Genomic DNA, 115,343 nt, shown 5'->3' with positions numbered 1-115,343 from the left:
TTAACTCTTAATTCTTAGTTTGATTTATTAATATTGGTTAAATTTATCCTATTCCTAGACGTTAATATCCAGATTTATCATTTCACATCGCTATTTGAAAAATCTTATTTTCCTTCTTTATCAGGAAAGATAAATCCAATACCAATGCAAGCCAGCACTCCCGCTCCAATTACCAAGCTACTTGAAATTGGTAAAAGGTCCAAAATTGCATTCGCAATGATAAAGGCAATAATCAAACACATCAAACTAGCCTTGTAGTCCTTTTTCAAAAGATTCTCTAGTGTGAAAAAGAGGAACAAGCCTACCGGAATGAGTGACCAGAGGTTGACATCCAAACTTGGCCATCCAACAGAACCAAAATACACTACTGTCGCTGCTGCTACTAAAAATACAATTCCCAATAATTTTTTCATTTTTATCTCCAATTTCTTTTTTAGGAACTTGAGTTATCTGATATCGATCCTTCATGTCCCTTACAAAAATCATTATAGCAGAGTCAGTTTCAAGAACAAGTGCTTTTGCCTATCTGGTCTCTATCTCGGTCTAAATGGTTCAATAATTAAAAAAAAGAAACCCAGTAGAATGAGTTTCTTCACTTTGCCGATTGCAGGGTTTGAACCTGTGACCTAGGCTTTACGAGTGCCTTGCTCTGCCAACTGATACTCAATGAAAATCAAAAAGCAAACTAGGAAACTAGCCGCAGGCTGTACTTGAGTACGGCAAGGCGACGTTGACGTGGTTTGAATTTGATTTTCGAAGAGTATGAGCTAAATCGGCTATTACACTTAAAGTATAGCACTCTAAGAATAGGTGTCAAGAATTTTTCATCTCTATTAGAAAAAGCCTGTCCTGAGACAAGGCTTTGGTATTCTATTATTTACGAACCTGCACTTTCGTAGGCATCCAAGCCCCTATCCCAAAGTTTAAGGGAAATGACAAAGAAAACCAGAGAAATCAACATCAAACCTCCGATGTTAAAGATTACATCCTTGTCCTGCAAGAAATAGCTGGCAGGATAGTAGGCCGTAAAGGCAAATGGCACGATAAAGCTAATCAACCATCGAAGGACTGAATTGTAAATGGAAATGGGATACTTGGCAAAATCATTAAACATATAAAAAATGTAAATCATTGCTCCTGACTGCTTGGTCCAAAAAGCGATGCTGGCTGTCGCTATCTTCAAGGAAGTATAAATCAAGGTCGCAAAAGGAATGCAGACTAGGAAAAGTAGGAATTTTGGAAGAGTCCAAGCAATGCTAGATACCGTTGTCGCTAGTAGGATCCCACCAACCAAGAGTTCTCCCAAGGCATCAATCTGAAAAGTCTCAACTAGAATATGAAAGAGAGGATTGATAGGACGTGTCAAATACTTGTCAAACTCCCCTTTTCGCACCAAGCGTTGTCCCAGTGCCCAGAGATTGTCAAAAAAGAGATGGTCCAGTCCCTTGGGAACCAAGGAAAATCCATAGATAAAAGCAATTTCTTGAAAAGTCCAACCTTCTAGGGATGGGATGTGTTGAAAGATGACATTGAGAAACAAGAGGTTCAAGCCTTGGGTCAGAAAAACTCCCAGAACACCAACTACAAAATCCACCTTGTATTCCATGATTTGCTTGATGTATTGTCTGATAAAAATCAGATGCATGCGTTGATATTTTTTCATACTAACCTCCCTGAATGGTAATGAATGACTGGACTCGTTTCCAAATCAACTGAGACAAGCCCACCATCACTAAGAGCCAGAAAAACTGCAAAGCGAGCGCCTGAAGAATCTGATTGGCATCGTATTTCCCAACGATAATCATGACCGGAGTGTAAATCAAGGATGAAAAAGGCAGAAAGGACAAAATATCTGATACCACCTTGGGAAAGAAAGCCAAGGGAATCAAACTTCCAGACATAAAGGCCACTATTGAAGTCTTAAGTAGGTTGGAACCCCAAAGATTTTTAAACACAAAGGCAGAAAATCCAAAGCAGATATTAAAGAAAAAGTTAATCAGATAGGCCAGCGTTAAGCTAAAAAGATAAAGGACAGTTAATCCCAGCACTTCTACAATCCCTTGCCCAGATACGATTTTCATCAAAACAATGACACTTAAAAATGGAAGGCCAACAGAGATAAAAATCAACCACTTGGAGCCAAGCTCTGTAAAAAGGTAAGATGCCGCAAAATGCACTGGTCTCAACAAGCGCATGATAATGGAGCCATCCTTGACCTCCTCCCCAATCATAAAGGAGCTATCAGATCTGGTCAAAAGATTGGTCACAAAACTCATAATGATGTAGAGGGTGATATCTGCCATACTAAAGCCCTGAATCAAGGACTCTTGCGAAGAATCAAAGACAGCCTTCCAGAGATAAAAGGCCACAAAAGCACCCATGACATCGCCGATCCGATAAAGAATAAAGTTGACTCGATAGGTAATCAACTCCTGAACGCCTGCATTGATAAAGGGTTTATAACGTCTCCACAATTTGACCATCTTAGAGCTCCTTTCGATAGAAGCGGCGGATAATATCTTCAATATCCGTATCCATCATCTTCAAATCTCGGACCTCAAAATCAGACAGGGTTTGCTTGATAATGTCAGCTGACTGGTAGCGGGAACTATCGAATTCAATGTTGAGACTATTCCCTTGTCTATCAATTGTCATATCCGAAAAGCCTTCATAGTGAGAAAGGAGATGACTTTGACCTGGTAGCAGTTCAAAAGAAAGAGTCTTCATCTTTCCAAAGGTTTCCTTGAGTTGGCTCACCGTTCCATCAAAAATCTCCTGCCCTTTGTCTATCATAAAAATCCGATCACAGAGTTGCTCAATGTCGCTCAGGTCGTGAGTGGTCAAGAGAATGGTGGTTTCTTCCTCCTGATTGATCTGAGTAATAGCCCGACGAATGTTGTCCTTGACCGAAACGTCCAAGCCAATGGTCGGCTCATCTAAAAAGAGAACTTTAGGATTGTGAAGCAAGGAAGCTGCAATATCCGCCCGCATCCGTTGTCCCAGCGAAAGAGTTCTCACGGGATCCTTGATAAAGTCCTTCAAATCCAAGACTTCATTCAAAAAGTCCATACGCTTATGAAAGAGCGAGTCTGGCACATCGTAAATCTCTTTTAAAACCGTGTAGGTCTCTTGCAGGGCCAAATCCCACCATAGCTGGGTGCGTTGTCCAAAAACAACCCCAATATCCTTGACATAATCTTGACGATTGTCCTGGGGAATCTTGCCGTTAATCCGACAAAAACCAGATGTCGGTTTTAAAATCCCTGTCAGCATTTTAATGGTTGTCGACTTCCCAGCACCATTAGCCCCGATAAATCCTAAAATTTGTCCTTTTGGGACCTCAAAGGTCAAATCCTTGACCGCTTCAAAGGTCTGCTTTTCAGGATGAATAAAGGAGCGCAAAGCCCCCTTCAAGCCCGGTTCCTTAACAGTCTTCACAAAATTTTTCTGAAGATGTTCCACTTCTATCATTGCCATATCTATCTCCCTATGTAAGGAATAGCACTTGTTTTTTGACTACAAATATTCTAAATCCTTACTTTCTACACCTTCTCAATATTATTACAGAAGTCTTTACACCAATCTATTATAGTCCAATAAAAACTAGAATGCAAGCGTTTGCTTAAAGTTTATGAAATTTGAGATTTCTCTCTTAAAGTGATATTTTTAGTCCAAAATTCTGATTTAATAGTCTCCTTAAAACACCAAAAAACCCACCCAATGGGTAGGTTTCATCTGTATTATTCAGCTAGATTAAGCTTTACCTTCTGAACCGAATACGTCGATACGTTCTTCAACTGATGCTTGGATAGCTTTTACACCGTCAGCCAAGAATTTACGTGGGTCGAAGAGTTTTTTCTTGTCGTATTCTGCTTCGTTTGCTTCGTAGTCACGAGCAAATTTACGAGTTGCGTTAGCGAATGCGATTTGGCATTCAGTGTTAACGTTAACTTTCGCAACACCAAGTTTGATAGCTGCTTGGATTTGCTCATCAGGAATACCTGATCCACCGTGCAATACGATTGGGAATCCTGGAACAGCTTCAGTCAATTTTTGCAAGTGATCAAGGTGAAGACCTTTCCAGTTTGCTGGGTAAGGACCGTGGATGTTACCGATACCAGCTGCCAAGAAGTCGATACCAGTTTCAACCATTGCTTTAGCGTCTTCGATTGGAGCCAATTCACCATCACCGATGATTCCGTCTTCTTCACCACCGATAGTACCAACTTCAGCTTCCACTGATACACCATTTGCATGAGCAAATTCTACAACTTTACGAGCTTTATCAAGGTTTTCTTCAACTGGAAGGTGTGAACCGTCAAACATAACTGAAGTATAACCAACTCGGATACACTCAAGTGCATCTTCGTAGTGACCGTGGTCAAGGTGGATAGCTACTGGTACAGTGATACCCATTGATTCAACAAGGTTAGCGATCAAGTTGCGAGCAACTTTGTAACCACCCATGTATTTAGCAGCACCCATTGAAGTTTGGATCAAAACTGGAGCTTTTTTAGCTTCTGCTGCGCGCAAGATAGCTTGAGTCCACTCAAGGTTGTTTGTGTTAAATCCACCAACTGCATAACCGTTGTCACGAGCTGCTTGGACAAATTTTTGTGCTGAAACGATTGCCATTTTATCAGGCCTCCTGTATAGTTTTATGGGTCATCCCATTTACATTGTTCATTTTATCACTTTTTGACAAAAAAATCTAGTTTTTCCCGCAGTTTCGATTGAATTTCTTCTAGCTTCATCTATGTAAACCCTTTCTCTCCCTAGTCTTAGGCGATTCTTGGAAAAGCTATGAAGAAGGTCAAACGATTCTCCTTCATCTCAAAACGATAAGGTAATTTTTCATGTTCCAATAGACTCTTGACCACAAAGAGCCCCATCCCAGAACCCTTGGCCTTGCGACTAGCATTATCAGAAAAAGACTGAGCCAGTTTTTCTTGTTCTTCAGGACTACAGCTATTCTCGATAAAAAGTTCCCCTTCTCTCTCTCCGATGCGGACCAAGCCGCCTGGAATGGAGTGCTTGATAGCATTGCTGATGAGATTAGACAGGATTAATTTCATCACAGATGGATTTAGATAAGCCTGCTGGTGGTTCAAACTATTGTCAATCTGAAGTTCTCTCTCCTTTGCTAGCAAAGAATAATCTTGAACTAGACTTTGCGTCATCTGGAGGAGATCTATTATTTCCCTATCATCTCGCAATTCCTGCACAGAAGAGAGAGAAAGTATCTGGAGAACGTGGTGATTGAGCTCATCCACAATTCCTAAGGCTACTCCCAGATAGCGGTCTCTATCCTTATAACGACCGATATTTTCTTTCATGTTTTCAATCAGGATTTTCAAACTAGCTAAGGGTGTTTTCAGTTCATGGGAAGCCCCTCGTAGGAATTCGACCTTCATCTTTTCCAGCTGGAGAATAGCTTCATTCTTGTCATGCAAGTCCGCAATGACAGTCAAAAGATGCTGGTAGAGGCTATTGATTTGTTCCTTGAGATCACCAATCTCATCCCTAGAATCCACGTGCAATCGCACTTGGGCATCCAGTTCCATCATTCTACGAGTTACTCGCTTGATTTCCAAAATCGGGGCAACAATGGTCCGAGCATAGATATAGGCTACCAAAAGGGAAATCAGAAAGGATGCCAGCAAGGTATAGGGAAGAAACTGGAGACTGATTTGCTCTGCTTCCTTTTGCAAATCCATGGACGCTAAAAACTGGAGAGTCATGGTACCACCGTCCTGCGTTTTCACCTCGCGCTCCTCGATAAAAAGAGAGGTTGTCTGGCGATCTGTATCCAGAGGAAGGCTGTCCTTTACTTCTAACTTGTCCTCGGTCATCTCGCCCTTGACGGTCCCCTTGATATCACTAGTCTGAGAATACAAGTCTAAGACTTGCTCGATATTCTGCCTATCCTTACCTTCTAGGGACTGGGCAATGGCTGTCGCTTTCTGACCAATGGTTTCCTGACGATGACTCAGATAAGTCGAAGGAAAAAGAAAATAAATAGCCAAATGAAGGCAGATAACCAGAACACTAAATATCGAGAAGGTATAGATAAATATCTTTGTAAATAAACCTGTTCGTTTCATTTTCGCTCCAATTTATAACCAACATTGCGCACAGTGAGGATGCAATCCAAGTCTAGCTTTTTCCGCAGTTCCTTGATATAAACATCAATGACACGGTCAAAGGGAACCTCATCTGTCGCTTTCCATACGGCATCAATAATCTGAGATCGTGTCAAGGCCCTTCCTTCATTTTTAACCAAATAATCAAGAATTTCCAACTCTTTAGCATTAACAGCCACTTCCTCTCCTGCTAGGCTTGCACTGTAGCTTTCAAAGTCCACCTTGGTATCCTTATAAGAGAAGATTCGTCCCGTATCATAATAGCGCTTGAAAATCGCGTCCACCCTTACTTTTAAGAGGGATAGAGAAAAAGGTTTTTCCAGATAGCCATCTGCCAGAGAGGCAAAGGCACTCATCTTGTATTCCTCATCCTGAAAGGCTGTTAACATCAAGACAGGGACTTGGCTGGTTTTGCGAATCTCAGCTAGCACTTCCAGACCATTGAGCTTAGGCATCTGGATATCCAGTAAAACCAAGGCTACTTCATAGCTGGAAAATTTTTCTAAAGCTTCTTGCCCATCTGCAGCCTCAATGGTTTCATAACCACAATCCGTCAAATAATCACTGATCCCCTCACGGATCATCTCTTCATCTTCTACAATTAAAATTTTCATAGAAAAAACGTTTCACATTCCTTTAAATTTCTTGTAAATCATCTCAAGTTCATCCTGAAAGAAAGAGGCCTTATCAAGATAAAATAGATAAAAATGCTACCTATATTATACCCCATTTAGAGGAGATTAGGTAGCAAGTTTGTTATTCGCTATCCAGCAGAAGCTCTTTTGGTTGTTTTCTAAGGAGATTGCTTGAAGCAAACGCCATAACGAGAACCACTAGAACCAAGGCAAGGACAAAGACGATGATAAAGTCTGATGTCTGAATGGAAATATCTAGGCTCGACAAGGTCTTACTAAAGCCATCTACTTCTGCACCACCACCAAGGTTAGAGGCTTGAGCAGCCTTGCTAGCTTGCTTGGCAACACCTGAAGTGACATTGGTAAGAACAGTATTTCCGATTGCACGCGCTGTGTAAGTAGCTAAGAAGTATGCAGAAACAAGAGCAGGGATGGCAATCAAGATGGATTCAGTGATGAATTGACCCAAGATACTTGCCTGCTTGAGACCGATAGAGAGGAGAATACCCACTTCCTTGCGACGGGCATTGATCCAAAGGCTGAGTAAGAGGGCAAGGAGAAGAACTGAGAAGCTCAAGCTACCCCAGAAGAGGAGATTGGCCATCTTGTACATACCAGAAATGGATTGCTCAAGAGCTGGGTAGTTAGAGGAGCTCTTAACTAAAGTATAGCTCTTCCAGTTGATACCACTGATGCCATTCAACTCTTTCATAACATCATCCAAGTTCTTGTCCGCTGTTACAAAGAAGGTTGCGTCCCCATAAATAGCTGTGTCTTCTGTGTATCCATAAAGTTTTGCAGCAGTGTGAATGTCTGTGATAGCTGTATTTTCATAGAGTTCTTGTGAGTAGGTTACTGCCGATTTATTGTGACCATCAAAGAGTCCCTTGATTGTCACTTCGACTGTTTCCTTGGCTCCTTTTTCATTGTCTGCATCGTAGATATTAGAGTCTAGTTTGACCTTGTCTCCTACTTTCCAGCCGTGTTTGGCTGCCAAGTCCTTGTGCAGGAGGATCTTGTCCTTGTCGTCGTTTGTTAGGTGTTCACCTTCGACCAGCTTATAAGAACCAGAGACAAACTTGTCTTCTTTAGAGGAGTCATTGACACCTGTAATCATCAAGCTACTTCCAAAATGTTTAGCACGGTCAGGTGTCAGATTTTTCTTAGTTTCTGGCGTTTCGATGAGTTCATAGCCAGTCAAATCTCCGATAGCGTTGATGCGTTTCACATAAGACTCAATGGCCTTGTTTTCGGTGATTTTTTTGATATCTTCACCCTTGATATTCCCAGCACCACGTGGCGTTCCTTGATTGACGCGACGATTGATTTGCATGGAGAAGCTGTTGGTGATATTTTTAAAGGTCTCCTGAGAAGCCTTGGCAGTAGCTCCCTTGATTGACAAGCCAACCAAACTCAAGCTCGCCATGAGGAGAATAATCAGGAAGATGACAATCGATTTGAAAAACTTCCTTGTAACATAGGCAAATGCGTTGTGTAACATAGATTCCCTTTCTAGAATTTGTTCTATTTTATAGTTCTAACAGAAAAAGCTCATATTATTTCGTCGTATTGCGAGTTTCAGTCAGTTTCTTATCTTTCAACTCAAGTGTAATATCTGATGCTTGCGCCACTTCTTTGCTGTGAGTTACGACGATGACACATTTACCTGTTTTCTGGGCAAGTGATTTGAGCAGTTCGACAATATCTCCAGCAGTTTTAGGGTCCAGATTTCCCGTTGGCTCATCTGCTAGAATAACTGGAGCTTCTGAGACCAAACTACGAGCAATGGCAACACGTTGTTGTTGACCACCTGATAACTGGAGAACATTCCGCTTGATCTGACTTTCATCCAAACCAAGCTCAAGCAGTGTATCCTTGCTGGCCTTTTTGTTGACCAAGCGGATATTTTCCAGTGGAGAAAGATAATCTATCAAGTTATAATTTTGAAAGACCAGGGAAATATGGTGCATGCGATGGTAAGAATAGCCCTTCTTACGAATATCCTCTCCTTGAAAAAGGATAGAACCTTCAACAGGACTATCTAGACCAGCAAGTAGGGACAAGAGTGTGGATTTTCCTGCTCCTGACTCACCAATAATACTGTAAAATTTCCCGGGTTCAAAATTATAATTGATCTGATATAGGACTGCTTCAGCAGTGTTCTTATAACGGTAGGTAACATCTTGTAATTGTAATAAAGTCATGATTTCTCCTTCTTAACTAATAGATGATAAAATTTCTTTCGGCGATTTTCTAAATAAGAATAGGAAACAAAGGGCTACAGATAAGCAACTAATCAACAACAGAAAGACATAGGACTCTGCAAAAGATAATAAACTACTTGATAGACCACTTGTTTTGGCTAGTGTATTTTGTAAGCTTGCCTGATCTCCACTTGCTAGTAGAGTTTGGAGTAGGTAGGATGTGATTGCGTTTCCTGTAGCAAATGCTGGAAGCAAAGCTCCGAGAGATACCAAAAATACCTCTAAACAGAACTGCAGGAAAATCGAACTCTTGCCTTTTCCAAGTGCCAGAAGAATCCCCACTTCGTAGACCCGTTCTCTCAACCAGAGAGACAAAACAAGAATTAAGGCTCCTGCTCCTGCTATCATAATCCCATAAAGGAAAATGGTCAGAAAGGTTTGGAAAGTTGCAACCGAGTCTTTGATTTGTTCAAAAGCCTTGTTTTCCTTTTCAACTTGATACCCTTGATTTTCCAAGGCCAAGTTTTCTACCTGCTTCATGAGTCCGTCCATTTCCTTAGGATTTTCTACATAAAAGCGCGCTGCACTGACTAGAGATTCACCATTTCCCAAAAGGCTTTGGCTACTTTCATAGTCTGTAAAGACTTGGTTTTCACTGAAGTCAGAAGACAAGCCTGTAAATTTCTCTTGTTTTTTACCAGAAAAGATGCCGACAATCTCAAACTCCACTGTTTGCCCTTTGCCAGCTTCTGACTGACCAGCATCTAAGGCAATCTTGTCATGAAGGGAAAGACTATTCTTCTTAGCCAACTCTTCGTGGATGATGATTTTCTTTGAATCCCCTTTTTGAAGATGTCGCCCTTCTTTTAAGTTGAAAGCCGAGCTGGTAAAGGTGACATCCTTAGATGAATCTTCAAGAGCTGTTAAGCTAACCAAATTCTTATCCGCAGCGGACAAATCATCACGTTCCACGCTCTGCTCGCCACTCACTGCTTCCTTGTCTTTTAGTTTTGCGACCGTCTCGAGTTCAGGAGAAACATTTTCCAGTCCCTTAATCTTGCTTACAGATGCTAGGTCTGACAACTTGAATGTCTGACCATTTTCTATCTTCTTAATAGAAAAAGAGGTATTGAGTGATTTGTAAAGATTGGTTTCAACTGTTTTGTTGGACTTCATCAGAGTCAAACAGGCTGAAATTCCAGCCAATAGGACCAATAAAATCAGAAATAAAATAAAACTTCTCAGTCGTTTTCTGCTGACATAAGCCCAAGCTCTTTGGATCGGATTCATTTGTCACCTCCATATTTGTAAGACTATTATAAAATCCAAATATGAAATGTTTATGAAATACAAAAAAGAGCAAAATTTTTTTGCTCTACTTGAATTATATGAAAACAAAAGAGCTAGCCTAAGCTAACTCTTATCCTATGCGGAGAGAGGGACTTGAACCCTCACGACCTAAAGCGGTCACAGGATCCTTAGTCCTGCGCGTCTGCCAATTCCGCCATCCCCGCGTCGATTACTTTACTAGTATATCAACTTTTAGGATGCTTGTCAACACTTTTTTTCAATTTTTTTCATTTCATCAACCAAATTACTCTGAAAATTCATTTAGATTTTCATCTACTAACTTAGCTCCGAGTGTATTTTTGAAATGACCTAGGGCAAATTGATGATTTTCAGGCCAGATAGATGCAACAGCCGGTTTAACAATCTCGATGTCATATCCTAGATTATAGGCATCTATAGCTGTATGCAGGACACAGATATCCGTCAAAACTCCGGTTAAAATAACTGTAGAAATTCGACGCTCTCTCAAACGGATATCTAGGTCAGTACCCGAAAAAGCTGAGTAATGACGTTTATCCATCCAAAAGACACGACTGTCTGAACCATGCTCTTGATAAAAGACCCCAAATCTCCGTATAAATTCCGTCCACTAGTCCCAATCAAATTGTGAGGAGGAAACAGCTTGCTTTCTGGATGGAAACAATCGTTTTCTTCGTGAGCATCAATGGTAAAGAAGATGTAATCTCCTCGTTCAAAAGCTAGTCGAGTTACCTTGCTGATGGCATCCGAAATCGCCTGAGCTGGAGCGCCTGCTGTCAATTTTCCACTATCAGCAACAAAATCTTCTGTATAATCAATCGAAATCAAAGCCTTAGTCATTAGTAATCTCTTTTCTTCACTTCTTCAAAAATATCTGAAATCAAAACCTTAAGGTAGGTTCCCTTCATTCCAAGTGAGCGACTTTCAATAATCCCTGCAGACTCAAGTTTACGAAGGGCATTGACAATCACAGAACGAGTGATTCCGATACGGTCTGCAATCACAGACGCAGTCAACTGCCCTTCATTTCCATTTAATTCCCCTAAAATTGCTGAAACAGCACGGAGTTCGGAGTAAGAAAGGGTATTAACCGCCATGGTAACAGCAGTACGGCGACGGATATTTTTCTCATCTTCTTCACGCTGGAAATTAAGGAGTTGAATTCCAACAACGGTACTCGCAATCTCAACAAGAATCAAGTCCTCGTCTTCGAATTTTTTATCATTGCGCCAAATAATCAAAGAACCAAGTCGAATCCCTGATACATGAATCGGTGCAATAGTCGTCAAACCATCTGGAAAGTCGGCACGACTTTCCACAGGAAAAATGCTTAAATCATGATCAACTGTCAGATTGGCTTCTGTATCGTAAATCATGTTCGCACCTTGAATGTAGTCATCTGGGAAAATCTTAGTTTGGAAGAACTGCTCTACACGATCTGTATTGGTTTTGTAACGCATAAAATAACCAAGGAGACGTCCCTTGCTATTGACGATACAGGCGTTACAGTCAATAATATCTGCCAATTGACGGGTAATCGCATTGTAGGGAAGTTCTTCCTGCAACTGCTCCTCTGAGCGCTTCAGGATAGAAGTAATTTTTCTAGTTTTTTCTAATAAATGTGCCATTTTTCACCTCGAATTTAATCGCTATCATTATAACATAAACAGCTTGAATTTTCAATTATTATCTGAAAATTGCTTATTTAATTGCAATTTGAAAAAACAAGAATATTTTTAATTAAATTGCTTCTTTTCTATTGACAAGCCCCTTATTTTTGTGTATTATAATATTACAAGAAGATAATATATCTATTTTATTTATCTTTCTTTTTCCATTCGGTCTCCTTATATAAAAAAGCGATTCGTTTTGAACCGCTTTTTCTTATTTATCGCCCTTGTTACGAATAACAAAGCCTGTTTGCTTTTCACTTGAAGTATTGCGTGGTTTTTTATTATCCTTACGATAACGTTTTTCCTTATCATAACGATCATTTCCACGACTGCCGTTTTTGAAATCATCACGGCGACCATTGCCACGGCGTTCGCGATCACGACGGTCATCTCCACGACGACCTCCCTTACCTTTACCACCGAAGCCATTACCTGATGGTTTAAATGGCAGTGGTTTTTCACGCGCAATCTCCACTTCAGGAAGGCTATCTGGATCTTGGACAGTCAGACTCAAGATATACATGGCCAATTCTTCTGGAGTAAATTCAGCAGCCAACTTGCGAGCATCCTTACCAAATTTCTCAAAGTTGCCACGGATTGTCTCATCTGCAAAATCACGTTCGATTTTCTTGAGTGCAACCTGTTTCTTAGCTTGGAAGGCTTCTTCTGCACTTGCAGGTTTAAGACCTTTCATGCGCTTCTTAGTCAAGTTTTCAATAATTTGAAGGTAACCCATTTCGTTTGGAGCAACAAAGGTAATCGATTGACCTGATTTACCAGCACGACCTGTACGACCGATACGGTGAACATAACTTTCAGGATCTTGTGGAATATCGTAATTATAGACATGAGTTACACCTGAAATATCCAAACCACGCGCTGCCACGTCTGTTGCAACCAAAACATCTAGATTGCCGTTTTTGAAGTCACGAAGGACACGAAGACGTTTGTTTTGGTCTAGGTCTCCATGAATTCCTTCTGCACGGAAGCCACGGATTTTCAAACCACGAGTCAATTCATCTACACGACGTTTGGTACGACCAAATACGATAGCAAGTTCTGGTTGTTCCACATCCATAAGACGAGTCATGGTATCAAATTTTTCTTGTTCTTTAACACGAATATAGTATTGGTCAACCAATTCTGTTGTCAATTCCTTAGCAGCAATCTTCACATGCTCAGGTTCTTTCATAAACTGAACACCAATACGTTTGATGGCATCTGGCATAGTTGCTGAGAAAAGTAAGGTTTGACGGTTTTCAGGGACACGAGAAATGATAGCTTCGATATCTTCAAGGAAGCCCATGTTGAGCATTTCATCCGCTTCGTCAAGGATAAGAGTTTCAATATCTTGTAATTTCAAGGCCTTGCGTTTAATCAAGTCCAAGAGGCGACCTGGAGTTCCCACCACGATATGGGCACCAGATTTAAGAGCCTTAATCTGTTTTTCAATGCTTGATCCGCCATATACTGAGCGTACTTTGACTCCCTTACTACGACCAAATCGGAAGAGTTCTTCTTGACTTTGGACAGCTAATTCACGAGTTGGAGCGATAACCAAAGCTTGGATGGTCGCTTCTTCTGTACGGATTTTTTCAAGGGTTGGCAAGCCAAAGGCTGCAGTTTTTCCTGTACCAGTCTGAGCTTGACCGATAACGTCCTTGCCTTCAAGGGCCAAGGGAATAGTTTGTTCTTGGATAGGACTGGCTTCTACAAAACCAGCTTTTTCAATCTCTGCTAGCAAATCAGCAGACAAGTTTAATTCATTAAATTTCACGTTATTCTTCTTTCTAAAGGTGGTGCGAAGCCACCCTATAGGACTTAGTTTATACTTTTCTTTTTATGACGTATTTTCATATACTGGATATAAAATCGTGTTGCTTCTTTTCCACAAAAGAAAAGTACTGTTTTCTTTGCAACCTATCTAGTATAACACAAGAGAGAAGCAAAAGATAGCCCAATCCATCGATAAAGTCATGTAAACGATTTTTCTGAGAAAATAAAGTTAAACTTTCCACTATTTCATAAACTTTTTTAAAGCGTAGCAGAATTGTGCAAAAGTTTTTTTCTTGTGCTAGAATGAAATTCGAATAGGAGGAACTCTAAATGTTAACTTATGATTTAATCGTTATCGGATTTGGTAAAGCTGGTAAAACACTAGCTGGTAAATTGGCTTCAGCTGGCAAAAAAGTTGCCCTCATTGAACGTAGCAAAGCTATGTACGGTGGAACTTGTATCAACATCGGTTGTATCCCAACTAAAACTTTGCTGGTTGCTGCTGAGAAAGACTTGTCTTTTGAAGAAGTGATTGCTACCAAAAACACTATCACTAGTCGCCTCAACGGTAAAAACTATGCGACTGTTGCTGGTACAGGCGTCGATATCTTTGATGCGGAAGCTCACTTCCTTTCAAATAAAGTCATCGAAATCCAAGCTGGTGATGAAAAGAAAGAACTGACTGCTGAAACAATCGTCATCAACACTGGTGCTGTTTCAAACGTCTTGCCAATCCCTGGACTTGCTACAAGCAAAAACGTCTTTGACTCAACAGGTATCCAAAACTTGGACAAATTACCTGAAAACCTTGGAGTCCTTGGTGGTGGAAATATCGGTCTTGAATTTGCCGGCCTATACAACAAACTTGGAAGCAAGGTTACAGTCCTAGATGCCTTGGATACTTTCCTTCCTCGTGCAGAACCTTCCATCGCAGCTCTTGCTAAACAATACATGGAAGAAGACGGTATTGAATTGCTTCAAAATATCCGTACTACTGAAATCAAAAACGACGGTGACCAAGTGCTCGTTGTGACTGAAAACGAAACTTACCGTTTCGATGCCCTTCTCTACGCAACAGGACGTAAACCAAACGTAGAACCACTTCAACTTGAAAATACAGATATTGAACTAACTGAACGTGGTGCTATTAAAGTAGACAAACATTGTCAAACAAACGTTCCTGGTGTCTTTGCAGTTGGAGATGTCAACGGTGGCCTTCAATTTACTTACATTTCACTTGATGACTTCCGTGTTGTTTACAGCTACCTTGCTGGAGATGGCAGCTACACACTTGAAGACCGTCTCAATGTACCAAATACTATGTTCATCACACCTGCACTTTCACAAGTTGGTTTGACTGAAAGCCAAGCAGCTGATTTGAAACTTCCATACGCAGTGAAAGAAATCCCTGTTGCAGCAATGCCTCGTGGTCACGTAAACGGAGACCTTCGCGGAGCTTTCAAAGCTGTTGTTAATACTGAAACAAAAGAAATTCTTGGAGCAAGCATCTTCTCAGAAGGTTCTCAAGAAATCATCAACATCATTACTGTTGCTATGGACAACAAGATTCCTTACACTTACTTCACAAAACAAATTTTCACTCACCCAACCTTGGCTGAGAACTTGAATGACTTGTTTGCGATTTAAGTTGAGATTTAATCGTATCGAACATCCCTCTTTGGGCTGTTTTTACTTCTGCGGAACCTCAAATCTGTCTTTTCCTTCTTTTATGATATAATAGAAACATGAAATTAAAAACTACTTTGGGCCTTCTTGCTGGGCGTTCTTCCCACTTCGTTTTAAGCCGTCTTGGCCGTGGAAGTACGCTCCCAGGAAAACTTGCCCTTCAATTTGATAAAGATATTTTACAAAACCTAGCTAAGAACTACGAGATTGTCGTGGTCACTGGAACCAACGGAAAAACCTTGACAACTGCCCTCACTGTCGGCATTTTAAAAGAAGTTTATGGTCAAGTTCTGACCAACCCAAGCGGTGCCAACATGATTACAGGAATTGCGACAACCTTCTTAACAGCCAAATCTTCTAAAACTGGGAAAAATATTGCCGTCCTAGAGATTGACGAAGCAAGTCTATCTCGTATCTGTGACTATATCCAGCCAAGCTTATTTGTTATCACTAATATCTTCCGTGACCAGATGGACCGCTATGGTGAGATTTACACTACTTACAAGATGATTTTGGATGCTATTCGTAAGGTACCTACGGCTACTGTTCTCCTAAATGGTGACAGTCCTCTTTTCTACAAGCCAGCTATTCCAAATCCTGTACAGTATTTTGGTTTTGACTTGGAGAAAGGTCCAGCCCAGCTGGCTCACTATAATACCGAAGGGATTCTCTGTCCTGACTGCCAAGGCATCCTCAAATATGAGCATAATACCTATGCAAACTTGGGTGCCTATATCTGTGAAGACTGTGGATGTAAACGTCCTGATCTCGACTATCGCTTGACAGAACTAGTTGAGTTGACCAACAATCGCTCTCGCTTTGTCATTGACGGACAAGAATACGGTATTCAAATCGGTGGTCTCTACAATATCTACAACGCCCTAGCTGCGGTTGCCATCGCCCGTTTCCTCGGCGCAGATTCCCAACTAATCAAGCAGGGATTTGATAAGAGTCGTGCTGTCTTTGGACGCCAGGAAACCTTCCATATCGGAGATAAGGAATGTACCCTTGTCTTGATTAAAAATCCAGTCGGTGCAACTCAAGCTATCGAAATGATTAAATTAGCTCCTTATCCATTTAGCCTATCTGTCCTCCTTAATGCTAACTATGCAGATGGAATTGATACCAGCTGGATCTGGGATGCGGACTTTGAACAGATCACCGAGATGGACATCCCCGAAATCAATGCTGGCGGTGTTCGCCATTCTGAAATCGCACGTCGTCTACGAGTAACTGGCTATCCAGCTGATAAAATTACTGAAACAAGTAGTCTGGAACAAGTTCTTAAAACCATTGAGAACCAAGACTGTAAGCATGCCTATATCCTAGCAACTTATACTGCTATGCTGGAATTCCGCGAACTGCTGGCTAGTCGTCAGATTGTTAGAAAGGAGATGAACTAATGGTTTATACTTCACTTTCCTCAAAAGATGGCATTTACCCTTATCAGCTCAACATTGCCCACCTCTATGGAAATCTCATGAATACTTATGGGGATAATGGCAACATCCTCATGCTCAAGTATGTGGCTGAAAAACTGGGGGCTCATGTGACGGTTGACATCGTTTCACTTCATGATGATTTCGATGAAAATCACTACGACATTGCCTTTTTCGGAGGTGGTCAAGACTTTGAACAGAGTATCATTGCAGACGACCTACCTGCTAAAAAAGAGAGCATTGACAACTACATCCAAAACGACGGTGTGGTTCTGGCTATCTGCGGTGGTTTCCAACTATTGGGTCAATATTATGTTGAAGCTTCAGGGAGACGCATCGAAGGACTAGGGGTCATGGGCCACTACACGCTCAACCAGACCAATAACCGTTTTATCGGGGACATCAAGATTCATAATGAAGATTTCAATGAAACCTACTATGGATTTGAGAATCATCAGGGCCGTACCTTCCTCTCAGATGATCAAAAACCACTGGGACAGGTTGTCTATGGAAATGGAAATAACGAAGAAAAAGTCGGCGAAGGTGTTCATTATAAGAATGTCTTTGGTTCCTACTTCCACGGGCCTATCCTCTCTCGTAATGCCAATCTAGCTTATCGCCTAGTCACTACTGCCCTCAAGAAGAAATATGGTCAGGACATTCAACTCCCTGCTTATGAGGACATTCTCAGCCAAGAAATCGCTGAAGAATACAGTGATGTCAAAAGCAAGGCTGACTTTTCTTAAACAAAGGAAAATGATATCAAAGAACTCCGTTATCTTGTCGGAGTTCTTTTTGTCTGTTCTTTTACCCTTCTCCCTTGCATTTTCTCTCATTTTTTGCCAAAATAGAGGGGTAGAAAGAAGGTAGCATATGTCTAAATTACAACAAATCGTAACATATCTTGAATCAGAAAAACTAGACGTCGCTGTCGTATCTGACCCCGTCACAATCAATTACCTCACTGGCTTTTACAGTGATCCCCATGAACGCCAAATGTTCCTTTTTGTCCTAGCGGATCAGGAACCCCTCCTTTTTGTCCCAGCCCTTGAAGTGGAGCGTGCGAGCAGCACTGTTTCCTTCCCAGTTGTGGGCTATGTGGACTCTGAAAATCCATGGCAAAAAATGAAACATGCTCTTCCACAACTTGACTTCAAACGTGTCGCTGTTGAGTTTGACAATCTCATCTTGACCAAATATCATGGCTTGAAAACAGTTTTTGAAACTGCTGAGTTTAACAACCTCACACCTCGTATCCAACGCATGCGCCTCATCAAATCTGCTGACGAAGTGCAAAAAATGATGGTTGCAGGTCTCTATGCGGACAAGGCTGTTAAGGTTGGCTTTGATAATATTTCTCTTGATAAGACAGAGACAGATATCATCGCCCAAATTGACTTTGCTATGAAGCGTGAAGGTTATGAAATGAGCTTTGATACCATGGTCTTGACTGGTGATAATGCTGCAAATCCACACGGTATTCCAGCAGCTAACAAGGTTGAAAATGATGCTCTTCTCCTCTTTGACCTTGGTGTTCTAGTCAACGGCTATGCGTCAGATATGACTCGTACAGTCGCAGTCGGCAAACCTGACCAATTCAAGAAAGATATCTATAACTTGACTCTTGAAGCCCAACAAGCTGCTCTTGACTTTATTAAACCTGGTGTGACTGCTCATGAAGTGGACCGCGCTGCCCGTGAGGTCATCGAAAAAGCTGGTTACGGAGAGTACTTCAACCACCGTCTCGGTCACGGTATCGGTATGGATGTTCATGAATTCCCATCTATCATGGAAGGAAACGACATGGTCATCGAAGAAGGAATGTGCTTCTCTGTTGAACCAGGTATCTATATCCCTGGTAAAGTCGGTGTTCGTATTGAAGACTGCGGTGTTGTTACCAAGGATGGCTTTGACCTCTTTACAAACACCAGCAAAGACTTGCTGTATTTTGATTAATTTTCTTTGAAAATCTTCCCACAATAAAACGCATAGTATCAATCTTTCAACACCTGATACTATGCGTTTTTCTTATTTGAAATACTTTTGACTCAGCCTCTTTACTTAATCTTCTTGATACTTTGACTAAGCACAAATCCTACAATCATCCCTACCATATTTTGCATGAAATTTGGTAAAATTTCTGGTAGAGCTGCAGCCCAGCCATTCATCAAAGTAGAACCCAAGGCGTAACCCCCTACCATGGCAATCGTTGCTAAGATAAGGCCTAACCACTGAGTTTTTCCTTTAAATCCTGCGAAAAATCCCTGCAAGCCATGGTTGACCAAGCTAAAGAACATCCACTGAGGATAGCCTGATAAGAGGTCAATCAAGAAACCTGCTAGTCCTCCTACTACAGCCCCTTCACGACTACCAAAGTAAAAGGCCGTAAAGAAAACACCCGCATCTAAGAGAGTTAGAATTCCTGTCGGTGTTGGAATTTTTAAGAAATAGCCTAGAACCACAGAGAGAGCGGTTAATAGGGATACAAGGGCGATTTTAGTTGTTTTGGTTTGCTTCATATTGTCTTACTCCATACTGATCTGCTTGTGCAATGGCACGGTAAACGAAAGCCTTAGAGCTTTCTACTGCTGGTAAAAGTTCATCACCTTTGACTAGATGACTGGCAATGCTGGAAGCAAAGGTACAACCTGCACCAGCATTTTGCCCTTGGATGACAGGATTTTCTAGGACTGTAAAGTTTTGTCCATCATAAAAGACATCTACAGCCTTGTCCTGACTAAGGCGATTGCCTCCTTTGATAATGACTGCTGGCGCTCCTAAGGCATGTAGTTTCTGTGCTGCTGTCTTCATGTCTTCCAAGCTTTTAATTTCTTGACCAGCTAATAATTCTGCTTCTGGGAGGTTAGGTGTAATCACACTGACATGAGGGAAAAAGCGAATCAACTCTTGGCATAGTTCACTTACAGCCACGTCGTGCGTTTCCTTGCAGACCAAGACAGGATCCAATACTACAGGCACTCCTGGGCGTTGTTTGATAAAGTCCAATGCCTTCTCAGCCACACTGACAGTTGGTAGAAGACCAATCTTAATTCCCCCAAACTCGACATCACGCAAGCTATCTAATTCATGTTGAAAAATGGTATCGTCAGTTGGAAAGACTTCAAATCCTTTTTCTGTCAAGGCTGTCAAGCAAGTCACTGCTACAAAGCCATGCAAGCCGTTCAATGTATAGGTAGCTAAATCTGCTGACAAACCACCTCCACTAAAAATATCATTCCCAGAAAGTGCTAAAATACGATTATTCTTCATAACGAATCTCCTTTAAATACAAACCATTAGGTGCTGCAGTGGGACCAGCAAGTTGCCTGTCCTTTTTCTCCAAAATCAAGTCAATCTGCTCTACTGGCATACGGTTGTTTCCGATTTTGAGCAGCGTCCCCACCATATTGCGAATCTGCTTATACAAGAAACCATTTCCTGAAAAGGTAAAGGTCAAAAATTGTCCTGTCTCATCAACCCTGAGACTAGCTTCTGTGATGGTGCGAACCTTATCCTCCACACTGGTTCCAGAGGCTGTAAAGCCTGTGAAATCGTGGGTGCCCTCTAGCTTTTTGACAGCCTCCTGCATCCGTTCCACATCAAGCGGATAGGGAAAGTGAGTAGCATAGTGACGGCGCATGGGATTTTTAGGACGACCCCTATCCACAATAAACTCATAGGTCTTGCTGTGCTTGGCATAACGGCAATGAAAATCATCTGCCACAAGCTCAATCGAAATCACATCAATATCTTCAGGTGACTGAGTGTCTAGAGCAAAACGGAGCTTCTCCTCATCCATTTGATAAGGCAAGTCAAAATGAATGACCTGTCCCAAAGCATGAACTCCACTATCAGTCCTACCAGCACCGTGAACAGTGATTGCTTTCCCTTTATTGAGTCTTGTCAAGGTTTTTTCAATTTCCTCCTGAACGCTCCGCGCATGGGTCTGGCGTTGAAAACCAGCAAAGGCGTAACCATCATAGGAAATAGTTGCTTTGTATCTTGTCATAACTTCTATTTTATCAAGAAATTAGTCTGTAGACAAGGTCCTAAAGTAAATACTGTATGGGTACAAAAATTCTAAAAAGAAAAACTTAGGAACCAATCCTAAGCTCTCTTTTGAAGTAGGTGCATGACAAAGATAGAAGTTACAATCAACCAAACTCCCAAAATTGTAAAGACCAGCATCCCATTGTGAGTTAATAAGCCAATTGCACTTAGAACGAATGGTGTCGTAAAGGCTCCGAAACTACAGCCTAATACAGCAAATGAAGTTGCTTGATTGAGGAGTTTAGCTGGAATTCTTTCAGAGACAAGTTGAAAAACTGTCGTCAAGGCTACACTGTAGGCAAAACCAGCCAGAATGCTTCCTGCCACTACCACCCACAAGGATGGAGATAAGGCAATCACAATTTGCCCCAAACCAAAGGTAATACCGGACCAGAGAAGCAATTTCTCTTTAAAGATAGAAATCAAGAAAGAGAAACTCACACCAGCCACAATCCCGATCAACTGCATGACACTAAGAACAAAACTAGATAACTGGGCATCTCCAAGTCCTCTTTCCACCATCAAACTTGGAATACGAATAGTAATAGCCGTATTGGTACAAACTACAACCGCCGCTTCGATAGCTAGGATAAAAATCAAACCTTTCATTTCCCGAGTTAAGCGACTTGCTTCTTTCTCTTTTTTCTTGACTTCTTTCTTTTCTTTTCCATAAGGGACAAAGAGCAGATAAAGGGTCAGCACCAAAAATCCAGCACTATAGGCTAGGAAGGTAGCTGTCCAACCAAAGGCCAACAACTGGCCGACTGCCAAGGTAATGAGAGAAGCCCCAACGACCTCTGCAGAACCGCGTAACCCTAGCATCTGTATTCTCGTTTTTCCTTGGTAACGTTCACTGATAATAGAAATGGCCTTAGCATTAATCATCCCAACACCCAAACCAAAAAGAATCCGTGTTCCAAAAACAAAGGGGTAGGCTTGATACCAGAAGGGAGCCGTCCCGCTGAGTGATAAAATCAGCAAGCCCAGACTAATCTGTAAGCGCTCAGGAAATATTTTTTCTAAGAAACCATTTAGTAGTAACATAATCATGATCCCGAAAGAAGGCAAGCTCGCCAAGAGTTCAATTTGTTCCTTAGGATAGCCTTGATAATAGTCAAACATGGCTGGCAGGGCACTCGAGATGGAAAAGGATGTAATCAAAACGAGGGAGAGAGCCAAAATACTGGCCCGTTCTAAAAATTGTTTCATGAAATCTCTTTCTATATTTTCTCTTAATCTTCTACTTTTTTGATAGTCATCAAACAAGCAAGAAAAGAAGAAGCCTCTTTAGTGTACAGACTCCTTCTTAAACTCGAAAATGAATCCCTTGTGTCTTAGGATGATTTTCTCTTGATTTGCTTAATAAAGTAGAAGATAAATCCTGCCACCATATAAGCAACAAAGATAATCAGACACCACTTGAACACGACATCCCAACCCTTGTTCACATTCAAAAAGAAGTACGGGAAGGGACTGACCTTAGAATTAGGAACATCAAGTTTCAATACCAAGCCATTAAAAAGAGCAAAAATCATATACAGCAAGGGTAAAATCGTCCACACAATTGGGTCCCAAATCTTGTATTGACCCTGTTTGTCAAAAAAGAGGGTATCTGCTAAAAACCAGAGGGGAACGATATAGTGGCAAAGGAAATTTTCTAGAGTATAGAAATTAGTCGCAATAGGCGCTAAAAGGAAATGGTAAATCACACAGGTAATCATGATACTCATGGTGACCCCACCTTTTAAGCGCAAGAGACTTGGTCTTTGCCAGTTTTCACCTAAACGGCTCATAACCTTTAGGAGATAGAGCGTAAAAATCGCGACTAAAAGGTTGGACAGAACCGTATAATAGAGTAACATCCCAAATCCACCATGCTTGGCGATTTCAAGATAAACTCCCGTAAAAGCCGCTAGAAACAAGAAGATACGGCTATAAAATACAAGTTTATAGTGTTTTGACATGCTTAAATTTTCTTCACAAACTCTGATTTGAGTTTCATGGCACCGAAGCCATCGATTTTACAGTCGATATTGTGGTCGCCTTCTACGATGCGGATATTCTTCACGCGCGTCCCTTGTTTCAAATCTTTTGGCGCACCTTTTACTTTTAAGTCCTTGATGAGAGTTACTGTATCACCGTCAGCCAATTTATTCCCGTTGGCATCGATAGCAACAAGACCCTCTTCTACATCTGCAACTTCAGCAGGATTCCACTCATAAGCACACTCTGGGCAAACCAGTAGGGCACCGTCTTCGTAGACATACTCTGAGTTACATTTTGGGCAATTTGGTAGGTTGTTCATGGTTTCTCCTTATCATCATTCACTATTCTTTGAAAATCAAAATTTCTCGAACAGCAACTATTATACCTTAAAATCAGCATTTTGACAAATATAGAAAAAAACCGATATCAATCTATCGGCTTTTCTACATCTACATTCTTTTTTTAGCTTCTGCTTTGATTTTTTCAACTACTTCTTGAATGTTCAAGCCAGTTGTATCAAGGTAGACAGCATCCTCTGCTTGTTTGAGAGGCGAAGTCTCACGATGACTATCCTTGTAGTCACGCGCAGCAATTTCCTCTTTTAGAGTTTCAAGGTCTGTTTCAATTCCCTTGGCAATATTTTCCTTGTAACGGCGCTCTGCTCTTTCATCTACCGAAGCTACTAGGAAAATTTTCAATTCTGCTTGTGGCAATACAACAGTCCCAATATCGCGACCGTCCATGACAATCCCACCTTGCTGGGCAATCTCTTGTTGGAGAGAAACTAGTTTCTCTCGTACTTCAGGAATTGCTGCAATAGCTGAAACATGATTGGTCACTTCATTTTCACGGATAGGATGGGTAATATCCACATCTCCTACAAAGACAAGTTGTTCTCCAGTTTCTGAGCGTCCAAAACTGATTGGATGCTGGTCCAATAAGGCTAAAAGTTCTTCAACTTGTTCAACTCCTAATTGGTTCCTGAGAGCCATGTAGGTCGCTGCACGATACATAGCACCTGTATCTAGGTAGGTGAATCCAAAATCCTTGGCAATAATCTTTGCGACCGTACTCTTGCCACTTGAAGCAGGACCGTCAATAGCAATTTGAATCGTCTTCATTTATGACTCCTATCTAGTCTTAATCACATCTCCAGGATTAGCAAACCAAGATCCTGTAGCCATATGGCCAGGATTCAAAGCCTCTAACTGAGCAATCGAGATTCCTGCACGAGCGGCAATAGCTGCTTCTCCTTCTCCAGCCATAACTTTTGTAGTTCCTTCTGGATCAGTTGGATGTTCTGAGCTACTAGATGACTCTTCTACCTTCTCCTCTGAACTAGAAGATGCCTGCTCTGAACTACTACTAGAAGTAGAAGAAACTTGCTCTACTTTTGTATCTGAATCGTGAAAATCTTTCAAGGCTGCTGTGCGATTACTCCCACCCGATGAAAGATAGATAAGAACAATAATCATCACGACTACAATCACAAAGAAAATACTTGCTAAAATAGTCAAGATACGATTAGCCAGCACTCCTCCACCTTGTTCTCTCTTACGACGTTCTGATCTTGTTTCTTCCTGATTCTCATAAATATCTTCTTGCCACGGTTCTTTTGCCATACCTTACTCCTTGGTTTTTTTTACTTTTCTTATTACAATATAAATATGAAAATCACACTTATACCTGAACGCTGCATTGCCTGTGGTCTTTGCCAAACTTATTCTGAATTATTTGATTACCACGATAATGGAATCGTGCGTTTTTACGATGACCCTGACCAACTAGAAAAAGAAATCTCTCCTAGCCAGGACGTCGTAGAAGCTGTTAGAAACTGTCCGACACGTGCCTTGATTAAAGATTAACTCTAATATCGACAAGAACGTTCCACTCCTTCTAGTTTAGCATATTTCCATGCAAAATTATAGTCTTTTCTCTTTATTTTTTTCTGTAAAATCAGGAAGGTCACTTTTTTCTTTGACGAGATAAAGTGGTCTTTTTTTAGTCTCTAGATAAATCTTACTAATATACTTGCCGAGAATCCCAATGGTCAAGAGTTGAATCCCTCCGAGAAAGAGAATAACAGCCATCAGAGAGGTCCAACCTGATGTCGGATTGCCCAAAATGAGAGTCCGAACCACAACAAAAAAGGTCATAAGCAGAGAAATAAAACAAGATAGGAGACCAGCCACAAAGGCGATAATCAAGGGAAAATCTGAAAAGTTAACAATCCCTTCAATGGAGTAGAAAAAGAGTTGCCTAAAACTCCAACTGGTCTTGCCAGCCTGCCTTTCGACATTTGGATAGTCCAGATAGTGGGTTTTAAAACCGACCCAGGCAAAGAGCCCCTTCGAAAAGCGATTGGACTCAGTCAAGCTTAAAATAGCATCGACTACAGATCTTCTCATCATGCGAAAATCACGAACACCTGACGGCAGGGCTACTGGACTAATTTTTTTCATGAAACCATAAAAGAGATCAGCACAGAAACTGCGAAAGAAAGGTTCTCCCTCCCGACTAGTTCTCCGTGTTCCAACACAGTCCAAGTCTGCATTTTGGTCTAGTAAATTTTTCATCTCAAGCAACATACTCGGAGGATCCTGGAGGTCTGCATCCATCACGACCACCAGATCTCCTGTCGCATATTGTAAGCCTGCATACAGAGCTGCTTCTTTGCCAAAATTTCGAGAGAAAGAAATATAATGAACTGCCGAATTTTGCTCCCGATAGGTCTTTAAGAGTTCCAAGGTCCCATCACTTGATCCATCGTCGACAAAGACATACTCGATTTCTGTTTCCAAATCTGGAAGTAAAGCTTCCAAAGCCTGATAAAAAAGAGGAAGTACTTCCTCTTCGTTTAAACAGGGGACAATGATTGACATCACCATCTTAGTCTTCAAATCCATTTGGATGCTTGCTTTGCCAACGCCATGCGTCTTCACACATTTGGGTGATGCCTAATTCTGCTTCCCAGCCCAGTTCTGCTTTGGCTTTTGCAGGATCTGAATAGCAGGCTGCGATATCCCCTGGGCGACGGTCTACGATACGGTAAGGAATTGGACGTCCCACCGCTTTTTCCATGTTTTGGATAATTTCAAGAACTGAGTAGCCTTTACCTGTTCCAAGGTTATAAACGTTTAGGCCTGAACCTTTTTGGATTTTTTTCAGAGCTGCGACGTGACCTTTAGCCAAATCGACAACGTGGATATAGTCACGAACACCAGTTCCGTCTTCCGTATCGTAATCGTCTCCAAACACTTGCACTTGCTCTAATTTTCCAACGGCTACTTGAGTCACATATGGCAAGAGATTGTTTGGAATACCGTTTGGATTTTCTCCCAAATCTCCGCTCTCATGAGCTCCGATTGGGTTGAAATAACGAAGTAAGACCACATTCCATTCTGAGTCCGCCTTATAGATATCGGTCAAAATTTCCTCTAGCATAAGCTTAGTACGGCCGTATGGATTGGTCACTGAAAGTGGGAAATCTTCCAAGATTGGCACTGTATGAGGATCTCCGTAAACTGTCGCAGAAGAACTGAAAATAATGTTTTTACAGTTGTTTTCTTCCATGACCTTCAAAAGACTAACAGTTCCAGCGATATTGTTGTCATAGTAGGCAAGAGGAATACGGGTAGATTCACCAACAGCCTTCAAACCAGCAAAGTGAATGACCCCTGTTGGTTCTTCTTGCTTGAAAATATCACGAAGAGTATCTGTATCACGGATATCTGCCTCATAAAACGGAATTTCAACTCCTGTGATTCTTTCAACAACTTCTAAACTTTTTCTATTACTATTCACAAGGTTATCCACCACAACAACCTGATGACCTGCTTGGATTAACTCAATAACAGTGTGGGTTCCGATAAAACCTGCTCCACCCGTTACCAAAATCTTTTCTTGCATCTTTTTTCCTCGATTCTCGGATTATTTTTTCTTATTTTACCATTTTTGATAGGGAATGTCATTTGCCATCCTAGAGGGTAGGATAAAATTTCAGTAAAATGCTTATACTCTTTGAAAATCTCTTCAAACCATGTCAACGTCGCCTTGCCATATATATGTTACTGACTTCGTCAGTTCTATCCACAACCTCAAAACAGTGTTTTGAGCTGACTTCGTCAGTTCTATCCACAACCTCAAAGCAGTGCTTTGAGCAGCCTGCAGCTAGTTTCCTAGTTTGTTCTTTGATTTTCATTGAGTATTATTCGCTTTTTACTCGTTTGACATAGTTTTCAATTGGGTAGTTTAGAGGGTCCAAGGTCAACTCCTTGCCTTGAATCAGTTGAGCTAGATGGTAGCCAATGATAGGACCCGTTGTGAGGCCTGATGAACCTAGTCCACTGGCTGAATAGACACCTGACAATTCTGGAACCTCTCCAAAGAAAGGAGAGAAATCACTGGTATAGGCACGGATTCCCACACGTTCACCAGATGATTTCGCTTCTGCCAAGGTTGGGTAGTGAGGCAAGGCTGCCTCCTCCATTTTCTGGAGTAAAGTTTCATCTACCGTCAAATCAAATCCCATGTCATTTTCATGAGTAGCACCTAAGGACAATTTCCCACCTGCAAAAGGAATCAAATCCCACTCCCCTTCTGGCATAACAACAGGGTAAGCTTCCATGTCTTGGGCCAGCTGATAATCTCGGAGTTGCCCCTTTTGGGGACGAACATCTACTTCATAACCTAAAGGCTCTAACAGATGTCCCAACCAAGCTCCCGTCGCCAAAATAACCTGATCAAACACCTCTTCGTCAATCTGGTAACCCGATGTTAAAGGTGTCAGACTCACTTTTTCTTTGACCAGCTTGACCTGACTGGCTTCTAGCAAACGAGTCACCAAGAGTTGACCATCTACTCTCGCTCCACCAGAAGCATAGAGCAGACGGTCAAATCCCTGCAAACCAGGGAATAATTCGTTAGCTGATGCTTGGTCCAGAATGGCTAACCGGCCTATCAAAGGAGATTCTTCTCTACGCTGGAGGGCTAGTTGATAGAGTTCTTCCAACTTAGTTTTATCCTTTTTCAGGAGAAAGACTCCCGAACGCTGGTAAAAGTCAATTTCTTTCCCTGACTTCACTAAATCAGCCAACAAATCCACATAAAAGTCAGCCCCCAAGCGCGCCATTTTGTACCAGGCTTTATTGCGACGTTTGGAAAACCAAGGACTGATAATTCCCGCTGCGGCCTTGGTAGCCTGACCTTGTCCATGGTCAAAGACGGTTACTTCTAGGTCACTTTCTTTAGAGAGGTAGTAGGCAGCTGTTGCTCCCACAATTCCTGCTCCAATAATGGCAACTTTTTTCATTGTTTTCACTTTCTAACTAGATATGGTGGAAAGGATTGGTCGATGCTTGACTAGGTACAATATCAATTGTCCAGCCATTTTCAGCCTTCCATTGAGTAAGGAGTGCAGAAATTTTTTCCACAAAAAGCACTTCAATATAGTGACCTGGGTCCAATGCCAACAAGCCATCAGACAACATATCCTGGGCAGTGTGGTAGTAAATATCACCAGTGATATAGACATCCGCTCCTTTAGCTAAAGCATCCTTATAGAAAGACTGCCCGCTACCACCACAGATGGCCACTCTTGAAATAGGATTCTGCAAATCTCTCTCTTGATAATGCACCAATCGAAGGCTATCTAGACCAAAGACTTGCTTGACATGTTGGGCCAATTCCTCAAATGTCTGAGGTTGAATATTTCCAATACGTCCAATCCCACGTTCAGAGCCTGTTTCCTGCAGATAAGTCGTTTCCTCGATACCTAACATCTGACAGAACCAGTCATTGAGACCATTTTCAACGATGTCAATATTGGTATGACTTACATAAACTGCAATGTCATGCTTGATGAGATCAATGTAAATCTGATTTTGTGGACGGCTAGCTACCAAATCCTTGATGGGACGGAAAATCGGCGCATGCTTGACAATAATCAAGTCTACACCCTTTTCAATGGCTTCAACCACCGTTTCTTCACGAATATCGAGAGCCACCATGACCCTTTGGATATCCTTGTCTAAAGTACCAATTTGCAGACCACGACTGTCTCCCTCCATGGAAAATTCCTGAGGGCAAAAGGCTTCATACGCATTAATCACTTCACTTGCTAACATGGAGAACCTCCTTGATGGCTTGAATTTTATCTACTAGAACTTGACGTTCTTCCAGATTTTTTTCTGGGATTTGTCCGAGGGCAAACTCTAGCTTAACAGCTTCTTTTTGCCATTTTTGGACAAAGACTGGACTGACCTCTTTGGACAAGAAGGGACCAAAGCGAACATCACTAGCTGATAGCTTCATTTGTCCTGCTTCCACCACCAAAATCTCGTAAAACTTGCCAGCCTCTTCTAAGATACTTTCAGCTACAATCTGAAATTCGTTCTCTTGTAGCCAGATACGCAAGTCGTCTTCACGATTATTGGGTTGGAGGATTAAACGCTCTACATTAGCTAACTTGTCCAAGCCTTCTTCTAAAATCCTGGCAATCAAACGACCACCCATACCAGCAATGGTAATGACCGATACCTTATCTACCTCTTCAAAGGCTGCCAAGCCATTTGCTAAACGGACTTGGATTTTCTCCTTTAACCCGTGACTTTCAACATTTTTAACCGCGGACTGGTAGGGACCTTCTACAACCTCACCTGCAATGGCACTTTTGATTTGTCCTCTTTCGACCAACTCGATAGGCAGATAAGCATGGTCACTCCCCACATCTAGTAAAATGGCTCCCTGTGGCACAAAGGAAGCCACTAATTCTAATCTCTTTGAAATCATCTTCTCTCACTTTCCAAACTCTATTACCTCTTATTATACCACATTTCAGCTGGCAATCTTGTACCTAAAAAGACCGCAATCCACAGATTGCAGCCTTTCTTTATTTTCTAGCTTGGTAGCGACTGGTCAAAATGAAAATCACGGTAAAGACCAACATCATGACACCATAAACAGGTAATGTTTGTCCTGTTAAGGTTGAAATTTCAAGTAGTTTTTGAATTCTTGGGAAGAGAGCTGTAGCTAGGAAGCCTCCTACTGACCAAACAATCAAGAGGACACGCCATAGGGTAAATGGCATGCAGGCTCTAAATACGGATAAGAAACCAATTGACCCCAAGAGATAATAGAGTAGAGTTGAGATTTCTAACTCAGACCAACCTTGGCTACTTCCAAATATTTTCACAAAAAGAACGCTGAACACAACCATGAGAGCACTTGGTAGAGCACGAAGCATGGATCTTCTGAGGAAGTTTGGCTCAACAGGTTTGATATTTCGCTCAAAAGTCAGAACGAATGGTGGGAAACCTTCCACGAACTGGTCAATCATGGTAATCTGGATCGGAATGAAAGGGAAGATCAAGATCCACTCAGATCGTCCCAGAAGAGCACTGGCGATACAGATAACTGCGAGCAAGAAAGAATAGATGGTCTTTATCAAGAAAATCGGGGCGATATGGGCAATGTTATTGACCACGCGACGACCTTCAAAGAGAATCTCAGGAACATCATTAAAGTCTGAGTTCAAGAGAACCAGATTGGCAATCTGACGCGTCGCCGGATCCCCTTCCGCCATCACGATAGAACAATCCGCCTCACGAAGGGCGAGAATATCATTGACTCCGTCTCCTGTCATAGCTGTTGTATGCCCCGCTTTTTTCAGTGTTTGGATAATGAGTTTCTTTTGATGAGGGGAAACACGTCCGAAAATAGCTGTCTCCTCAGCCATAGTAATCAATTCCTCATCCGTGATTTTCGAGCAATCTACATAGCTATGATAGTCCGCAAAACCAGCCTTCTGGGCAATACTGGACACCGTAACTGGATTGTCACCAGAGATGATCTTGAGACCCACTTCCTGAGAACGGAGATAGTCCAACGTCTCTGCTGCTCCCTCTCGAATCGGATCCAAGATTTCCAGCAGGGCCAGAGCCTGAATATCAGATGGTTTCTGTGGCTTGTGATGGTCTAATTTCTCCTGACTGAGTGCCAAGACCAAGACACGTGATCCTCTCTCTAGAGCCTCTCTGGCTTCTGGGACCTCAGAAGCCAGCAACATCTCAGGCGCCCCTAAAAAAACTGTCCCCAAACCTTCTAACTCTATGGCTCCCCACTTGCGGTCGCTAGAGAAGGGAAGATTGGAAAGCATAGGATAGGCTACCTGACCTTGGAAACGCTGGCGAATAGCTTGAGCTGTTGGATTCTTATCCTCACTATGGGCCATATAGCTTGTCAGGATGCTAGCAATAGCCTCGTCACCATAAGTTTCCGTCAACGGAAGAACAGCCTCTACCTGCATCTTTCCTTGGGTGATGGTGCCCGTCTTGTCCAAACAGAGCATATCCACACGCGCCAAGGTTTCAACAGAGTACATCTCCTGCACCAAAACCTTTTTCAAACCTAGCTTGATAACTGCAGTCAAGAGCGAAGTAATGGTCAAAAGGGCAATTCCCTTAGGTAACATCCCCAAAAGGGCTGTAGACGAGTTTACAACGGACGACTTAAGAGGCAAGCCTTTTAACATCAAGGCTTCTAGCAAGAGAGCCAGACCAAAAGGAATGATAATCTTTCCAGTAAAACCTGCTAACTTGTCCAGCGATTTCATGATACGAGAGTTGATTGGTTTAACGGTCTTGGCTTCCAGCATGAGTTTGGCAGCATAGTTATCAGCCCCAACATGGTGAACTTGAGCCAAAACTGCCCCACTAGCCAAGAAACTTCCTGACAAGAGCAAGGCATCCACTTCCTTTTGCACCAAATCACTTTCTCCCGTTAGCATGGCTTCATTAACCTCCGTAAAGCCTTCCAAAACCAAGGCATCACTAGGAATCTGCTCTCCTGCAGACAAACGAATGACATCTCCTAACACCAATTCTTCAGGATTCAGAGCTACTTCTTGGCCATCACGAATGGTTTTAACCTTTTCCTTGGTCATGAGATTGAGCTTGTCCACCATGTGTTTAGCCCGCAGCTCGGTCACAATTCCAGAAAAAGCGTTAAAGCAGATAACGGCAAAGAAGACCAGATTGCTCCAAGCTTGCACAAAGGCAAGGGCCAAAGCAATGGCAAAGTTCAAAGCGTTAAAAAGGGTAAAGACATTTCGTTTAACGATTTGCCAAGTGCTGGTACTGGCCGAAGCAGTAAAATCATTGACCAAGCCCTTAGCCTGTCTTTCCTCGACTTCTATTTGGGTTAATCCCATAATCTTATTTTTATCCATAAATTCTATCATATCATTTTTTCTAAAAGAATTCTAATCTCACCCCAAATATGCACCTAGTCAAGGGAAAAGTTTGCCAGCCCTCCTTTGATAAGGTATAATAATAACAAGAAAATAATCGAAGGAGATCGCATGTTTTATACTTATTTACGTGGATTGGTTGTCTTGCTCCTATGGTCCATCAATGGCAATGCCCATTATCATAATACTGATAAAATTCCTAATCAAGATGAAAATTATATTTTGGTTGCACCTCACCGCACCTGGTGGGATCCAGTTTATATGGCCTTTGCGACCAAACCAAAACAATTTATCTTTATGGCCAAAAAAGAGCTCTTTACCAACCGTATCTTTGGCTGGTGGATTCGTATGTGTGGTGCCTTTCCTATCGACCGTGAAAATCCTAGCGCCTCAGCCATCAAATATCCTATCAATGTTCTTAAAAAAAGTGACCGCTCTCTCATCATGTTTCCAAGTGGAAGCCGACACTCAAACGATGTCAAGGGTGGCGTAGCTCTGATTGCCAAAATGGCCAAGGTCCGTATTATGCCGGTTACCTACACAGGTCCCATGACTTTGAAGGGCTTGATTAGTCGTGAACGTGTCGATATGAACTTTGGAAATCCAATTGATATCTCAGATATCAAAAAAATGAATGACGAAGGCATTGAAACAGTCGCCAATCGTATCCAAACAGAATTTCAACGTCTGGACCAAGAAACGAAACAATGGCACAATAATAAAAAACCAAACCCACTCTGGTGGCTTATCCGCATCCCTGCCCTCATCCTTGCCATTATCCTCGCTATCCTAACCATCATCTTTAGCTTTATCGCAAGCTTTATCTGGAATCCAGATAAGAAAAGAGAAAAACTTGCTTAAATAAATACAACAATCCCTTGGCAAAAGCCAAGGGATAAATTTTTTATTCGATTTTCCATTTTTGGGCCAACCAGCTAGAAAAAGCTAGAAATCGTTCAGCTACTTGTTCATGGTGTCCATAAGGGTCAAAGACAAACTGGCCGTTCGGATAGCGTTTCTGAAGACTGGTATGGATCTGCTCAGCATAGACTGGTGCTTGAGCCAAGCGATTAGTGTGGTGTTCTCCTTCTGTTTGACCATTCTGTAAATACAGCAAACAGTCCAAATTTTTCACATTTTCTTCCTTGCAGTAGGTCACAAAATCAGGATACCAAAAGGAACCGCAGATCGAAAAGACACAGGAAACCTTGTCAAAGCTGAAAAGACTGTAGACTGCTGCCAAACCACCTAGTGAGTAGCCTCCATAAGCAAGGCGTGCTTCATCCAGTCGATAAAGCGACTGCAACTTGTCTAAAAGACCTCCAAATAAATGATCATGATAGGCGTTGGCCTGACCTCCAAAATCTGGAGCTCCATCTCTCAGAGCTGCTACCTTCCAGGGAGTGTAGTCATCTAGGCGATTTTTAGAGGTCAAGCCCACTAAAATCACAGATTCGGAAAGGGAAGATAGGAAATCCAAGTTTCCATCATTCAATAAAATAGTCGGATAGGTTTGATTGGGGTTGTAGTTAGAGGGAAGGCTGATTTTGACTTGAATTCCTTCCCAATCAAACTCATTATTTATTGATAAAGTCATTGATTTTCTCAAGGGAATCAATCACAGCTGGGCCATAATCCATCAACTCATCGTAAGAGATAGTCATGATTTTTTGATTCTTAATAGCAGGAACACCTTCCAAAACAGCATTTGCCTTCATCAACTCTACTGCGTTAGCATCCAATTTTTTATTACGGTCACTGGTTACATAGATAATTAACTCAGGATCCATTGACACGAGATTTTCCAAGGTCAAGCCTGATGTCCCCGTAGCAACGTTTGTATAACCAAGTTGGTTCAGCAAACTCTCTTGCAAAGCAGACTTGTAGGCACCGAAGGTTTCATCATTATAAGCAACCATAATCAAAGCCTTTTTCTTTTCACCTTGGCTTGCTGGATTTGCTTTCTTAACAGCGTCAATTTTAGCTTGTAATTGGGCTGCGTATTCATTGGCCTTGTCCTGAACATTAAAAATCATTCCAAGATTTTTGACATCTTCTACGATATTCCCCAAATCTTGCTGAATCGTTGAGAGGGAAGCTTTTTGCGTATAAACTGGGATTTTATTTTCATTCCAAGTGCTAACTGTCCCCAAGGATTTTTCAGAAAACATCATGTTTCGACCCATCAAAGCGTCTGGTTCATAAGAAAGGACTGTCTCTTGTGAGACTGTTTTTTTATCCCCAATTTGAGGAATCGTCGCAATCGCGTCCTTGTATTTGTCCGTCACAGCATTGTCTGGATTGAGCATGCCAACAATTTTATCCTTCAACCCTAACTCCAATAAGATTTCAGTGGTTGAAAGATTATTGGTGATAACTTTTTCAGGTGCCTTGTCAAAAACTTGTTCGACTTCATTTCCTTTAGCATCATAGGTTTTGACCGTTAACGGATAAGTCGTCTCTGCGCTGGCCTTCTGACTTGTTTCTGTGCTAGATTGTGTGGTAGCTTTTTCTTTAGTAGTATTGCCACATGCTGCCATGGTTAGGGTAGCTACTGTTACGAGTAAAATGCTGAGTGTTTTTTTCATCTTGTTTTCCTTTTCATTCTTATAAATAGTGAATCATGGCTTGCTGATCCTCGGTCCAAGTAACCTGACTTTGAACTCCGTATACAGTTTGCAATGACTCAGGGGTGATGGTCTCCTTTGGAGTCCCTTGGTAAAGGATTTCTCCCTCTTTCATCAGATAGAGATAATCCGAATAGCGACAAGCAAGTTGAATATCATGCAGGACAGCTAGAACATTAACCTTGAGATTTTTCACAATGGCCAACAAGTCTAGCTGATACTTGATATCCAGATGATTGGTTGGTTCGTCTAGGAGTAAGAGAGTCGGTTCCTGCGCCAAGGCGCGAGCTAACAAAACTCGCTGTTTCTCTCCCCCTGACAGAGACGAATAGAGACGAGTTTTCTTCTCAAGCATATCCACCTTAACGAGAGCATCTTGAACGAGTGTAAAATCTCTTTCCCTTTCCTTCTCTAAAAAAGAGAGGTGGGGAGTTCTTCCCAGCAAGACGATTTCCTCAACTGTACAATCAAACTGCAGCTGGTTAAACTGGGTCACAACTGCCATTTGCTTGGCTGTTTCTTTGAGTGACCAATGATCCAGCGGCTTTCCATCTAGGCTTATCAAGCCTTTGTCCGCCTTTTCCTGACGATAGAGGAGTTTAAGTAGGCTGGTTTTTCCACTTCCATTTGGCCCTAATATCGTGTGAAATTGATTCCCTTCAACTTTAAGAGAAACTCCCTTGAGGATTTTTTTCTCTCCCAGTCCAAAGTGAATATCCTGACAAATCAAATCCATATCAGCCCCTCACCTCCCTTCGCCTACCTCCGACAATGTAGATAAAGAAGGGAGCACCTACTAAGGCTGTGAAAATACCAATAGGAAGCTCTGCATTTGGAATAATGACACGAGAGAGTACATCTGCCCAGACGACAAAAAGGGCACCTAGCAAGGTTGCAACAGGAAAAAGCCTCTTGTAATTCGTTCCTACTAACCCTCGAGCTAAATGTGGAGTAATCAGACCGACAAATCCAATAATCCCACAGGTTGCCACTAAGACTGCTGTCAGCACAGCCACCATGGTCACATAAAGATACCAATAAAAGCGTAAGGGAATCCCCAAAGTTAAAGCAGCCTCATCTCCCATCATCATCGCATTGAAAACACGATACTGAGTAGAGAAAAATAGAAAGGCTATTCCTACTACTATAGTTGGCAGGACCAAGTCTGCCCAGGAAGTCCCAGCGAGCGATCCCATGGTCCAAAACTTAATGGTCATCACACTATCCGCATTAGCGCCAATTGAGATAATAAAGTTTGAAAAAGCCAGAAAGAGAGCATTGACCACGGTTCCTGATAAAATCAGACTAGAAGTCGTCATCCTTCCCTGCATAGAGGCAATGATGAGGACAGCAATTGTTGCCAAAATAGCTCCAAGAAAAGCTCCAAGGCTAATCATCACTTTTAAACCAAGAATGATGCTCAAGGTTGCCCCTAGAGTTGCACCCGCAGATATTCCTAAGACATAAGGCTCTGCGATAGGATTGTTCACTGTGGACTGCATCACGCTACCACACATAGAAAGGCCTGCTCCTACTATCAGACCTAACAATACTCGAGGGAATCTCATGTTCCATACAATGGCAAGAGTGGACTTGGAAACCTCTCCTACCTCAAGAGGAAATCCCAACCTGCTCAAAATAATCCGATAGGTATCTCCTAGATTAATCGCAACAGATCCCATTGAAACTGCTAGAAAGAGAGAAATCCCTAAAATACCTAGCAAAATAACTAAAAGTAACACAAATTGCTGGTCTTGTCGGCTTCCAGAAAATTTTGGAAAGCATGCAAACCTCCTTTGATAGAATCTTAAAAATTTAGAAAATTCTCATGAAAAGTATACCATATTTTCAACTGTGTAACAAGCTATGGAAAAAATACAATTAAAATCAGAAAAATTATGGTTGGTTTTTCCATACAGTTCTAGGAACCGTAACCAAAGATAATACTTGAGCATACCAAGGTAAGGTGACAATGTAAAAAGCCCTCTGAAAATCAGAGAGCTGATTTGAGCTCGGGCTAAAATCCTAGTGAAACAAAAAAATCTACACGATCAGAAAAGTCTCTATCGTGCCATTTTCATACATGATATATAGTCCAAGTAGAATGAATACTAAGGGCACAATGATTCGCTCGTATTTTTCAATTGTCTCGAATATTAACGGAATAGAGGATAACACCCGACTAAGCTCGCATAAGATAATTATGCCGATTACAAACACAAGCAACGCCACGAGGGTCTGTGACCAATCTAACGAAGCAAAATAAGGTATATAGATACCTAAATTATCTCCGCCAGACGCAATTGTCAGCAATGTAACTGTCCAAAACAGTTGATTTGCCTTGCTTTGTTCTAATCTTTCAATAATTTCTTCCTCTTCTTCCTCTTCTTCCTCACCTTCTCCAACAATTGCAAAGCGAATCCCTAAATAGATAGGAATTAAACCAAGCAATCCAACCATCCATTCTTCAGGCACGAAATTAACAACATAAGCAGCAACTAAACTCGCCCCTACAAGTAAGCCTGTGCCTAGATATTGCCCCGCATAAATATGCCATTTTTGTTTATTCTGTGATAGCTGTGCAAATAAAATAATTAAAATAATTAAATAATCGATACTGGTGGAAATATAAACACCAATAGCAGATATGATTGTCTGTCCCATAAAAAACCTCCTGTATTGGTCAGTAATAAATCAGCAGATTTTAGGAGAGCACAGACACATTAATTTAGCTATCGCTAGTGGGTAATGTCGAACATAGGAAAGCATTTTACTCCTCCTCAAAACGTAGTTACAAAGTAATTTCTAACTGGAATTCAGTAACTACTTCCATGTAGAGTATAACATACTATACTTTACTTCGTAAAGTGTGGGCTCTCCGAAGGGGCTTGCAGACAGCTACTCGGCTTTTCAAGCCGAGTAGCTACGCACCTTTATGGTGTAATTAGCTGATACCATTTGAGGTTTTTGTAGTCTCCAAAATTGTGACCGATAAAACCTCAATAAAAAAGCCCTCTGAAGTCCGAGAGCTGATTTGAGCCCGGGCTAAAATCCTAGTGAAAAAGATGAAACTCCTTGTGTTCATCGAACACGGTGTCGTTTCCCTATTTTCATACGGATTTCTTACGCCCTTAGCATCATGATTCTTGCTGGATAAAACGTTTATAGATTAGGCGGTAAGCCGAAGATTGTACAAAATTTTTAGTAAAAGATAAATTGTAAGAATAAGTGCAACATTTACTTGAACTCATCCTCTAGGGCTTCACAAGCATTTCTGTAAGCTAAACACTTTCGTGGTCGGTGATTGATGTCATATAAGGCCTTTTTCAAAGCCTCATCAGAAATAGCGGCTAAATCTGTTTTCTTTGGGAAATATTCTCTTAGTAAGCCATTTGAGTTTTCATTGCTTCCTCTCTGCCAGGAATAATAGGCATACTCAAAGAAAAAGGGAATTCCTAAGTTCTCTACCAGAGGATAGCAGGCAAACTCTAAAATTGGAATTTCATGTTTGTGTATCATCTGTTGCCTCCTAAGTTTTAAGAATTATTATATCAAAAAATAACCACTGTAATATGATTTCATAGGAACTACTTCCCAAGAATCACAAAGAAAAACCAATTAAACAATGTACATAACTGAAAAGAAAGGACATAAATCTGCTTTAGTCAGAAACATGTCCTTTTTGTGTTTTATTTTAAGAAATATCATTTCAGTCGGCGTTTATTTCCACAAACCACCTAAAATCTGTTTTTCCAACAAATTCAAGTCTTCTTCTCTTATGTCACTATTGTCGCTAACGATATAGAGTTGGGCAAAGTAGGCCAATAAGGGACCTATAAAAATACGAACCATTTGAGGAACCGTGATTTCAGGATTCACTCGTGAATCTGCTATCAATTCCTTATGGAGTACTAATAATTTATCCTGAAGAGTATTCCAAATATAAAGTTGTTCTTTTCTCAGTTTCTTATTTGAAAAAATTTCCTGAAGAATAATTTTCATCAAAGCGCGATTCGTTTTGAGATAGGCCATACGATTTTGGACCAGATAATGCACCTTTTCTTCAGTCGTTTCTAAGGCTAAAAGTTCTTCAAAAAAACGACCGAAAAGTCCTGGAACAACAGGGTGCAAAATAGCCGTTAATAAATCTTCTTTGGTCTTGAAATACTTGAAGAGCGTTGCTTGGCTAAGTCCCGCATGTTTGGCAATTTGTAAGGTGGAGGTCCCATTGTAACTCTTAGTAGAAATCAAATCGACCGCCGCCTGCATGATTTTTTTCTTTCCCTTGGGATAGTCTGCCCCCTTTAGATAAGCTTCAAACGACTCAAAAACACTCTCACTCATTTTCATCCTCGTACATTTACATTTTATACTTTACGGTAACGACGCAAGCCGACAATATTGAGAACTGTCAAAGCGACAAGGAAGACTAGTAGAACACCAATATTTGGTAAAATATCTCCAAGTCCACGTCCGTAAAGAATAATCTGACTCATCGCATCACCTGAGTAGGTCAAAGGCAAGAATTTCCCTAGCGTTTTTACCCAGTCTCCCATTGAATCAAGTGGAATGATTCCTGAAAAAAAGAGTTGCGGCATAATCACAAGAGGAATAAATTGCATCATCTGGAATTCTGATTTTGCCAAGGTAGACAAGAGAATTCCGAAGGCTAGTGCCACCAGAGCCAGTACCACATTAACTATTATAACATTTAACAGACTTCCGACAACTTCAATTTTCAACAACCAGATGGCTGCTAGAACGACTACTCCTGTCTGCAGTATGGCAATAAAGCCGTAAGACAACATATAGCCGTAAACAATTTCCGAACGTTTAACTGGGGTTGCCAACAAACGATCTAGGGTTCCGCTAGTACGTTCTTTCAAGAGTGCCATCCCTGAAATCAAAAAGACAAAGAAGAAAACGACGAACCCAAGCAAAACAGGAATCATTTTAGCAAAGAAGCCGGTGTCCTCGTTACCATATTCATAAGATTCCTTAATTTCAGGAGATTTTACCTTTAGTTCTAATTGCGGAAGGGATTGCTTCACACGGGCTAATAATTGATTAGTGTCTTCACTGGCAATACTGGTGCGTAATACTTGTCGGATCACCGAAGTTTTAGAGGCATCTGTATTAGCATAGGCTACATTATATTCCCCATCCTTATAAGAGATAACTGCATCTACTTTTTCATCGTTTAAAGCCTCTTTAGCTTGATCCAAGTCTTTGTATGTTTTGACACTGACATGCTCTAAGTCATCCATCCTACTTACCAAACTACTTGGCACATCTTGTATCGCTAGCTTAACAGTCACCGTTGTACTAGCCGAAAACATGAGGTTCATCAGCCACATAATAAAGACTGGTGCCACAAACATTAGGGCCAGTGTCCGTTTGTCACGTAGCAATTCTTTGATGACTTTTTTTGCAATGGCAATTGTTCTCATTTCATTCTCCTTCTGCTTTCAAAAAGACTTCTTCAATACTTGAAACACCATAAGATTCTTTTAGCTTGGATGGTGTATCAAAGGCTATGATTTTTCCACCTAATAGTAGACCGACCTTATCTGTCAGCTCTGCCTCATCCATGACGTGAGTTGTGACCAAAATCCCTACACCCTTGTCTCTATGCGCCATCAACTCTCGCCAGATTTTCTTTCGAAGAGAAGGGTCGATTCCAACCGTCGGTTCGTCCAAAATCAAGAGTTGAGGGTTTCCTAAAAGCGCAATAGCCAGCGACAAGCGTCGTTTCATCCCTCCGGAATAACCAGACACGGCCTTATTTAAATGATCTGTCAAGTCTACCACTTGAGCCACATGGGTAATTTCAGCTGTCAAATCTTTTTTAGGAATCCCTTTTAGCTGGCCGAAAAATTCCAAGTTTTCTTGTCCTGACAAAGCCTCATAAAGAGCATCTGACTGGGCCATATAGCCAATATCTCCCAGAATATGACGATTGGGCATGGTCTGGTCTAAGACTAAAGCGATACCGCTATCTGCCTTTTCCATCCCTAACATGGTTTTAATCATGGTTGATTTACCAGCACCAGAAGGACCGATTAGACCAATGATTTCCCCAGACTGTAATTCAAAACCAACGTGGTTTAACACAAGTTGTTGACCAAAAGATTTTTGTAAATCTTGTAAATGTAGCAATGTTTTCATTTACTTCCTCCTAGGTGAGCGAGCACTTACTTTTTTAAAGATAAATCTATTATAGTGAGTGAATACTCACTTGTCAAGTGATGATTTGAATTTTTTTAAAACAAAAAATCTCCCCGTAGGGAGAATATCTGGTTTATTTTACCTTACAGTGCTAGGAACCGTAACCTAAGATTATACTTGAGCATACCAAGGTAAGGTGACAACGTAAAAAGCCCTCTGAAAATCAGAGAGCTCCAGTCTTGCTGGATAAACCGTTTATAGACTAGGCGACGAGGCGAAGATTGTACAAAATTTTTAGTGAAACAAAAAAATCTCCCCGTAGGGAGAATATCTGGTTTATTTTACCTTACAGTGCTAGGAACCGTAACCAAAGATAATACTTGAGCATATCAAGGTAAGGTGACAACGTAAAAAGCCCTCTGAAAATCAGAGAGCTACAGTCTTGCTGGATAAACCGTTTATAGACTAGGCGACGAGGCGAAGATTGTACAAAATTTTTAGTGAAACAAAAAAATCTCCCCGAAGGGAGATCATTCTGGTTTATTTTACCTTACAGTGCTAGGAACCGTAACCGAAGATAATACTTGAGTATATCGAGGTAAGGTGACAACGCAATGTAAGTGGAAAATAAAGCAGATTAACGACGAAGTCCTAGAGAGTTGATCAACTCACGGTAACGGTTAACGTCGTTTTTACGCAAGTATGCAAGCAAGTTACGACGGCGACCGATTTTTTTCATCAATCCACGGTAAGTAGCGTGGTCTTTTTTGTGTTGTTTGATGTGTTCGTTAAGGTGGTTGATTTCCCAAGTAAGGACAGCAACTTGAACCTCTACTGAACCTGTATCACCTTCGTGACGTGCATATTGTGCGATGATTTCATTTTTTTTCTCTTTTGAGATTGCCATGATGTTTCTCCTTTTTATTTGGCTTCATCCGAGTGACAGGTTGGCATGCCTGTAACCAAGAAGAAGTTATTTGTCTTTACGACAATCCCTATTCTACCAATAACTAACTTCTTTGTCAACAGATTTACTTTCTTGTTTTAAAGATGCTATAATAATCATAGCAAGAAATCTAAGTTATCTGTTTTTTAAAACGAGGTGATTATCATGCGTAGATTCTATTTCCATCTCCCCTACTATCTGGTCATATTTTTCTTTTATTGGCCACTTTATGAGTTGTTCTTGCTAGTTGTTTCTGACCCCCTCACACTCAAGGGACTCTATATAAACAATCTTCTCTTCTTTACACCTCTGGTAATCTTGATTATATCGCTACTCTATAGCTACCGTTTCCGTTTCTCACTTTGGTGGTTAATTGGTAACGGACTGCTCTTTTGCTTTACTATCATAACTTTTGGTGAGTTTATACTAATTTACTTGCTAATCTATGAAACCTTGGCTCTGGTGGGCATGGCTTCCGGTATTGGCATCAAGCATATTCTACAAAAATGAAAAACAAAAAACTTTCACAAAATCCTTGAAAAATCTCACAATCATGCTATAATAATCCATAGAGACAAGTCACTTAGTCCCTTTCTACTAGAGAGTGCGTGGTTGCTGGAAACGCATAGGAAGTCTAAACTGATACTACTCTTGAGTTTTTATGAAAACATAAAACGGTGGCCACGTTAGAGCCAATCAGAGGTGTCCCTCTTTTTTGAGGAACATAAATGAAGGTGGAACCACGTTACGACGTCCTTTTTAGGATGTCGCTTTTTGTTTTTCTAGCTTTCACAATCCTCTGTCCCTGTTTTCAGAATAGGGTTAACACATTCGTCAATAATATAAGTAAGGAGAACATCATGATTAACATTACTTTCCCAGACGGCGCTGTTCGTGAATTCGAATCTGGCGTTACAACTTTTGAAATTGCCCAATCTATCAGCAATTCCCTAGCTAAAAAGGCCTTGGCTGGTAAATTCAACGGCAAACTCATCGACACTACTCGCGCTATCACTGAAGATGGAAGCATCGAAATTGTGACACCTGACCACGAAGATGCCCTTCCAATCTTGCGTCACTCAGCTGCTCACTTGTTCGCCCAAGCAGCTCGTCGTCTTTTCCCAGACATTCACTTGGGAGTTGGTCCAGCCATCGAAGATGGTTTCTACTATGATACTGACAACACTGCTGGTCAAATCTCTAACGAAGACCTTCCTCGTATCGAAGAAGAAATGCAAAAAATCGTCAAAGAAAACTTCCCATCAATTCGTGAAGAAGTGACTAAAGACGAGGCACGTGAAATCTTCAAGAACGACCCTTACAAATTAGAATTGATTGAAGAACACTCAGAAGACGAAGGTGGTTTGACCATCTACCGTCAGGGTGAATACGTGGACCTTTGCCGTGGTCCTCACGTCCCATCAACAGGCCGTATCCAAATCTTCCACCTTCTTAACGTAGCTGGTGCTTACTGGCGTGGAAATAGCGACAACGCTATGATGCAACGTATCTATGGTACAGCTTGGTTTGACAAGAAAGACTTGAAAAGCTACCTTCAAATGCGTGAAGAAGCCAAAGAACGTGACCACCGTAAACTTGGTAAAGAGCTTGATTTATTCATGATTTCTCAAGAGGTTGGTCAAGGGCTTCCATTCTGGTTGCCAAATGGTGCGACTATTCGTCGTGAGTTGGAACGCTACATCGTAGACAAAGAGCTAGCTTCTGGCTACCAACACGTCTACACTCCACCACTTGCTTCTGTTGAGCTTTACAAGACTTCTGGTCACTGGGATCATTATCAAGAAGACATGTTCCCAACTATGGACATGGGTGACGGGGAAGAATTTGTCCTTCGTCCAATGAACTGCCCGCACCACATCCAAGTTTTCAAACACCATGTTCACTCTTACCGTGAGTTGCCAATCCGTATCGCTGAAATCGGTATGATGCACCGTTATGAAAAATCTGGTGCCCTCACTGGTCTTCAACGTGTACGTGAAATGTCACTCAACGACGGTCACCTCTTCGTTACTCCAGAACAAATCCAAGAAGAATTCCAACGTGCCCTTCAGTTGATTATCGATGTTTATGAAGATTTCAACTTGACTGAATACCGCTTCCGCCTCTCTCTTCGTGACCCTCAAGATACTCATAAGTACTTTGATAACGATGAGATGTGGGAAAATGCCCAAACTATGCTTCGTGCAGCTCTTGATGAAATGGGTGTGGATTACTTTGAAGCCGAAGGTGAAGCAGCCTTCTACGGACCAAAATTGGATATTCAAGTTAAAACCGCTCTTGGAAAAGAAGAAACTCTTTCTACTATCCAGCTTGACTTCTTGCTTCCAGAACGCTTCGACCTTAAATACATCGGAGCTGATGGCGAAGAGCACCGTCCAGTTATGATTCACCGTGGTGTTATTTCAACTATGGAACGCTTCACTGCTATCTTGATTGAGAACTACAAGGGTGCCTTCCCAACATGGCTTGCACCACACCAAGTAACCCTCATCCCAGTATCTAACGAAAAACACGTAGACTACGCATGGGAAGTAGCTAAGAAACTCCGTGACCGTGGTGTCCGTGCAGACGTAGATGAGCGCAATGAAAAAATGCAGTTCAAGATCCGTGCTTCACAAACAAGCAAGATTCCTTACCAATTGATTGTTGGGGACAAGGAAATGGAAGACGGAACTGTTAACGTTCGTCGCTATGGCCAAAAAGAAACACAAACTGTCTCAGTTGATGACTTTGTTCAAGCTATCCTTGCTGATATCGCCAACAAATCACGCGTTGAGAAATAAGAGATAAAACCTGGGATAAAATCCTAGCTACCTAAAAAGCAACAACTATTTCAGCTGTTGCTTTTTATATTTTATTTAACCTGAGCTAGTAGTGATTGATCAAACCACCACACAAGATTTGCTTTCATGAGTTAGATATGGTCAATATCCTCAATCCTTGTCTGCTTCATTTTCTTTTACGAGATCTTTTTGTGAATCCTTTTCAGAGAGTTTTTGATCGATATACTTGTTAATGGTTTCATAAAATTCCTTGGTCGAATCACTGTCTAATTTTGTCGAATTATGAACTTGATTGACTTTCAATTGAACAGATTGAATACCGTAAGAGGCTTGTTTTTGGTGGAGCGTTTCTAATTCTTCTTCTGAAAGCGGATCTCCAACAACCGTCAAGACCAACTCATTGTTTCTTGATTTGTAGACTTGATTAATGACCGTGTGATTGGCGAACTCTTTTCCTACAAACTGTTTGATTCCTTCTTTTCGCGCTTGATCTATCGTTAGAGTGACTGCTGAATAGCTGGCCGGAAGAATCAATAATACAATCAAGGATATCAACCCAATTCTCATTTTAATGTTTAGCTCTTTAAATGAACTTAAGGGAGATTTTCTCATCATAATTCTTGTTCCAACAATGTTGATTAGCATGATAAAGACACAGTTGATCAAGAAAAGATAGAGAGCCCCAAATAAAAATCGTACATTTCCATTAGCTAAACCGTAACCTGCAGTGCAGATAGGTGGCATCAGAGCTGTTGCGATGGCTACTCCTGGTACGATATTGTTTGCTTCTTTTTTCCTTGAACCAATGAAACCTGCTATCCCACCAGCAATAGCAATGAGCACATCCCAAATTGTTGGAGAGGTTCGTGCAATCAATTCGCTACTTTCATAAGATAAGGGAGAAATCCAGAAATACAGAGCCGAGACAAGCAAGCTAACCAATACTTGGGTAAATAAAACCTCTAGAGATTGCTTGATTAAACGCGTATCAAAAATAGCTAAACCAAATCCGAGTCCAACAATCGGTGTCATAAGAGGGGAAATCAGCATGGCTCCAATAATGACAGCTGTTGAATTCATATTTAGGCCAATAGAGGCAATAAAAATCGCACACATCAAAATCACTGTATCTCTTAATCGAACATGAAGATCATCATATAATTTCTCACGGTATTCACGTGTTGAATAGTTTCCGGTCATTGGTTACTCCTTTTATTTCATATAATCTTGTTTCTGCATAGATGATGGTAGAGAGACTTCTGTCCAATCTTACATATTTTTCTTCTCACCTATTATTCTTTTGAAAATAATCCTCTAAGTATCCGTCAGTCCATCCTTAACATTATATCAAAAATTTTACAGTCTTTCTCTGAGGAAATCTCTCAATTTAACAGATAGATGAAGCAAGAAATTTTTGTTTCCTTATCCGAAGAAGGAAAAACGATATCTCCTGAACCTTGATACTATGCGTTTTATTCTTTATAATTTAGCTATTTCAAAATTACAAGTTCTCCATTCTTAATTTCCCAAACTTGGTCAAACTTACTTAATAATTCGTTTTGGCGATGTAAAGTAACAATGACGGCACTTGGTAGTTCCAGAACTCTTTCCAATTCCATTTTAAACTGATTAGTATCCAAGGCAGAGAAAGGTTCGTCTAGGATAAGCAATGGATTTTTACGATTTTTCTCACGATTTAAATACATTCGTTGTTGCTGACCACCTGACAGGGATTGTGGTGGAATTTTTTCAAAATCTTCTTCTCTGAATTTTTCATTGAAACTATTGAATAGCGTTACATTATTTTCATAACTTGAAATAAATGTATGTTCTTGTTGCAGAATCATACCGAATCTTCCCCAAAGATGGTCCAAAACAAGCCCATCTAGCACAATTTGTCCTTCAAAATCTTCATCTGTTCCATTTAAAATGTTGAGAAGACTACTTTTTCCAGACCCATTCTTACCAATAAGCGCAATTTTATCCCCTTTTTGAATCGTAGCGGAAGTAATTATCAATTTTGATTCTCCCATTTGTTTGGAAATGTTTTTCAAAGTAATCGTATCAAAAGAATGTTGAGGTGCTTGAACTGAAACGGGTCTCCCAACAATGTTTTGAAAACTCTTGATTACAGGCTTTACGGACTCTAACATTTGTAAATCATAAAGGATTTCCTGTATTGGTTCAGAAAAAGCATTAATATATCCGAAACTCGCCACCACCTCAGGAATACCGAGTTGCTGGTGAGATAGAGAGTAGGCTAAATAAATAAACAGAACAAGACTAATGAATTCAAAAGAAACACCTGTCAATAAGATGCCAGTAATTTTTGTCAAACCATACTTAAAATACTTATCCTGCAAATTCTTTAGAGAACTCTTTTGTTGATTCAAAAAATGCGACATAGTTAGTTTATTTACCAAATGATGTCCCATGAGCAAATCCTCCAAAGTTCGATAGTAATCTCCTTGTTTTTTCAAGTAAACCTGTCTGCGATTAGCGGTCAACTTCCCAACGATTTTAGGAATTTGAATACTAATTCCAGTGGAAAAGATTAAAATCAATGATACAATAGGATTAATTGTTCTGCTAATAATGAAAGCGTAAATGATGATACGTAAAATTTGTTTGATAAAACTCATCAATGGAGGAAGGTAATCCTTTTCCAACGAATCTAGGTCATTAGATTGATAGGAAATATACTCTGCTACTGTTTTCTGCTTGAAATCGTGGTGACTGAGTCCCAGAAGTGAACGAAACCACTCATTTTTCAAAGTAGTCGAAAAGATAATCCCCTGCTTCCAATCAAGTATCATTTGGATATAGTTACAACTCAAATAGCCAGCCACTGACATAGAGTAACCATATAGAGCTACTTGATAATCCCCTTTGATTAATGCCTGCGTGAAATACGGTAACAAAGCTGTGCAGATATTCGATACTACACCAAAAAGAAAATTAAAGAAGAGATACCATCTAATAGTTTTAAGATATGGTAGCATATACGATACTCCTTACTAATGCGTTTTTTTACATATCGCAGAACAATCTCTACTATTCCCTATTTCAGATAGTGCGATACTCGGACATTGAGTGCAATAATTGTAAATCACACAAGTACTGCAGTTTTTACTATCATTCAAAATAAAAAGAAAGCTGCAGTTCTTTTAATCCTGTATCAACGATTCATTCTGAAATCGAATAGGAGACATTTCCCAAGTCTACAATTCACTTCATCTCAAATTAATTTCTGTAATTCACCCTTAGTTTATAGATTTTATACTCAACAAAAGTATAAAGCATACAAAACTTCACTTTGAACCAGTATTTATACTATATTCCGTATTAAAAATTCTATTATTGGTTTTGAAAAAAACAGTCTTCAAATATCCTGAAATATAGCAAAAAGAGATTGGGTAAAAACTCATTGTCTCTTCTCACTCAAGGACTAAGTTCACTTGAGCAAACTGAATCCGCACTGTCGTTCCTTTTCCGACCTCAGACTCGATGCGAATCTGGTGCCCCAGTTCTTCAGAAATTTTCTTAGATAGGTAGAGGCCAAGTCCAGATGACTGCTGGGTTAGGCGTCCATTATATCCTGAAAAGCCACGTTCAAAGACTCGGAGGACATCACTGTTTTTTATCCCGATTCCCGTATCCTTGATACAAAGCTCTTGCCCCTCCATATAAATCTCCAGACCACCTTCCTTGGTGTACTTGAGACAGTTTGAGATGATTTGCTCAATAACCACTAGCAGCCACTTTTTATCCGTCACGATTTCTTTATCAAGGTCATGTAGATTGACATTTAAGCCTTTTTGAATAAAGAAAAGAGCATATTTACGAATTATTTCCTTGACCAAATCCTCAATTTGCACCTGCTTTAAGACCAAATCATCATGAAAACTTTCTAAACGCAGGTACTGTAAGACTAGATTAGTATAGGAGTCGATTTTGAAAATTTCCTGTTCTAATTGCTGCTTCAGTTGGCGGTCGGCTACTTCTGCAACTAAGAGTTGACTAGCTGCAATGGGGGTCTTAATCTGATGAACCCACAAGGTATAGTAATCCAGCAAATCCGTCAATTTTCTTTCTGAATCTGACCTCTGCTGATAAAGTTCCATCTCACGCGCTTCTAATTTTTCTGCTAAAACTATTTCCAAAGGAGATTTGGCTTCCCTCTCCCCATAGAGAATTTCCTGACGATAGACCTGCATTTCCACCAATATGTCCCAAGTGAAAAATAAGATGGTTACAAAGCAACACAAGAGGAAAAAGTAGAGAAAGTAAATTCCCAAACTGGCAAATAAAAACTGAAAGAGTAAGAGCAGAAACGTCAAAGAAATCAGATAGACAAACAGACGACTACGGGAACGCAGATAGGCTAGAAAAAATTGTTTCCAATCAAGCATGCTTTAATCCGTACCCTATCCCTTTCTTGGTTTCGATAAATCCTACCAAGCCCTGCTCTTCCAACTTTTTACGCAATCGAGCCACATTAACAGATAGGGTATTGTCATCAATGAAAAAGTCACTGTTCCAAAGTTCCCGCATGAGATCGTCACGCGCTACAATATTGCCCGCATGCTCAAACAAAACTCGTAAAATCTGGAATTCGTTCTTGGTCAAATTCAAGACTTGCCCTTGATAATGTAAATCCATTGATTTGGTATTGAGGATAACACCAGCATATTCCAGTAAACTCTCGTCACGCCCAAACTCATATGAACGTCGCAACAAGCCCTGAACTTTGGCTAAAAGAACCTGCTGGTCAAAAGGCTTGGTCACAAAGTCATCCGCCCCCATATTGATTGCCATGACAATATCCATAGCCTGGTCTCTCGAAGACAGAAACATGATGGGGACCTTGGAAATCTTGCGAATTTCCTGACACCAGTGATAGCCATTAAACAAGGGCAGTCCAATATCCATGAGGACCAGATGAGGCTCCGACTGGACAAAAAGACTCAAAACTTCCATAAAGTCTTCTACCAGCACCACTTCAAATCCCCATTCAGAGAGCATTTTCCCGACCTGTTGACGAATAACCTGATCATCTTCTACTAATAAAATCTTGTGCATGCGCTCCTCCTTTTCTATTATTATAACAGATTTTTCAATGCTAGAAGATCTGAAACTGAATTTGAAGCAGCTTGTTTTTAGGCAACAAAATGAGGCAATCCTACTAGCTAATTTAAGGGAAATTTGATAAGATAAATAAAAAGAAAGGAGCTCTTATGGCCAATATTTTTGACTATCTGAAAGATGTCGCACACGATTCCTTTTACGACCTACCTTTGAATGAATTAGATGTTTTAGCCTTAACAGAAACCACCTACCTCTCCTTTGATAATCTGGTCTCCACAACTCCTCAGCGACTTTTAGACCTGGCACCTCAGGTTCCAAGAGAGCCTAACATGTTGACCAGCAAAAATCGCCTCCAGCTATTGGATGAATTAGCTCGACACAAACGCTTCAAAAATTGCAAACTCTCCCATTTTATCAATGACATCAATCCTGAATTGCAAAAACAATTTGCAGCTATGACCTACCACCTCAATCTCGATACCTATCTGATTGTCTTTCGTGGGACTGATGACAGTATCATTGGCTGGAAGGAAGATTTCCACCTGACTTATATGAAGGAAATTCCTGCTCAAAAGCATGCCCTCCGCTATTTAAAGAACTTTTTTGCCCACCATCCTAAGCAAAAGGTCATTCTGGCTGGACATTCCAAGGGAGGAAATTTAGCCATCTATGCTGCTAGTCAAATTGAGAAAAACTTGCAAAATCAAATCACAGCAGTTTATACCTTTGATGCGCCTGGTCTCCACACAGAATTGACACAAACCGAGGGCTATCAAAGGATAATGGATAAAACCAAGGTCTTCATTCCACAAGGTTCCATCATCGGTATGATGCTAGAAATCCCTAACCAGCAAATCATCGTGCACAGTACTGCTTTGGGTGGTATCGCCCAGCACGATACCTTTAGTTGGCAGATTGAGGACAAGCACTTCGTCCAACTGGATAAAACCAACAGTGATAGCCAACAAGTTGACATAACCTTCAAAGAATGGGTGGCCACAGTCCCTGACGAGGAACTCCAGCTCTACTTCGATCTCTTCTTTGGCACCATTCTTGATTCTGGTATTACTTCTATCAATGACTTGTCTTCCTTAAAGGCTATCGAACACATTCATCATCTCTTCGTCCAAGCTCAATCCCTAACTCCAGAAGAAAGGGAAACTATGGGACGTCTCACTCAATTATTGATTGATACCCGTTACCAAGCATGGAAAAATAGATAGTACTCTTGAAAATCAAATGTATACAAAACAAAAGACCTAGAATACATACTTTCATGTGCATTCTAAGTCTTTTTAAATAGAATCTGACTACCAAATAATTCCTTTGTAGGCTATCAAAATGAGTGCTAATAGCAGGACATAAAAGGCAAGGAAAAGCCATTTCATTTTGACACAGAGAGCTACGTACTCCCGAATAAAAGCAGATGGTATGTAGTAGCCTGCCGTCCTACATCCGAGGCCATCTCCCTTCATTTTTAACTTACGAGCATAGGTACTTGTTCTAAAGACATGATAATCATTTGTTACAAAGAGGAATTGAGGTTTGGCTACCAGCTTCTCACCAAGTTCCTTAGAAAAGAGAAGGTTCTCGTAGGTAGTCCTTGATTGGTCCTCCAGGATAATCCCATCTTGGGGAACATCGGTCTCTTCAAGCAGATAGTTTGTAATAGCCTGCGCTTCAGAAATCTTCTCATCTCCTCCTTGACCACCACTAGCAATGATTTTGATATGAGGATTCTTAGAATTGTGGTAAGCTTCTACTGCCTTATCAATTCTCCTCTTTAGCAAAGGTGTTACCTTTTCTCCGTCTAACAAACCTGCACCATGAATGATGATAAAATCATAATGCTTCTTCTTAGGAATAAAGAGATACAAGATAGAGTACAACATAAAACCCACAAAAGCAAAACCAAAAATAAAGTAAGAATAAGCAATAAATGCAAATAAAATGTTTAGAAAGTGATTGGTGTAAAATAATTCATTTCTATCACCCAATCGAAATGACATCAAGGCAAAAAATAACAAAATGACTATTCCAAGGAGCATTGAGAGATAATTAGCCTTTGAACGTCCCTCTCGCTTCAGCAAGATAAGGCCATTATAGATTAAAAAGATGCCACTTAGAAAAAGCAGTATCGGAAGTAAAATAAAGGGAAATATAAAAAAAGCGAAATGAATCTTCTCATACCCATTTTGATAAAAAAGGTAGCCTAGATAAAAATAACTGGAAATGAGGGATAATAAGAATAATACTGGATTCCACAAACTTCTATTATCTTTCCAAAATGACACTATAAAGGCTAATACAATTCCTATAACAAGATACATTTCTTCCTCCTTTAATGATTCTATTTTATCACAATTTTACATAGAGAAAAAGAGGGCATCTACCCCTCTCACTCCTTCATTTGACTCTCTGCATCGGCTACGACCTGTTCTAGACTGGTCTGACCAAGCTCAGCCTCCATAGCCAGCTGGATTCTCTCCAATTTTTGATCCAAAACATCATGAATATGAGCTCCAACTGGGCAATTTGGATTTGGATTGTCATGAAAACTGAAGAGTTGGCCTGTCTTACCAAGACATTCGACCGCTTGATAAACATCTAAAAGACTAATGTCTTTGAGATCCTTAACAATCTCTGTTCCGCCCGTTCCGCGCGCGACTGAAATCAGCTCTGCCTTCTTCAACTGGGACAAGGTCTTTCTGATAATGACTGGATTGACCCCGACACTAGCAGCCAGAAAATCACTGGTCACCTTGCTTTCCTTCCCCTCGAGGGCAATAATTATCAGCATATGAGTCGCAATGGTAAATCTACTTGGAATTTGCATCCTCTTCTCCTTTTTACGAGGCTACCCTGCCTCTACTCTTCTTTTTCTATTATTATACCCTTTTTAGTTGTAATGTCAATCGTTACCACTTTTCAACCAAGCATCTAATTCCCTATCATAGCCCTCTTTCTGGGCTAATTCTCTCAGAAATTCCTGATGATGAGTATGGTGGATACCATTGACCAGACTTTCATAGTAAACCTCAAAATAGGGAAGTTTGAGGTCTTTAGCTAGCTGCAATTCAGCTGCCACATCGTAGTCCACCCGTCGGAAGTCCATATCTACCAAGCCCTTGTCATCAAACTCCAAAATCATATACTGGGCCCGTAAGTCCTTCCGCAACTGGGCATCTAGAAAGAAAGGTTGCCCAATCGAACCTGGATTGACAATCAATTGCCCACCAGTCCCGTAACGAAGCAACTGCTGGTGGATATGACCATAGACAGCAATATCACAAGGCGGATTGGTCACCAAGCGGTCAAAATCCTCTTGTTCTCCAGTGTGAATCAACTCTCTCCCCCAGTTCTTATCAGGAAGATGATGGCTAATTCCCACCGTCAAATCCCCAAACTGACGATGAATCTGGAGAGGTTGATTGTGGAGCAGTTCAATTTCTTCTAGGGAAATTTCCTCTAAAACATACTGACACTGGCGCAAGAGATAGCGTTGACTGGGACGAGTACTATCCAATTCCTTGCGGACACCATGCCACAAACTGTCTTCCCAGTTTCCCAAAACTCTAGCCGTAATCGGTAGTTGAGCCAACAAGTCCAAAATCCTTCTACGCCCTGTCCCTGGCATGAGAATGTCTCCCAAAAGCCAGTATTCATCCACTCCTAGCTGCCGCGCATCTGCTAAAACTGCCTCTAAAGCAGTGGTATTACCATGAATATCTGAAAGAAGAGCTATTTTCGTCATATCCATCTCCTCGTTTTTTCTCTTGCAATAAGTATAACATAAAAAGTCACAGCTAGAGAAATCTAGCTTTTTTTGATATACTAGATATAGATATTAGACAAGAGGAAGCGAATGACCCCGAATAAAGAAGACTATCTAAAATGTATTTATGAAATTGGCATAGATTTGCATAAAATCACCAACAAGGAAATTGCGGCTCGCATGCAAGTCTCTCCCCCTGCCGTAACTGAAATGATTAAACGGATGAAGAGCGAAAACCTCATCCTTAAGGACAAGGAATGTGGCTATCTACTGACTGACCTCGGCCTCAAATTGGTCTCTGAGCTCTATCGTAAGCATCGCTTGATTGAAGTTTTTCTAGTCCATCATTTAGACTATACAAGTGACCAGATTCACGAGGAAGCTGAGGTCTTGGAACATACTGTCTCTGACCTGTTCGTGGAAAGACTGGATAAATTGCTAGGATTTCCCAAGACCTGTCCTCATGGAGGAACTATTCCTGTCAAGGGAGAACTCTTAGTTGAAATCAATAACCTGCCACTAGCTGATATCAAGGAAGCTGGCGCCTACCGCCTGACTCGGGTGCACGATAGTTTTGACATTCTCCATTATCTGGATAAGCACTCACTTCGCATCGGTGATCCGCTCCAAGTCAAGCAGTTTGATGGCTTCAGTAACACCTTTACTATCCTTAGTAAAGACGAGGATTTACAAGTGAATATGGACATTGCAAAACAACTCTATGTCGAGAAAATCAACTAATTTCTCAAGTCCCCCAACCAACCCTGAAAGTTTTATTTTCAGGGTTTTATTTCTATCATTTGATTTTGCTTTCATTTAATTGTAGAATATTTGTAAAAAAAAAGAAAGATAGTTTAAACTATGAAAAAATCACTAAAAATTTTTGCTACATCTAAATGGTTTGACCTCTTCGGGGTTGCTTTAGTCGTTGGGATTGCGATTGCATCTGGTTACCTCAACTCCCGCCTCGATAAATTCGTAGACTGGGGACCATGGACAGCTCTTGTACCCTTTGGATTGATTTCCGTAACCAACGTTGGGATTTCCATGTTGTCCACTCGTTTCACGGGGAAATTAAGCAAATGGGGAAATTACTTTGGTATTGTTAATACCATTTTGTCCGGTGCTATTGATTATATCCTTGGAAATAAGGCGGCCATCATCACCTATCCCGTCACCTTCCTCATTTATACCTTTGCTATTAAGAAATGGGAAGCTTCGCAAGAAGGCAGACCCAACCAAATGAGCCAAAAACAGCTAAAATTGGCGGCCATCATCATTTCCATCATCGCCTTCCTCTTTGCCTTTGTGACCAACTATATCGGCTATGGAGGAAAGATGAATCTCCTTGCCTACGTAACAACTATTGCCTTTGCACTGTCCCTCATTGCCAATGCTTTTAACGCATTGAAACTAACAACTCAGTGGGGCTTTTGGTTGATTTACAATTTCGTTCAGCTGACAAAAGCTGGTATTCAAGGAAATTTTGCCAATATCGGAAAATACATCTTTTATATCCTCAATGCAATCGGAGCTTTATTTGTCTGGAATGATGAAGAAGTAAGATAATAGAAGAAAACTTAAATAAAAAAACAAGTCGACTTAAGAGAATCTCCCTTCTGCTATTTTTATCATTTTACTTGTAACTCCCATTCTTTTGGAGTAGAATGAAGTTAGATAAAAGAGGGAGGTCATCTTATGAAAAATCTCTTTAGAATCCATTTTACAGCAATTGCAGTTATCGATTTGCTACTATTCGCATTTTTTAACAAAAGACCCGAGACATCTTTGGAGTGGCTCTTGCTATCTGGTTTTATTTTCCTCCTTACTCAAGGACTCCTGTTATTTCGCTTGGTTGTCCGACTCAAACATCAATTCGCTGAGATTTATCCTCAAATCAATAAAAAGATTCGCTTCTACTATTTAGGGGTGCTCATCAGCGACTTTCTATTTTTTGTCCTTTTAGCCTTCGTTAGTTCTCATCGTTTTTCATCTCTTATGCCAATCATCACTGCTTGCCATTCTACTTTTTATTATATGACAGCTGACCACCTAAGAGAAAACTATCCAGATTTTTACGACAAACACATCTCTTTATGGGAGTGTCTATAAGGAAAAGGAGGTTTTAGCATGAAAAAAATCATCTTCATCAAAACCATTCAACTCCTTGTCATTGATGGAATCATGCTGGCATTCTTGACATTTAAAGAGGGACTTACTTGGGATTGGATTTTGATTTATAGCGGTTGGCTCATTTTCTTTCATCCTGTGCTATTGACCTATCTTTCCAACCAACTTTGTGACCACTTTAGTCACCTTTATTCCCAGATTAGACCGAGATTCTGGCGTTTTGCCTTACAAATCCTCCTATGGGATAGCCTGATCATTCTCTCCTTGCTGATTGTAAGGGGTATCCCACTTTTCCTTCAGGGAACTCTCCTCATCCTAGGACATCTCGTCCCTTCCTATCGCATCTGCCAAAGCCTGAAACAAGATTTCCCCAAGGCCTATCAAGAACCGATTTCATTTTGGAATATTTTATGATAGATAAGAAAAACCAAGCCAGCTGGGCTTGGTCTTTCTTATCTATTTTTAGTATCAAGGATAATGGTGACTGGTCCGTCATTGACCAGCTCAACCTGCATATCCGCTCCAAAGATCCCTGTCTGAACGGGTACTTCTTGCGCTAATTTTTGATTGAAAGCATCATAGAAGTCTGATGCCATATCAGGCTTGGCTGCGCCTGTAAAGGCTGGACGATTTCCTTTCTTAGTATCCGCAAAGAGGGTAAACTGAGAAATAGAGAGGATTTCTCCTTCAATATCTTTGACAGACAGGTTCATCTTGCCTTCTGCGTCTGAAAAAATCCGCATATTGACCAGTTTTCTCACAGCATAGTCCAAATCTTCCTCTTGGTCCTCTGGTCCAACACCAACCAGCAATAAGAGTCCCTGATTGATTTTCCCCTGAACCTGACCTTCGATACTCACTTGGGCTTTTTTAACCCGTTGGATAATGATTTTCATAATAGCCTTTCTAGTAAGAGCTAGGGCAATTAACCGTTAGTCCGTTTGACAGAGTAAACTTCTGGCACACTCTTAATCTTATCCACGACCGAAGTCAGCGTCGAGAGGTTGGCAATGCCAAAGGATACATGGATATTAGCAAACTTCATATCCTTGGTTGGTTGAGCGTTAACAGTTGAGATATTCTTGGTTGTGTTTGAAAGAACTTGCAGTACATCGTTCAACAGTCCTGTACGGTTGAGACCATAGATATCGATATGAGCCATATACTCCTTATTTGAGTTTGAATACTGGTCTTCCCACTCCACATCAAGGAGACGTTGCTCGTAGTTTTCTTGGGCACGCAGGTTCATACAGTCCACACGGTGAATAGCCACACCACGACCCTTGGTAATGTAGCCGACAATATCATCGCCAGGAACAGGATTACAACACTTGGCAATCCGCACTAGGAGACCTGAGGCACCTTCAATGACCACTCCACCCTCATGCTTAACCTTGAGGGTTTCTTTGTTCTCAACCTTGATCTCGCCACCTTTGACAAGCTCTTCTGCTTCCGCCTTGGCCTTGGCACGTTCTTCTTCACGGCGTTCCTTTTCAGTCAGACGGTTAAAGACAGTAATAGCACCGATTTCTCCAAAACCAATGGCTGCAAAGAGGGATTCTTCTGTCTTGTAGCTGGTCTTTTGCAGAACTTGGTCCATATGACGCTTGTCCATGAATTTATTGGCCATATAGCCATTTTCTTGGAACTGAGCCATCAGCATTTCACGACCCTTGTTGACAGACAATTCCTTATCTTGATTTTTAAAGAACTGACGGATCTTGTTGCGGGCCTTGCTGGTCTTGACCATATTGAGCCAGTCACGGCTAGGTCCAAAGGAGTTCGGGTTGGTGACAATTTCAACCTGATCCCCTGTCTTGAGCTTAGTTGTCAGAGGAACCATACGGCCATTGACCTTGGCACCCGTCGCTTTTTCACCGACTTTTGTATGGATTTCGTAGGCAAAGTCAATCGGTCCTGAATCTTTTGGAAGGGAACGGACAGCTCCATCTGGGGTAAAGACATAAATCTCCTCAGCCAGATAGTTTTCCTTAACTGAATCGACAAATTCCTTGGCATCATCAGCCTGGTCTTGGAGCTCCATCATCTCCTTGATCCAGTTCATCCCAATAGCTGATTCCTTGCTGTTAACCTGCCCCTTGATGCCCTTCTTATAAGCCCAGTGAGCCGCAACCCCGTACTCAGCCACCTCGTGCATTTCCTTGGTCCGAATCTGGAATTCAATCGGCCCTTTTGGCCCATAGACAGTCGTATGGATAGACTGATAACCATTGGCCTTGCGGTTAGCGATATAGTCTTTGAAACGACCTGGCATTGGTTTCCAAAGTTCATGCACATAACCAAGCATGGCATAAACATCACTTTGGGTATCTAAAATACAACGAATAGCAATCAGGTCATAGATTTCCTCAAAACGTTTTCTCTTATCCTGCATTTTGCGGAAAATCGAGTAAATATGCTTGGGACGACCATAAATCTTCCCTTTTAAGTGACGATCTGTCGTATATTCCTCTAATTTTGTGACTACCTCATCCACCAAGGCTTCACGCTCTCTGCGCTTTTCCTTCATCATATGGGTAATCTTGTAAAACTCCGTTGGGTTGAGATAACGGAAAGACAGGTCTTCCAATTCCCATTTAACGCTAGAAATCCCCAAACGGTGAGCAAGTGGTGCATAGATTTCCATGGTTTCTTTGGAAATGCGCTCCTGCTTGTCTTTTCGAAGGTGTTTCAGGGTCCGCATATTGTGCAAGCGGTCAGACAGTTTGACCAAGATAACACGGATGTCCTCAGACATGGCCATGAGCATCTTGCGATGATTTTCAGCCAACTGCTCTTCGTGAGACTTGTACTTGACCTTACCGAGCTTGGTAACTCCATCGACAATCACGCGCACATCAGGACCAAACTCTCTTTCCAAATCGTCCAAGGTCGCATCAGTATCTTCCACCACATCATGCAAGAAACCACAAGCTACTGTTACAGCATCCAACTTGAGTTTGGCTAAAATACCTGCCACTTGGATAGGGTGAATGATATAAGGCTCGCCTGATTTGCGATACTGGCCACTGTGGCATTCAACGGCGTAAACCAAGGCCTTATGGACAAAAGCCACATCTTCTTCCCGATAAATATTTCTGTGTTAAAGCGACAACTTCATCGCCTGTTAAATTCACTTCTTTTGGCATCTCTACTCTCCAATTCTTCCTACCATTTTATCACTTTTTTAAGAATATGAAAACTAGAAAAAGAGGATTCTGAAGCTATTCAATTTGTTGGGATGGATGATAGAATAAGATTCAAACTTAAAAAATAAAATTATCTGATTTTCATCTAACTTTTTTGAAATATAGTCTACGCTAAAAGTTAGTGAAATAAAAATCTTTTCTTCTGTTTAAATAAGAAAAGGTTTGATATTTTGGTAATTTTCTAACATTTTTAGTGTATAATGGTAATATAAACAGTTTTTTTACGATGATTACTGAATTTTCATTTTTCTAGAAAGGCAAACAACATGAAATCACACAAAAGACTGACACTTTTAGCCTTGGCTTTTCTTGGACTAACAAACCAAGTCGTTTTGGCTGATGATACTAGTCATTCCGCTACTAACCCTATGACTAGTTCAACTAGTAGCTCAACAAATACTTCCACTAGTCATTCTACTAACAGTTCTACAAATACTTCTGCTAGTAGTTCTCAAGCTAGTACAGAAACTTCGTCGAGCACAGCTAGTTCAAGTGAGCAAGAAAGCAAACCTTCTCTTTCCACAGAAACCAAACCCAATCAACCTATACAAACTGGCTGGGTAAAAGAGGGGAACAAGTGGACTTTTTATAGTCAAACTGGGGTCAAATTTACAGATACCCTCTATGAAGGTTATTTCTTTGATAGTCATGGCTACTTGCTTGAAAACAGCTGGTACCAAATGGGAAACAATTGGTACTATATCAATGGTTCAGGTAAATATTTATCCAACCAATGGAGCCAAATCAATGGCAAGTGGTATGCTTTTGATGGCTATGGTAGAATGTTGGCCAATGTCTGGAAAGGCGATTACTACCTCAAATCCAGTGGTGCTATGGCAGATAGGGAATGGGTCTACGACCAAAGCTACTCTAGTTGGTTTTACCTAAAATCTGGCGGACGCTATGCCCAAAAACAATGGATTGGTTCCTACTACCTTAAATCTGGTGGCTACATGGCCCATAAGGAATGGATCTACGACCAAGACTATCAAGCTTGGTACTATCTTAAGGACGATGGTGTGTATGTCACAGGAACCTATGCAGTTGATGGTAAAAACCAGCTCTTCCAAGGGAATGGAAAATGGGTTCGTGAATTAGCACAAGGTTTTCAAAAAGGACATTACTCTAAAACTATCTTTCTTGATCCAGGTCACGGTGGTAAGGATCGCGGGGCTTATTACTATGGCATAGCTGAAAAAGAATTGAACCTACAAGTTTATCGTAAGCTACGTAAACGACTAGAAGGACTCGGCTATACCGTTCTCACCTCTCGAGATAGTGATATAGACGTTAATTTTATTACCGAGCGTTCTCGTATGGTCAACAAGACCAATGCTGACTTTTTCATCAGCCTTCATTTCAATGCAAAAGGGAATAATACAACCGTTAATCTTGGCATCCAGACCTATTCTTACAAGGATGAACCTGGTTTCCCTAGCAAGATTAACAAGGATTGGCACAACAATCCTGAACGGATGAGTGAAAGTAATCGTCTCGCAGCTGATATCCATTCTTCACTGCTAGCTGAAACTGGAGCTAGGGATGCTGGGCTCTTGCAAGCAACCTTTGCTGTTCTCCGTGAAACAGCTAAACCAGCTGTTTTGCTGGAGATGGGATATATGGATAATCCAGAAGAAAACCAAAAAATCCGCAGCAGTGACTACCAAGATAAACTAGTTGAAGGGATTATCAAGGGAATCCAAAAATATTATGCTGGTAATTAAAACAGTTTAAGCCTCGAACTAACTCGAGGCTTATTTTTTATCCAAACCATCTTCTTCTTTCTAGAACTATTTCGCTTTTCAGCTTATTCTTCCTAACTGTGCTATACTTATCTTAGTACATTCTTTGAGATTGGAGCTAATATGAAAATCCATAAAACCGTGAATCCTGTTGCCTATGAAAACACCTATTACCTAGAAGGCGAAAAGCACCTCATCGTTGTCGATCCTGGTAGCGATTGGGACGCTATTCGTCAGACAATAGAGAACATCAACAAACCGATCTGCGCTATTCTCCTTACCCACGCCCATTATGACCATATCATGAGTCTGGACTTAGTTCGCGAAACTTTTGGCAATCCTCCTGTCTATATCGCAGAGAGCGAAGCTAGCTGGCTCTATACTCCTATCGATAACCTCTCTGGTCTCCCTCGTCATGATGATATGACAGATGTGATCGCAGAACCTGCTGAACACACCTTTGTCTTTCATAAGGAATATCAACTGGAGGAATTTCGTTTCACTGTCTTGCCAACACCAGGGCACTCTATCGGCGGTGTTTCTATCGTCTTTCCTGGTGCTCACCTAGTTTTGACAGGAGATGCCCTATTCCGTGAAACTATTGGACGAACCGACCTTCCAACTGGTAGTACGGAGCAACTCCTCCATAGTATCCAGACCCAACTCTTCACCCTACCAAACTATGATGTCTATCCAGGGCATGGTCCAGCTACGACCATCGCCCATGAAAAGACCTTTAATCCTTTTTTCTAGTAAAATGATGACAATGTCTATCGCATTTTAAGTACACTATCCAGCAAGTCTTTCCACTATAAAAGGCATCCAGTCAAGGTTTTCACACCTGATTGGATGCCTTTTTTCTGATGACTAGATTTTTTGCATTACCAAATAATCACACGGTCTTCTGGTGAACGCCACATTCCGTCCCCTTCTTTGACATCATAGGTTGTAAAGAAGTCATCAAAGTTTGGCACTTGGACATTGACACGAAGTTTAGCTGGCGCGTGTACGTCGACGCTAGCCATGAGTTTCATCAACTCTGGACGCCCTTTCATACGCCAGATACGAGCAAAGTTATGGAAGAACTCTTCAGCTGAGAAGTCTGGCTCTCTCTTAGCAGCTTCTAGCGCTGCAGCAATTCCTCCAAGGTCCGCAACGTTTTCGGATACAGTTAATTTCCCATTGATTTTTGCACCGTAAGATTCTTGACCATCAAACTGGTCGATAACCTTCTGTGTTTTTTCTTTAAAGGCTGCATAGTCGCTTTCTGTCCACCAGTCCTTGAGGCTACCATTTTCATCAAAGGAAGCACCATTAGTATCAAAGGCGTGAGAAATTTCATGGGCAATAACCGCACCAATACCACCATAGTTGGCAGAAGATGACTGATGCAAGTCATAGAATGGTGCCTGTAAGATAGCAGCTGGGAAGACAATCAAGTTCTTTTGTGGATTGTAGTAGGCATTGACCATATGAGCAGGCATTCCCCACTCCTTGTAGTCAACCGGCTGATTCCACTTGCTCCAGCTGTGCTTAATTTCTACACGCGCAAATGCTAGAGCATTCTCAAAGAGGCTAGCAGATTCGTCTACTACCTTGTCCTTATAGCGAGCTGGCAGTTCTTTTGGGTAACCAATATAAGGTTTGATAACGTTGAGTTTGACGATAGCTTTTTCTCGTGTTTCAGGTGTCAGCCAGTCATTCTTAGCCAAACGTTCCTTATAAACGTCAATCATGGTCGCCACTTTTTTCTCTACGTCCGCCTTGGCTTCTGGAGAGAATTTTTCGTGGGCATACCAAAGACCAAGGGCTTGTTTGAATGGTCCTTGAGCTAAGTGGTAAGCTGCCTTGCGTTTGTCTTGAGCCTCTGGAACTCCTGAAAGAGCTCGTCCGTAGGCACCTGACAAGATACGAATCTCATCTGTCAAATAGCTCGTTGAAAGATTGACTACACCTAAGATCAAGCCTGCCTTGAGCAAAGGCCAAGCTTCTTCACTATAGAATTGCTCTGCTGCTTGCCAGAAACGTTCCTCGTCTACGATAACCTTGTCTGGTGCTTGTCCAAGAACATCTTGGAAGAAGTCATCCAAAGGTAGGGCAGGCGCAAATTTCTTGAAATCTTCGTAATCATATGGATGGTAAAGTTTAGCATACTCTGAACTTTCTTCATTAGAGAGCACTACTACCGCGATTCGACGGTCCAATTCTAGTCTTTTCTCAAGCAAGTCTTCAATTTCTTCATCAGAGAAATCATAAGCCTTGAGGAGATTTGCGCTAGTTTCTTTCCAAAGAGTCAAGAGTTCCTCTCGCTGAGGATGGTCTTCAGAATAGTAGGTCGTATCTGGCAGGATTGTGCTTGGAGCACTGGCCCATAAAACGTTGATTCTGGCATCCATAAAGTCTGGTGATACTCCAAATGGAAGGAAGTTTGGTTTACCAGCTAATTCAAATGCTGCTAGTTTACTTGCGAAATCCGCAAAACTTTCTAAATTCTGGTATTCCTTCAATAAAGGAAGGACTGGTTCAATTCCATCTGCTTCTCGCTTATCGAAATCTCTGACCATACTATGGTACTTGACAAAATTTGCCAAGATAGCATCCTCAGGCACCTCTTCTCCTGCCAACCACTTGTCTGTTGTCGCCAGCATCAGGTCTTCAATTTCCTGGTCTAAATCAACAAAACCTCCAGTTTAAGACTTATCTGCTGGGATTTCAGCTGTTTTCTGCCATTCCCCATTGATTGCATCATAAAAATCGTCTTGATAACGTGTCATCTTGTTCTCGCTTTCATTTGTACTTGCTTTTAGCTTAACAAAAATTACTTGGGAATGCAATTAAAAATGAACTGATATTTTCTATTGTTTTTCAGTTATTATTTTAATTTTTTCAAAAATTAACTTGACTTAATTTTTTTTTTAATGTATATTAAGAGGCAGGAGGAATACAACTGTATGATACGTATCGAAAACCTCAGTGTCTCCTACAAAGAAACGTTGGCACTTAAGGATATTTCACTAGTGCTCCAAGGACCAACAATTACCGGTATCATTGGTCCAAACGGTGCTGGGAAATCAACATTATTAAAAGGGATGCTGGGAATTATCCCACATCAAGGTCAGGCATTTCTCGATGACAAGGAAGTTAAAAAATCCTTACATCGAATCGCTTATGTCGAACAAAAAATCAATATCGACTACAACTTTCCCATCAAGGTTAAGGAATGTGTCTCGCTAGGACTCTTTCCCTCTATCCCTCTCTTTCGCAGTTTAAATGCTAAACCATTGGAAGAAAGTGCAAGAGGCCCTTGAAATCGTCGGTCTAGCTGACTACGCTGAACGTCAAATCAGTCAACTATCTGGAGGTCAGTTCCAGCGGGTCTTGATTGCCAGATGTTTGGTGCAGGAAGCTGACTATATCCTCTTGGATGAACCCTTTGTTGGGATTGACTCTGTCAGTGAGGAAATCATCATGAATACGCTGAGAGATCTGAAAAAAGCTGGGAAGACGGTTCTCATCGTCCACCACGACCTCAGCAAGGTTCCCCACTACTTCGATCAAGTCTTGCTTGTCAATCGAGAAGTGATTGCCTTTGGTCCAACCAAAGAAACCTTTACCGAAGCCAATCTTAAAGAAGCTTACGGTAATCGACTCTTTTTCAGTGGAGGTGACCTATGATTGCAGAATTTATCGATGGATTACAAAAATTCCATTTCCTACAAAATGCCTTGATAACAGCCATTGTCATCGGGGTCGTAGCTGGAGCTGTGGGATGTTTCATCATCCTACGCGGGATGTCACTCATGGGAGATGCCATTTCACATGCTGTCTTGCCAGGTGTAGCCCTCTCCTTTATCTTGGGCCTTGACTTCTTTATCGGAGCCATTGTCTTTGGACTACTAGCTGCTATCATCATTACCTACATCAAGGGAAACTCGATTATCAAAAGCGATACCGCCATCGGCATTACCTTTTCTTCTTTCTTAGCCCTCGGTATCATCTTGATTAGTGTCGCTAAAAGTTCAACTGACCTTTTCCATATCCTTTTTGGTAATATCCTAGCCGTCCAAGATACGGATATGTTTATTACTATGGGTGTTGGGGCAGTCATTCTCTTGTTAATCTGGATTTTCTTCAAGCAACTCTTGATAACTTCCTTTGATGAACTCTTGGCCAAAGCCATGGGAATGCCTGTCAATTTCTATCACTACCTTCTCATGGTACTCTTGACTCTCGTGTCTGTGACAGCCATGCAAAGTGTCGGAACTATCCTAATTGTAGCCATGCTGATTACCCCAGCTGCAACTGCTTATCTTTATGCTAATAGCCTGAAAAGCATGATTTTCCTTTCCTCAACCTTTGGAGCTACTGCTTCAGTTTTGGGACTCTTTATCGGCTATAGTTTAAACTTAGCAGCTGGTTCTAGCATCGTGCTCACAGCTGCTAGCTTCTTCTTAATCAGTTTCTTTATCTCTCCTAAACAACGATATTTGAAACTGAAAAATAAACATTTGTTAAAATAAGGGGAAAGCCCCCAATAAATTGGAGGATCTAATGAAAAAATTAGGTACATTATTCGTTCTCTTTCTTTCCGTTATTGTTCTTGTAGCATGTGCTAGCGGAAAAAAAGATGCAGCTTCTGGTCAAAAACTAAAAGTTGTTGCCACAAACTCAATCATCGCTGATATTACTAAAAATATTGCTGGTGACAAGATTGATCTTCACAGTATCGTTCCGATTGGACAAGACCCACACGAATACGAACCACTCCCTGAAGATGTTAAGAAAACTTCTGAGGCTGACCTCATTTTCTATAACGGTATCAACCTTGAAACAGGTGGCAATGCCTGGTTTAGCAAATTGGTAGAAAATGCCAAGAAGACTGAAAACAAAGACTACTTTGCAGTCAGTGAAGGTGTTGATGTTATCTACCTTGAAGGAAAAAATGAAAAAGGAAAAGAAGACCCACACGCTTGGCTTAACCTTGAAAATGGAATTATCTTTGCTAAAAATATCGCCAAACAATTGAGCGCCAAAGACCCTAACAACAAGGAATTCTACGAAAAAAATCTCAAAGAATATACTGATAAGTTAGACAAACTTGATAAAGAAAGTAAGGATAAATTTAATAACATCCCTGCTGAAAAGAAACTCATTGTAACCAGCGAAGGAGCATTCAAATACTTCTCTAAAGCCTATGGTGTCCCAAGTGCTTACATCTGGGAAATCAATACTGAAGAAGAAGGAACTCCTGAACAAATCAAGACCTTGGTTGAAAAACTTCGCCAAACAAAAGTTCCATCACTCTTTGTAGAATCAAGTGTGGATGACCGTCCAATGAAGACTGTTTCACAAGACACAAACATCCCAATCTACGCACAAATCTTTACTGACTCTATCGCAGAACAAGGTAAAGAAGGCGACAGCTACTACAACATGATGAAATACAATCTTGATAAGATTGCTGAAGGATTGGCAAAATAATACTCTTCGAAAATCTCTTCAAACCACGTCAGCGTTGCCTTGCCGTACTCAAGTACAGCCTGTGGCTAGCTTCCTAGTTTGCTCTTTGATTTTCATTGAGTATAAGCCTCTGAAAAACGTCATTCTCACATGAGCTGGCGTTTTTTCTATGCCCATATTTCCGGTCAAATCATTGGAAAATTCCGACTGTTTCAGCTAAAATGGAAGAAAAAAGATTGGAGTATCTTATGGTAACTTTTCTAGGAAATCCTGTGAGCTTTACAGGTAAACAACTACAAGTCGGCGACAAGGCACTTGATTTTTCACTCACTACAACAGACCTTTCTAAAAAATCTCTGGCTGATTTTGATGGGAAGAAAAAAGTCTTGAGTGTCGTTCCTTCTATCGATACAGGCATCTGCTCAACTCAAACACGTCGTTTTAATGAAGAACTGGCTGGACTGGATAATACCGTTGTCTTGACTGTTTCAATGGACCTCCCTTTTGCCCAAAAACGTTGGTGCGGTGCTGAAGGTATTGAAAATGCCATCATGCTCTCAGACTATTTCGACCATTCCTTTGGACGTGATTATGCTCTCTTAATCAATGAGTGGCATCTATTGGCACGCGCAGTCTTTGTCCTCGATACTGACAATACTATTCGCTACGTTGAATACGTGGACAATATCAACTCTGAACCAAACTTTGAAGCCACAATTGCAGCTGCTAAAGCCCTATAGAAAAAATCCTCTGTCACAAAGAGTTCCCTACTCTTTGAAACGGAGGATTTTTTGTTTACGAGTAAATATAAGTTCAATCAGATAAAAGCAACTACCTTACTCTACAGATTTCAAGGCTTCAAGCATATCAACCTTTCTCAGATGATGATTGACGAAGAAACCAAGCAAGGTCAAAATGATGCTTACTGCTGCCACTGGGATTACATAGACTTCCCAGCCTACCTGCGGATAAAAGAGAATAGTAGCAGGCGAAATCATTTGAATCAAAAATTGATGTAAATAGAAACCAGATACCAAACCAAGTACGATTCCCACAAGGGACAGCACAATCGTCTCACGGTAAATGTAGAGGGTGACTTCATTATTATGAAAGCCAAGAACCTTGATAGTGGAGAGTTCACGGATTCTCTCAGCTACGTTGATATTGGTCAGATTGTAAAGGATAACAATAGCCAACAGAACCGATACGATGACCAAGATGGTCATAGTCTGATTGAGTGAGCTAGCGACGGAGTCAAAGAGTCGAATGGCTGAAGCATTTTGGACAACGCTGGACACCGCAGCTTGATTCATAAGTAAGCCTGCCTGCCTTTCAATACTAGTAGCACTGGTATCCCTTAGCATAACCAGATAAGTGTTGACTTGGGGTAACTGTCCGTAAATTTGCTCATAGCTAGCCTGACTCATATAAATAAAGTGACCAACGTAGTTCTCAGTAATGGCAGTGACCTTTAGCTCCTTACCTTCAATTTCTAGACTCTGCCCAACCTTGACACCTGCCAACTGGGCTAGTTTAGCTGTGATGACAACTCCATCTTTTAATGTCAACTCTTGCTGATGGTCTTGCAGATGGATAAAGGGAGTCAAATCCTCCTTATCTGTCATCATAAGAGTAATGGTTTGAAGACCAGCCTTACCTTTGAAATCCTTGTCTAGCGTCTTAGAATAAATTTTCTGATAGGCTTTGATGTCCTGCCCTTTCAACACTTCTTCTAGATTTACCTTGTCCTGATTGGTCGCACTAGGATTTTCAGAGACAATCATCTGATACTGTTGGATTTGTTGAAACTGTTTAGACGGAACTCCTGCTACAGAGGATTGGATTCCCAAACCTGCAAAAAGCAGAGCTACAGAACCTGCCACACCAAAGATCGTCATCAACATCCGCTGCTTATAACGGAAGATATTGCGGGCTGTTACCTTATGAGTAAAACTGAGACGGCGCCAGATAAAACTGAGACGTTCCAGTAAGATTTTGGCTCCTTTAACAGGAGGTTTAGGCAGTAAAAGCTGGGCTGCTTCATCGTGAAGTTCCCTCCGAGCTACCAAGTAGGCTGGTAACACACTCGCCAACCAACTCAAGACAAGAGCCAGTAAGCTATAGGTCCAATAGAACTGAATCTGGGTTTTTCCCACTACCATACCTTTTGTAATAACACTTGAAATCACACCGGCTAGTAAATAATGTCCAAGTATGCTACCTAGAGCCGTTCCGACAGTCCCAGCTACTAGACCGTAAAGGAGAAACTTGGCAATAATATCCTTGCTACGATAGCCCAAGGCCTTAAAAATCCCTGCATGTGTTCGCTCTTCATCCACAAAACGAGTCATAGTTGTGAAGGTCACCATAGCCGCTACGGCATAAAGCACTACAGGAAAGATATTGCCCACTGCCCGAATACTGGCTGAAGCATTACTGTACATGAGGTAGCCTTGACCGCCAGGCATGGTTTGCCGATTATAGACTTGATACTTGGGCTCCGCCAAATCATCCAAGACTTGCTGATGTTTTTCTAATTTTTCCTTTTCTTGGGCTAAATTTTGTTCAGCCTGCTTTAGTTTATCCTCTTCCTTACTCAATTCCTGCTTAGCTTGGGTAAGTTGAGCACTGGCCTGCTCTCTCTGAGCTTGAGGCAACAAGGCTAGTTGACTTTCCTGAGCCTGTAAACGAGCTTGAGCAGCTGCTAAACGACGCTTGGCTTCCTGCAGATTAGTCTCAGCCTTATCAAGGGTCTCTTGCCCCTTATCGATAGATTCTTGCCCTTCTTTTTTCAAGAATTGCAGACGTTTCTTGCCATTATCTGACAAAGCTTGTTCAAGGTCTTCCTGATGTTGCTTGGATTTCTCTTCATAAGCTGATGAAAAAGCATTTAAGCCTGCTAAATCTTGATATTTCAAGCGTGCTATATTATAGACTTTCTGATCAAATTGGCTAGGCAAAATCACCCCATAGGCTGTCAGAGTTCCGCTTCCACTTGCTGCGTAGCCCATATCTCGCTGGGAGAGGATTTCAGCTGAATCTACAAAACCAGTAATGGTATAAGTATGATCTTTTAAAGAGGAATGACCCTCTTCTTTTTCTTTAAAACTAATCTCCTGTCCCACGCTGTATTGGCCTTGCAAATGAGTAGCCAAAGCGATTTCCTTGTCTGACTGAGGAAGTCGTCCCTCTCTTAACTGAAAGGTTGAAATTCGCTCTGGTTTAGAATACAGCCTAATGGCATCCTGCCCATTATCCATAGTCACATCTGTCAAATAGCCAAACTCAACCTCTGCGCCCTCTATCTGTTCTAATTCTTCTTGATCTGCTTGATCCAAACCATAGTTAGACATGACTGCCAAATCCAAGGTTTGAGCAGTTGTTAAATAAGCATTAGCTGTTGCCTCCATGTTGGGGCTAGTCACTTTGAGGCCTACAAGGGCTAGAGACCCTAACATCATCAAGGTCAAGATGGATAAGAAACGCCCCTTGGAGCCTGTGAAGGACTGAATTAAGTCCTTCCAATAGGTTTTTCGCTTGATCATGCTAGTACTCCAAACTGTCGATATCCTGAGGATGCTGGTTCATCACCACATCCTTGACACTGGCATCGTGCATATGAATCACGCGATCAGCAATGGGCGCCAAAGCTCCATTGTGAGTCACGATAATCACCGTCGCTCCCTTTTGACGAGACATATCTTGGAGGATTTTCAAAACCTGCTTGCCCGTCTGATAATCCAAGGCTCCAGTTGGTTCGTCACAAAGGAGAATTTTAGGATTTTTGGCTACCGCGCGTGCAATGGAGACTCTCTGTTGCTCCCCTCCAGAAAGCTGGGCTGGAAAGTTATTGAGACGATGAGCCAGACCTACATCTGTCAAGACCTGTTCAGGATTCAAGGCATCTGTCACGATTTCTGAAGCCAACTCCACATTTTCCTTAGCGGTTAGATTGGAAACTAGATTATAAAACTGAAAAACAAAGCCTACATCATTGCGGCGGTAATTGGTCCTCTGGTGGGAACTATAGTCTGCAATATTGGCACCATCAATCCAGATTTCCCCCTCATCATTGGTATCCATTCCCCCAAGAAGGTTAAGAACCGTTGACTTGCCTGCACCAGATGCACCTAGAATAATAACCAATTCACCCTTTTCAATCTCAAAATTCACATCACGATTGGCCACAATCTCCGTGTCCCCAACCTGATAACGCTTGTAACAGTGTTTCATCTCAATATAAGCCATCAGACTCACCCTCTCTCAAACAAATTACTTCCTATTACCATTATAACGCTTTTTCAACTAGTTGGAAACTGCTTACATTCTCAAATCCTTATTAAAAGGCAGTCTCAAACTACTGCCTTCTAACATCTTCTTAAAAATAAAATTGAACCAGATCGCCTTCTGCTGTTGCTACCGAAATACAATCTTTCTCTATGCATTTCACTTTTGCTTTTTCTTGATTCACTTCAACCACACTATTTTCAATACCTGGATAAGAAACTCGCAATTCTCCCCCACTTCTTGATAAAATGGTCAACTGAAAGAGTTTTTTATCCGCCCACCTCATGCTAATTTCAAAATGTCCACGTGCCATTAAGCCTGAAACGGAACCTGTTGACCATGCATCGGGTAGGGCGGCTAGAGGTACCAGATAAGCTGTATGAGACTGGAGCAACATTTCTGCCATGCCACTGCTAGCACCAAAATTACCATCTATCTGAAAAGGAGGGTGGCTACACCAAAGATTTGGCAAGGTGGATGACTTTAACTGCTCTGCTAATAATTTATGGGCTCGGTTGCCATCTCCTAGACGCGCCCAAAGATTGATCTTATTAGCCTTGGACCAGCCTGTACCACCGTCTCCACGATCATTGAGGCTAGCACGCGCCGATTCAAGATACTCTTGTCCCTTGTAGCTAAAGAGATTTCCAGGATAGAGTCCCACTAGATGGGAAGCGTGCCGATGCTGGGCCTCCACTTTCTCATTTTGAAAATGTTGCTCTTCCTCCTCATACCACTCCCTGATTCGACCAGATTGAGTGATTTGAAGAGGATTAAGCAAGTCAAATTTCTCCTTGACCTCAGTCAACAAGTCCGCATCCAGCTCCAATTCTTGAGCAGCCTGAATAAAATCATGGAATAATTGCCAAATAAGAGATTGGTCATAGGTATTGCCAATCGAAATCGGCCCATGTTCTGGAGAATAAGACGGAGAAGAGACCCAACGCTGCGCCTGCTGATCCTCATGTAAAAAATCATTCCAAAAACGAACCGTTTCCCTCAACATGGGATAAATTTTCTCCCTGAGATAGTCTTGGTCCCTATAAAATGAATAGGCTTCATAAACCGTTTGCATCATCCACGCATTGGCAGCTGGTGACCAACCCCAATAGTAATCCCAACCAGGTGCCGTCCAACCAAAGGGAGTCGCTTGAGTATGAACCAACCAACCATTCTCCTCCCCTTCCTGAGAGACGATTCCTGCATACCTTGCAGCCGCTAGACGACCATAGACACGCAAATCATCTATATAGTTGATGACTGGAAAAGCCGTCTCTAGAAGATTAGTAACATAGGCTGGCCAATAATTCATCTGCAGATTGATATTCAGGTGATAGTCCGAATTCCAAGGAGGATTATCGACCGCATTCCAGACTCCCTGTAGGTTAGCTGGTAGAGCATCTGAGCAATCTCTAGAAGAACTAATCAATAAATACCGTCCATACTGGAAGAACAATTCCTCCAAAGCATGCCCCTCTTGTGGCTTATAATTTTTTAGCAAATTATCTGTAGTGGATGTGTCTACATCAGCTCCCAAATCCAATTGAACACGTTGGAATAAGGCTTGGTAATCCTGAATATGCCTTGATTTCAATTGGGCATAGCCCTTTTCTTTAGCTATCTCCACCAAGTCCTTAACCTGTTTCTCTAAATCTATTTTCTTGCGATAATTACTAGCAGGATTTTGGGCAAAATCAGTCTTAGCAGCCAAGAAAAGATTGGCATAACTGGCTCCTGATATCTGAGCCTTATCTGACCAAACTCTAATATCCCCATCTGTTTCCCAAGCTAAACAGCTAGCAAACTGCAGGTCATTGTCCTTAACTCTTCCCTTCATCAAGATATGAGAATCAGTAATATCCAACTTGCATTCCTTGTAATCAGATTTTTCCTCCTCATACTTTCCATCAGAAGCCAAATCACGACTTAGCGACAGTTCTATAGTAAAATCTAGAGTTTCCGCCCCTTCCTTAGTAAAGCGCTGAACCAAGAGATTATCTGGAAAACTCGCAAAAGCTTCACGTTCAAATTTCGTTCCCTTATAGACATAAGAAGTCGTCGCAAGCGCCTTACTGATATTCAGTTGCCTCTGGTAATCCGTAACCTGAGACAAAGTCGTACCTTGCTGACTAAACTCAATGTGAATATCCCCAAAGGATAGATAGGTCCCATATTGACTCGTTTTTGGCCCGATCAGGTGCTGTTCAGCCAGTTCCTTAGCCCGATTGTAATCTCTCTTTTCCAAAGCCTGCCGAATCTCAGCTAAAAAACCATACTGGTCCTGAAGATTTCCACCCTGATAATCGGAACTATCAGGAAGTGGACCACCAGACCAGAGACTTTTTTCATTAAATTGAATCCTCTCAGCCCCTATAATCCCAAATACTTTTGCCCCTAAAGAACCATTGCCTATTGGTAAAGCCTCTTCTTCCCAACCCTTATATGTTGTTGAAGCTGGTCTCTTGTAGGCCAATACATAATCTTGTTTTTTATTCCTTATCATACTACCATACTAACATAAAAAGCCTAGAAATCAATTCTAGACTTACAATTTTTTATTTTCCAAGGTAGTATTCAGAAACTACGTTCAATTTTTCGTCGAATTCGAATACCAATGGTGGGAAGTTAGGGATTTCCACGTCCATGATTTCGTCGTCTGACAAACCTTTGATGTGTTTTACAAGGGCACGGATTGAGTTACCGTGAGCTCCTACGAATACGTTTTTACCATCTTTAAGAGCTGGAGCGATTTTATCTTCCCAGAATGGAAGGGCACGTTCCAAAGTCACTTTCAAGTTTTCAGCATCTGGAATAACTGAATCGTCAAGTGAAGCGTAACGACGGTCTGTGTGAGCTGAGTGCTCATCATCACGATCCATGTTTGGAGGCAATACATCGTATGAACGACGCCAGATGTGAACTTGCTCATCACCAAATTGTTCAGCAGCTTCAGCTTTGTTTTTACCAGTCAAACCACCGTAGTGACGTTCGTTCAAACGCCATGATTTTTCAACTGGAACCCACAATTGGTCAGAAGCTTCAAGAGCCAAGTTAGTTGTTTTAATCGCACGTTTCAATACTGAAGTATAAGCTTGGTCAAATTCGATACCAGCTTCTTTGATCAATTTACCAGCGTCAATCGCTTGTTGTGTACCTTTTTCAGACAAATCAACATCAGCCCAACCAGTGAAAAGGTTAGCTTTGTTCCATTCAGACTCACCGTGGCGAGCAAAAACCAATTTTACCATTAGATGGATTCTCCTTTAAATTTTCCGAGGTTTCCCCTCGTTTATCTATTCTATTTTACACAATTTTTCACAAAAAAGCTAGTCAAAACCAAAAAGGAACCGACTGTTTGGCAGTGGGATTGCTTTAAACAAATATAAGCAAATATGTGAAAAGAAATTTCCATTTCACTCTTGCTAATCTCCTTGCTTTTTGTTAGAATGATGTCAAAAAATAAAAAAGGTTAACATTATGCCACAACATCTCTTTAAAGAATTGGCTCAACTGGAGCAAGTAGAGGCTCTAGCTCTAGGAAGATCACGGGCTGGACAAGATTTTGACAAAGACTCTGACTATGATGTATATGTCTACCTCAGTGCTCCCCTCTCGCCAGACATCAGAGAAGAAATCCTCAGTAAATACTGCTCCTATATGGAAATCGGCAATCAATTTTGGGAATTGGAGGATGATTGTGTTCTCAATAATGGCATAGAGATTGAGCTGATTTACCGCTCTCTAGACGAATTTGACAAAGATTTACAAGCCGTAGTTTTAGAGCACCAAGCCCAGAATTCTTACACTACTTGTATGTGGTACAATCTACTCAACAGCAAGATTCTCTACGATCGAGATGGTCACTATGCTGCCCTCCAGAAAAAGTACAATCTTCCTTATCCAGCTGAGCTGAAAAAGAATATCATCAACAAGCAATTCCTGCTTCTCGACCAAGCTATGCCAGCTTTTTCAAGACAAATCAAAAAAGCTCTCAAACGCCAAGACTTACTCAGCATCAATCACCGCAGTAGCGAGTTTTTCGCTTCTTATTTCGATTTGCTCTTTGCCTTCAATGAGCAACTCCATCCAGGAGAAAAACGCATGCTCCAGTACGCAAAAAACAATTGCTCTCATCTACCTCAAAATTTTGAAAACGATATTCAAGACTACTTTCAAAATCTCTACCAACTAGATCACCAGCAGAAAACAGTCCTAACTTTGGAGCATCTCCTATCAAATCTTAAACATTTGATTGATGAATCCATTTAGAACACCAACAGATAAAAGCTCATGAAATCTACTTTTCAGATGATTCATGAGCTTTTTAAATTTCCATAATATATAACGATTTAAAGTTATACTAAATGAAAATCAAAAAGCAAACTAGGAAGCTAGTCGCAAGCTGTGCTGAAGTACAGTGAGGCGACATTGACGTAGTTTGAAGAGATTTTCGAAAAGTATTAATTGAAACAAGAAAACGACAATAAACTTCTAACATGATAAAAACGCATCGTATCAGGTGTTCAAAACCTTGATACAATGCGCTTTATAGTCTATAAGATTAGTTGTCTTTTCTTCTCAAATTGAGTTTTGCCTAGACTTTTCAACCTTATTTCTCTTCAAATCCTTCTGCTACTGCTTCCGCAAAGTTTTCTTCTACGATGCTTGCACAGTGGTCACAGATGACTGCGTGGTAGCTACGTTCTGCTGTTGTTGGGTCGATACGACGGCAACGGTCACACACATCACCTGCAGCGCGTTCTACTGTGAAGGCTACATCTTCGAAGCTAACAGCAGCTTCTGGAGCTGGTCCTTCTGCGATAGTCAAGTCTGACACGATTAAAAGTTGAGCCACATTGCTGTTTACTGCTTCGAGTAGAGTTTTCACCACTTCATTTGGGTAAACTGTCAAGTGTGCTTCAAGTGATTTACCGATAACTTTGGCATTACGAGCCTCTTCCAAGGCTTTTTGAGCTTGTCCACGGAAGTCCATGAAGGCTGCCCATGTATCCAAGATTTCTTCTTGATTAGCAAAAGTTTGTGCTTCTGGCAATTCTGACAATTGAACGAAGTCTTCTGCTTCAAACTCAAGGTATGACCAGATTTCCTCTGCTGTATGAGGAAGGATTGGTGTCAAGAGTTTGGTGATTTTCACAAGAATGTCATAGAAGACAGTCTGCATTTGACGGCGTTCCAGTGATTTGGCACCTTCGATGTAAACAACATCTTTAGCAAAATCAAGGTAGAATGCTGACAAGTCAACGTTGATAAAGTTCACTAGTGCTTTATAGATTGTCAAGAATTCAAAGTTTGCATAAGCATCACGAATGGTCTTGACAAGCTGGTTAAAGCGAATCGTCATGTACTTATCAACTGAACGAAGTTCATCGTAAGCGACTGCATCTTGAGCTGGGTTAAAGTCAGATGTATTGGCAATCAAGAAACGAAGGGTGTTACGAATCTTACGGTAAGTTTCAGAGACTTGGCTCAAGATATCCATAGAGATACGCACGTCGTTGGTTGAGTCTACACTTGTTACCCAAAGACGCAAGATTTCAGCACCAAATTGTTTTTCAACATCGCTTGGAGCAATGGTATTTCCAAGAGATTTAGACATCTTCTCACCTTTACCGTCAAGTGCAAAACCTTGTGACAAGATTTGTTTGTAAGGTGCTACGCCATGGTTAGCAACTGAGGTGATGAGCGATGAGTTGAACCAACCACGGTATTGGTCAGAACCTTCTAGGTAAAGGTCTGCTGGGTAAGTCAACTCTGGACGGTTTACTACAACTCCATTCCATGATGAACCTGAGTCAAACCAAACGTCCATGATATCAGTTTCTTTTTTGAACTCGCCGTTTGGTGAACCTGGATGAGTAAATCCTTCTGGCAAGAGGTCCTTAGCATCACGTTCCCACCAAATGCTTGAACCATGTTCCTCAAAGAGTTGAGCCACGTGTTCAATCGTTTCAGCAGTCATGATCGCTGTACCGTCTTCAGCGTAGAAGATAGGAAGTGGAACACCCCAAGCACGTTGACGAGAGATAACCCAGTCGCCACGGTCACGAATCATATTGTAAAGACGGACTTTACCCCATTCTGAGTGGAATTTCACTTTTTCAATTTCATCCAAGATTTCTTGGCGGAATTTAGAAACTGAGGCAAACCATTGTGGTACTGCACGCCAGATGATTGGTTTCTTAGTACGCCAGTCAAATGGGTATGAGTGAGAGATTTCTTCTTGGGCAAGAAGGAGGTTACCAAGTTTCTCGATAACAGTTGGAACTACCTTTTCATAGAATTGACCTTCAAACTCAGGACCAGCATTCTTCATCATGATACCACGTTCGTCAACAGTCACTGCGACTTCAAGACCATTAGCAATACCGACATTGTAGTCATCCTCACCAAAACCAGGGGCTGTGTGGACGATACCTGTACCAGAATCAGTTGTAACGTGGTCACCAAGAATAACCAATTCATCTACAGCTGTATCCCATGGGTGTTCTGTTACGATATGGTTGAGTTCTTGACCACGGTAAGTTGCCAAAACTTGAACATCAGCCCAACCAAATTTCTCAGACAAGCTAGTCAATAATTCTGCAGCAACCACAAACTTACGAGCTTCACCAGCAGGTTGAACCAAAACGTAATCAATATCTGCACCAACAGTCAAACCACGAGAAGCTGTGATGGTAAATGGAGTTGTTGTCCAAACTACGATATAAGTATCTGTATCTAGAACACCTTTGCCATCTTTTACCTTGTTGGCATAGTAAAGGGAAGTTGAAACCAAATCATGGTATTCAATCTCTGCTTCAGCAAGAGCCGACTCAGATGACCAAGACCAGTAAACTGGCTTAGCACCACGGTAGATATAACCTTTATTAGCCATCTCACCAAATACACGGATTTGAGCTGCTTCATAGTCAGGAGTCAAAGTCACATATGGATTTTCCCAGTCACCAGAAACACCCAAACGTTTAAAGTCTTCACGTTGTTTATCTACTTGAGAAAGAGCATATTCACGGCAAAGTTTCAAGTACTCAACCAAGTCCATTTCTTTGCGTTTGATACCTTGTTTTGCCAAAACTTGCTCGATTGGCAGACCATGTGTATCCCAACCTGGAATATAAGGAGCATAAAATCCTGACATAGACTTAGAACGAACAATGATATCTTTTGAAATCTTGTTCATAGCGTGTCCAACGTGAATATTTCCGTTCGCGTATGGAGGACCATCATGCAAGGTGAAATGAGGTTTTCCTTGGTTCAATTCTTGACGACGTTGATAAAGTTTTGCATCTTCCCATTCCTGTTGCCAAACTGGCTCTTTGGTAGGAAGGCCTGCACGCATTGGGAAAGCTGTTTTCCCAAGGTTAAGGGTATCTTTGAGTTTCATGGTATCTCCTTTATAAATAATAACAAATTAAAAACCACGACTTCCAAAAAGGACGAAAATCGTGGTACCACCTTTATTCGAAAAAAGACTCAGCTTTTTTCCTCTTATCCCGTAACGTGGGGAACGTCAAATCTTACTTCATTCAGACTTGATTGTTTGAGAGGATAATCTTATCATTAGGGAATGCAGGACTCACACCATCTCCTGCTCGCTGGAAATATAAGGATAAGATATTGTTCTCAGATTATTTCTTATAAAATTGTAACAGATTCTTGCGGTGCTGCAAAACCTGGTTCTGAGTTTACAGCTTCAGTAGCTGGTGTTGGTCCTGAGTAATGGCTTGGAGCTACTTCTGGCTCTTCATACATTGGACCAACTGGATGAGCTGGACTTTCTTCAACAACCGGAGCTGGTGAAACCAATTGTTCTTGCTCAGCTCTAGCTTCGGCTTCCGCAAGTTCCTTATTAGCTGCTTCGATACGCGCTTGCAACTCTGCCATTTCCTCGGGAGAAAACTGACGAGTAATATCAATTGGTTCTTCCTCTTGATGTTGTTGTAAGACAGAATCACCTAAGACTTCACTTACCACTTCTTTGAAGGCTTCATCACTTGTTTGAAGATAAGTCGCTGTTGGACGAAGAATGTCTTCCCAATCTGAAGATTCAACAATTGCTAACTGGCTCTCAATTGTAGATTTGAGACGTTGATGGAAAACACGGCTCTTGTTCTTCAATTCTTCTGTTTCAACAGCAACTTTCTTAGCATTATCAGTTGCTTGACGAAGAATTTCATTTGCCTTGTACTTAGCTTCTTCCAACAAACGTTGGGCATCTTGCTCTGCTTGTTGGATAATATTATTTGAACGTTCCGTTGCAGCTTGTTTTACTCGCTCTGCTGTATCTTGTGCAATCAATACAGACTGGCTCAATGAATCTTTCATCTCATCAAAGTAAGACAAACGCTCTTCCAAACTCTTAATATGTAAATCCTTATCATGATTAGAGCGAACCAAATCTTCATAATCACGGACTACAATATCTAAAAACTCATCTACTTCTTCTTGATCGAACCCTCTGAAGCGTGTGCTAAAAGTTTTATCTTTGATTTCTAACGATGTAATTGGCATATTTTTCCTCACTTACTTAATAACAATTGGACCGTTAATTTCTTTTTATCTTTTTTTGTTTGCCCATTATCTCTAACGAGTTTCACTCGACCAAATTTCCTTATACTAATCAAATCACCAACTTGAACTGCATAATCTGATTTTTCAACTAAATGGTAATTCACTTGGACTGCCTGTTTTTCAATTAACTGACTTGCTTGATTTCTAGACAGCTTGAAGACACCTGCTAGAAAAACATCTAATCTAGAACTAGCAATACATATATCTAATTCTTGATAATCTTCTACAGTAGCAATTCTCTCAGTAAAATGCTGTTCTTCTAGATGAACCGGTAAACGAGCAATTTTCGTAATGCCGTCTTGAAAAAGGAGCATAAACTGTCGATTAATGATAATCTGTGCTCTCTCTTCGTTGACTAAGATATCACCAAATAGCTTCCTATCGATTCCTAGCTGATTTAAAACAGTTCCTAATATTTTTGCATGCGTTAGGCGTTCAAACTTATTAGGATAGACTATTTCTTGCAAGGAAAGTTCAAAATCAGAGAATTCCGGCTCAAAATAATCAGGATACAGGAGAACCCGTACATATTCAGTTTCAAGAAACTGCCGACTGCTCATGTAGGAGATGCCGTTGGTTGATGCTAGCACCTTTAAAATCTTTTCTTGATGGGGATTTACAAAGGGTGTTAAAAAAGGAGAATAAGAATCTTCTACCTTTTTTATCCATTCTAATCCCTTATCAATAAAAGACGAATCATTCTTAGAAAAGTGTTGATAAATCATCTTGTTCATAGAAAGATCACTAAAAGTCGAATCAACTGCTCCCCTAGGAAGTGAACTAGTAATACCGCAATCCAGACAGATAAGTCAAGACCTGCAATCTGGAGGGGTAAACGTTGCAAGGGAGCTACTATCGGTTTCACTAAACTAATAATCAAGCGTCCAAGACGTGATTCATAAGCATTGGGAAACCAAGACATCAGAGCAAACACGATTAAAATCAGTGAATAGATATCCACTGCATTTTGAACAAAACGAATGAGAAAGATCATTATCTCACTCTCGTACGTTTCATATCAAAGCCAAATTCACCATTTTGTGATTCATCTGGAATTTTGATGTCTTCAATATTGACGACAACATCAACTGGTGTCAGCAGGTACATAGTAGATGCTACCTTTTTCATGTTACCAGCTAAAACATGGCGTGCCCCGTCCAGATAATCCAAACAACGACGTGCTTGAACTTCTGTCATATATTGGAAATCAATCAAAATACTTTCGTTACCAGCTAATAAATCAACAATATCTGTGGCATCTTCGTATTTACGTGGATAACGAACATCAATTGTCACCTTATCAGTAGAACGTTGACTTTGCATAGCCAACTCTTGTTGACGGGCATGAAGACGAGTGATGTTTTTATCTTTAGATGGCGTGCTACCAGCTTGTTGAGGCAACTCTTGAACAGAAGGGACTGGAGTCACAATTGGCTCTTCAGCTTTAGGCTGATATGCAGTACCAACATCTTCTCCATCTTCTGTAAAATAATCTATAAATTTATCAAATCTATCTTTTAAAGACATATTTCTTTCCTATTTAAAAAATGCTGTACCAATTCTGACAAATGTTGAGCCAAATTCAATCGCTTCCTTATAGTCACGACTCATACCCATACTCAAGTCCGTCATTGGCATATTGGGAATTTGTTTTTCTCTAATTTCTAGTTGCAAATCCTGCGTAGCTTTAAAAATTTCTTTCAACTCATCACTACTAGCTTCAAAAGGAGCCATGGTCATCAAGCCGACATATTCAATTTTATCTAAGGTGGCCAATTCTGGTAAGAGCTCCAATAGTTCTTCCCTTGAAAAACCATGTTTGCTCTCTTCCCTCGAGATATTTACTTGTAAGAAACACTTAACAACTCGGTCACTTCTTTTTTGAATTTCCTCTGCTAGCTTTAATGAATCCAAAGCGTGGAAATAATCAACATACTGAATGACATCTTTGACCTTGCGTCTTTGCAAGGTTCCAATCAAATGCCAGGTAATATTTCTATCTTTTAAAGCTTCATATTTCTCAAGAAATTTATCTACACGATTTTCACCAATATGATGCACACCTAGCGGAAGCAAAGCCTCCGCTGTCGGTACGTCTACATATTTTGTAACAGCAACAACCGAAACAGAATTAGCTTCTCTTCCTGCCTGCTGACTTGCATCTTTTATTTGTTGAAAAACACGTTCTGTATTTTCTTTCAAATTCATTTACTTAACGATTTTTGAAAAATGGAGGAGTGTCTAATTCATCCTCATCGTGTAAAGATGGTGCTTCGAAACGTTCAACTGGTGATACAACTGAATCAGTTGGTCGAACAATTGTCTCACGACGCAAGTCCCAATCACCAAATGCTGAAGATTGAGAAGTTTCTGTACGGCGAGGTGCTGGACTTGGAATTTCTGCAGTTTCAGCCATATCAAACTGACGATTATGATTGTGTGCATGACTAGGACTTGCTTGTTCATGACGGACAACTTGTCTTGGTGCATGGCCCACAACTTTTTCCACACGATCTTGACGAACACCAGTTGCCACAACTGTAACACGAATTTCATCTTTCATGTTTTCATCGATAGATGTTCCGAGCCAGATGTTCACTCCTTGACCAGCTGCTTGGTTGACAATTTCTGATGCTTCTTCAGCCTCAATCAAGGTTAAATCAAGACCACCAGTAACGTTGACGATAACATCCTCAGCACCGTCAATAGTTGTTTCAAGAAGTGGTGAGTAGATTGCCTTACGAGCTGCTTCTACCACACGTTCTTCACCACTACCGATACCGATACCCATTAGGGCGTTTCCTTTATTTGCCATAACTGTTTTCACATCGGCAAAGTCAAGATTAATCAAACCAGGGTTTGTGATCAAATCAGTAATTCCTTGAACACCTTGGCGAAGTACGTTATCTGCTTCGCTAAGAGCTTCAAGAAGTGGAGTTTTCTTATCAACAATTTCAAGCAAGTTGTTGTTTGAAATAATCAATAGAGTATCCACATGCTCACGAAGTTGATTGATTCCTTCTACAGCATACTGACCACGTTTGCTTCCTTCAAAACCGAAAGGACGTGTCACAACACCAACTGTAAGAGCACCCAAATCTTTAGCAATGCGGGCAATAACAGGAGCTGCACCAGTACCAGAGCCCCCTCCCATACCTGCAGTAATGAAGACCATATCTGCTCCAGTAATAGCTTGAGTCAAGGCTTCTTCGCTTTCTTCAGCTGCCTTTTGACCAACTTCAGGTCGACCGCCAGCACCCAAACCACGAGTCAATTTAGGGCCTAACTGAATTACAGTCTCAGCTTTTGTACTACTCAAAGCTTGTACATCTGTGTTTGCTGCGATAAATTCTACGCCTGCAACACCTTCGTCAACCATGCGGTTAATGGCGTTACCGCCACCTCCACCAACACCGATTACTTTAATAACTGCACCTTGAGCTGCTGCTGTATCAAATGAAAATGTCATAGTTTATTTTTCCTCTTTTATTCATCAAACATGCTTCCGATTAAGCCACGGAAACGATCTGCGATTTTTGGTTTATTTTGAGAAGATACTTTATCTTCTTTCGGAGCAACTACGTTCGTAGAAGCTGATTGCTCTACCTCAGTATTTTGAACTGGTTGAATAGGGGTCGGTTGTGCTACCTGCGTAACGCGTTGAATCATCCCACCGAAATTAATTGGTTGGTGACGCAAAGTATCCTCACCCTTGACTGCTCTTTGTGCTAATAAATGCACCTCAGTCAATTGACCAGCAAATTCAGACAAGCTAATCACATGAGCGAAGGCAGGATTACGGATTCCAACTTGATTTGGAACGTAAAGTTTGACACCAACGCCAAAGACTTCCTGTGCAAGTTCTACAATACCTGGTAAAATAGCATTTCCACCAATCAGAACAATCCCACCTGGAAGATCCAACAAATGTCTTCTTTCCAACTCTTGTTTGATTTGTTCAAAAATGTGCTTAATGCGGGCTGAAATAATCTCTGCTAGATAGCTTTCTGTAACTTCTACAGGTTCTACTTCACCAATTACTTCAACTTGGAAGGTTTCATTGCTTGCAAGTGAAGGGTAGGCTTCACCATAGTTTAATTTCAATCCTTCAGCTAATTTCTGTGAAGTCTTCAAGACTTTAGAGATATCTTTTGTGACATAATCTCCACCTTCTTGAAGAATATTTGTAAACTGGAGTTCTTGGTTACGGATTGTAGCAACAGTTGTTTGACCTGCTCCCATATCAATCACAGTAGCTCCAAATTCACGCTCACCTTCATTCAAGACTGAACGAACCAAAGCCAATGGTGAAATAATAATATTTTCAACTTGAACACCTGAGCGCTCAACTGTCTTGCGTAAATTGTGAAGAATAGTACGTGGACCTGTGTAAAGCAAACCACGCATTTCAAGACGAACACCCATCATGCCGCGTGGGTCACGAATACCTTGGAAACCATCTACGATAAATTCTTCTGGAATAAAAGTAATGACTTCACGATCTGGTGTCATACTCTTTGTCAAGGCTGATTTAACAACATTTTCAACATCTTGATCTGTAATTTCTTTTGTATCAGATGTAACTGGAATCATACCTTGAGTTGGTTCTACTTGCAAAAGATTTCCAGGCAAACCAACATTCACTGATTTGATTGAAATGCCAGCTTTCTCTTCTGCTTGGGAAATAGCTGACTTGATAGCAGTTGCTGCTGCTTCAATATCAACGATAATCCCATCCTTTACACCTTTACTCTTGGCATTACTTACACCAATTACGTTTAGTTCACCATTTCTATGCTCGGCAACCAATACTTTAATCGAATTAGTTCCGATATCTAAGCCTGTAAAAAAACCATCTCTAGCCATTACATCGCATCCTCTCTCTTCCAAGTTTCAAACTTCTATTCAATATAGCTAAAATAGGGCATAGCTATTCACAGAATATTATAACACAAAAAATCCAATCGTGCTTAGTTTTTCCTAAATTTACTTACCATTTTTTCACATTCTTTCCTTAGCTTTTTTTATTTTCCAAACAAGTTATAAAAAATCAGATTTATGAAAAAAAGAAAGCTCATTTCTAAGCTTTCTTTGCAATCATTTTTTCTGCTTCTTGCTCTAAAAATAGTTCCAAGATTTTCTTTGTTAACGTAATCGCTGCTGATAAGGCCAGGGAAACGATTAAATAATTAGCTACTAAGCCATGGTCTCCAACCAATGGTGGTTTTGTCAAGAATCCGTAATCTCCACCTGTTACTAAATTGACCACAAAAATCAAGGCATTTAGTGCAAAGGTCATGAGAAAAATTCCCTTCACATCCAGCAATCGCGCGTTATACTGTCTCAATAGATAAACTAAAGAGTTCCCCAAGAGAGCTAAGTGGCCAAAGATAAAGGATAAAATCGTAATATGTGGGAAAGGATAGGCATCTGACACTGGATAAACAAAGGCTGCTAATGTCCCAAATGTTCCTAGTAATGCAAAATACTGCCTATATTTGGACTGACCAGGTAGCAAGAGCACCACAAACATAGCCATACGACAATGGTAAAAGGGTAAACTTTCTGACAGAGGCATATGATTGACCCCATACCAACCATAAAGCAGGATCAACTGAACCGCCTGCAAGATTTGGAAAAATCGTTGGTAAGCCTTCTTTTCACGATAACGATAGGCTGTATAAAAGGTCAAAGCCAAGAGTGTAAATATACTGACATACCAAAAAAGGTCAAATTTGGGTGGCTCTGTTGCTTGGGTCGTAAAGAAAATATCCCATAAATTCATCTAGTCTTCCTCATGATTCAAAATTTTCCTGCATATTATTATACCATGCTATTTGTCAAAAATGGATTTAGAAATACGTAAATGTTTGACAAAATCACTTTGCTTCATTTTCTAAACTTTCTAACAACTTGGCTAGATTCATAGAGTTAGAGCCTTTGAGTAGGATTTGGTCATTGACTCCAAGGCTTTCTTTGACCTGCTTAACTAGGTCTTCAAATTGGTCTTGGTCTTCTGTTTTCTTGAAGTAGTAAACGTGGCCGATTGGGAACATTTGACTGGCCAGTTGAGCCAATTCAGCAATGTCTTCTCCGTAGAAAATCACGGTATCAAGCACATCTGGTGAGAGGCTCAAAATCATCTGGTTATGGAGCTGAACAGACTGGTCACCGAGTTCCTTCATGTCCGCTAAGACAGCGATTTTTTTGCCACCTTCGTTGGCTGGAATAGCCGAAAAAGTCTCTAAAATCAACTTCATAGCAGTTGGATTGGCATTATACACATCTGATAGAATATCTGCACCATTGGCTGCTTTCTTCCACTCAGTACGGTTACGCGTCAATTCAAGATTTTGGAAGGCCTGACGAATTTGCTCCTCTGAAACTCCTTCTTGTAGGGCAACATAGGATGCAATCATGGCATTAGTAGCATTGTACTTACCAGTCACTGGCAAATCAAGGGCTTGTTCCAAGAAATTAGCCTTAAATGTCAGACTATCCTTGCGCTCAATCAAGTCTGTAATTTCCAACTCTGCTCCTTGGCCAAAACGAACTACCTTTTTGTCAGTTGGCAAGTAGTCCTCTACAATCGGATCTGCTGGTGCCAAGAGCAAGGAATTCGAAGACATCCCGTCTGCAATTTGCATTTTTCCTTTAGCAATCTCCGAACGGTCTTTGAAAAAGGCCAAATGGGCTTCGCCAACCAAGGTCACGATGGCTGTTTTTGGATGAGCCAATTCAGACAAGAGATGGATATCTCCCAAGTGATCCTGCCCCATCTCCAAGACCAACTTTTCTGTTCCTTCAGGCATATGGAGAACTGTGTATGGAAGACCAATCTCATTATTGTAGTTACCTTGTGTTTTGTAGGTCTTGTAGGTTGTTGATAGCAAGTGCGCTAACATATCCTTGGTCGTTGTTTTACCATTTGAACCCGTAACCGCAAAGACATCAACAGCTGTTTTTTCAAGATAGTAGGCTGCTAGTTGCTGAAAGGCAGTCAGAACATCATCTACTAGAATGTAGGGATGATTTGCGACCTTTTTCTCAGACAGGGTTACTGCTGCACCATTTTCAAAGGCTATTTCGATAAAGTCATGGCCATCACGCGCACCTTTGAGGGGCACAAATAAATCTCCTGTCGCAATCAAACGACTGTCAAACTCAGCCTTTTCTAACTGAGCATCTGCAAAAAGACTGACATTATTTTTAGCTCCGACAACTTGAGCCACTTCATGGATTGTTAATTTCATTTCTACTCCTTTAAAAAGGGTCGAAGCTCGAGAACTCTAGTCACCTTTCAGTGATGGTTCTGGCTTCTACCCTCTCTTTCATTTTATAGCAAATGCGCTTCGCGCTTGTCAAAACTTTCCTTGGCAAGGTCAACCAAACGCTCGATTAGTTCTGGGTAGCTGATTCCCATATTGTCCCAAAGTAGTGGGTACATAGACCACTGGGTGAAACCTGGCATGGTATTGAGCTCGTTTAGGAAAATCTCTCCCTTATCTGTATAGAAGAAATCACAACGAGATAGACCTAAACCACCAATAGCACGGAAGGCAGTTTCTGCATTCTGACGCATGACAGCTACCACATCATCACTGATTTTAGCTGGGATATCCATGGTAATCTTGTTATCAATATACTTGGCATCATAGTCATAAAAGGCAACATCCTTAACTACTTCTCCTGGAAGCGTGCTTTTAACATCGTAGTTACCCAGTAGGCCAACCTCGATTTCACGGGCATTTACCCCTTGTTCAACCAAGACACGGCTATCATATTGGAAGGCAAGTTTCAAGGCTTGACGAAGTTCCTCTTGATTTTCAGACTTAGAAATACCGACACTAGAACCCATGTTAGATGGTTTTGTGAAAACTGGATAAGTCAATTTTTCTTCAACTTCAGCAATTTTAGCAGTCATATCATCACCTTCGACAATGGCCACATAAGGAACTTGGGCAATCCCGACAGATTCTAACACACGCTTGGTCGTGATTTTGTCCATGGCAAGGCTAGATGACAAAATGTTGCAACCAACATAAGGCATTTTCAAAACTTCAAGGAAACCTTGAACAGAGCCATCTTCTCCCATCGGACCATGAAGGACTGGAAAGACCACTGCTCCCTCTTCATATATGGCACTTGGTGCAACTTTCTTATCCCAATCAATGGTTTCATTGGTCATAAGACGATCCTCTTGACCTGGAGTCTGGTTAAATTCTTGCGTTTTAATAAAGTCACCTGACTGGCTGATGAAGAAAGTCTTGACTGTGAAACGATCGTAGTTGACCGCACGCATAACACTTTCCGCTGAAAGGACAGAGACTTCACGCTCTGCACTACGCCCACCGTATAAAAGAATAATCGTTTGTTTCATATTATTTGTTCCAATTCTAATAGAATACTTGTTCTTTAGTATATCATATTTGCTTCTTTTTTGAAACTTGAACCTGATACTGGTCTTCAATAAATCTAAAAAGAGACCGATAAAACAACTGTCGGTCTCCGTGATTTTTGTATAAATGAATTGAGTGTGTTAATTTGTCTAGACTTACAACTCTGTTCGATTTTCAATGGCTCGTAAGAGTGTCACTTCGTCCGCATACTCAATGTCCGCTCCGACAGCGAGACCTCGTGCTAGACGCGTAACCTTGATACCAGCTGGCTTGAGCAAACGAGAAAGATACATGGAGGTCGCTTCACCATCTGCTGTAGCATTGGTCGCCACAATCACTTCTGAAACTTCACTATCCATAAGACGAGTCATAAGGCTCTTGAGATTGATATCGTCCGGACTGATACCATTCATGGGAGAAATGAGTCCATGCAAGACATGATAGAGTCCATGGTATTCTTGGATATTCTCCATGGCTGCCACATCGCGACTATCTTCGAGAACTAAAATCGTTGTCTGGTCACGAGTCGGATCGGTACAGATAGAACAAGGATCGTCGTCTGTCAAACGTCCACAAATAGAACAGTAGGTCAATTCTCTCTTAGCAGAAAGGAGATTTTTAGCAAATTCATTGACATCATCATCAGACATCCCAATCGTATAAAAGGCCAGACGGGTAGCCGTCTTAATCCCGATACCCGGTAACTTAGAATAACTATCAATTAGCTTGGCAATAGGTGTTGGATAAAGCATATGTTCCTTTCTAATTCATTGGATGATGTTGGTTATAGAGGTTGATAATATCGCGCGCAATGGAAGGTCCGACACCATTTGTAAGGTTGGTGTTATGAGGGAAGACAACAGCTACAGCGATTTGAGGATTATCTGATGGTGCATAGGCCACAGCATTAGTATTGTTAGCTTTTTGACCACCCTCAACATAACTTTCGGCAGTACCTGTTTTTCCACTAATGGATACCGCTGCGCCATTTGAAAAGGCACGACCGGTTGTCAAAGCACTTCCACCATGTGAAACTTGATAAAATCCTTGTTGAAGAATGGAAACATCAGACTCAGAAATATTAATTTTATTCATTTCCTTGGTTTCAACAGATTGGATTAAGTTCCCTAAACCACCTTGTTCGTTGTTTCCATAAATCCCCTCGACAATGTGAGGTGCAATCCGAACACCGTTGTTGGCAATGGTGCCAACGTACTGGGCTAATTGCATAGGGGTGTAGTTATCAAACTGGCCAAAGGCATTGGTAATGTAATTAGCAAAATTATACTCTTTTGGTATAAAACCAGTTGACTCATCTGGAAGGTCAATGCCTGTTGAGGCTCCAAGACCATATTCCGCAAATGTCGAGCGAAGTTTCCCCATGGCGGATTCTAAATTGTTAGTTAGAACAAACATATTGGGTTGATAGGTCTGACCCATAATGCCCAAAGCCGTTTGAACCATATAGGTATTAGAAGAATACTCCAAGGCTTCCACAGCTGTAATCGGGAATGAACCGTAAGCCTGAGTGTACCAAGAATTAATCGGAGCTGAACCTTGGAAGACAATCGGTTGGTCTGTCAAGGTCTGATTCCCTGATAAGACTCCATTCTCCCAACCAGAGCTGATGGTCGCCGCCTTGACAACAGAACCCGGCACAAAGACATTGGTTACTGTTCCCAAGGAATCAGGTGTTAAATCTCCCGTTTTCAAGTCATGTTTTAGCCCTGACATAGACAAAACCGCACCTGTTTTTGGGTTAAGGGCGACTGCATACACACCTTCTGAATACTTGGCTCCTCCATTTCCCAGTTCGGAATTGAAATAACTCTTAAGCAGATTGTCCACGCTATCTTGGAAGGCCAAATCAATAGTCAGTTTAATATTATTCCCTTTGGTACCATCTTCGATATTTTCGACACTTTCCATGTTACCGTACTTATCTAGATGGATTTCCTTAACTGAGCGTTTTCCTTGCAAGGTTTCTTCATATTGTTTTTCTAGATAAGAAGTCCCAACACGATCATTTAAAGAATAACCCTTTTTGATATAAGCATCTGCTTCTTCAGCTGGTAGACCAGCTTTTTCACTGGATACACTTCCTACTATAGACGAAAGAGAAGTCTCTAGGACCTTTCGATCCCACGAAGTTGAAATACTGATACCAGGTAAATTCTTAGAAGCCGAAGCAATCAAGGCAATCTGTGTGTTTGACAAGGAATCTGTCGCAATGGTGCCTGTCGCAAAATTTCCAACTGCATTGAGTTGGCTAAAGAGATAAATTTCTTTCTTTTCGTCATCCGAGTAAGCCAATTGACTTGGATCGATACTTTCAACAGTATTATTGTAAAGCTCAGATTCAGATAATTGATTGCCATCAGAATCAAGTCGCTTCTCACGTGGTAAACTTTCCACTGCTTTCTTATATACATCTTGATCTGCTAGATAATAGTCCGCCAACTGTCGATCAGTCAATGTTGGAGAAGTAACTCCCACATAAGCCAGCAACTTCTTGGCTGTTTCTTTTAAATCTGCAGCCGTCATTTTGTTGTTTCGAGTAAAGGAAACGACTTGTTTCACAGTATTTTCAACCAAAGGCTTGCCACTAGCATCATAAATTTCGCCCCGAGCCGAACTAGTAGTCACCTTTGTTTTACTAGCAGATGCTAATTTTGTCTCATAAAAATCCTTGTTCAAAACCTGCATATAAAGCAGGCGACCAATAATAGCCATAAAGAGTAAAATGACAATCGAAAACAATAAATTAAGCCGAATCGGAATCGAATGGCTGTCAAATTTTCTCATACAAATCAGTCTCATTTCTATTTAAAATCTTACTCTTCATTGTACCACAATTTGAGCAGAAAATTATGGAAAAGCAAGAAGCTTTTTTTCGTTTTTACAGTAAGATACGTTTTTATTTATTCATCCCTATATTATATGTTATAATGAATGTAAAAGTTCAATAATCTAGTCTTTTTCCAACACGACTCATTTAAAGGAGCCTTTCTATGGACAAACCAGATATAGCAACCATCATTGATTCCCACTTCGAAGAAATGACAGACCTAGAGCAAGGAATCGCTCGCTATTTTTTGCAAGCTGAAACGATTACAGATGATTTATCTTCCCAACAGGTCACTCAAAAATTACATATCTCTCAGGCTGCTCTGACCCGCTTTTCTAAAAAGTGTGGTTTTACAGGCTATCGAGAATTTATTTTCCAATACCAACACCAAGCAGAGAAACAGGACACCCATTCTCACAAACACAGTCCACTGACAAAACGAGTCCTTAGAAGTTATAGCAGTATGCGGGAACAAACACAGGACTTGATTGATGAAGTCCAACTAGAAAGAATTGCCCAGTTAATCGAAGATGCTGAGCGTGTCTACTTCTTCGGAACAGGGAGTTCTGGCCTCGTAGCTCGTGAAATGAAATTACGCTTCATGCGTCTAGGTGTGGTCTGCGAGGCTTTAACCGATCAAGACGGTTTTGCTTGGACAACCAGTATTATGGATGAGAATTGTCTCGTACTCGGTTTCTCTCTTTCTGGCACAACCCCTTCTATTTTAGATAGTCTATTAGACGCTAAGGAGATGGGGGCAAAGACTGTACTTTTTACAAGTGTTCCCAATAAAGATAGTCAGGCCTATACAGAGACTGTTCTTGTAGCCACCCACAGCCAGTCATCCTACATCCAACGAATATCCGCTCAACTTCCTATGCTCTTCTTTATCGATTTGATTTATGCCTACTTTTTGGAAATCAATCGAGAAAGTAAGGAAAAAATCTTTAATAGTTACTGGGAAAATAAAAAACTAAACGGCTATCGTCGACAAAAACGTGTAAGAAAATCCTAGTTTGGCTCAGCCAAACTAGGATTTTTATTCATCACTAAACATACCTCTTCTAGATTATGAATTAGTCATATCTTGACTTGGTCTTGAATAATTTCATGTAATCACTTTTTGAAGGGAGTAAATAAGCAAGTCTGACGGTATCCTCAACAATTGTATATAATACGATGTAATCCTTACTCAAGGTCAATCCTCGCGTTTGGTAGCGAGGGTCTAATTTCTTACCAAATTTTTCATCGGCATCAAATCCAGCTTGGGGGAAAATTTCTAGACGATTAATATCTTTTCTAATACTGGCTACTTTTCGTCTCGCAGCCTCTACAGAACCAATTTCCTCCGCTATATACTGATATATTTTGTCCAGACTATCAATCACTCTAGGAGAATACAAAATCCGATATTTTTTATAATCCATAGCGTGTCACGACATCCTCATCTGTCAAGTAATTTCCAGCCTCAATCTTGGCATAACTTTCTTGAACTTCTGCTTGTAATTGTCTAAACAAATACTCCTTCTCTAATTCCTCTTCACTCAGTAAATCTACTTCATTTGTTACGGCAACATTCTTTAAAAATAATCTGAGTGCTGATGAAAGAGAGAGATTTTGTTCTTTTAACACTTCCATGGCATCATTTACCAATTCTCTATTAGCTTGGAAGGTCACAATTTTATTTGAATTCGCTATAGCCATTTTATATAATTCCTTTATATATTTTATTTATTATCTCACAATTATAAAGAAAGTCAAGGGAATTTGATCAGAAAATCCTAGTTTGGTTAAACCAAACTAGGATTGTTTTGTTTTAAAGTGATAATAAGCTCCTAACATACCTGCTGTATTTTGATGATGGGCAAATTCTAATCGTGTTTTTTCAGCAAGGCTTGGTACCAAAGCATCTTTCAAAGCTTTTCGAATTTTAGGCTTGAGGATAGCCTCTTGCCCCATTATACCGCCACCGAGAATGACTACTTCTGGATTGGCCACATAGCAAATATTTGCCAGACCTTTTCCTAGATAGTCTACCATCCGGTCAATACCAGCCATGCAGATTTTGTTTCCTTCAGTGGCTTCCTTAAAGATACGTCGACCATTCCACTGGTCAACTGGATCTCCATGACCTGCTGCTACATACTCCACCAAGGCTGTCGTAGAAGCAAGATCTTGGAAAGCACCATCCTGCATGTGCATATAACCAACTTCACAGGCTGAATTGCTAAATCCATGGAAGACTTTCCCATCCATAATCAAGCAACCCCCGATACCTGTTCCAATAGTCAAGCAAAGAGTGACACTCGCTCCCTTGCCTGAACCAGATACCGCCTCAGCCAGACCTGCACAGTTGACATCATTTTCAATCTCACAAGGAATCGCAAAGCTAGTCTCAATTTCCTTCTTAAACTGAGTTCCTGCATAATTAGGGATTTGAGGGCCTGCATAGAAAATCTCACCCTTGTCTGGATCTACCATCCCAGCAGAAGAAATGGCAACACCTGCTACTGGGCCTTTTTCTAAATAGCTGGCTACAATATCTTTGGTCTTTTGTAAGATATGAGGTCCACCCTGATGCGCCTCTGTTGGCATTTCATGCGATTCAACAAGTTGGCCTTCTTGGTCAATCAAACCATATTTGATGTTGGTTCCACCGATATCAATTGCAACGTAGTGTGTCATAAATACCTCCTTATGAATTAGAGGAAGCGCTCCTTGGTTTCACGAATCAAGGCTGCAGCTGCTTCTACAACTGGACGATCGTCTTCAGTCACTGGTGTCAATGGTGAACGAACAGAACCAATATTCAAGCCTTCATTGATCTTCAAGACTTCCTTAATCACACCGTACATATTTCCATGTGCAGCAGTGAGTTTACCAATGATAGCGTTGATAGCATACTGCAATTCACGCGCTGTTTCCAAGTCTTTGTCAGCAATCAACTGATTGAGTTTCAAGAAAAGTTCTGGCATCGCACCATAAGTACCACCGATACCAGCTTTAGCACCCATGAGGCGACCACCTAGGAACTGTTCATCAGGACCATTAAAGACGATATGATCTTCCCCACCAAGGCTGACAAAGGTTTGGATATCTTGAACTGGCATAGAAGAGTTCTTCACACCGATAACACGAGGATTTTTCAACATTTCTGTGTAGAGACTTGGAGTCAAAGCAACACCTGCCAATTGAGGAATGTTGTAAATCACGTAGTCTGTATTTGGAGCTGCAGAACTGATATCGTTCCAGTATTTAGCAACTGAGTATTCTGGTAAGCGGAAGTAAATCGGTGGAATCGTTGCAATGGCATCTACACCCAAGCTTTCTGCATGACGAGCTAGTTCCATACTATCTTTAGTATTATTGCAAGCAACATGGGCAATAATAGTTAATTTACCTTTGGCAACTGCCATGACTTCTTCCAAGATTAACTTGCGGTCTTCAACGCTTTGGTAGATACATTCACCAGAAGAACCATTGACATAAAGACCTTGAACACCTTTATCAATGAAGTATTGAACCAAGGCACGCGTACGCTCTGGACTTACTTCTCCTTGATCATCATAACATGCGTAAAAGGCTGGAATGACACCTTCATATTTTTTTAAATCTGACATAGATTTTCTCCTAAGTTTTCTTTTTTTCTGCTAAAAGCAGGATTTATTCTTTACGTGTTTAGTATACACCTTGTGAAAAACGCTTTCAATATCTTGTGTACACTTAGATTTTAGTTTCGATATGTATTTTGAAATGTTTATGGCTTGAAAGTAGTTTCAGAAACAAGCCATCCTATTGGTATTTTGCGAAAATTTTCTCCATCAATCCAGTCTGGATAAAGACCAAGAGTCCAAACCCAAAAAGTAGGAAGGCTGAGCCACCTAAAAGTAAACTGAAGGCGGACAGATAAAGAACCATCACAATGAGAAAGAGAATAACTAACATGAGAAAGAACCAAGGAAAGTTGAAACTTGCCAAGATAAGTCCTTTTTGTAGCACTTCTTTCCAAGTCAAATCATAGCGCGCAGCTATAGGGTAGCTAGCCAACATCACGATAGTGAGGAAGATAAGAACACCTAGACAAATAGCTTTTACCATTTGGAAAGGCATAGCTGTCTGCCCCCAAAAAAGATAGAGGTCTAAAATACTTAATGAGACGATACCCAACTCAAGCAGACCTAACTGAAGACCTAGTTTCAGATTTTGCTTGAAAGCTCTTAGATAGATTTTAAAGACAGGCACACGTCTACTCTTCTTAATCTCAAACATAGTCTCGTAAAGGCTAATTTTAGCCACTCCAATCGTCACGATGGGCAAACAAGAGACAACAAAAAGAAGATTGGCTGTCACGATATCCAAGACCTTCTCACTAAAACGCATGAGAAAGTTATCTGTATCAAATGCTGCCTTGATAAGGCTTACTCCTTTTTGTGCCATGTCTACTCCTCCTGAGTTTTTAATCAATCAAAATTTTAAAGAGATATTTGCGAACCTTCTCTTCCATACCTGCATAGCCATTTGGCTGGTGTGGTTCTCCTGGGAAGAAAATCGCAAAATTGTGATAACCCAACAAGAGTGGGTAGTGTTCATGACAATGCACAAAGCCAATGTCACTTGCTTCGTCGAATGCTACTGCCTCGTCTTTGATACGTGAACCGTAACTCGAATATTCATGTCCTTCTACCAGTAAATGCAAATCTGCATAGTTCTGATGATGCTCAAATTGATCATTTTCAGCTTGATTGAGGACATTTTCCTGAACAACTAGAAAGACCTTGTCCCCATCAATCTCATACTTTCCTAATTCGAAAGAATCCTTACGGTGCTGATAGAGATAGTCGATAGCCTTGTCTAGATTGGGATGAATTCCTTTGTAAAAGGTGATGTTTTTCAAATCGTCAAAAATCATACTCTTTCCTTCGTTTCTGATAGTTAACTAAAATCATAAATTAAGTTTATAAGTGTCTAACAGAATCTCTAAGGTAAGCAAATACCCAACATTTTGTAGACACTTATAACATCTATATTTCCATAGCATGTCAAGACCACTTCCGCAATCTTGACACACCAGTTTACTTTTCTTAACCTTTGACCGCTCCCATGGTAATACCTTGAGTAAAGGATTTTTGGAAGACTAGGAAGACTGTTACGATTGGCACAGCAGCAAGAGCTGCACCTGCCATGATCAAACCATAGTTGGTTGCCATTTCAGCCTGCATAGTCGCAACACCGAGTGAAATGGTCAAATTATTACGTGAAGTCAACATAACCAACTGCATGAAGTAGTCGTTCCATGTATTGATGAAGGTAAAGATTGCAAGTGCTGCAAATCCTGGTTTCACAATTGGGAAGGCTACGCTCCAGAAGGTACGAATCTCACCACAACCGTCGATTTTAGCTGATTCAAGCAACTCTGTAGGAATATTCTCACTGAACTGTTTCATGAGGAAGACCCCGAATGGCCATCCAATCAAAGGCAAGATAACTGCCCAGAGAGTATCGTGAATTCCCATGAAGTTGACGATACGTACCAATGGTACAAGGACAACTTGTTTTGGAAGTGCCATAGCAGCAATAAAGATTGCAAAGAGAATACGTTGCCCATAGAAACGTTTTTTAGCCAATACATAACCTGCTAGAGATGAGGTCGCACAGACTAAGAACATGGTTACCAATGAGATAAACACAGAGTTCCACATCCACTGCATAGCAGGGTTTTGCACCATGAGTTGTTGGAAGTTTTCCATGGTTGGCATTTTAGGGAACCATTGTGGTGGAATAACGATGGTATCAGGTTGTGATTTGAAGGCCCCTGTCAAAATCCAGTAGAATGGAAAGATGAACAGCACGGTCAACAAGAGCAAGATAATAGTTGAAATAACAGTGAAAGCTGTTATAGGTTTCTTTTGTGTAGATTGCATAGCTGTCTCCTTTCTTTAATATTCTACGTCATTTCCGAGCGCCTTAAATTGAACAAAGCTTACAATAGCAATCATGACTGCCAAGAAGACACCAATGGTATTAGCATACCCGTATTCGGTCAATTGGAAGGCTTTTTCGTAAAGGTAGTACATCAAGGTACTTGTTGAGTAGTTTGGCCCACCAGATGTTAATAGTTGAATCAAGGCGAAAACTTGAAATGAGTTAATTGTTGTGATGATTGCGATGTAGAGAGTTGTTGGAAGAAGGCTTGGCCATTTAATCTTCCAGAAAACTTGAAATTCAGTTGCACCGTCTACACGAGCCGCTTCAACCAGTGAATTGTCAATATTCCCCATAGCAGCTATGTAGAGGATGATTGGTTGACCAACTGAAGTTGTCAAGAGGATAATCATAATTGCCAGTAATGCCCAGTGTTTATCTCCCAACCAAGAAATATTCTGGCTGATGATATGGCTTGACTTAAGGACAAAGTTTAGAATCCCTGATAATGGGTCATAAATCCATTTCCAAACAACTGTTACGGCAACACTACCTGTTACAACAGGAAGGAAGAAGACGAAACGGTAGAAAGATCTGGCAATAGCATTTTGATGGTAGGTTTGCGACGCCACAAAGAGCGAAAAGAGAACAACAATCGGTACAGATCCAACAACCAAAATAACTGTGTTAATCAAAGACTTCATAAAGACAGGGTCTTTAAACATACGAATGTAGTTGTCCAATCCCACAAACTCAAATTTAGTCATTGAATAGTTAAAGAAACTTGTAATGAATCCCATAATCATAGGAACCAATACAAAGATGACAAAGAAGAATAATACTGGTGCTAAGAAAGCGTAGGAAATCACTGTTTCCCGCATACGAATTTTATTGACTTTCACAGTCGGCACCTCTCTTTCACAAATAGAATATTTTGGATTTTCTTGAACAGTTTTAAAATCAAAATGAAATTTTTTAAGATTCGCTTATGTAAGAACTTCATTTTAATTTCGTGACAGTTTCTGATATTTCAAATAAAATCCTCCCTTTTCTTACATAGATTATGCACAGGGAAAAGGGAGGAGTCAATCTGATTCAGTGCTTATTGTTTTGTAGCTTTTTTAATTGTTTCGTTAGCTTTTTCAGTGAAGGCTTTTAAAGCATCCGCTGGTTTTTGATCGCCATTTGAAACTGATTGCAACATTGGGAACCATAGAGTTCTCATTTCTGCAAAACCATCAATTGTATTGTAGTATGGTGAGTAGTATTTAGTCCAACCACTGATTGTTTCCATACGTTTATCTTCATAAAGTTTTCCAAATGAAGTACGAACTGGGAAGGCACCTGTACGAACAACGTCTTTTGGACCCCATTCTTTGTCATCCGCGATGAATTGAACGAATTTCTTAGATGCTGCAACTTTCTTGTCGTCTTTGTTGTTGAATACTGCAAATCCGTTTACAAGGTATTCAAGAGCTGGTTTACCTGAATCTGATGGGAATGGTACTTCTACCACTTCTACTTTACTTGCTTCCAAGAGTTTAGCTTGGATACCGTTTTGAGCTGGCGCCCAAAGGATTGTGTAAGATGTTTGACCGTTGGCAAAGTTTTGGATATCTGCTCCACCGTCAAATTGTGAACCGTTGTTCAACAAACCGTCTTTGATCCAGCTAGCTGCTTTTTCAAGACCTTTGACGAATTTAGGATCATCAGTTGTATATTTTGTTACATCTTTATCTGTTACAGAACCGCCGTAAAGGTTTGAGATGAAGGCACGTGTTCCTTGGTCTCCCCCTTGACCAGAACTGAACAATGAACCTGGTGTGTAGCCTTTGTCTTTAAGCGCTTTCAAAACTTTCTCAAAGTCGTCTGTTGTCCAACCTTCTTTTACAAGGTTCGCAACTCCAGCATCTTCCAACATTTTCTTGTTCATAGCCATGTAGAATGGTGCTGAACTGATTGGATACATGTAGGCTTTGTCTCCAGCCTTACTTGCTTTTACAATGTTTTCATTGTTGACATCTTTAACAAAGTCATCTGTGAAGAGGTCATTCAAGTCAGCCAATTTACCATTTTTACCATATTGGATGATACGTCCTGGTGCGTCAAAAAGTACGTCTGGAGCTGTTCCTGCTTCGATGGCTGTTGTGATTTTTTCAGGACCTGACTTGAAGTCGATGGTTTCCAATTTCACTTTTATATCTGGGTTTGCTTTTTCAAACGCTTCGATGATTGATTTTTCATAAGTTCCAACACCGTCACCAGTTTTTTCTTGGGTAAATACTGGGAATGCCCACCAAGTGATTTCTGTTTTGGCACCGTCACCACCTGATTTGGCAGCATCTTTACTTCCGCCAGAATTGCCACAAGCAGCAAGACCAAGAACCGCAGCACCCGCAAGTACTGTACAAGCTAATTTTCTAAATTTCATCTGTATTCTCCTATGTAATAAGCGTATCCATATTGGATAATGAGTAAGATTGTATTTGTATGCGTTTTCATTTCATCCGATGCATCCACCACTCTCCTCTGTTTTTTATTAAGTCAGTAAGTACTTATACTCTTCGAAAATCTCTTCAAACCATGCCAGCTTCGCCTTGGCGTACTCAAGTATAGCCTGCGCCTAGCTTCCCAGTTTGCTCTTTGATTTTCATTGAGTATTAATCATCTACACCTAAAATTTCATTAATACTATTTTTATATAAGATTGCTTTTGCTCCATATATTGCTTGAATACCACCCTTCACTTCTAAGACATCAACTGCACCAATTTGTTTTAAAAGTGCTTTATCAACTTGATGAACTTCTTTTACAGCTACACGTAAACGTGTCACACAAGCATCTACATCTTCTATATTATTTGATCCACCCAACGCTCTGATAATTTGTAGGCTATCCTGTTTTAAATGATCTGCAGTATTTGAAGTTGAATCTGTGGATTCAGAAATTTCTTTAGAATCTACTTCTTCTCCTCGTCCTGGCGTTAGAACGTTGAATTGAGTAATGAACCATCTAAAAACAATATAATACAGAACACTCCAAATAAGTCCAAATGGAATCTGAAGAACCCAATTCGTTTTAGCGTTCCCCTGCAAAATTCCAAATAAAGTAAAATCGATTACACCTCCTGAGAATGTGTTTCCTATTGAAATATTTAAGACGTCTGCAATAAAGAAGCTGACACCATCAAGGAATGCGTGTACAACATATAGAACCGGACTGACAAATAGAAACATAAATTCAATTGGTTCTGTAATACCGGTAATAAAAGATGTTAAAGCAACTCCAAAAAACAGACCCGCGTATTTTTTACGACGATTTTTAGGAACACTATGGTACATCGCTAAACAGGCAGCCGGTAAACCGAACATCATTGTTGAGAAACGACCTGCAAAAAACCTTGTTCCTTCTGTAAATAATCCAGAATGAGTCGGGTCGGCTAATTGAGCAAAAAATATTTTTTGAGCTCCAACCACTGTTTGTCCTGCAACAGTTTCAACACCACCAAGTTCAGTATACCAAAACATAGGGTAAATCATATGATGTAAGCCTACTGCTCCAGAAAGTCTCATTAAAAATCCATATAGAAAAGTTCCAATTGGACCCGCCTGAGAAATATATCCACCTGTAGAAACAAGAAGTTGTTGAAAAGGTGGCCAAATAACAAAGAAGACAAAGCCAATTAAGATAGAAGAGAACGATGTAACAATAGGAACGAAGCGTGAACCCCCAAAGAATCCTAAAGCGGAAGGTAATTGAATATTGTTATATCGATTGTGCAAATATACGGCAACTATTCCGACAACTAATGCTCCAATAACTCCAGTATCAATTGCAGATCCTTCTGCCATAAAAAGTTTTACCAGAGCTTTAATCGTTGCAGTCATAACTAAGTAACCAGTTACTCCTGCTAGCGCAGCGGTTCCTTTATCTCGTTTCGCTAAGCCAATACATAATCCCACACAGAGAAGTAGTGATAAATTACTGAATACAACCTCTCCTGCAGAGCTCATTACTTGGAATATTGATTGAAAAAAACTATTGTCTAGTATTGGATAAGTTGCTATCGTGGTTGGGTTTGAAAGTGCACCACCAATCCCCAAAAGTAGACCTGCTGCAGGAAGTATAGCTATAGGTAACATAAAAGCTTTTCCAACTTTTTGTAAAACTTTAAACATAAAATTCCCCCTTACATCTTATTTGAGACCAGCAACAAAGCGTTCTGTAATCTCTTTTGGTCTAGTAATAGCGCCACCAACAACGATGCCTCGCACTCCGTATCCCTGGATTTGTTTGGCTTGTTCTGGTGTATGGATTTTCCCTTCTGCAATGACATCTACACCAGCATCACAGAGTTTTTTGATTAATTCAAAATCGGGACCATCCACTTTTGGACTGTAAGATGTGTATCCAGATAAAGTTGTTCCGACAAAGTCAATCCCTGCTTCAACGGCTGCCAATCCTTCCTCGAAAGTACTTGTATCAGCCATCAAGAGCTGATGAGGATATTTCTCCTTAACCTGACGAATGAACTCTTGAATCTCCAAACCATCGTAGCGTTCACGCTTGGTACAATCCAGAGCAATTACCTCTATATCAAGTTCTGCCAATTCATCAACTTCTTTCATAGTGGCAGTGATAAAAGGTTCTTGCGGTGGATAATCTCGTTTAATTATCCCAATGATTGGAAGGTTGGTAACCTCCTTGATTTCCTTGATATCGCGAACACTATTTGCTCGGATACCGACTGCTCCACCTTGCTCAGCCGCTTTGACCAGCAAGGGAATGACTCCTCCCGCTTCTGTATAAAGCGGTTCGTGAGGAAGGGCCTGACAAGAAACGATGATTCCATCTTTGATTTGTGCAATCAAGGCTTCTTTAGTAATCTGTGGCATCCTCTTTCCTCCTTTTCTTTGTTCTTATGAGTTCATTATATATTAGTTTTAAAGCGCTTTCAATACCTTGTGGTAGAATAGATTTCAGTTTCAAAAGTATTTTATAGAACAGCTGTTTCTGAAAGTAGTTTCAGAGAACCATCTATATTAAAACATTTTTACTGAACTATAAAAAGAGAGCTACTGGGCTCTCTCATTCATCATTTTACATACTTAAAAGGAATCTCACTACCACATAGCCAGTTGTAGACTTGGTCATTGACAAAGACATTCATGACTTCGTGAGCATACTCAGGCATGATGCGATAGGCCTTATCGCAGGTCAGCCGGTTGTAAATCGCAAACTGGGTAATAGGATAGCAAACATCATCGTCCAAGCCCGTAATCATCTTAACCTCACCCTTGATACGATGGGCAAGATTTTTCACATCGATATAGGCAAGGGTCGCTATGATTTCCTCCTCAGTTTCGTGGAAGGGATCGTGAAACTTGAAATAACGGAACAGTTCGTCGTAAGCCTCGCTAGTATTACCAATCTCAAGCACTCGTCTAAAGTCTGACAAGAAGGGATAAATGGCAACTGTTTTATGAATCCGAGGATTGAGTGCTGCTGCAACTAGAGCTAGAGCACCTCCTTGTGAGGCACCATAGCTAGAAAGACGCTTCTCATCAACCTGAGACAGACTGGCAACAATTTCAACCAACTGGTAAATATCCAGATAAACATCCTTATAAAAGAGGTGATCCCGACCTTCCACAGCCCCACGGATGATATGCCCCTTGACCGTATTTCCTAGAGGAGAACGCAAGCTGTCTTGTGAGTAACCCGACTGCCCCCGCACATCCATGGAAACAACACCGTAACCAGCTACGGTGAAGGCCAGCATGTCAGCCCAGTCCCAGCCACGTCCCATATAACCATGAAAATGGAAGATTATCGGAACCTTCTCGTCACTCTTCGGAAGAACGACGCGTGCATAGACCTTGCCTTCATTGGTTCCTTCAAAGGTTAATTCATAGCACTTTACTTGAGGAATGTGGAAATTCCTTTCCTCCAACTGATAAGCTGGAAGATTGGAAACTTTTTTCACTTCCTCATCCCAAAAAGCATCAAAGTCTTGTGGAACCTCGTCCCTTCCTAGATAGGTCTTAATTTCTTCTAATAAAGCTGGATTTTTCATAGCATGCTCCTTTTTTGTAATCGCTACCACCACTCTAGCATATCTAGAAAAGCAATGCAAGAAAGAAGGGTAAATAGAAAGAGATTTTAGATTCTTTACTTTTAGGATGATGGGCTGAAAGTAGTTTTAGAAACGAAAAAAGAGCATTTCGCTCTTTCTTCCTTCTATTTATATTATTTTGTTGCTTCTTTCTTCTGGAAAGTGGTTTGGTAATTTACTTTAATCGTTACTGTCATATGAGAGTCCTCGTTTCTTTTTGATGACTCTAGTATAAAGGGCAAACCTGAAAGCTAGCTTAATACTCTTCGAAAATCAAATTCAAACCACGTCAGCGTCGCCTTACCGTACTCAAGTACAGCTTGCGGCTAGCTTCCTAGTTTGCTCTTTGATTTTCATTGAGTATAAGATTTCCTTAGAGAAAGCTTAATCTAGATGTTCTTTCTTTTCCAAATGAAGGGCAATCATGCGCCATTCCGGATCCTCTTGCCAGCCTTCTATTGAACTAATGTAGCTAGCAACTTTTCTGGCTTCTTCTAAAATTGGGAAATCTTCGATAATATCAGCCACTTGGAATTCTGGAAGACCTGACTGTCTAGTTCCAAAAATCTCACCTGAACCACGCATTTTCAAATCTTCCTCAGCAAGAACAAAACCATTGGTGGTTTCTGTCATGATGCGCATACGGTCTTTCCCAGAATCCGTCTTGGGATTGGCAACAAGAACTGCATAGGACTGCTTATCTCCCCGACCAACACGACCTCTGAGCTGGTGAAGCTGGCTGAGCCCGAAGCGATCGGCATCCATGATAATCATGACGGTCGCATTTGGAACATTAACCCCGACCTCGATAACCGTTGTCGAAACTAGAATATCCGTTTTTTGCTCTTTGAACTCCTGCATAATCTGATCTTTTTCGTCACTCTTCATCTTACCATGTAGAAGAGCCACTTCTGCCTTACCTGCAAAATGAGCCGTCAACTCCTCAGATAAGGCAATGGCATTTTTCAAATCCAGAGCTTCTGATTCTTCAATCAAGGGAGAGATAACATAGGCTTGAGAACCTTTTTGGATTTCTCCCTCTAACCAAGTCAAGACCTGAGGTAGTTGCTCATGTTTGATCCAGCGCGTCACAATAGGCTTCCTCCCTGCTGGCATCTGGTCGATAATGGAAACATCCATATCGCCAAAGGCTGTGATAGCCAGCGTCCGTGGAATAGGAGTTGCCGTCATCATGAGAACGTCAGGATTGTCCCCTTTTTCCCGTAAAATACGCCTTTGCCCCACACCAAAACGGTGCTGCTCATCGATGATAATCAAGCCAAGACGAGCATAATCCACTCCATCTTGTATCAAAGCATGAGTTCCGATAATAAAGTCGGCCTCACCCTTGGCAATGGTCTCCAAGACTTCTCTTTTTTCTGCAGCTTTTAAGGAACCTGTTAAGAGAGCCAGTTTCAAGTCTGGGAAGAGACTCTTCAAACTCTCAAAGTGTTGCTCTGCTAAGATTTCTGTTGGCACCATGAGGGCTGATTGGTAGCCAGCTGTCACCGCCGCAAACATGGCCAAACCAGCGACTACTGTTTTCCCACTCCCCACATCCCCTTGTAGGAGACGATTCATGTGGTGGTCGGACTTCATATCAGTTAAAATTTCCTGCAAACTCTTTTCCTGAGCTTGGGTCAGGGCAAATGGCAGACTTTCTTTAACAGCTGACACTTTTTCCTGAGACCAGTCCAGAACCAGACCGCTTCCCTGAACTCTATTTTCAGATTTGAGCGTTTGCAATTGCATTTGGAAATAAAAGAGTTCCTCAAACTTGATACGGCGAAGGGCCTGCTTGTATTCTCCCAAATCCTTTGGAAAATGCATAGCTCGGACTGCCTGACAACGGGACATGAGTTTGTATTTGTCCAGCAAGGACTGGGGCAGATTTTCCTCTATCAAGAGGTCCAGGCCCTGATCAAAGGCCGTTTTGATGACCTTGACCAGACTGGCTTGACTGATTCCCTGAGTCAGACGATAGACAGGCTGGAGGTCATCTTCCACCTGAGCCAGGACCTTCATCCCAGTCAGACTAGCCTTGGCACGGTCCCATTTTCCAAAGACGGCAAGAGTTGCTCCCAACTCTATCTTATCAGCCAGATAGGGCTGGTTAAAGAAATTCACCGCAAAAACAACTTCTCCCTGCTTGAGACTAAAACGCAGTCGATTGCGCTTGAAACCATAATACTGAACACTAGCAGGAGTCACGACTTGACCAGACAAAACCGCCTTTTCTCCGTCTTCCAGCTCCAGCACCTGCTTGGTTTTAAAGTCTTCGTAACGGAAAGGAAAGTAGAGCAAGAGGTCTTGCAAGTTTTCAATTCCTAGTTTGGCGTATTTTTCTGCTGACTTTGGTCCCACACCAGGTAAGACATGCAAGGGTTGATGTAGATTCATGCTCCACTCCTTTCTTTTCTAATAATATTCTCTCGGAATGCGGTCGCTGAGAAGACAAACCACCTCATAGTTAATAGTCCCACGGTAGGTCGCTACCTGAGTAGCTGTAATTTCCTTGTCCCCGTTAGAACCAATCAAGGTTACCTTTGTTCCTAAGGGATAAAGCTTAGGCAGACGAATGGTGATTTGGTCCATCGAAACCCGCCCAACGATTGGGCAAGCTTGCCCATCTACCAAGACAGCGAAATTTTGCATATCTCGTGTCCAACCATCCGCATAGCCGATTGGCACCGTCGCTATGACTTGCTCGCTATCCGCCTGATAGGTCGCTCCATAGCCCATGCAAGCTCCAGCTGAAACTGTCTTGACATGAACCAGAGCAGATTCCAAGGTCAAGGCTGGTTTCAAGTCATAAGGTAAGTCCAAAACCTCTCCGCTAGGATTAAGACCATACATGGCATCCCCCATACGGACCGCATTGAAAATAGTCTCTGCATGCCAAAGAGTCGTTGCCGAATTGCTGGCATGTATCAGCTCTGGAAGACCTTTCATACCGGCTAAAATAGTTTTAAACCGTTCTAACTGGGTATTAAAGTAGTCATCTGATTTCTCGTCTGCAGTAGCAAAGTGGGTAAAAATCCCTTCAACACGAGCACCATGTTGTTGGAGCAAGTCTTGAGCCTGCTCAGCCTCATGAGCCTCTCGAAAACCAATCCGTCCCATTCCTGAATCAATCTTGAGGTGGACTGTTAATCCAGTTAAGTCCGCTTCCTTATCTAAGAGTGCTTGAATCCACTCCAGTCCAGCTACAGTCAAGGTGATGTCATATTCTTTAGCTAGAGCAACAACTTCGATTTCAGAAACTCCTAAAATAAGGATTCGCTTGCTGAGTCCAGCCTGTCTGAGTTCAATAGCTTCATCGATATTGGAAACGCAAAAGCCATCAACATCATCTTGAATAGTCGTGGCAACGGCAACAGCTCCATGACCATAGGCATTAGCCTTGACTACTGCAAATTTGAGTGTTCCTTCAGGGATATGAGCCCCCATTTGCTGAATATTTTGTCGAATAGCTCCCAGATGAATCAGAGCCTTGGTTGGTCTATGCGGACTAGCTTTCATGATTTTCCTCCAAAATGACACTGGCTGTCACAAACTGATCTGTATGGCTGATAGACAGCCAAATCTTTCCTGAAAATGGTGACTGACTAAAATAAGGCGCCCCGCGTTCATTATTCAAGACTTCTAAATCTTGAAAACCGAGCTTGCCAATACCAGTTCCCATAGCCTTGGAAAAGGCCTCCTTAGCCGACCAGCGACCAGCCAAATATTCAATCTGCCTGCGCCCTTTGAGACTGGTGAAGCGCTCCATTTCCTTAGCGGTCAGCACGCGCTTAGCAAAGCCTTCATGTCGTGTAACTGCGCTTTCTATCGAAGCCAATTCTTCGATGTCAATTCCGTGTCCAACTATCATTCTCATCAAAAGGAGTTGAGATCCCCCAACTCCATCCTTTTCACTTATTTTGTCAAGGTAGCATAAATCTCTTCTACCAAGGCCTCTGTATTTTCCCAACCTAGACAAGGATCGGTAATGGAGCAACCAAAGACCTCTGGTTGGTTTTGACGACCATCTGCTAGGTAAGATTCAATCATAAAGCCTCGAACTATCTTTTTAATCTTCTCATTCCAGTCACGATTTTGCAAGGTCTGGCGAACAATTCGAATCTGCTCCATATATTGCTTGCCTGAATTATCATGGTTGGTATCAATGAGAATAAAGGGATTTTCAAGTCCCATGGCTTCATAGCGTTCAATGGCATTTAGCAAGGTTTCATAGTAAAAGTTAGGCTCATTTTTCCCATATTCATTAACTGCACCACGAAGGATGACGTGAGCCAAGGGATTTCCTGAAGTCTCAACTTCTTGACCATGGAAGAGGAAGGTTTGTTTGTTTTGGGCGGCATAGATACCGTTAAACATAACACCAAGATTCCCAGAGGTTGGATTTTTCATCCCGACTGGTGCATCAATCCCTGAAGCCACAAAACGGTGCTCTTGGTCTTCCACAGAACGAGCCCCCACAGCATGGTAGCTGACCAAATCATCTACCAAGACCAAATTTGACGGATAAAGCATCTCGTCTGCCGTTGTCAAACCTGTCTCTGTAATGACGCGATAGTGCAACTGGCGCACAGCCTGCAAACCGTTAATCAGGCTTGGAGCCTTAGAGGTATCTGGTTGGTGAACCAGACCTTTATAGCCGTCTCCGTTGGTGCGAGGTTTAGCTGTATAAACACGCATAACCATGAAAATCTTGTCCGCCACCTTCTTCTGCAAGGCGGATAAACGGCGGGCATATTCCAAGACAGCCTCTTCATTATCAGAAGAGCAAGGACCAATCACCAAAAGGATCCGGTCATCTTCTCCTGAAATGATGTCTGCCATTTCTCTATCACGACGCTCCTTTAGTCGCAAGGCTTCCGCAGACAATTGGGTTTCTGCTTTGATTGCTTCAATATCAATTTCTTGACCTTTTTCAATAAATGCCATCTTATTCTCCTAGCGTTTGGTAGATTTCTCTGACGAGGGCTTCCGTATTATCCCAGCCAAGACAAGGGTCTGTGATAGACTTGCCAAATACTTCCGGTTCGTTTTGACGGCCGTCTTCTAGATAAGACTCAATCATAAAGCCACGAACGTACTGCTTGATTTTTTCATTCCAATCACGGTTAATCAAGGTCTGGCGGACAATTCGAATCTGGTCCATATATTGCTTACCAGAGTTGTCATGATTGGTATCCACAATGATAAAGGGATTTTCCAAGCCCATCTTCTCATACTGAGCAATGGTATCCATCAAATTATCATAGTAGTAGTTAGGAATATTCTTACCATACTCATTGATCGCTCCACGAAGAATGGCATGCGAAAGCGGGTTCCCAGTTGTTTCCACTTCTTTTCCTAGGAAAAGGAAACTTTGTTTGTTTTGAGCAGCATAAATCCCATTAAACATAACATTGAGATTTCCAGAGGTTGGATTTTTAAACCCAGTCGCAAAATCTGCCCCACTTGCCACAAAGCGGTGTTGCTGGTCTTCAACTGAACGGGCACCAACCGCCATGTAAGAAATCAAATCATCTACAAGCGGAAGATTTTCAGGATAAAGCATTTCATCAGCTGTCGTCATACCTGTTTCCGTGATGACACGATAGTGAAGATGGCGCACGGCTTTGATTCCGTTGATAAGACTAGGCGCTTCTGTCGCATTAGGCTGGTGAATCAAGCCCTTATAGCCATCTCCGTTGGTACGGGGTTTGGCAGTATAAACACGCATAACCATAAAGATACGGTCTGCTACTTCTTCTTGCAAAGCTGCCAAACGCTTAGCGTACTCAAGAACAGCTTCTTCATTGTCAGATGAGCATGGCCCGATTACCAAGAGAATCCGTTGGTCTTCTCCACGTATAATGGCTTCTAGCTCTTGATCACGCTGTGATTTTCTCTCTAAAGCTTGACCTTCTAATTTTGATAAGGCACGAACTTCTTCAATATTAATTTTAGGACTTTTTGCTGTAAATACCATAACTCATCTCCTTATAAAGCAAACGGATACCAAGTAAAAATTTACTTTTCACAAGGTATCCGCCTCTAAACTATCTCATTTTATTGTCTTTTACCGTGACAGTTTTTAAACTTCTTACCAGAACCACATGGGCAAAGTTCATTCCGTCCAATCTGACTCAAATCCAAATCTTCTGGTATATTTGCTTGGTGGGCAGCGATATTGCGGGTCGCTGTTGTACTGATATGGTGTTCTGCTTGTGGTCTTTCTTGTTCATGAATTTGGGCTTTCATCATCAAACGTGTCACATCAAACTCAATCGAACCAATCATATCATTAAACATACGGAAACCTTCTGCCTGATACTCAACAACAGGGTTGTTCTGAGCATAACCACGAAGTCCAACCGCATTACGCAATTGATCGAGGGCATCGATATGATCTGTCCACTTGTTATCTACCACTCGTAGAATCAAGACTTTTTGGAATTCTTTAACTGCTTCTTCATCACGTAGTTTTGAAACCTGACTATCATAAACTTGCAAGGCACGTTGGAAGAGTTCTTCCTTAATAGCCTTATCAGACAAGCCTGACAAGTCTTCGATTGCAATCGAATCTTCAGGAAGCAAGTTGTACTTAGCAAAGTTCAAAATTGCTTCTAGTTTTTCATCTTGTTTCGCACGCGCATGACCATCAACGACACGACCAATTGTACGTTTGATCATAGCCTGAATTTCGGGTGCCAAGTCACGGTCTGCAGTGATGACATCGTAACGTTGAGCGTAGATAATCTCACGTTGTTCACGCATGACATCGTCGTATTGAAGGACTTGTTTACGAGTATCGTAGTTATTTCCTTCGACACGTTTTTGTGCTGCTTCAACCTGACGCGTCAACATACGAGACTCAATGGCCTCTTCAGACATATTCAAGCGTTCAAAGATTCCCTTCAAGCGTTCAGAACCAAAACGTTTCATCAAATCATCTTCAAGAGATAGGTAGAATTGTGACTCACCTGGGTCTCCTTGACGACCTGAACGTCCACGAAGCTGGTTATCGATACGACGGCTTTCATGACGTTCTGTACCAATAACACAAAGTCCACCCAATTCGCGAACCCCTTCACCAAGCTTGATGTCGGTACCACGACCGGCCATGTTAGTCGCAATGGTAACAGCACCACGTTGACCAGCATTCATGATGATTTGGGCTTCTTTATAGTGGTTTTTGGCATTCAAGACCTCGTGAGGAACGCCAGCTGCGACTAATTTCTTAGAAATATAGTCACTGGTTTCAACCGCTACTGTACCAACCAAGACTGGTTGACCTTTTTGGTAACGAGCCTTAACATCTTCGACAACCGCCTTAAACTTAGCCTCGATACTTGCATAAAGAAGGTCTGAGTGGTCAATACGTTGAACAGGACGGTTGGTTGGGATTGGAATAACACGAATGTTGTAAATTTCACGGAATTCTTCTTCCTCAGTCTTACCTGTACCCGTCATACCAGACAATTTCTTGTACATACGGAAAAGGTTTTGGTAAGTGATTGAGGCAGATGTCTTGGTTTCATCCTGAATTGGCACACCTTCTTTGGCTTCAATAGCTTGGTGCAATCCATCAGAATAACGACGACCTTCCATAGTACGACCCGTAAATTGGTCAACGATCAAGATTTCTTGTTCTTCGCTCACCACATAGTCAATATCGAGAAGCATAATGTAGTTGGCACGAAGGGCGTTATCGATAAAGTGAGTCAGAGCTACGTTTTCGATGTCATAGAGATTGTCAAGCTTGAAGTAGCTTTCAGCCTTGTCAATCCCTGAATCAGACAAACCAATAGTCTTAGACTGCACATCGATGATGTAGTCGTCTTTGTCCAAAGATTTTACATAGTGGTCTGCCATGTGGTAGAGCTGACTGGTTTCAACTGCATTAGCACCTGATACGATCAAAGGTGTACGGGCCTCGTCAATCAAGATAGAGTCAACCTCATCGACCAAGGCATAGTTAAGCGGACGTTGTACCATGTTTTCAGCACGAACAACCATGTTGTCACGAAGGTAGTCAAATCCGATTTCTGAGTTGGTTGAGTAAGTAATATCACACTCATAGGCTTCTTTTTTCTCCATTGGAGATTTGGCAGCCAAGTTAATCCCTACTGACAAGCCAAGCCAAGAATACAATTCACCCATCTCAGTCGCATCACGTTCTGACAGGTATTCGTTAACCGTAACTACGTGAACCCCTTTACCTGAAAGAGCATTGAGGTATACCGGCATGGTCGCAGTCAATGTTTTTCCTTCCCCTGTACGCATCTCTGGCACGTCACCATGGTGAAGAACGATTCCCCCCATTACCTGAACCTTATATGGGAAGAGACCTAGGACACGTTTGGCACCCTCACGGACAACCGCAAATGCTTCATAAAGCAATGAATCCAGTGATTCTCCATTTTGATAACGTTCTTTAAATTCAACTGTTTTTGCTTTTAGTTGGTCATCTGTCAAAGCAGCCATTTGGTCTTCGTATTTGAAAACCTTGTCAGCCATCTTTTCCAGACGACGGATTTCTCCTTTATCATTTTCGATAATTGTTTTTAAAATATTAGCCATGTTTTTCCTTACTTTAAATTCCGAATATTTTAGAATGTTCTTTTAATTTTAGCACAATTACTGATTATTTTCAAGGAAGAATCCCCATTTTGAAAAGGAAAAAGAGGCTAGTTTCCAAGCTAACCTCTCTGACTTTTATGATACTTTAATTGCCAAAAATCGGCAAAATCGCAAATAGGATAAATAGATTAATCCAAAGAGAAAAACAGCAGATCAATCCAAAAACAAAGAGACTGACTTTCTTGGACAGCAAGGCCATCAAAATAGACAGAATACCAAAAACTAGCAAGACTTTCTGTATGCTGAAGAGGTCAATCTTTCCCCCCAGAATCGGACTGCCCCAAGGAAGAAAGAAGAAAGCAATCCAGATCAACAGAACTAAACCAATATAGACCTTAGAATAGCGTGTAATAAATGATTTTAGACGTGTCATAAGCTACCTCCTATCAATAAAAACCATATAAATCAATGCCTTTCGCCTTTAGATTGTCCTAGTTCCCGTCTCAAGCAAAACATGTTTTTGAAAAAGATATAGTCTAACCAGTCACTGCCTAGAGATAAGACTATCAAAAGCAACCAAACACCCCAAGTACTAGCATCTGATACATAATTTAGAACAAAAGGGAAAAATAAGAATGAAAAAATTGTCATATCCAAGCTAAACAGAGCTAAAAGGGAAATATAAATCCAGTAGAAATAGTAGATAATGGGGAAAAACTTACTGTTTCTATCAGCATTATCTATCCAATAAAAAAAGTAAAAGCAGGGAAATAAGAGTATCAAATGAAACCAATTAAACGACAGTTTCATCATCGACACCTCCTCTTTAAAATTGTTTTCTTTAGTTTCATTCTATTAAATGTTCTTACCAATATAAATCAATGCTTTCCACCTTTAGACTTCCCCAGTTCCCGTCTCAAGCGAAGCATTTTTTTGAAAAAGATATAGGTTAACCAAGAACTGGAAAAAGCAATAAGTAGTAATAATAGCCAAATGCCCCAAGACTTGATGTCTGCCACATTTCTCAATAGGATATTGAAAAACAAGACTGAAAAAACTGTCCAAGCAAGGCTAAAAAGAGCATAGAGGGTGATGTAAATCCAGTAAAAATAGTAAAAAATTGGGAAAAATTTACTATCTCTGTTGGCCTTTTCAATCCAGCTGAAAAAGTAAAAACAGGGTAATAAGATTAACAATTTAAACAAATGTTCCATCATCAACACCTCTTTTTGATAGCGCTTTCTTCAACTTCATTTTATCAAAAAAATCTGGAAATGTCATTCCAGATTCTGCTTTTTTATTTACGTTTTCTTGCGATGAGATGAATCGGTGTTCCTTCAAAGACAAAGGCCTTGCGGATTTGATTTTCCAAGAAACGCAGGTAAGAAAAGTGCATAAGTTCTTCTTCGTTGACAAAGATAACAAAGGTCGGTGGTTTGGTTGCCACTTGGGTAGCATAGAAAATCTTGAGACGTTTCCCTTTGTCTGTCGGTGTTGGGTTAATGGCAATAGCATCCATAATCACATCGTTCAAGACGGCTGATGGAATACGTGTATTTTGACTTTCGCTGATTTGCTTGATCATCTCAGGAAGTTTGTGGAGACGTTGCTTGGTCAAAGCTGATACAAAGATAATCGGTGCGTAAGGTAGATATTGGAACTGCTCACGGATATCTTCTTCCCAGTTTTTCATAGTGTGGTTGTCTTTTTCAAGTGTATCCCACTTGTTGACCACGATAATCATCCCTTTACCAGCTTCATGGGCAAATCCTGCAATACGCTTATCGTATTCACGAATACCTTCTTCCGCATTGATGACCATCAAGACCACATCTGAACGGTCAATAGCACGCATGGCACGCATGACTGAGTATTTCTCAGTATTTTCATAAACCTTACCAGATTTACGCATACCAGCCGTATCAATCATGGTAAACTCTTGACCATCTGTATCTGTAAAGTGGGTATCAATAGCGTCACGCGTTGTTCCAGCAACAGGACTAGCAATGACACGGTCTTCTCCCAAAATAGCGTTAATCAAGCTTGATTTTCCGACGTTAGGACGACCAATCAAACTAAACTTAATGACATCTGGATTTTCTTCCTCATATTCATTTGGAAGATTTTCTACGATTGCGTCTAGCACATCCCCTGTACCGATACCATGGACAGATGAGATTGGCAGTGGTTCACCCAAACCGAGGGCATAAAAATCATAGATATCATTTCGCATCTCAGGGTTGTCCACCTTGTTAACTGCGAGGATAACTGGTTTATGAGTTTTATAAAGCTTACGAGCTACGTATTCGTCCGCATCGGTAATTCCTTCCTTACCAGACACGACAAAGACGATAACATCGGCTTCTTCCATGGCAATTTCTGCCTGGTGCTTAATTTGTTCCATGAAAGGAGCATCGACGTCATCGATTCCTCCTGTATCAATCATGCTAAAAGAACGATTGAGCCACTCACCCGTCGCATAGATACGGTCACGTGTCACTCCTTCGACATCTTCCACAATGGAGATTCGCTCACCAGCGATCCGATTAAATAGGGTTGATTTCCCAACATTGGGACGTCCTACAATGGCAATAGTTGGTAGGGCCATAATTTCTCACTTTCTACAATAACTTCTTCTGTTCAAGATTTTTTCTAGTTGAGCTTGGTTCAGCTCGACCAAACTGTTCTGCTAGACGTTGACTCCAGCTTGTGGTCGCACGCGCCCCAGCATAGTCTGTCTGCACACGGTCATAATCTTTGATGATTTCAACAGATTGCTCCTGGTATTCTTCCTCAAATACCACTTGATTCAATGGCAAGCGAGGTTTGACTTCATGTTCTTCATTTGATATTCCTAGTGCCATCCCAAAGACAGGATAGGTGTAGTCAGGCAAATTAAAGAGTTCTGCTACTTCTTCTGACTTGTACCGCACCAAGCCAATGATGACACCTCCATAGCCCAAACTTTCAGCTGCCAGCAGGGCATTTTGACCAGCAAGGGCCGCATCGACCGAACTAATCAAGAGACCTTCCACACCTTGGGGTTGGAATGTATCGGTATGGAGTCGTGCTCCCTTTTCTGCACGGTTCAAATCTCCGATAAAGAGAAGGAAAACAGCTGACTGGCGAATGGCTTCTTGAGGCACCAATTCATACAAGGCATCTTTCTTCTCTTGACTTCGTACCACAATCACAGAGTAGGATTGGAAATTCTTCCAAGACGAGGCCATTTGGGCTGCTGTCAGGATTTCAGTCAAGTCTTCCTGAGGGAGGGCTTGCTCTTTAAATCTTCGAACAGACTTATGAGCTTTCATCAGTTTAATCGTTTCTGTCATCGACGGTTTACTCCTTCTAAACGAGTCTCCTCAGCCAAATAACGGATGCGTTCCATGACGCGTCTGGCTTCCCAGGTTTCGTCATTTCCATGTTTCCCTTTAGCGAAATGCTGCTCCAATTCTTCAAAGTTGAAGTTGGAGGTGAAAAAGGTCGGTAAATTTTCCTGCATCCGATATTGAAGAATGACCTGCAGGATTTCATCACGTACCCAAGCTGTTGATTGCTCGGCACCAATATCATCTAAAATCAGGACTTCAGAAAGCTTAATCTCATCCACCAAGGTCTTGACATTGCCATCACCGATAGCATTTTTGACATCAATGACAAAGCTAGGATAGTGGAGCAGAGTGGATGAAACACCGCGTTTTTCTGATAAATCATGGGCTAAGGCAGCCACCATGAAACTTTTACCCACACCAAAGTCTCCATATAAGTAAAGACCTTTTCGAATAGCTGGATATTGCTCCACGAAGGCTAATAGCTTTTCAAAAACTGGCAAGCGCTCCAAATCATCCAAGTCAACTTGAGCCAAACTAGCTTTCCTGAGACTGGCTGGCAGATTGATTAACTTGAGACGGTTCTTAATAGCCGCTTCTTTTTCGGCCGCGATTAGTTCAGGAGTTTCCTCATAAGAAACGTCCGCATAACCATGATTCATAACCAAAATAGGCTTATAGCCTTTGGCAATATAATCCGTATCACCACGAAGAAACTTATCACGCTCGGTGATGTACTGATTAAACTTGGAGATACTGCGATTCAATTCCTCTGGGCTGAGGGATTCTTGCTGGATAAAGGCCGCAACATCAGGATCCTTCATGATTTTCTGGACCAAATCTTGATAATGAAAACGGCTAGGTTGACGTTTGAGTACGTCTCCGACACTTTCCATCTAATCTCCTCCTTTTTCTAATCGAGCTAATAGTTCTTGTTTCTTACGTTCTAGTTCCAGACGAGTTTCCTCGCTGGTTTCATTCTTATAATCTGGATTGCTCCACTTGGGTACATTGGACTTGGTAGGACTCGGTTTACTGCTTTTTTGAGCCTGATTCTTCTGTCCTCGCTCACGGATGCGTAAGACCGCCTCTTCTGCCGAATGTATCTTTTGATAGGCATAGTCATTGGCCACTTTCATGGCATATTTCTCATTGAT

Annotated in this window: 104 protein-coding genes, 1 tRNA gene and 6 pseudogenes (1 of these 111 cut by a window edge); 21 read left to right on the top strand and 90 right to left on the bottom strand. The window is 41.1% G+C overall.

The genetic code is table 11. The features are described 5' to 3' along the window. Nucleotides 1–104: 104 nt before the first annotated feature. The 14 genes and pseudogenes from SM12261_RS03190 to cshA form a co-directional block, all read right to left on the bottom strand. Nucleotides 105–413 carry a hypothetical protein gene (locus SM12261_RS03190; protein WP_000734654.1) on the bottom strand — a complete coding sequence of 103 codons (309 nt, stop codon included), beginning with the start codon at nt 411–413 and terminating at the stop codon, nt 105–107. 464 nt (nt 414–877) lie between these two features. Continuing rightward, entirely contained in the window at nt 878–1,663 is a 786-nt protein-coding gene (locus SM12261_RS03180; RefSeq protein WP_000760744.1) for an ABC transporter permease, read from the bottom strand. Between the two features lies 1 nt (nt 1,664). Then, complete coding sequence (locus SM12261_RS03175) at nt 1,665–2,483, bottom strand: ABC transporter permease (protein ID WP_000240169.1); 819 nt, start codon at nt 2,481–2,483, stop codon at nt 1,665–1,667. Between the two features lies 1 nt (nt 2,484). Then, nucleotides 2,485–3,477 carry an ABC transporter ATP-binding protein gene (locus tag SM12261_RS03170; protein WP_001240788.1) on the bottom strand — a complete coding sequence of 331 codons (993 nt, stop codon included), beginning with the start codon at nt 3,475–3,477 and terminating at the stop codon, nt 2,485–2,487. 276 nt (nt 3,478–3,753) lie between these two features. Then, nucleotides 3,754–4,635, bottom strand: a complete 882-nt coding sequence (locus tag SM12261_RS03165; RefSeq protein WP_001019008.1) for a class II fructose-bisphosphate aldolase — start codon at nt 4,633–4,635, stop codon at nt 3,754–3,756. A 146-nt stretch (nt 4,636–4,781) separates the two neighbouring features. After that, entirely contained in the window at nt 4,782–6,104 is a 1,323-nt protein-coding gene (gene vncS, locus SM12261_RS03160) for a sensor histidine kinase VncS (protein WP_000831364.1), read from the bottom strand. Then, nucleotides 6,101–6,757: a response regulator transcription factor VncR gene (gene vncR, locus SM12261_RS03155; protein WP_000697939.1), complete on the bottom strand. Its 657-nt coding sequence runs from the start codon at nt 6,755–6,757 to the stop codon at nt 6,101–6,103. Before vncR ends, vncS begins: the two co-directional genes overlap by 4 nt. A gap of 142 nt (nt 6,758–6,899) precedes the next feature. After that, a complete protein-coding gene (gene vex3, locus SM12261_RS03150) occupies nt 6,900–8,279 on the bottom strand; it encodes an ABC transporter permease subunit Vex3 (RefSeq protein WP_000902997.1) in 1,380 nt (459 codons plus the stop codon). A gap of 55 nt (nt 8,280–8,334) precedes the next feature. Then, nucleotides 8,335–8,982 (bottom strand): ABC transporter ATP-binding subunit Vex2, encoded by a 648-nt coding sequence (vex2, locus tag SM12261_RS03145; protein WP_000173751.1) that lies wholly within the window; start codon nt 8,980–8,982, stop codon nt 8,335–8,337. A gap of 12 nt (nt 8,983–8,994) precedes the next feature. Next, nucleotides 8,995–10,272 carry an ABC transporter permease gene (locus SM12261_RS03140; protein WP_001068275.1) on the bottom strand — a complete coding sequence of 426 codons (1,278 nt, stop codon included), beginning with the start codon at nt 10,270–10,272 and terminating at the stop codon, nt 8,995–8,997. Between the two features lie 138 nt (nt 10,273–10,410). After that, nucleotides 10,411–10,496: transfer RNA gene (locus SM12261_RS03135), tRNA-Leu, on the bottom strand. Nucleotides 10,497–10,576: 80 nt separating this feature from the next. Continuing rightward, nucleotides 10,577–11,151, bottom strand: a pseudogene (locus tag SM12261_RS03130) (cysteine hydrolase family protein). Continuing rightward, the gene (gene codY / locus SM12261_RS03125; RefSeq protein ID WP_000940738.1) at nt 11,151–11,939 is read right to left on the bottom strand and encodes a GTP-sensing pleiotropic transcriptional regulator CodY; all 789 of its coding nucleotides are present in this window, start codon (nt 11,937–11,939) and stop codon (nt 11,151–11,153) included. The pseudogene SM12261_RS03130 and the gene codY overlap by 1 nt, the downstream one beginning before the upstream one ends. 256 nt (nt 11,940–12,195) lie before the next feature. After that, nucleotides 12,196–13,761, bottom strand: a complete 1,566-nt coding sequence (cshA, locus tag SM12261_RS03115; RefSeq protein ID WP_000671119.1) for a degradosome RNA helicase CshA — start codon at nt 13,759–13,761, stop codon at nt 12,196–12,198. Between the two features lie 329 nt (nt 13,762–14,090). Here cshA and SM12261_RS03110 point away from each other — a divergent pair, with 329 nt between their 5' ends. The 4 genes from SM12261_RS03110 to SM12261_RS03095 all read left to right on the top strand — a co-directional run bounded on the left by SM12261_RS03110 (nt 14,091) and on the right by SM12261_RS03095 (nt 18,841). Continuing rightward, entirely contained in the window at nt 14,091–15,407 is a 1,317-nt protein-coding gene (locus tag SM12261_RS03110) for an FAD-containing oxidoreductase (protein WP_000958913.1), read from the top strand. Nucleotides 15,408–15,505: 98 nt separating this feature from the next. Next, nucleotides 15,506–16,849, top strand: a complete 1,344-nt coding sequence (murT, locus tag SM12261_RS03105) for a lipid II isoglutaminyl synthase subunit MurT (RefSeq protein WP_000770028.1) — start codon at nt 15,506–15,508, stop codon at nt 16,847–16,849. After that, nucleotides 16,849–17,631 carry a lipid II isoglutaminyl synthase subunit GatD gene (gene gatD, locus SM12261_RS03100; protein WP_000263185.1) on the top strand — a complete coding sequence of 261 codons (783 nt, stop codon included), beginning with the start codon at nt 16,849–16,851 and terminating at the stop codon, nt 17,629–17,631. Before murT ends, gatD begins: the two co-directional genes overlap by 1 nt. A gap of 127 nt (nt 17,632–17,758) precedes the next feature. Further along, entirely contained in the window at nt 17,759–18,841 is a 1,083-nt protein-coding gene (locus SM12261_RS03095; RefSeq protein ID WP_000040929.1) for a M24 family metallopeptidase, read from the top strand. A gap of 101 nt (nt 18,842–18,942) precedes the next feature. Here the strand turns inward: SM12261_RS03095 and SM12261_RS03090 are convergent, their stop codons facing one another. The 8 genes from SM12261_RS03090 to SM12261_RS03055 all read right to left on the bottom strand — a co-directional run bounded on the left by SM12261_RS03090 (nt 18,943) and on the right by SM12261_RS03055 (nt 24,543). After that, complete coding sequence (locus SM12261_RS03090; RefSeq protein WP_000814990.1) at nt 18,943–19,404, bottom strand: ECF transporter S component; 462 nt, start codon at nt 19,402–19,404, stop codon at nt 18,943–18,945. Then, entirely contained in the window at nt 19,382–20,155 is a 774-nt protein-coding gene (locus SM12261_RS03085; RefSeq protein ID WP_000794771.1) for a bifunctional hydroxymethylpyrimidine kinase/phosphomethylpyrimidine kinase, read from the bottom strand. Before SM12261_RS03085 ends, SM12261_RS03090 begins: the two co-directional genes overlap by 23 nt. After that, nucleotides 20,145–20,894 carry a tRNA pseudouridine(38-40) synthase TruA gene (gene truA, locus SM12261_RS03080; protein ID WP_000199209.1) on the bottom strand — a complete coding sequence of 250 codons (750 nt, stop codon included), beginning with the start codon at nt 20,892–20,894 and terminating at the stop codon, nt 20,145–20,147. The genes SM12261_RS03085 and truA overlap by 11 nt, the downstream gene beginning before the upstream one ends. 98 nt (nt 20,895–20,992) lie before the next feature. Further along, the gene (locus SM12261_RS03075; RefSeq protein WP_000808691.1) at nt 20,993–22,144 is read right to left on the bottom strand and encodes an MFS transporter; all 1,152 of its coding nucleotides are present in this window, start codon (nt 22,142–22,144) and stop codon (nt 20,993–20,995) included. A 125-nt stretch (nt 22,145–22,269) separates the two neighbouring features. After that, nucleotides 22,270–22,899 carry a Pr6Pr family membrane protein gene (locus tag SM12261_RS03070; RefSeq protein WP_000033942.1) on the bottom strand — a complete coding sequence of 210 codons (630 nt, stop codon included), beginning with the start codon at nt 22,897–22,899 and terminating at the stop codon, nt 22,270–22,272. 2 nt (nt 22,900–22,901) lie between these two features. Further along, nucleotides 22,902–23,240 carry a zinc ribbon domain-containing protein YjdM gene (locus SM12261_RS03065; RefSeq protein ID WP_001061596.1) on the bottom strand — a complete coding sequence of 113 codons (339 nt, stop codon included), beginning with the start codon at nt 23,238–23,240 and terminating at the stop codon, nt 22,902–22,904. 130 nt (nt 23,241–23,370) lie between these two features. Beyond that, complete coding sequence (cmk, locus tag SM12261_RS03060) at nt 23,371–24,042, bottom strand: (d)CMP kinase (protein WP_000849387.1); 672 nt, start codon at nt 24,040–24,042, stop codon at nt 23,371–23,373. Nucleotides 24,043–24,051: 9 nt separating this feature from the next. Continuing rightward, nucleotides 24,052–24,543 (bottom strand): SAG1386/EF1546 family surface-associated protein, encoded by a 492-nt coding sequence (locus SM12261_RS03055; RefSeq protein ID WP_001040919.1) that lies wholly within the window; start codon nt 24,541–24,543, stop codon nt 24,052–24,054. A 45-nt stretch (nt 24,544–24,588) separates the two neighbouring features. Between SM12261_RS03055 and SM12261_RS03050 the strand changes: the two genes are divergently transcribed. Beyond that, nucleotides 24,589–24,786 carry a ferredoxin gene (locus SM12261_RS03050; protein ID WP_004235080.1) on the top strand — a complete coding sequence of 66 codons (198 nt, stop codon included), beginning with the start codon at nt 24,589–24,591 and terminating at the stop codon, nt 24,784–24,786. A 57-nt stretch (nt 24,787–24,843) separates the two neighbouring features. On the opposite strand, the gene SM12261_RS03045 is transcribed toward SM12261_RS03050, so the two are convergent. The 6 genes from SM12261_RS03045 to SM12261_RS03015 form a co-directional block, all read right to left on the bottom strand. Next, nucleotides 24,844–25,809, bottom strand: coding sequence for a glycosyltransferase family 2 protein (locus SM12261_RS03045; protein ID WP_004238731.1), 966 nt, complete (start codon nt 25,807–25,809; stop codon nt 24,844–24,846). Nucleotide 25,810: 1 nt separating this feature from the next. Further along, on the bottom strand, nt 25,811–26,830 hold the full coding sequence (gene galE, locus SM12261_RS03040; protein ID WP_001156540.1) for a UDP-glucose 4-epimerase GalE: 1,020 nt from the start codon (nt 26,828–26,830) through the stop codon (nt 25,811–25,813). Nucleotides 26,831–27,128: 298 nt separating this feature from the next. Continuing rightward, nucleotides 27,129–28,232, bottom strand: a complete 1,104-nt coding sequence (locus tag SM12261_RS03030; RefSeq protein WP_000754641.1) for an NAD(P)/FAD-dependent oxidoreductase — start codon at nt 28,230–28,232, stop codon at nt 27,129–27,131. Nucleotides 28,233–28,248: 16 nt separating this feature from the next. Then, nucleotides 28,249–29,046, bottom strand: coding sequence for a Nif3-like dinuclear metal center hexameric protein (locus SM12261_RS03025; RefSeq protein ID WP_000881148.1), 798 nt, complete (start codon nt 29,044–29,046; stop codon nt 28,249–28,251). Next, a complete protein-coding gene (locus tag SM12261_RS03020; RefSeq protein ID WP_000624072.1) occupies nt 29,033–29,710 on the bottom strand; it encodes a tRNA (adenine(22)-N(1))-methyltransferase in 678 nt (225 codons plus the stop codon). The genes SM12261_RS03025 and SM12261_RS03020 overlap by 14 nt, the downstream gene beginning before the upstream one ends. Before the next feature lie 100 nt (nt 29,711–29,810). Then, complete coding sequence (locus SM12261_RS03015) at nt 29,811–32,147, bottom strand: cation-translocating P-type ATPase (RefSeq protein ID WP_004238732.1); 2,337 nt, start codon at nt 32,145–32,147, stop codon at nt 29,811–29,813. 132 nt (nt 32,148–32,279) lie between these two features. On the opposite strand from SM12261_RS03015, the gene SM12261_RS03010 reads away from it, so the two are divergent. Next, on the top strand, nt 32,280–33,029 hold the full coding sequence (locus SM12261_RS03010; protein WP_000500197.1) for a lysophospholipid acyltransferase family protein: 750 nt from the start codon (nt 32,280–32,282) through the stop codon (nt 33,027–33,029). Nucleotides 33,030–33,072: 43 nt separating this feature from the next. On the opposite strand, the gene SM12261_RS03005 is transcribed toward SM12261_RS03010, so the two are convergent. The 10 genes and pseudogenes from SM12261_RS03005 to rpsO all read right to left on the bottom strand — a co-directional run bounded on the left by SM12261_RS03005 (nt 33,073) and on the right by rpsO (nt 41,870). Then, on the bottom strand, nt 33,073–33,765 hold the full coding sequence (locus tag SM12261_RS03005; RefSeq protein ID WP_000175764.1) for an alpha/beta hydrolase-fold protein: 693 nt from the start codon (nt 33,763–33,765) through the stop codon (nt 33,073–33,075). After that, nucleotides 33,746–34,756 carry an ABC transporter substrate-binding protein gene (locus SM12261_RS03000; protein ID WP_000753248.1) on the bottom strand — a complete coding sequence of 337 codons (1,011 nt, stop codon included), beginning with the start codon at nt 34,754–34,756 and terminating at the stop codon, nt 33,746–33,748. The genes SM12261_RS03005 and SM12261_RS03000 overlap by 20 nt, the downstream gene beginning before the upstream one ends. 19 nt (nt 34,757–34,775) lie before the next feature. Then, the gene (locus SM12261_RS02995) at nt 34,776–35,531 is read right to left on the bottom strand and encodes an ABC transporter ATP-binding protein (protein WP_000364112.1); all 756 of its coding nucleotides are present in this window, start codon (nt 35,529–35,531) and stop codon (nt 34,776–34,778) included. Between the two features lies 1 nt (nt 35,532). Next, the gene (locus SM12261_RS02990; RefSeq protein ID WP_414717250.1) at nt 35,533–36,477 is read right to left on the bottom strand and encodes a FecCD family ABC transporter permease; all 945 of its coding nucleotides are present in this window, start codon (nt 36,475–36,477) and stop codon (nt 35,533–35,535) included. A gap of 361 nt (nt 36,478–36,838) precedes the next feature. After that, the gene (locus SM12261_RS02985; RefSeq protein ID WP_000531727.1) at nt 36,839–37,459 is read right to left on the bottom strand and encodes a CadD family cadmium resistance transporter; all 621 of its coding nucleotides are present in this window, start codon (nt 37,457–37,459) and stop codon (nt 36,839–36,841) included. Nucleotides 37,460–38,032: 573 nt separating this feature from the next. After that, a pseudogene (locus tag SM12261_RS02980) lies at nt 38,033–38,284 on the bottom strand (transposase); the annotation flags it as partial. Nucleotides 38,285–38,515: 231 nt separating this feature from the next. After that, on the bottom strand, nt 38,516–39,139 hold the full coding sequence (locus SM12261_RS02975; protein ID WP_000004586.1) for a TetR/AcrR family transcriptional regulator: 624 nt from the start codon (nt 39,137–39,139) through the stop codon (nt 38,516–38,518). 23 nt (nt 39,140–39,162) lie between these two features. Further along, a complete protein-coding gene (locus SM12261_RS02970) occupies nt 39,163–40,245 on the bottom strand; it encodes an ABC transporter permease (protein ID WP_001259053.1) in 1,083 nt (360 codons plus the stop codon). A 1-nt stretch (nt 40,246) separates the two neighbouring features. Beyond that, nucleotides 40,247–40,963 (bottom strand): ABC transporter ATP-binding protein, encoded by a 717-nt coding sequence (locus SM12261_RS02965; protein ID WP_000854373.1) that lies wholly within the window; start codon nt 40,961–40,963, stop codon nt 40,247–40,249. Nucleotides 40,964–41,600: 637 nt separating this feature from the next. Beyond that, a complete protein-coding gene (rpsO, locus tag SM12261_RS02960) occupies nt 41,601–41,870 on the bottom strand; it encodes a 30S ribosomal protein S15 (protein ID WP_001018251.1) in 270 nt (89 codons plus the stop codon). Nucleotides 41,871–42,074: 204 nt separating this feature from the next. Here rpsO and SM12261_RS09715 point away from each other — a divergent pair. Together SM12261_RS09715 and thrS are read left to right on the top strand one after the other, a co-directional pair. Further along, a pseudogene (locus SM12261_RS09715) lies at nt 42,075–42,448 on the top strand (hypothetical protein). 321 nt (nt 42,449–42,769) lie between these two features. After that, nucleotides 42,770–44,713, top strand: coding sequence for a threonine--tRNA ligase (gene thrS, locus SM12261_RS02950; protein ID WP_000608360.1), 1,944 nt, complete (start codon nt 42,770–42,772; stop codon nt 44,711–44,713). A gap of 150 nt (nt 44,714–44,863) precedes the next feature. Here the strand turns inward: thrS and SM12261_RS02945 are convergent, their stop codons facing one another. The 4 genes from SM12261_RS02945 to SM12261_RS02925 form a co-directional block, all read right to left on the bottom strand. Further along, nucleotides 44,864–45,913 carry a DUF389 domain-containing protein gene (locus tag SM12261_RS02945; RefSeq protein WP_000147504.1) on the bottom strand — a complete coding sequence of 350 codons (1,050 nt, stop codon included), beginning with the start codon at nt 45,911–45,913 and terminating at the stop codon, nt 44,864–44,866. Between the two features lie 290 nt (nt 45,914–46,203). Then, on the bottom strand, nt 46,204–47,715 hold the full coding sequence (locus SM12261_RS02940) for an ATP-binding cassette domain-containing protein (protein WP_000938204.1): 1,512 nt from the start codon (nt 47,713–47,715) through the stop codon (nt 46,204–46,206). Nucleotides 47,716–48,150: 435 nt separating this feature from the next. After that, complete coding sequence (locus SM12261_RS02930; protein ID WP_000887959.1) at nt 48,151–49,125, bottom strand: sensor histidine kinase; 975 nt, start codon at nt 49,123–49,125, stop codon at nt 48,151–48,153. Beyond that, the gene (locus tag SM12261_RS02925; RefSeq protein ID WP_000548991.1) at nt 49,118–49,795 is read right to left on the bottom strand and encodes a response regulator transcription factor; all 678 of its coding nucleotides are present in this window, start codon (nt 49,793–49,795) and stop codon (nt 49,118–49,120) included. Before SM12261_RS02925 ends, SM12261_RS02930 begins: the two co-directional genes overlap by 8 nt. 155 nt (nt 49,796–49,950) lie before the next feature. Here SM12261_RS02925 and SM12261_RS02920 point away from each other — a divergent pair, with 155 nt between their 5' ends. Beyond that, nucleotides 49,951–51,024 (top strand): DUF2974 domain-containing protein, encoded by a 1,074-nt coding sequence (locus SM12261_RS02920; RefSeq protein ID WP_001273807.1) that lies wholly within the window; start codon nt 49,951–49,953, stop codon nt 51,022–51,024. Between the two features lie 87 nt (nt 51,025–51,111). Here the strand turns inward: SM12261_RS02920 and SM12261_RS02915 are convergent, their stop codons facing one another. From SM12261_RS02915 to SM12261_RS02905, 3 genes are all read right to left on the bottom strand, one after another. Beyond that, a complete protein-coding gene (locus SM12261_RS02915) occupies nt 51,112–52,131 on the bottom strand; it encodes a YdcF family protein (RefSeq protein ID WP_000281605.1) in 1,020 nt (339 codons plus the stop codon). A gap of 68 nt (nt 52,132–52,199) precedes the next feature. Beyond that, nucleotides 52,200–52,637: an Rrf2 family transcriptional regulator gene (locus SM12261_RS02910; protein WP_001166788.1), complete on the bottom strand. Its 438-nt coding sequence runs from the start codon at nt 52,635–52,637 to the stop codon at nt 52,200–52,202. Between the two features lie 75 nt (nt 52,638–52,712). After that, the gene (locus tag SM12261_RS02905; protein WP_000160949.1) at nt 52,713–53,555 is read right to left on the bottom strand and encodes a metallophosphoesterase family protein; all 843 of its coding nucleotides are present in this window, start codon (nt 53,553–53,555) and stop codon (nt 52,713–52,715) included. A gap of 111 nt (nt 53,556–53,666) precedes the next feature. Here SM12261_RS02905 and SM12261_RS02900 point away from each other — a divergent pair, with 111 nt between their 5' ends. The 4 genes from SM12261_RS02900 (at nt 53,667) to SM12261_RS02880 (ending at nt 56,120) form a co-directional block, all read left to right on the top strand. Continuing rightward, nucleotides 53,667–54,317, top strand: a complete 651-nt coding sequence (locus SM12261_RS02900) for a metal-dependent transcriptional regulator (protein ID WP_000188514.1) — start codon at nt 53,667–53,669, stop codon at nt 54,315–54,317. Nucleotides 54,318–54,437: 120 nt separating this feature from the next. Continuing rightward, nucleotides 54,438–55,145, top strand: coding sequence for a nicotinamide mononucleotide transporter (locus SM12261_RS02890; protein ID WP_000749110.1), 708 nt, complete (start codon nt 54,438–54,440; stop codon nt 55,143–55,145). A gap of 129 nt (nt 55,146–55,274) precedes the next feature. Further along, nucleotides 55,275–55,688, top strand: a complete 414-nt coding sequence (locus SM12261_RS02885; RefSeq protein ID WP_000792891.1) for a hypothetical protein — start codon at nt 55,275–55,277, stop codon at nt 55,686–55,688. Between the two features lie 18 nt (nt 55,689–55,706). Continuing rightward, complete coding sequence (locus SM12261_RS02880) at nt 55,707–56,120, top strand: hypothetical protein (RefSeq protein WP_000720028.1); 414 nt, start codon at nt 55,707–55,709, stop codon at nt 56,118–56,120. Nucleotides 56,121–56,158: 38 nt separating this feature from the next. On the opposite strand, the gene dtd is transcribed toward SM12261_RS02880, so the two are convergent. Together dtd and SM12261_RS02870 are read right to left on the bottom strand one after the other, a co-directional pair. After that, complete coding sequence (gene dtd / locus SM12261_RS02875) at nt 56,159–56,602, bottom strand: D-aminoacyl-tRNA deacylase (RefSeq protein WP_000691419.1); 444 nt, start codon at nt 56,600–56,602, stop codon at nt 56,159–56,161. A 29-nt stretch (nt 56,603–56,631) separates the two neighbouring features. Next, a pseudogene (locus SM12261_RS02870) lies at nt 56,632–58,855 on the bottom strand (RelA/SpoT family protein). 326 nt (nt 58,856–59,181) lie between these two features. Here SM12261_RS02870 and SM12261_RS02865 point away from each other — a divergent pair. After that, the gene (locus SM12261_RS02865; RefSeq protein WP_000835272.1) at nt 59,182–60,639 is read left to right on the top strand and encodes an N-acetylmuramoyl-L-alanine amidase; all 1,458 of its coding nucleotides are present in this window, start codon (nt 59,182–59,184) and stop codon (nt 60,637–60,639) included. 141 nt (nt 60,640–60,780) lie between these two features. Continuing rightward, complete coding sequence (locus tag SM12261_RS02860) at nt 60,781–61,410, top strand: MBL fold metallo-hydrolase (protein ID WP_000690841.1); 630 nt, start codon at nt 60,781–60,783, stop codon at nt 61,408–61,410. Between the two features lie 128 nt (nt 61,411–61,538). On the opposite strand, the pseudogene SM12261_RS02855 reads toward SM12261_RS02860, so the two are convergent. Next, nucleotides 61,539–63,431, bottom strand: a pseudogene (locus SM12261_RS02855) (M13 family metallopeptidase). Nucleotides 63,432–63,608: 177 nt separating this feature from the next. Here SM12261_RS02855 and SM12261_RS02850 point away from each other — a divergent pair. The 4 genes and pseudogenes from SM12261_RS02850 to tpx all read left to right on the top strand — a co-directional run bounded on the left by SM12261_RS02850 (nt 63,609) and on the right by tpx (nt 66,857). Then, nucleotides 63,609–64,332, top strand: a pseudogene (locus SM12261_RS02850) (metal ABC transporter ATP-binding protein). Beyond that, on the top strand, nt 64,329–65,177 hold the full coding sequence (locus tag SM12261_RS02845) for a metal ABC transporter permease (RefSeq protein WP_000559778.1): 849 nt from the start codon (nt 64,329–64,331) through the stop codon (nt 65,175–65,177). The pseudogene SM12261_RS02850 and the gene SM12261_RS02845 overlap by 4 nt, the downstream one beginning before the upstream one ends. Nucleotides 65,178–65,208: 31 nt before the next feature. Further along, nucleotides 65,209–66,138, top strand: a complete 930-nt coding sequence (psaA, locus tag SM12261_RS02840; protein WP_000733052.1) for a metal ABC transporter substrate-binding lipoprotein/adhesin PsaA — start codon at nt 65,209–65,211, stop codon at nt 66,136–66,138. Between the two features lie 227 nt (nt 66,139–66,365). Beyond that, nucleotides 66,366–66,857, top strand: a complete 492-nt coding sequence (tpx, locus tag SM12261_RS02835) for a thiol peroxidase (RefSeq protein ID WP_004238744.1) — start codon at nt 66,366–66,368, stop codon at nt 66,855–66,857. Between the two features lie 96 nt (nt 66,858–66,953). Here the strand turns inward: tpx and SM12261_RS02830 are convergent, their stop codons facing one another. The 4 genes from SM12261_RS02830 to SM12261_RS02815 form a co-directional block, all read right to left on the bottom strand. After that, the gene (locus SM12261_RS02830; protein WP_000595896.1) at nt 66,954–69,662 is read right to left on the bottom strand and encodes an ABC transporter permease; all 2,709 of its coding nucleotides are present in this window, start codon (nt 69,660–69,662) and stop codon (nt 66,954–66,956) included. 1 nt (nt 69,663) lies between these two features. Then, complete coding sequence (locus tag SM12261_RS02825; protein WP_000323357.1) at nt 69,664–70,365, bottom strand: ABC transporter ATP-binding protein; 702 nt, start codon at nt 70,363–70,365, stop codon at nt 69,664–69,666. Nucleotides 70,366–70,495: 130 nt separating this feature from the next. Further along, entirely contained in the window at nt 70,496–72,907 is a 2,412-nt protein-coding gene (locus SM12261_RS02820) for a glycoside hydrolase family 95 protein (RefSeq protein ID WP_004238745.1), read from the bottom strand. A 52-nt stretch (nt 72,908–72,959) separates the two neighbouring features. Continuing rightward, on the bottom strand, nt 72,960–73,652 hold the full coding sequence (locus SM12261_RS02815) for a phosphoglycerate mutase (protein ID WP_000240129.1): 693 nt from the start codon (nt 73,650–73,652) through the stop codon (nt 72,960–72,962). A 229-nt stretch (nt 73,653–73,881) separates the two neighbouring features. Here SM12261_RS02815 and SM12261_RS02810 point away from each other — a divergent pair, with 229 nt between their 5' ends. Next, nucleotides 73,882–74,673 carry a nucleotidyltransferase domain-containing protein gene (locus SM12261_RS02810; RefSeq protein WP_001135582.1) on the top strand — a complete coding sequence of 264 codons (792 nt, stop codon included), beginning with the start codon at nt 73,882–73,884 and terminating at the stop codon, nt 74,671–74,673. 340 nt (nt 74,674–75,013) lie between these two features. On the opposite strand, the gene ileS is transcribed toward SM12261_RS02810, so the two are convergent. The 13 genes from ileS to pbp2b form a co-directional block, all read right to left on the bottom strand. Then, complete coding sequence (gene ileS / locus SM12261_RS02805; protein WP_000768062.1) at nt 75,014–77,806, bottom strand: isoleucine--tRNA ligase; 2,793 nt, start codon at nt 77,804–77,806, stop codon at nt 75,014–75,016. A gap of 251 nt (nt 77,807–78,057) precedes the next feature. Beyond that, nucleotides 78,058–78,933, bottom strand: coding sequence for a DivIVA domain-containing protein (locus tag SM12261_RS02795; RefSeq protein ID WP_001123210.1), 876 nt, complete (start codon nt 78,931–78,933; stop codon nt 78,058–78,060). A gap of 8 nt (nt 78,934–78,941) precedes the next feature. Further along, nucleotides 78,942–79,727, bottom strand: a complete 786-nt coding sequence (locus tag SM12261_RS02790; protein WP_001038447.1) for a YlmH family RNA-binding protein — start codon at nt 79,725–79,727, stop codon at nt 78,942–78,944. Further along, complete coding sequence (locus tag SM12261_RS02785; protein ID WP_000576496.1) at nt 79,724–79,987, bottom strand: YggT family protein; 264 nt, start codon at nt 79,985–79,987, stop codon at nt 79,724–79,726. The genes SM12261_RS02790 and SM12261_RS02785 overlap by 4 nt, the downstream gene beginning before the upstream one ends. After that, on the bottom strand, nt 79,987–80,520 hold the full coding sequence (locus SM12261_RS02780; protein WP_000053356.1) for a cell division protein SepF: 534 nt from the start codon (nt 80,518–80,520) through the stop codon (nt 79,987–79,989). The genes SM12261_RS02785 and SM12261_RS02780 overlap by 1 nt, the downstream gene beginning before the upstream one ends. Before the next feature lie 9 nt (nt 80,521–80,529). Next, complete coding sequence (locus SM12261_RS02775) at nt 80,530–81,201, bottom strand: YggS family pyridoxal phosphate-dependent enzyme (protein ID WP_001049393.1); 672 nt, start codon at nt 81,199–81,201, stop codon at nt 80,530–80,532. A gap of 4 nt (nt 81,202–81,205) precedes the next feature. Then, nucleotides 81,206–82,462, bottom strand: coding sequence for a cell division protein FtsZ (gene ftsZ / locus SM12261_RS02770; protein WP_000144257.1), 1,257 nt, complete (start codon nt 82,460–82,462; stop codon nt 81,206–81,208). A 17-nt stretch (nt 82,463–82,479) separates the two neighbouring features. After that, on the bottom strand, nt 82,480–83,859 hold the full coding sequence (gene ftsA / locus SM12261_RS02765) for a cell division protein FtsA (RefSeq protein ID WP_000090252.1): 1,380 nt from the start codon (nt 83,857–83,859) through the stop codon (nt 82,480–82,482). Between the two features lie 214 nt (nt 83,860–84,073). Next, the gene (locus SM12261_RS02760) at nt 84,074–84,778 is read right to left on the bottom strand and encodes a YwaF family protein (RefSeq protein WP_001055234.1); all 705 of its coding nucleotides are present in this window, start codon (nt 84,776–84,778) and stop codon (nt 84,074–84,076) included. Nucleotides 84,779–84,872: 94 nt separating this feature from the next. Next, on the bottom strand, nt 84,873–86,246 hold the full coding sequence (locus tag SM12261_RS02755; RefSeq protein WP_000778760.1) for a UDP-N-acetylmuramoyl-tripeptide--D-alanyl-D-alanine ligase: 1,374 nt from the start codon (nt 86,244–86,246) through the stop codon (nt 84,873–84,875). Nucleotides 86,247–86,329: 83 nt separating this feature from the next. Next, entirely contained in the window at nt 86,330–87,373 is a 1,044-nt protein-coding gene (locus SM12261_RS02750; protein ID WP_000814640.1) for a D-alanine--D-alanine ligase, read from the bottom strand. 174 nt (nt 87,374–87,547) lie between these two features. After that, the gene (gene recR / locus SM12261_RS02745) at nt 87,548–88,144 is read right to left on the bottom strand and encodes a recombination mediator RecR (RefSeq protein WP_000966754.1); all 597 of its coding nucleotides are present in this window, start codon (nt 88,142–88,144) and stop codon (nt 87,548–87,550) included. 10 nt (nt 88,145–88,154) lie between these two features. After that, a complete protein-coding gene (pbp2b, locus tag SM12261_RS02740) occupies nt 88,155–90,212 on the bottom strand; it encodes a penicillin-binding protein PBP2B (protein WP_004238750.1) in 2,058 nt (685 codons plus the stop codon). Between the two features lie 191 nt (nt 90,213–90,403). Between pbp2b and SM12261_RS02735 the strand changes: the two genes are divergently transcribed. Continuing rightward, nucleotides 90,404–91,255, top strand: coding sequence for a MurR/RpiR family transcriptional regulator (locus SM12261_RS02735; RefSeq protein WP_000360341.1), 852 nt, complete (start codon nt 90,404–90,406; stop codon nt 91,253–91,255). Between the two features lie 61 nt (nt 91,256–91,316). On the opposite strand, the gene SM12261_RS02730 is transcribed toward SM12261_RS02735, so the two are convergent. The 25 genes from SM12261_RS02730 to SM12261_RS02605 all read right to left on the bottom strand — a co-directional run. Continuing rightward, nucleotides 91,317–91,667, bottom strand: coding sequence for a type II toxin-antitoxin system RelE/ParE family toxin (locus tag SM12261_RS02730; RefSeq protein ID WP_000384864.1), 351 nt, complete (start codon nt 91,665–91,667; stop codon nt 91,317–91,319). Beyond that, nucleotides 91,657–91,944, bottom strand: a complete 288-nt coding sequence (gene relB / locus SM12261_RS02725) for a type II toxin-antitoxin system RelB/ParD family antitoxin (RefSeq protein WP_000951984.1) — start codon at nt 91,942–91,944, stop codon at nt 91,657–91,659. Before relB ends, SM12261_RS02730 begins: the two co-directional genes overlap by 11 nt. A gap of 96 nt (nt 91,945–92,040) precedes the next feature. Further along, nucleotides 92,041–92,925, bottom strand: coding sequence for an ROK family protein (locus tag SM12261_RS02720; RefSeq protein WP_000150262.1), 885 nt, complete (start codon nt 92,923–92,925; stop codon nt 92,041–92,043). Between the two features lie 17 nt (nt 92,926–92,942). Next, entirely contained in the window at nt 92,943–93,860 is a 918-nt protein-coding gene (locus SM12261_RS02715) for a dihydrodipicolinate synthase family protein (RefSeq protein ID WP_001281493.1), read from the bottom strand. A 172-nt stretch (nt 93,861–94,032) separates the two neighbouring features. Next, complete coding sequence (locus SM12261_RS02710) at nt 94,033–94,677, bottom strand: YesL family protein (RefSeq protein WP_000057476.1); 645 nt, start codon at nt 94,675–94,677, stop codon at nt 94,033–94,035. A 19-nt stretch (nt 94,678–94,696) separates the two neighbouring features. Continuing rightward, a complete protein-coding gene (locus SM12261_RS02705) occupies nt 94,697–95,149 on the bottom strand; it encodes a NanQ anomerase/TabA/YiaL family protein (RefSeq protein ID WP_000575452.1) in 453 nt (150 codons plus the stop codon). A gap of 172 nt (nt 95,150–95,321) precedes the next feature. Further along, nucleotides 95,322–96,161 carry a carbohydrate ABC transporter permease gene (locus SM12261_RS02700; RefSeq protein WP_001192117.1) on the bottom strand — a complete coding sequence of 280 codons (840 nt, stop codon included), beginning with the start codon at nt 96,159–96,161 and terminating at the stop codon, nt 95,322–95,324. A 15-nt stretch (nt 96,162–96,176) separates the two neighbouring features. After that, nucleotides 96,177–97,043 (bottom strand): carbohydrate ABC transporter permease, encoded by an 867-nt coding sequence (locus SM12261_RS02695; RefSeq protein WP_153193231.1) that lies wholly within the window; start codon nt 97,041–97,043, stop codon nt 96,177–96,179. Nucleotides 97,044–97,264: 221 nt separating this feature from the next. Continuing rightward, nucleotides 97,265–98,593 carry an ABC transporter substrate-binding protein gene (locus SM12261_RS02690; protein ID WP_000672120.1) on the bottom strand — a complete coding sequence of 443 codons (1,329 nt, stop codon included), beginning with the start codon at nt 98,591–98,593 and terminating at the stop codon, nt 97,265–97,267. A gap of 229 nt (nt 98,594–98,822) precedes the next feature. Next, on the bottom strand, nt 98,823–100,340 hold the full coding sequence (locus SM12261_RS02685) for a PTS transporter subunit EIIC (protein ID WP_000477437.1): 1,518 nt from the start codon (nt 100,338–100,340) through the stop codon (nt 98,823–98,825). 18 nt (nt 100,341–100,358) lie between these two features. Further along, nucleotides 100,359–101,057 (bottom strand): N-acetylmannosamine-6-phosphate 2-epimerase, encoded by a 699-nt coding sequence (locus SM12261_RS02680; RefSeq protein WP_001135678.1) that lies wholly within the window; start codon nt 101,055–101,057, stop codon nt 100,359–100,361. Nucleotides 101,058–101,257: 200 nt separating this feature from the next. After that, nucleotides 101,258–102,238 (bottom strand): acetylxylan esterase, encoded by a 981-nt coding sequence (locus tag SM12261_RS02675; protein ID WP_000795106.1) that lies wholly within the window; start codon nt 102,236–102,238, stop codon nt 101,258–101,260. Nucleotides 102,239–102,661: 423 nt separating this feature from the next. Further along, nucleotides 102,662–104,677: an ATP-dependent DNA helicase RecG gene (recG, locus tag SM12261_RS02665; protein ID WP_001048781.1), complete on the bottom strand. Its 2,016-nt coding sequence runs from the start codon at nt 104,675–104,677 to the stop codon at nt 102,662–102,664. An 18-nt stretch (nt 104,678–104,695) separates the two neighbouring features. Continuing rightward, nucleotides 104,696–105,799: an alanine racemase gene (alr, locus tag SM12261_RS02660; protein ID WP_000648064.1), complete on the bottom strand. Its 1,104-nt coding sequence runs from the start codon at nt 105,797–105,799 to the stop codon at nt 104,696–104,698. Next, entirely contained in the window at nt 105,789–106,151 is a 363-nt protein-coding gene (gene acpS, locus SM12261_RS02655; RefSeq protein WP_000635006.1) for a holo-ACP synthase, read from the bottom strand. The genes alr and acpS overlap by 11 nt, the downstream gene beginning before the upstream one ends. A 44-nt stretch (nt 106,152–106,195) precedes the next feature. Next, nucleotides 106,196–107,227: a 3-deoxy-7-phosphoheptulonate synthase gene (locus SM12261_RS02650; RefSeq protein ID WP_000864047.1), complete on the bottom strand. Its 1,032-nt coding sequence runs from the start codon at nt 107,225–107,227 to the stop codon at nt 106,196–106,198. A 1-nt stretch (nt 107,228) separates the two neighbouring features. Continuing rightward, on the bottom strand, nt 107,229–108,260 hold the full coding sequence (locus SM12261_RS02645) for a 3-deoxy-7-phosphoheptulonate synthase (RefSeq protein WP_000232190.1): 1,032 nt from the start codon (nt 108,258–108,260) through the stop codon (nt 107,229–107,231). An 80-nt stretch (nt 108,261–108,340) separates the two neighbouring features. Next, entirely contained in the window at nt 108,341–110,854 is a 2,514-nt protein-coding gene (gene secA, locus SM12261_RS02640; protein ID WP_001274066.1) for a preprotein translocase subunit SecA, read from the bottom strand. A gap of 145 nt (nt 110,855–110,999) precedes the next feature. Continuing rightward, nucleotides 111,000–111,287, bottom strand: a complete 288-nt coding sequence (locus SM12261_RS02635; protein ID WP_000197495.1) for a hypothetical protein — start codon at nt 111,285–111,287, stop codon at nt 111,000–111,002. Between the two features lie 32 nt (nt 111,288–111,319). Continuing rightward, nucleotides 111,320–111,667: a hypothetical protein gene (locus tag SM12261_RS09595; protein ID WP_135781819.1), complete on the bottom strand. Its 348-nt coding sequence runs from the start codon at nt 111,665–111,667 to the stop codon at nt 111,320–111,322. A 65-nt stretch (nt 111,668–111,732) separates the two neighbouring features. Continuing rightward, nucleotides 111,733–112,068 carry a hypothetical protein gene (locus SM12261_RS09470; protein ID WP_004238753.1) on the bottom strand — a complete coding sequence of 112 codons (336 nt, stop codon included), beginning with the start codon at nt 112,066–112,068 and terminating at the stop codon, nt 111,733–111,735. An 83-nt stretch (nt 112,069–112,151) separates the two neighbouring features. Beyond that, nucleotides 112,152–113,462 carry a ribosome biogenesis GTPase Der gene (gene der, locus SM12261_RS02620; RefSeq protein ID WP_001207696.1) on the bottom strand — a complete coding sequence of 437 codons (1,311 nt, stop codon included), beginning with the start codon at nt 113,460–113,462 and terminating at the stop codon, nt 112,152–112,154. 13 nt (nt 113,463–113,475) lie between these two features. After that, a complete protein-coding gene (locus tag SM12261_RS02615) occupies nt 113,476–114,189 on the bottom strand; it encodes an NADPH-dependent oxidoreductase (protein ID WP_000140812.1) in 714 nt (237 codons plus the stop codon). Then, nucleotides 114,186–115,082, bottom strand: a complete 897-nt coding sequence (gene dnaI, locus SM12261_RS02610) for a primosomal protein DnaI (RefSeq protein ID WP_000446501.1) — start codon at nt 115,080–115,082, stop codon at nt 114,186–114,188. The genes SM12261_RS02615 and dnaI overlap by 4 nt, the downstream gene beginning before the upstream one ends. After that, nucleotides 115,083–115,343: the 3' portion of a replication initiation and membrane attachment family protein gene (locus tag SM12261_RS02605; protein ID WP_000802415.1), read on the bottom strand. The gene runs 909 nt beyond the window's last position; 261 of the gene's 1,170 nt are visible here — the last part of the coding sequence; its start codon lies off the right edge, out of view — the gene reads right to left on this strand; its stop codon occupies nt 115,083–115,085.

Source organism: Streptococcus mitis NCTC 12261 (assembly GCF_000148585.2).
Classification (GTDB): Bacteria; Bacillota; Bacilli; order Lactobacillales; family Streptococcaceae; genus Streptococcus; species Streptococcus mitis.
The sequence above is the reverse complement of the archived record's forward strand: the minus strand, read 5'-3'. Positions and strand labels throughout refer to the sequence as shown.

What these genes read in the sequence shown, in the direction of transcription:
- SM12261_RS02970 (WP_001259053.1), bottom strand. Translation starts at nt 40,245, where the DNA reads ATGAGAACAATTGCCATTGCAAAAAAAGTCATCAAAGAATTGCTACGT.
- SM12261_RS03070 (WP_000033942.1), bottom strand. Translation starts at nt 22,899, where the DNA reads ATGTCAAAACACTATAAACTTGTATTTTATAGCCGTATCTTCTTGTTT.
- SM12261_RS03045 (WP_004238731.1), bottom strand. Translation starts at nt 25,809, where the DNA reads ATGGTGATGTCAATCATTGTCCCCTGTTTAAACGAAGAGGAAGTACTT.
- ileS (WP_000768062.1), bottom strand. Translation starts at nt 77,806, where the DNA reads ATGAAACTCAAAGATACCCTTAACCTTGGGAAAACAGCTTTCCCAATG.
- SM12261_RS03170 (WP_001240788.1), bottom strand. Translation starts at nt 3,477, where the DNA reads ATGGCAATGATAGAAGTGGAACATCTTCAGAAAAATTTTGTGAAGACT.
- SM12261_RS03050 (WP_004235080.1), top strand. Translation starts at nt 24,589, where the DNA reads ATGAAAATCACACTTATACCTGAACGCTGCATTGCCTGTGGTCTTTGC.
- SM12261_RS02985 (WP_000531727.1), bottom strand. Translation starts at nt 37,459, where the DNA reads ATGGGACAGACAATCATATCTGCTATTGGTGTTTATATTTCCACCAGT.
- dnaI (WP_000446501.1), bottom strand. Translation starts at nt 115,082, where the DNA reads ATGGAAAGTGTCGGAGACGTACTCAAACGTCAACCTAGCCGTTTTCAT.
- SM12261_RS03175 (WP_000240169.1), bottom strand. Translation starts at nt 2,483, where the DNA reads ATGGTCAAATTGTGGAGACGTTATAAACCCTTTATCAATGCAGGCGTT.
- SM12261_RS02755 (WP_000778760.1), bottom strand. Translation starts at nt 86,246, where the DNA reads ATGAAATTAACAATCCATGAAGTGGCTCAAGTTGTCGGAGCTAAAAAT.
- SM12261_RS02995 (WP_000364112.1), bottom strand. Translation starts at nt 35,531, where the DNA reads ATGGATTTGATTTGTCAGGATATTCACTTTGGACTGGGAGAGAAAAAA.
- SM12261_RS02720 (WP_000150262.1), bottom strand. Translation starts at nt 92,925, where the DNA reads ATGACACACTACGTTGCAATTGATATCGGTGGAACCAACATCAAATAT.
- SM12261_RS03000 (WP_000753248.1), bottom strand. Translation starts at nt 34,756, where the DNA reads ATGAAAAAAACACTCAGCATTTTACTCGTAACAGTAGCTACCCTAACC.
- SM12261_RS02810 (WP_001135582.1), top strand. Translation starts at nt 73,882, where the DNA reads ATGCCACAACATCTCTTTAAAGAATTGGCTCAACTGGAGCAAGTAGAG.
- SM12261_RS02860 (WP_000690841.1), top strand. Translation starts at nt 60,781, where the DNA reads ATGAAAATCCATAAAACCGTGAATCCTGTTGCCTATGAAAACACCTAT.
- alr (WP_000648064.1), bottom strand. Translation starts at nt 105,799, where the DNA reads ATGAAAGCTAGTCCGCATAGACCAACCAAGGCTCTGATTCATCTGGGA.
- SM12261_RS02775 (WP_001049393.1), bottom strand. Translation starts at nt 81,201, where the DNA reads ATGAATTTGAAAGAAAATACAGAACGTGTTTTTCAACAAATAAAAGAT.
- SM12261_RS03090 (WP_000814990.1), bottom strand. Translation starts at nt 19,404, where the DNA reads ATGAAGCAAACCAAAACAACTAAAATCGCCCTTGTATCCCTATTAACC.
- pbp2b (WP_004238750.1), bottom strand. Translation starts at nt 90,212, where the DNA reads ATGAGACTGATTTGTATGAGAAAATTTGACAGCCATTCGATTCCGATT.
- SM12261_RS02900 (WP_000188514.1), top strand. Translation starts at nt 53,667, where the DNA reads ATGACCCCGAATAAAGAAGACTATCTAAAATGTATTTATGAAATTGGC.
- SM12261_RS03165 (WP_001019008.1), bottom strand. Translation starts at nt 4,635, where the DNA reads ATGGCAATCGTTTCAGCACAAAAATTTGTCCAAGCAGCTCGTGACAAC.
- SM12261_RS03015 (WP_004238732.1), bottom strand. Translation starts at nt 32,147, where the DNA reads ATGGATAAAAATAAGATTATGGGATTAACCCAAATAGAAGTCGAGGAA.
- SM12261_RS02780 (WP_000053356.1), bottom strand. Translation starts at nt 80,520, where the DNA reads ATGTCTTTAAAAGATAGATTTGATAAATTTATAGATTATTTTACAGAA.
- SM12261_RS03190 (WP_000734654.1), bottom strand. Translation starts at nt 413, where the DNA reads ATGAAAAAATTATTGGGAATTGTATTTTTAGTAGCAGCAGCGACAGTA.
- gatD (WP_000263185.1), top strand. Translation starts at nt 16,849, where the DNA reads ATGGTTTATACTTCACTTTCCTCAAAAGATGGCATTTACCCTTATCAG.
- codY (WP_000940738.1), bottom strand. Translation starts at nt 11,939, where the DNA reads ATGGCACATTTATTAGAAAAAACTAGAAAAATTACTTCTATCCTGAAG.
- SM12261_RS03030 (WP_000754641.1), bottom strand. Translation starts at nt 28,232, where the DNA reads ATGAAAAAAGTTGCCATTATTGGAGCAGGAATTGTGGGAGCAACAGCT.
- vex2 (WP_000173751.1), bottom strand. Translation starts at nt 8,982, where the DNA reads ATGACTTTATTACAATTACAAGATGTTACCTACCGTTATAAGAACACT.
- SM12261_RS02730 (WP_000384864.1), bottom strand. Translation starts at nt 91,667, where the DNA reads ATGGATTATAAAAAATATCGGATTTTGTATTCTCCTAGAGTGATTGAT.
- recR (WP_000966754.1), bottom strand. Translation starts at nt 88,144, where the DNA reads ATGCTTTATCCAACACCTATTGCCAAGCTAATTGATAGTTATTCTAAG.
- galE (WP_001156540.1), bottom strand. Translation starts at nt 26,830, where the DNA reads ATGCAAGAAAAGATTTTGGTAACGGGTGGAGCAGGTTTTATCGGAACC.
- SM12261_RS02865 (WP_000835272.1), top strand. Translation starts at nt 59,182, where the DNA reads ATGAAATCACACAAAAGACTGACACTTTTAGCCTTGGCTTTTCTTGGA.
- SM12261_RS03010 (WP_000500197.1), top strand. Translation starts at nt 32,280, where the DNA reads ATGTTTTATACTTATTTACGTGGATTGGTTGTCTTGCTCCTATGGTCC.
- dtd (WP_000691419.1), bottom strand. Translation starts at nt 56,602, where the DNA reads ATGAAAATCATTATCCAACGGGTTAAAAAAGCCCAAGTGAGTATCGAA.
- SM12261_RS02760 (WP_001055234.1), bottom strand. Translation starts at nt 84,778, where the DNA reads ATGAATTTATGGGATATTTTCTTTACGACCCAAGCAACAGAGCCACCC.
- SM12261_RS02825 (WP_000323357.1), bottom strand. Translation starts at nt 70,365, where the DNA reads ATGGCTTATATTGAGATGAAACACTGTTACAAGCGTTATCAGGTTGGG.
- SM12261_RS03095 (WP_000040929.1), top strand. Translation starts at nt 17,759, where the DNA reads ATGTCTAAATTACAACAAATCGTAACATATCTTGAATCAGAAAAACTA.
- SM12261_RS03140 (WP_001068275.1), bottom strand. Translation starts at nt 10,272, where the DNA reads ATGAATCCGATCCAAAGAGCTTGGGCTTATGTCAGCAGAAAACGACTG.
- SM12261_RS02695 (WP_153193231.1), bottom strand. Translation starts at nt 97,043, where the DNA reads ATGCGGGAAACAGTGATTTCCTACGCTTTCTTAGCACCAGTATTATTC.
- SM12261_RS02735 (WP_000360341.1), top strand. Translation starts at nt 90,404, where the DNA reads ATGGACAAACCAGATATAGCAACCATCATTGATTCCCACTTCGAAGAA.
- vncR (WP_000697939.1), bottom strand. Translation starts at nt 6,757, where the DNA reads ATGAAAATTTTAATTGTAGAAGATGAAGAGATGATCCGTGAGGGGATC.
- thrS (WP_000608360.1), top strand. Translation starts at nt 42,770, where the DNA reads ATGATTAACATTACTTTCCCAGACGGCGCTGTTCGTGAATTCGAATCT.
- SM12261_RS02795 (WP_001123210.1), bottom strand. Translation starts at nt 78,933, where the DNA reads ATGCCAATTACATCGTTAGAAATCAAAGATAAAACTTTTAGCACACGC.
- SM12261_RS02975 (WP_000004586.1), bottom strand. Translation starts at nt 39,139, where the DNA reads ATGAGTGAGAGTGTTTTTGAGTCGTTTGAAGCTTATCTAAAGGGGGCA.
- SM12261_RS02710 (WP_000057476.1), bottom strand. Translation starts at nt 94,677, where the DNA reads ATGGCACAAAAAGGAGTAAGCCTTATCAAGGCAGCATTTGATACAGAT.
- SM12261_RS02890 (WP_000749110.1), top strand. Translation starts at nt 54,438, where the DNA reads ATGAAAAAATCACTAAAAATTTTTGCTACATCTAAATGGTTTGACCTC.
- ftsZ (WP_000144257.1), bottom strand. Translation starts at nt 82,462, where the DNA reads ATGACATTTTCATTTGATACAGCAGCAGCTCAAGGTGCAGTTATTAAA.
- SM12261_RS03065 (WP_001061596.1), bottom strand. Translation starts at nt 23,240, where the DNA reads ATGAACAACCTACCAAATTGCCCAAAATGTAACTCAGAGTATGTCTAC.
- SM12261_RS02685 (WP_000477437.1), bottom strand. Translation starts at nt 100,340, where the DNA reads ATGTTTAAAGTTTTACAAAAAGTTGGAAAAGCTTTTATGTTACCTATA.
- SM12261_RS02645 (WP_000232190.1), bottom strand. Translation starts at nt 108,260, where the DNA reads ATGGTATTTACAGCAAAAAGTCCTAAAATTAATATTGAAGAAGTTCGT.
- SM12261_RS02905 (WP_000160949.1), bottom strand. Translation starts at nt 53,555, where the DNA reads ATGACGAAAATAGCTCTTCTTTCAGATATTCATGGTAATACCACTGCT.
- SM12261_RS02650 (WP_000864047.1), bottom strand. Translation starts at nt 107,227, where the DNA reads ATGGCATTTATTGAAAAAGGTCAAGAAATTGATATTGAAGCAATCAAA.
- vncS (WP_000831364.1), bottom strand. Translation starts at nt 6,104, where the DNA reads ATGAAACGAACAGGTTTATTTACAAAGATATTTATCTATACCTTCTCG.
- SM12261_RS09470 (WP_004238753.1), bottom strand. Translation starts at nt 112,068, where the DNA reads ATGGAACATTTGTTTAAATTGTTAATCTTATTACCCTGTTTTTACTTT.
- rpsO (WP_001018251.1), bottom strand. Translation starts at nt 41,870, where the DNA reads ATGGCAATCTCAAAAGAGAAAAAAAATGAAATCATCGCACAATATGCA.
- vex3 (WP_000902997.1), bottom strand. Translation starts at nt 8,279, where the DNA reads ATGTTACACAACGCATTTGCCTATGTTACAAGGAAGTTTTTCAAATCG.
- SM12261_RS03085 (WP_000794771.1), bottom strand. Translation starts at nt 20,155, where the DNA reads ATGAAGAATAATCGTATTTTAGCACTTTCTGGGAATGATATTTTTAGT.
- SM12261_RS02930 (WP_000887959.1), bottom strand. Translation starts at nt 49,125, where the DNA reads ATGCTTGATTGGAAACAATTTTTTCTAGCCTATCTGCGTTCCCGTAGT.
- SM12261_RS02940 (WP_000938204.1), bottom strand. Translation starts at nt 47,715, where the DNA reads ATGCTACCATATCTTAAAACTATTAGATGGTATCTCTTCTTTAATTTT.
- SM12261_RS09595 (WP_135781819.1), bottom strand. Translation starts at nt 111,667, where the DNA reads ATGATGAAACTGTCGTTTAATTGGTTTCATTTGATACTCTTATTTCCC.
- murT (WP_000770028.1), top strand. Translation starts at nt 15,506, where the DNA reads ATGAAATTAAAAACTACTTTGGGCCTTCTTGCTGGGCGTTCTTCCCAC.
- SM12261_RS03075 (WP_000808691.1), bottom strand. Translation starts at nt 22,144, where the DNA reads ATGAAACAATTTTTAGAACGGGCCAGTATTTTGGCTCTCTCCCTCGTT.
- acpS (WP_000635006.1), bottom strand. Translation starts at nt 106,151, where the DNA reads ATGATAGTTGGACACGGAATTGACATCGAAGAATTGGCTTCGATAGAA.
- SM12261_RS02690 (WP_000672120.1), bottom strand. Translation starts at nt 98,593, where the DNA reads ATGAAATTTAGAAAATTAGCTTGTACAGTACTTGCGGGTGCTGCGGTT.
- SM12261_RS02910 (WP_001166788.1), bottom strand. Translation starts at nt 52,637, where the DNA reads ATGCAAATTCCAAGTAGATTTACCATTGCGACTCATATGCTGATAATT.
- ftsA (WP_000090252.1), bottom strand. Translation starts at nt 83,859, where the DNA reads ATGGCTAGAGATGGTTTTTTTACAGGCTTAGATATCGGAACTAATTCG.
- SM12261_RS03110 (WP_000958913.1), top strand. Translation starts at nt 14,091, where the DNA reads ATGTTAACTTATGATTTAATCGTTATCGGATTTGGTAAAGCTGGTAAA.
- SM12261_RS02880 (WP_000720028.1), top strand. Translation starts at nt 55,707, where the DNA reads ATGAAAAAAATCATCTTCATCAAAACCATTCAACTCCTTGTCATTGAT.
- SM12261_RS02615 (WP_000140812.1), bottom strand. Translation starts at nt 114,189, where the DNA reads ATGACAGAAACGATTAAACTGATGAAAGCTCATAAGTCTGTTCGAAGA.
- SM12261_RS02635 (WP_000197495.1), bottom strand. Translation starts at nt 111,287, where the DNA reads ATGACACGTCTAAAATCATTTATTACACGCTATTCTAAGGTCTATATT.
- SM12261_RS03180 (WP_000760744.1), bottom strand. Translation starts at nt 1,663, where the DNA reads ATGAAAAAATATCAACGCATGCATCTGATTTTTATCAGACAATACATC.
- SM12261_RS02830 (WP_000595896.1), bottom strand. Translation starts at nt 69,662, where the DNA reads ATGATCAAGCGAAAAACCTATTGGAAGGACTTAATTCAGTCCTTCACA.
- SM12261_RS02885 (WP_000792891.1), top strand. Translation starts at nt 55,275, where the DNA reads ATGAAAAATCTCTTTAGAATCCATTTTACAGCAATTGCAGTTATCGAT.
- SM12261_RS02785 (WP_000576496.1), bottom strand. Translation starts at nt 79,987, where the DNA reads ATGATCTTTCTCATTCGTTTTGTTCAAAATGCAGTGGATATCTATTCA.
- SM12261_RS02965 (WP_000854373.1), bottom strand. Translation starts at nt 40,963, where the DNA reads ATGAAAACATTGCTACATTTACAAGATTTACAAAAATCTTTTGGTCAA.
- cmk (WP_000849387.1), bottom strand. Translation starts at nt 24,042, where the DNA reads ATGAAGACGATTCAAATTGCTATTGACGGTCCTGCTTCAAGTGGCAAG.
- SM12261_RS02790 (WP_001038447.1), bottom strand. Translation starts at nt 79,727, where the DNA reads ATGAACAAGATGATTTATCAACACTTTTCTAAGAATGATTCGTCTTTT.
- SM12261_RS02815 (WP_000240129.1), bottom strand. Translation starts at nt 73,652, where the DNA reads ATGGTAAAATTGGTTTTTGCTCGCCACGGTGAGTCTGAATGGAACAAA.
- SM12261_RS02680 (WP_001135678.1), bottom strand. Translation starts at nt 101,057, where the DNA reads ATGCCACAGATTACTAAAGAAGCCTTGATTGCACAAATCAAAGATGGA.
- SM12261_RS02700 (WP_001192117.1), bottom strand. Translation starts at nt 96,161, where the DNA reads ATGCAATCTACACAAAAGAAACCTATAACAGCTTTCACTGTTATTTCA.
- SM12261_RS03005 (WP_000175764.1), bottom strand. Translation starts at nt 33,765, where the DNA reads ATGACTTTATCAATAAATAATGAGTTTGATTGGGAAGGAATTCAAGTC.
- SM12261_RS03055 (WP_001040919.1), bottom strand. Translation starts at nt 24,543, where the DNA reads ATGGCAAAAGAACCGTGGCAAGAAGATATTTATGAGAATCAGGAAGAA.
- SM12261_RS02915 (WP_000281605.1), bottom strand. Translation starts at nt 52,131, where the DNA reads ATGTATCTTGTTATAGGAATTGTATTAGCCTTTATAGTGTCATTTTGG.
- tpx (WP_004238744.1), top strand. Translation starts at nt 66,366, where the DNA reads ATGGTAACTTTTCTAGGAAATCCTGTGAGCTTTACAGGTAAACAACTA.
- SM12261_RS02715 (WP_001281493.1), bottom strand. Translation starts at nt 93,860, where the DNA reads ATGTCAGATTTAAAAAAATATGAAGGTGTCATTCCAGCCTTTTACGCA.
- psaA (WP_000733052.1), top strand. Translation starts at nt 65,209, where the DNA reads ATGAAAAAATTAGGTACATTATTCGTTCTCTTTCTTTCCGTTATTGTT.
- relB (WP_000951984.1), bottom strand. Translation starts at nt 91,944, where the DNA reads ATGGCTATAGCGAATTCAAATAAAATTGTGACCTTCCAAGCTAATAGA.
- recG (WP_001048781.1), bottom strand. Translation starts at nt 104,677, where the DNA reads ATGAATCTACATCAACCCTTGCATGTCTTACCTGGTGTGGGACCAAAG.
- SM12261_RS03020 (WP_000624072.1), bottom strand. Translation starts at nt 29,710, where the DNA reads ATGATTTCAAAGAGATTAGAATTAGTGGCTTCCTTTGTGCCACAGGGA.
- SM12261_RS02820 (WP_004238745.1), bottom strand. Translation starts at nt 72,907, where the DNA reads ATGATAAGGAATAAAAAACAAGATTATGTATTGGCCTACAAGAGACCA.
- secA (WP_001274066.1), bottom strand. Translation starts at nt 110,854, where the DNA reads ATGGCTAATATTTTAAAAACAATTATCGAAAATGATAAAGGAGAAATC.
- der (WP_001207696.1), bottom strand. Translation starts at nt 113,462, where the DNA reads ATGGCCCTACCAACTATTGCCATTGTAGGACGTCCCAATGTTGGGAAA.
- SM12261_RS02675 (WP_000795106.1), bottom strand. Translation starts at nt 102,238, where the DNA reads ATGAAAAATCCAGCTTTATTAGAAGAAATTAAGACCTATCTAGGAAGG.
- SM12261_RS02705 (WP_000575452.1), bottom strand. Translation starts at nt 95,149, where the DNA reads ATGATTTTTGACGATTTGAAAAACATCACCTTTTACAAAGGAATTCAT.
- SM12261_RS03025 (WP_000881148.1), bottom strand. Translation starts at nt 29,046, where the DNA reads ATGTTAGCAAGTGAAGTGATTAATGCGTATGAAGCCTTTTGCCCTCAG.
- SM12261_RS02750 (WP_000814640.1), bottom strand. Translation starts at nt 87,373, where the DNA reads ATGAAACAAACGATTATTCTTTTATACGGTGGGCGTAGTGCAGAGCGT.
- SM12261_RS02920 (WP_001273807.1), top strand. Translation starts at nt 49,951, where the DNA reads ATGGCCAATATTTTTGACTATCTGAAAGATGTCGCACACGATTCCTTT.
- truA (WP_000199209.1), bottom strand. Translation starts at nt 20,894, where the DNA reads ATGACAAGATACAAAGCAACTATTTCCTATGATGGTTACGCCTTTGCT.
- SM12261_RS02845 (WP_000559778.1), top strand. Translation starts at nt 64,329, where the DNA reads ATGATTGCAGAATTTATCGATGGATTACAAAAATTCCATTTCCTACAA.
- SM12261_RS02945 (WP_000147504.1), bottom strand. Translation starts at nt 45,913, where the DNA reads ATGACCGGAAACTATTCAACACGTGAATACCGTGAGAAATTATATGAT.
- SM12261_RS02990 (WP_414717250.1), bottom strand. Translation starts at nt 36,477, where the DNA reads ATGGGATCTGTTGCGATTAATCTAGGAGATACCTATCGGATTATTTTG.
- SM12261_RS02925 (WP_000548991.1), bottom strand. Translation starts at nt 49,795, where the DNA reads ATGCACAAGATTTTATTAGTAGAAGATGATCAGGTTATTCGTCAACAG.